Origin of the sequence: Rossellomorea sp. KS-H15a, from assembly GCF_024195245.1 — a bacterium.
GTDB lineage: Bacteria > Bacillota > Bacilli > Bacillales > Bacillaceae_B > Rossellomorea > Rossellomorea vietnamensis.
On the sequence record NZ_CP096886.1, the window covers coordinates 4125001 to 4240343 of the forward strand.

Sequence of the window (115343 nt, forward strand, 5' to 3'; positions counted from 1 at the left end):
TCCTCGGAGCAGGTGTCATCCTTCGCAAAGGAAACGATAGTATTTCAGGTTTGACCACTGCCGCGATGATTTGGGGGGCGGCAGGAATAGGGATAGCCGTCGGTGCAGGCTTTTATTTCGAAGCAACTGCAGTGGTCATCCTTTTGATCGTATCCGTTGAAGTGGTCCCGGTCATCATTACTTACTTAGGCCCAAAACGTTTGAGGGAAAAAGAATTGTCCCTTCGCGCCACGATAGCCGAGAAGAAGGAGATCAAGACGATCATTGAGAAAATCAAAGCCGAAGAAATCACTATTGAAAATATCCGGATCAAAGACTTAAAGAATCAGCACCATCTATTAGAATTAAAGATCATTGTCGATTTCAGGAAAAAGACGGTAGACATTTACTACACCATTTCAGAGATAGAAGGAATCAAGGATGTAGAGATTGAGAGCTTATAAACGCAAGAAAGAACGAGGGAAAATCCCCTCGTTCTTTTATTTGTCCTTCTCTATTTTACTGGTTTCTTCAAGAAGCCTACCATCAGCGCTGTGATGACGGAGCCGATCAGAACCGCCAGTAGATATAAGAACGGATTTCCTTCCACTACAGGGAAGACGAATAATCCTCCATGAGGTGCTGGTAAACCGATCCCGAAGAACATGGTCAGCGCCCCTGCGATCGCCGATCCTGTCACAATCGAAGGAATCACACGGAATGGATCCGCTGCTGCAAATGGAATCGCACCTTCTGTGATAAAGGAAGCGCCCATAAAGTAAGCTGCTATACCTGCTTTTCGCTCATTGTCATTGAACTTCTTCTTAAATAAGGTTGTAGCCATGGCGAGTCCTAATGGAGGAACCATCCCTCCTGCCATGATGGCCGCATGGGGAGCCAGGTTACCGCCTTCTATCATGGCGATACCGAATGTGAAGGCAGCTTTATTGATGGGACCTCCCATGTCGACAGCCATCATTCCACCCAGGATCAACCCGAGCAATATCAAGTTCCCTGTTCCCAGCCCGTCAAGCCAGTTCTGTATGCCTGTATTGACTGCACTCAGAGGTTCAACCAGGAATTGAAGCATGATCACACCTGTGATAAAAATACCAAGCAACGGATAAATGAGTACCGGCTTGATTCCTTCCAGTGCGGAAGGGAAATTCTTCGTTAAACGTTTGATTCCAAGTACGACATAACCGGCTAAGAAACCGGCAATGATTCCGCCTAAGAATCCACTTTGACCCGTTGCCGCAATCAATCCGCCCACCATACCAGGGGCAAATCCCGGTCTGTCGGCAATACTCATGGCAATGAATCCTGCAAGGACTGGAACCATCAGGTAAAAGGCATTGCCTCCACCGATCGTATTCAAGATCGCTGCAAACTCATTATACTCGGGAGAATCAGGGTTCGCTGACTGGATGCCGAATAAGAATGAGATGGCAATCAGGATCCCTCCCCCTACCACGAATGGAAGCATGTTGGATACACCATTCATGAGATGCTTATAGAACCCTGATTTTTGCTTTTTCTCAGAGCCCTTGTCGGAATCTTTCTCCTGCTCTCCCCCTTTATATACCGGGGCATCCTGTGTCATAGCTTGATTCAATAGTTCTTCAGGACGCCTGATCGCTTCGGCCACTGGGACTTCGATGACGTGTTTTCCTTCGAACCGGTTCATTTCCACTTTTGTGTCAGCTGCGACAATGATGGCTATGGCACTTTCAATGTCCTCTTGTGTCAGGACGTTCTTCGCCCCTCCTGAACCATTCGTCTCTACCTTCAGGTTCACATCCATCGTTTTCGCCTTAGCCTTTAAAGCGTCGGCTGCCATATACGTATGAGCGATCCCTGTGGGACATGCCGTTACAGCAAGGATTTTCCCACCCGGAGCAGACGTTTCAACCGTTGTCTCTTCTTCCTCACCATCATGGGCATTAATGATTTCCAAAACCTCTTCTTCCGTACCTGCGTTCAACAGTGCTTTCCGGACGTCCACATCCATCAGCATGGACGACAGGCGACTGAGTGCTTCTAAATGGGTTTGATTCGCCCCTTCAGTCGCGGCAATCATGAAGAACAAATGAGCTGGTTCGCCATCAAGAGATTCATAGTCAACACCCGCTTCTGATTTTCCGAACGCAATTGCAGGTGATTTCACAGCGGATGTTTTCGCATGGGGAATCGCAATCCCTTCCCCGATCCCCGTTGTACTCTGTGCTTCCCGATTAAGGATTGCTTTCTTGAATTCATCACGGTCCTGCAATTTACCACTTTGATCCAAAACGGATACCAACTCGTCTATGACTCCGTTTTTCGAATGAGAAGACACATGGAGCTGAATCGTATTCTTTGTCAGTAATTCCGTTATTCTCATTTTGAATTCCCCCTCTATATGTTTGTAATCTGAATGTCTTCGAATAATCTTTCCACGTGTTCAGAAGAACAGAGACCAATGGAATAGGCTGTCGCCGATCCGGCTGAGGTACCCAAGCGGAACGAATCCTTCACGCTCCATCCCCTCGACAGGCCGGCAAGGAATCCTGCGACCGTTGAATCCCCTGCACCGACCGAGCTTTTCAATTCCCCCTTAGGTACAGAGGAATAAAACACTTCATCTTCAGTCAGGAGAAGTGCACCTTTTTCAGCCATGGACACCATGACGTTTTCAACTCCGGTATCCTTGAGTTTCTTTCCGTAATGGACTGCTTTTTCGATAGAGTCGATCTCTACATCAAACATTTCCCCGAGCTCATGATGATTCGGCTTGATGAGGAAAGGCTCTAAGGGCAGGACCGGTTCGATCAATTTTTTCTCAGCATCGATGATCACTTTCGTCCCTTGTTTTTGACATCGTACGGCAATCTCCTGATAAAATGTTTTCGGAACCGAACCAGGTATGCTTCCTGCAAGAACAATCATGTCATCTGCCGACAAGGAAGATATTTGATCGAGCAGCTCCCGTGTATGCTCTTCATTGATGGATGGCCCGCTCCCGTTTATTTCGGTCTCATCATCCGCCTTCACCTTGACGTTTATGCGAGAGGCTTCCTCTACCTCGACAAACTCTGTCCTGATATCCTCTTGATTCAAAAATTGTTTAATGTACTCTCCCGTATATCCCCCTGCAAATCCGAGAGCCACACTATCCACATTCAATAGGTGTAAAACGCGGGAGACATTGATCCCCTTTCCCCCTGGAAAGGCACTTTCTGCACTGCTCCGGTTAAGACCGCCTTTATGGAATGAGTCCAGTTCCATAATGTAATCCACAGAGGGGTTCAGTGTTAATGTATAAATCATGCTGTCACAACCTTTATCGTAGTTTGATTCTTCATCGCCGTATCATGTTCTTCATCCAAATTGTTCGTTATGATCATCGCCTTGTCGAGATCGACTATTTTACTGAAAGCAATCTCTCCAAATTTCGAATCGTCGGCAAGAAACATCGCTTCTCTTGATAACTCTATGGCCATGCGCTTCACCTGGGCCTCTTCCGGATCAGGCGTCGTGAAACCATATTGTGCATGAACGCCGTTTGCTCCCATAAACGCTTTATCAAACCGGTATTGACGAATGGCATCCAGTGCCCCACTGCCGACCATCGCTCTCGTAACGGGCTTGACGTACCCACCGATCATATACGTCTTAATCCCTTTCTGAAGCAGGGCTTCCACATGGGTCAATCCATTCGTGACGACGACAATGTCTTTTTCAGGAAGATGATCGATCAGACTCAAGGTCGTCGTACCGGCATCCAGATAGATGCAATCCCCATCTTCCACAAGAGAGGCTGCGTATTGGCCGATTATTTGTTTTTCATGAAGGCTTTTGGATGATTTTTCAGAAACGCTCAATTCCTTCAATTTCCCTTGCAGCTTCGATGCTCCGCCATGGACCCGTTTCAGGAATTTTTCCTGTTCAAGCTGTGTTAAGTCCCTGCGAATCGTTGACTCTGAGGCATTCGTTGCATCCACGATATCCTGGATCTTAATCGCACCCTTCTCCTTCAATAAGTTTAATATAACTCGATGACGTTCCTCGGTTAACATGGTCTCTCCTACTTTCTCCGATCGTTTGTTACCTTTATTATAATGAGAACGGTTACAAAAATCAATCATTTTTAATCAAAAACAATCACAATCAATCATATTTCATTCATAAATGAGCATCAGTTGGCTAGCCCAGGGTGGGTTTGCCTGTTGAATCAGCTTTTATATTTACCTGTCAAAATCGGTTATATATTTGACAGGCAAAATCATCGGTATTTTCTCCTGTTGAAACCCTTCCTCTTTTCAGCTGCTGATTTCCCCGACATAATCAGCAGCTGAACTTACAACCCCTACCCACAACAAAAAAAGCCAGCCCCCTCACCATCATGGTGAAAGGACTGGCTTAATATTCCCGAATTACTCGTGAGACTCTTCCTGAGAAGCTTCAGGATTTTCTGCACTTTTCGGATTCGGGTTTATATATTGATAATCTGAACGATCGATTTGCTTATAGCCTTCTGGCTTGTAGAAACGAAGTAAGTCTTCATAGACTACTTTATCTGAAAGCTCAAGACGTTTCGTAGCTTCTTTAGAAGCTTCTTCACATGCGTTGCTTCCTTCTTCTACAGGTTGACCCGTTTCGTTATTATAACATACTCCTTTGATATCAGAGTATTCAGGTGTGATGACGTCTCCATTACGGAAAGGAACGATCTGTTTACGATCTTTGGACAATAAGTCCTGACCGAAACTGATGTAGTCCTTGTTATCCACACCAAGAAGGTTGAATAGTGTTTCACGTACATCCACTTGACCACCGTATGTGTGGTTGACTTCACCTTTTACTCCTGGAGCAATGATGAATAAAGGAACGCGTTGAAGCTGTGCATTTTTGAAATCTGTGATTTCTTCGCCTGTGACTTGTTCCATGGCTCTATTGTGGTTTTCTGAGATACCATAGTGATCACCGTAAAGGACGATGACGGTATCATCATATAGTCCACTTTCTTTCAGATCATTAAAGAATTGTTCCAATGCAGAATCCATATAGTTGGCCGTTTGGAAATAACGGTTCACTACACCATCGCCAAATTGGCCCGGTTCGAAGTCTGTATCATTTTCATGACGATCGAACGGGAAGTGGTTCGATAGTGAAATGAATTTCGTATAGAACGGCTGTGGTAATTCTTTAAGCATCGGCATGGACTCTTTGAAGAACGGCTTATCCTTTAATCCGTAAGGAAGCTGCTCTTCAGGTTTACTCATATCATAATACGTTGCATCGTAGAACTCATCATAACCCATCGTACGATACATTTCAGAACGGTTCCAGAACGTTTTATAGTTTCCGTGGAACGCAGCTGAAGTATATCCTTCACCTTTTAAGATTCCAGGTGCTGATTGTAACGTGTTATTGGCGTTCGTCATGTAGACGGCACCCTGAGGTAAACCGAATAATCCATTTTCCATGATGAACTCGGCATCGGATGTCTTCCCTTGACCCGTCTGGTGGAAGAAGTTATCGAAATAGATCGCATCTTCTTTTTCCACTAGGGAGTTAAGGAATGGTGTTACCTCTTGACCATCGATTTCTTTCCCTATTACAAAGTTTTGCAGGGATTCCATCGATACATAAATGACGTTTTTCCCTTTTGCTTTACCGAAATACTCAGGGTTCGGATCCACTTTATTTGCTTTTACATAGTTCTCTACTTCTGATACTTCATTGCTGTCTGCCAGGGCACGCTTGGCAGATGTCTTAGAGTTCTGGATCACATCATAAATCGTGAAGTTGTGAGTACCAAGATACTTCACAAGATAGTTACGGTCAAAGCTTCGTGTCAATAGTTCCGGACGGTCGATCTCTGCAAGACCAAGGTTCAGTAAGAATACAAGGACTGCCGATGTCATGACCGCGAATACTGAACGGAAGCGTAATTTTTCCTGTGGCTTCACTTTCTTCATGATCATCAGTCCGATGATAATGAACAGGTCAGAGAAGTACAGGATATCGATAGGACTCAATAGTTCCAGTGCACTTCCGCCAAGTCCGTTATTCGTCTTCGCCTGAAATAATACCGGGACTGTAATGAAGTCATTAAAGAAACGATAGTACACGACGTTCGCATACAGGACAAAGGACATCAGGAAGTTGATGACGATGAATGCAATATACCGTCCCTTGCCTTTCCAGAATAATGCGAGAGCAAAGAATAGGAGCGCTGAACTTAATGGGTTAAGAAATAAAAGAAAATGCTGAAGCGCATTTTGTATTCCGAGATTAAATTCAGCTAAATATACCGCGTAGGTCTTGATCCAAAATAATACGACGACTGTAAAGAAGAACGATAACTTCCCAGTGCGCATATCTTCAAACTGTCTTTTAAAGAAGTTCATACTTCATCACCTTTTTATTGTATTTAATTTGTAGCACTTATGAGCATCATTTGATTAAGGAATTGTTAAGCGAATGTAAATCCATTCGAATCAACAACGAGTATTATAACAAAAATTGATTTCATGTGTATAACAATTTGCGGTAATTGTATCAAAAATATTTCATGGGGATTCGACAATCACCGCTGATTGCGGTGTGGAATCCATATCAGACAAGGGTTGAGGAATTTTGAACAAGAAGTGAACGGCCCATATATTCCCACTCTTGTGGTTGAATATACTACCATTGTTAAAATTATCCGCGTTTTGTTTACTCAGTGTAAACTAATTCCCCATATATCTTTACGTAAAACATCAATATCTAATGAAATTATTCCCAGTAAGTCAGGTGTCTTCTCCTTTATTATGCTCCACCCTTACATATTTACCTTTTGAAAATCGGACTTATCGAGCCCTTTCACTTTGTTTTCCTTCACCTGGCGGTAGGCCGCTTTGAATTTCTTTTTATAGTAGGATTGTCCGCTCGTTGCCTGGACATATCCTTCTATCATGAACGAAACCGATAGCATCGTCGCGGAAAAAAATAGGATCGGCGTCAACGGGATCCACGGTGACCCTTGTAGATAGCGGAAGGAATCGCCTATCAGACCGGACCATTCATACGTAATCGATCTTGGAGGGTCATGTACCATCTGATAGTCCACGTCCGTCCCACCCAGGAATAAGGTGAGCAGCCCAAGATGTATGAAAATGACGAGCGTTTGCATGAATTGCTGCCCCAGTAAAATCACGAGCTTTTCTTTCATGGAAGGTAAGATATGCTTAAAGATGATCCTCCACTTCCCTGCCCCCAGTGTTTTCGCACTCAAAATGAATTCCTGCTTGTACACTAAAGACACTTCATTTCCAAGAAGCGCAGACAGGATCGGGACGATAAGGAAGGTTAATATGAGAATTTCGATGACGAACCGCTCCACGATGGAAGTGGAAAATCCTTCGAACGGTTCCCAAAGGACCGGCTCCAGCAAAAAATACGCAAGAATCGTCAAAGGGATGTAGTGGAAGGAATCGACCCAGCCATTGATGTACTTCTTGTACTTCATCAGGAAGGTTCCCAGTATCAAACCGAGGGGAACCGATAAAAATACCCGTAAGAAAGCAATCACAAAGGCCGTTAAGATGGTATATTTTGCCCCGATGATGATTTTACCGAGCATGTCAAGGCCCTGGGCATCGGTCCCGAATGGAAATAACCACTTCGGTGAAATAGGCGAAGATTCCACGACGACTCCTTCTACAGAGATAAAATACAGCCTTCTGACTTCGTTCCCCCATATAAACGAATACAAGAAGCTTGAAGCAATCATCACAAAAATAAAGGTTAATCCAATAAGAAAGAACGGATTTTTCCATACGCTTTTTTTCATATTAAATTTCCTCCCCCTTGTTGGCTTTTTTAGAGAGAATCATTTCTCCCACCGTATAAAAAACAAACAGAGGAATGAAAATCGAAAGAATGGCGATCGTAAACATCTTCGGCTGTAACGTCGACTTCAGGAAACGGGTAATCCCGGCGATATTGAACAAAAGCTCCAGGACGAACAAATTGGAAAGCATGAACCACACCGTTTTCTTCGATTGAAAAAAAACGGAGATGATGGCATTCCTTAATATATGGAAGGTTAAGATCACCAGTTTCCCCAAACCGATTGATTGAGCAAGTGTCACATAGTCTTTTCCTTCTTCCCTTTCAAATGAAAGGATTGAAATCCGAAACAGCTGGACCGTAGGCAATATCGCCAACACAAGGATGGGAAGAAGATATGCCTTTTCTGTCGCCACGGAAGCAATTTCAAAAAATAAAATGCCCGTCTGCTTATAAAGAAAGAGGACAAGAAGCTGAGAAAGCAAGATGACCAGCACATCCGGTATTGATTCGAATAAATATAGGAAGAATTTGATTCGATTTCGTTTTTTCTGTGAAAACAGCATGGTGAAGATCGTGAGGAGAATGCTTAAGAAACTTGCGAGAAGAAATGCGGAAAATAAAATGATGAGTGAATAGATGATCGGCTCCCATAAATAAGGAAACAGGCTGCGTTCCTGCTCTAAACCGATTACCTTATATGTTAAATCCCCGGCATGAAACAGGGCATATACGATTTCTTTTACCGATTGCCAATACGCCTGCAATCTCAATTCCCGCTCGCCAATACCCGAAAGCAGTACGGGCAGGCCGCCTATAAAAACGATTCCTATGATCGATAATAGGAATTTCACTACAATACCACCTATAAATTTCAACTCTCTGTCCCCCGTTTTCGATGTTACTTTTAATAGTATCATAGATCGGAAGGTTTTATACATTTTTTCCCTTTTATTTTCAAGCAGGCAAAAATAAAGACCGGAGTCCACTAAATGGACTCCGGTCCTTTCACAATCAGATTTTGGACAGTTCATTCAACACAAATGTTTCGACCACTTCTGCTACTCCGTCCTCCATATTGGAAGCTGCAACGTAATCCGCCTTCTCCTTAATGTCATCCGGGGCGTTACCCATGGCGACTCCGAGGCCGGCAAATTCAATCATGGTCAGATCATTGTAGCTGTCCCCGATGGCAATGACTTCCTCGGGCTTGATTCCCATTGGTTTGATCAGATAGTCGAGGCTGGCTCCCTTTGTGACACCCAGCTGGGTGAATTCCAGGAAGAATGGCTTCGATCGCATCACGCTTAGTTCACCATCAAGCTCGGCTTGGAGCTTTTTCTCCACTTCCGCCAAATGATCGGCTTCTTTCAACATAAGAGCTTTCACGACCGGGCCCGTGATCGCTTCCTTAAAATCCGGAACGACCTTCACCGGCAGGCCAGTCAGGTCACTTTCTATGGAAGCGAATGGATTCGTTTCTTCTACTATAATGGCATCTTCTGCATAAGTCAGAATACCTACATCTTCACGCTTACTTATATCATATAAGGAATGAGCCGTTTCAGCTGTAAGAGTTCGGCTGTATTTCTCTTCATTTGTCTTGCAATCAATGATTTTCGATCCATTGAAAGGTAGGATGTAGCTTCCGTAATGATCAAGTTTCAATTCTTCCGCTACCCATCGCATTCCCTGGGTTGGACGCCCAGATGCAAGGACGACTTTCACTCCGGCTTCCTGTGCCTGTATGAGAGCGTCTTTCGTACGTTTTGAAATCGTTTGGTCATTCCGTAATAATGTATCATCTAAATCAAGTACAATCATTTTATAGCTCATAAAGAACATCCTTTCAGGAAATCCATTTTTATATTATCTTACTATAACATTTACCTACATATTGAAAAAGAAAATAGACCGCCAGATTGGCCGTCTATTTCAAGTTTACATGTTTCAGATCCCATTTTCTAATGGTAAAAACAGCCTGATGTGACGTTTCAAATCGGACCGTATCATTGCTTGGTGATGGGTAGAATCGGGCTGTAAATGTTTCCTCTCCTTCATTGACGAATACTTCAATGGAAGACGTATCCACAAATAGCCTTAGTGAATGTAACGTCTTCACTGAGCATTGACGCTTCTCTACCACTCCATTCACAAAGCTTTTACGCTCAAGAGTCACGGTCTGTTCCCCTGAAGAATAAACAAATCTGATTCCATCTCCGACCGTAAAATCAAACCAGCCTTCAATAATAGAAAGATCACTCACTTCCAACTCAAAGGCTTTTCCCTTCACCCCATCGAGTTCGCGGGTTTCTTTATTTAATTCCACCCTCTGCCCGATCCCTGTTCCGACTCTTAAATCCTGCATTTCTTCAAGAGGCATCTGCCTTACCTTTCCGTCCACACATTTCAGCTCACGAGGGATCGTCATGGTATGAAGCCATTTATGTTCAATGGTGGGATGCTCCTGTTCGTTCTGATCCGGTACGCTCATCCATGCAAACAGGATACGTCTGCCTTTGTCGTCCAATGTCGTTTGCGGTGCATAGAAGTCGAACCCCCTGTCCAACTCTTCAAACTCCCCATGTTCAAATGTACCTGTTGCTGAATCGAATTGTCCGGCCACATATCCTGCCTGATAAACATTCTGATACTTCATCCCTGATGCATTTACTCCTTGAGGAGAAAAAATAAGGATGTCTTGGTCTCCCAGCGGAAACAGATCTGGACATTCATACATATAACCGAAGTCAGCAAGCCTGCCTTCCCCTCCACCTGTGAGGACACCTTGATAGTCCCACTTCACCAGGTCCTCTGATTGGAACAATGCGACAGCACCTTTTAATTCCCGTGTCTGGGCACCGACCACCATAAAAAAGGATCCATCCTGTTCCCACACTTTCGGATCGCGGAAATGGGCAGTAAATCCATCGGGCAGATGAACGACAGGTCCCTGTTTGTCAAAATGAAGGCTGTCTTCTGAAATCGCCAGGCACTGATAAGATTCGCGGTTCCCTCTTTCGTCCTTTACATTCCCTGTATAGTAGGCATAGATTTTACCGTCGTGTTCGATGGCGCTGCCTGAGTAACAGCCGTTTTTTTCATACCATTCTGATGGGGTGAGGGCGATTTCTTCATGGGTCCAATTGATTAAATCGCTGGAAGAGTAATGACCCCAGAACTTTGCCCCGTGTCCTGTCTTGAAGGGCATCCATTGATAGTACACATGATAGGTGCCTTTGAATTGGATGAACCCGTTTGGATCATTTAATAAGCCAACTGGAGGCATAAGGTGATAATGGAGGCGGTATGGATCTTTCTTTACCACATCCTTATGCTTTTCCATTTCTTCATAGGCTGCTTTTCGCAGCTGTTCATCCCTCGGCATCACACTTCCCCCTTTTTCAGATGAAGGCTGACTTCCTCCAGGGAGGGAAGGGCCGTCATCGCTCCTTTGGTGGAGGCGGTAAGTGCCCCTGACACGGCAGCAAACCTGGCCATCTCCGCTGCTTCTTCGATAGAGAGTGACTCTATCCTTCCCTGATATTCATGTAGTGAGTATAGAATCCCTGATACGAACGCATCACCGGCTCCTGTGGTGTCCACCGCTTTCACCTTCATGGCCGGAACATATTGTCGATCATCACCAATGCACACATAACTTCCTTCTGCTCCCATCGTAATGATTAAAAATGGGATATGGTAGGATGTCAGCTTCCTGATCCCGGCTTCGATCTCTTTTTCTCCTGTAATGAATTCGAGTTCTTCCTCAGAGATTTTCACGACGTCCGCTTCAGAAAGCATGCTCTTGATCATTGCCCTGGCGTTTTCTTCAGAATCCCATAAACCCAATCGTAAATTCGGATCATACGACACCAATAAACCATTCTCTTTCGCTACCTTCACCGCATGATGCGTTGCTTCCTTCGCCGGCGAGCTGATCATGGAGATGGAACCGAAGTGAAGGATCTTATGGGAAATGAAATCTTCTTCATCTATATCACTCACTTGGAGGAACCGGTCAGCACTCGGGTCGATATAAAAGTCGAAGCTGCGCTCCCCGCCTTCTCCATTCGTTACAAACACGACACCCGTACGAACGTCAGAAGTCAGCAGCATTTGATTGGTACTCACTCCATATTCCCGGAGGGTTTCATGAAGGAACCTCCCTAATACATCGTCTCCCACTTTCCCCAGGAAAGTAGACCTTGCACCCAATCTTGCGAGTCCTACCGACACATTTGCGGGAGCTCCTCCGGGACTTTTTTGATAGGTACTATTGTTTTTGTCTAACGGGATGAAGTCTATCAATGCTTCTCCCAGTGAAATAATTCCCTGTTTCATAGGGGATTCCTCCTTGTTTCATATAGGTTTTCTTTAAATATAGCAAATCCTTATCAGTCACGTGACTGATAAGGAAAATGATTTTTTTATTTTGTTTCTTCCTTCCAACCAAGCAATAAGGTTGCAATGAAGGCGCCTGCTACAGCGATGACAAAGCCAATTCCATAATTTAGAGGATCCTGGGCAATCGCAAACATCGGAATACCGGTGAGGCCGATTCCATTCGCCATCACATGGGTGAATACGACGTACGCGCCACCAAGCGCACCACCTATTGCCGCACCGATAAAGGGTCGACGATGCTTTAAATTCACTCCGAAGATAGCCGGTTCTGTAATTCCAAGAAAAGCAGATACCGCTGCAGGTACAGCGATTTCCTTCGTTTTCTTGTTTTTCGTCCTGAAGAAAACAGCAAGTGTCGCCCCACCCTGTGCAACGTTGGCCATGGCCCATATCGGAAGCAAATAGTTCCCTCCGATGTTCGATAACAGCTCAGCCTCGATGGCATGGAAGCTGTGATGAACACCTGTCAATACAATGGTTGAATACAGTCCTCCGAAGATAAGTCCCGCGATTGGTCCGGCTGTATTATAAACAACATCCAGAACCGTCGTAATACCATTACCAAGGATTCTGCCTAGCGGACCCACGACAAGCAGGGCGGTGAATCCTGTAAAGATGACCGTTAAGAATGGTGTCACCAACAAATCTATCGTATTTGGCACCACTTTGCGTAATCCCTTTTCTACCTTTGCCATGACGTAAACCGTCAATAATACTGGAATGACTGTTCCCTGATAGCCGAGCATTTCAACCCCGAATCCGAAGAAATCAAGTGTGGAGGGCTGTGCGTCAGCAAGACCCCAAGGATTCAATAATGCCGGGTGGGTCATAATTCCCCCGATGACCGCACCTAAATAACCATTTGCGCCAAATTCCTTCGCAGCACTCATCCCGATCAGGATCGGTAGAATAATAAACGCTGCAGAAGAAAACATATCGAGCATGACGAATAGACCGCTTTCAGGATCGACCCATTCATACGTTTTCATCAATCCAAGTAACCCCATCAACATACCAGCCGCTACGATGGCCGGGATGATTGGAACAAATATATTGGAAAGTGTACGGGCAAAGCGGGCAAACGGGTTCATCTTCCGTTTCGCTGCATCACTGTGTGTCTCACCCGTTGGTGACTTATCATCCATTGTTGCCCCGACAAGCGGTGCAAAATGTTCAAATACTTTGTTTACATTCCCAGTCCCGAAGATGATTTGGAACTGTCCGGAGCTTGAAAATGCCCCTTTCACTCCATCCAATTCTTCGATGGCACTCTTGTCTATCTGAGTTTCGTCATCAATGACGAGACGCAGCCGCGTCGCACAATGTGTAGCACTCACTACATTATTTTTACCGCCCAATAAAGGGACAAGCTTTTCAGCCACTTCACGATAATTCATTAAGAATCCCTCCTGTTTATTAAAGAAAATCAATAAAAAAAGACCCAGTACCCTTAAGAGGATAGAGGTAGGTCAAAGAGAGACGCTTACCATTATCGTCTTAAAGATTCTAGGTCTTGCCTGCATGATCAGTAACAATCCTACTGTATGAAATTGATTTGAGTTCATTTTACAAGATGTAAGCGATACCGTCAACCCATTCACTTTAACAAACGCTGAATATGAAGAGCTATGTACGCTACCTCTGATAGGGGAAATTGAATGCCATATTCTTCCTCCAGATACCCGGCAATTTGTTCAGAACATTCATACGCCAGCACATACTTCACTTGAATGAGGTCAAGCATATCCTCATCAATGGGGTCAAACTGATCCCCCTGTTCGATCCTGTTCAAAGCAAAACGGAGGTGGGTAATCAACCGTTGATAGTTGATGCTCGACTCCTCCACCTCTATGGACAAGATGGATTCCACCTGTTCCACAAAATCTCTCAGGATCGTTGCCTGCTTCAACGATTCACTCATAGACGGTGCATCCATCTTCGCCGTATGGACATGCAGGGCGATATGAGCTGCCTCATCATCGGGAATTTCAATGCCCAGTTTCTCTTTGATTTCCGCCTTTGCCCATGAACCCACTTCATACTCTTTTTTATAGAGCAGCTTGATTTCGTTTAACAATTTATTTTGAATGGGGATCCCCTGCTGAAGTCTTTCCAATGCAAATGAAAGGTGATCCGTCAAAGCGATATGGATATGATCGCTTAAAGGTGCATTCAGATGACCTTCTGCATAGCTAATGATGTTTTCAGCGATTTCAATATGCTCCTCCGGCAAGGTAGCCAGGAGTTGCTGGAATTTCTCGGATGATTGCTCATGAAGGACAAATATCTTCTCAATTTTATTCTTTGGGATGATATCATTCCTCTTTTTCTGAAAGGCAATCCCACTTCCCATCACAATCTTCTCCTGGGGTCCATCCACCACTACGACAGCATTGTTGTTAAGTATTTTAAAAATGCGCATACATATCCTCCGTACGGTTCATTAACCTTATGTTACACGAGTTGAAGGATAGATAACAAGATAAGTGTGGCGATACAACATTTTCTTGATACATGGTATGCTGAAAGAAAAACGGAAAGCGGGAACAGAATGATACCTACATATTTTGAGAAAATCCAGGAAAAACTTCACGAGGTGCAAACGAAAGAAGCCGACAGAATGGCCAGTCTTGCCCAACGCATTTCTTCCTGCATCCAACAGGACGGCATCATCCACCTTTTCGGGTGCGGCCACTCTCACATCCTCTCTGAAGAGGTGTTCTACAGGGCAGGTGGACTGGTTCCGATCAACCCGATCTTGATCGAGCCCCTCATGCTCCACGAAGGCGCCGTACGTTCTTCTCAATTAGAAAGGGCAGAAGGATATGCGTCTGAGTTCATGAGTGGGCAGGATATTCAGCCTCAAGACGTGATGATCGTCCTTTCCACCTCAGGAAAGAACCCCGTCCCTATCGACGTGGCGCTTCATGCAAAGGAAAACAGTACCTATGTCGCTTCCATCAGTTCCTTTGACTATGTAGAACAAGAAACATCCAGGCACCCGAGCGGGAAATTCCTTAGTGAAGTGGTGGATCTTGCCATTAACAACCACTCCGTCGTAGGGGACGCTGTTTTGACCCACGAACGGGTGGCTGTTCCATTTTCACCTTCATCAACCGTCATCGGCGCTGCGATTTTGAAGAGCATCATGGCCGGGGCCATCGAACATATGGCAGATGAAGGATATGAGCCGCCTATCTTCATAAGTGGTAACGTGGACGGTGCGGGTGATCATAACGAAAAGCTGATCGAGAAGTACCGAATGCGGATCCCCCTTTTAACAAAAGGACTGTAATCAAAAAAGGAGCAGGAACCCTATCATCATGGGTTCCTGCTCTTTTTTCACATTCTGTCCAGGTTGATCTTAAACTTATATTTATCCGCCCGATAAACGGATCGTACCAATTCAAAAGGGGTTCCATCTTCCAGGAAAGAATCCCGTTGGATGAAGAGCACCGGCTCCCCGCTTTTCACCTTCAGATGCTTTGTATCCGCTTCTGTCACAAGTGTCGCTTCCACTGATTGAGTGGCATGACTGATGTGAAGGTTTAACTCTCTTTCGATATAATGGTACAGGGATTTCTCCAATATTTCCTGATTCAATCCAGGAAGCAGCCTGACGGGTATATAACTCGTCTCCAAGGCCATCGGTTCGCCGTTTGCAAGGCGGATCCGCTTCATCGTATAAACTAGTTCTTCTTCCTCCAGAGAAAGAAGCTCCCGGATATCCTCCGATGCCGGGGAAATTTCGAAATGCAATAATTTATTGCCAGGCTCGAGTCCCCTGCTTTTCATATCTTCGCTAAAGCTTGTCAGTCCTTGGAGGCTTTGTTCGATTTTCCGGTGGGAGACGAATGTGCCCCGCCCTTTCTCCCTATATAAGACATTCTTATTCACCAGATTGGTAATCGCCTGTCTCACGGTCATCCTGCTGATTTTAAATGACTCAGCAAGCTCCCGTTCCGATGGCAGGGCGTCCCCCGGTTTTAGCTCTTCAGACTGTATTAAATGGTTAAGGTGTTCTTCTAACTGATAATACAAAGGAAGAGGAGAATTTTTATTAACCACGAACGGTTCTCCTTTCGATCTAACGGGTTTTATTTCATTATATCTGGCATGTATATAACAGACAACAATGCGATGAGGACAATCCCTGTCCTCTCCTTTATTTCAGCTTTCTCAGCTCGTCTGCGACAAATTCCACATCCGTTCCCACAATGACTTGAAGGTTCCGATTATTCACCTTCATCACACCTTTCGCCCCGTGAGCTTTTAACGCTTTTTCGTCTACCAGTGTGACATCATTGATTTCGAGACGTAATCGTGTGGCACAGTTATCAATGACGACCAGATTTTCTTTACCACCCAGATCTTGAAGGAAGTGAGAAGCCATGATTTCGTACTTACTATTCCCGACTGAACCTTTATCCGGTGCCACCACATCTTCATCATCTTCACGACCCGGAGTCTTCAAATTAAACGTCTTGATCAAGAAAGTGAAGAGCAGGAAGTAGATGATCCCGTAAAGAATTCCGACTCCAAGTAGCAGCCAAGGTTTTTGACCAATTTTGAAATTAAGGATGTAGTCAAAGGCACCCGCCGAGAAACCGAATCCATGATGAATGCCAAGTACATAGGTAACGACCATAGAGCTCGCCGTCAGGACAGCGTGAATCCCGTAAAGGACAGGAGATAGGAACATGAAGCTGAATTCTATCGGCTCAGTGATCCCTGTTAAAAAAGAAGTGACGGCGAGTCCGATTAACATCCCTGCTACATTGGCACGCAGATGTTTTTTGGCCGTCACGATCATGGCGAGACACGCTGCCGGAAGACCGAACATCATGATCGGGAAGAAGCCGGTCTGGAACGTTCCGGCGGTAGGATCCCCTGCAAAGAAGCGTGGAATATCCCCTTTCACGACTTCACCCGCTGCATCTTTGAATGTACCGAATTCAAACCAGACGAGGGTATTCAATACATGATGCAGTCCAACCGGAATCAGGAGACGATTCAGCAGGCCGAACACACCGACTCCCGCCGCACCTGCACCGATGATCCATTCACCGATGGAATTGATCCCGCTTTGGATCGGTGGCCAGATGATACCGAAGATCCCTGCGAGTACAACCATGGATGCTGCCGTCACAATCGGAACGAAACGTCTGCCTCCAAAAAATCCGAGCCATGCCGGAAGTTTAATATCATTAAAACGGTTATATAATAAGCCTGCCACGACTCCGGATATAATCCCTCCGAAAATCGCCATATTGGAATCGGGATCCAGGGCTTTTAAACCGCCCGTCAGTACCAAATAACCAATGGCACCGGCCAATCCGGCTGTACCATTTCCATCTTTCGAAAATCCGATCGCCACACCGATCGCAAAGATTAAAGCTAAATTCTTAAATATGGCATCTCCTGCTTCAGACATGAACGCGATTCCTAATAGATCATCCTGACCCAGGCGCAGCAATAAGGCTGCTGCCGGAAGAACCGCGATGGGAAGCATGAGTGATTTACCGATTCGTTGTAAAAAACCTAACATACTATTCTCTCCTTTAGTTTCAATTGAAAGCGCTTAGACAGAATCATATCATTAAAAAGGAATAGATGTCTATACCAATTTATTCATTGGGACTTATTGCTTTATAGGTTTGTATAGGTTCCCAAACTAATTTTACATGTAAAATATTCATTCAATCCTCTAACTGGTATAGACATCTATACTTACTGGTGGTATTGTAGAATGGTAAAGTACACAAGGAGTGATTTCAATGACCTCAAATATAGAAAAACTGCTGATACTGAATGGAACGATCTATGCAGAAGATAAAGTGTATGAAAAAGGCTATATCAAAATAGAAAATGGCATGATCACCGAATTGGGTGAACGCTCCCGTTTGACCGGTATAGAAGAGTTTAAAGTGATTTCCCTTCCCCATGGGTATAGTGTGGTCCCGGGAATGATAGATATTCATATCCATGGCGTAAATGGAGCCGATACCATGGATGCGACCAGGGAAGCCCTTGATACGATGACCGGGACTCTTCCGAAAGAAGGGACCACGAGCTTCCTCGCCACAACCATGACAGAAGAGTCCGAGTCAATCGAAAAAGCATTGAAGAATACTGCAGATTATATGGCCAATCATCAAAAAGGCGGTCAGGCGGAAATTCTGGGACTTCACCTGGAAGGACCGTTCATCAACCCTGACCGGGCAGGCGCGCAGCCTCTCGATCGAATTCAAAAGCCGAGTGTCGACATATTTAAACGCTGGCAGACACTCTCTCAGAACCAAATAAAATTAGTCACCCTCGCCCCCGAGCTTGATGAGGATCATGAACTGATCTCTTACTTAAAAGAAAACGGGATCATCTCTTCAGTGGGCCACTCCAGTGCAACCTTCGATGAAGTCGGGGAAGCCATCGACGCCGGCTTGTCCCATGTGACCCATTTGTTTAATCAAATGTCAGGCCTGCATCATCGTGAGCCCGGTATTGTCGGGGCATCCTTCCTTCGACAGGAACTGATGGTGGAATTGATTACAGACGGCATCCACGTCCGCCCTGAAGTGATTCAACTCGCTTTTAATCAGATCACAGATGAACGCTTGATCCTTATCACCGATTCCATGAGGGCGAAATGTCTGAAGAATGGTCAGTATGAGCTCGGCGGCCAGATGGTGACGGTCAAGGATGGGAAGGCTTTATTGGATGAGGACACATTGGCAGGAAGCGTCCTGAAAATGAAAGATGCTTTCACAAACATTCAAACATTCACAACGGGCGATATGAGGAGTGCCATTAAAATGACCTCAGAAAATCCGGCAAGGCAATTGAATGTGTTTAACCGGAAAGGAAGCCTTTCCCCCCTTAAAGATGCAGACATCGTCATACTGGACGAAAACAAAGATGTATATGCCACAATATGCAAAGGGAAAACAGCCTATCTTCGAGAGGATGAAACTCATGAAACTAATAGAAGTTAAAGACTACCAGGAAATGAGTCATGTCGCTGCGGACTATCTGTTATCCAAGGTGAACAAAAACAAAAAAATTACCCTGGGACTAGCCACAGGAGGCACACCCCAAGGTCTTTATAAAGCATTGATCGCTGACCATCAGGAAAATAACACCTCCTATCAGCAGGTGTCTTCTTTCAATCTGGATGAATACATCGGACTGTCCGGCGATCATCCCAACAGCTACTGTCACTATATGAATGAGAACCTATTCAATCATATTGATATCCCGTTAGAAAACACACATATTCCTTCAGGGAAAGCCGCCGATCTTGACGGGGAATGTGAAGCGTATGATGAAAAGATCCATTCCGAGGGAGGAATCGACCTTCAGGTACTGGGAATCGGAAGCAATGGACATATCGGATTCAATGAGCCGGGCACTTCTTTTGACTCTCCCACCCATATTGTCGAGCTTACACAATCCACCCGTGAGGCCAATGCCCGCTACTTCGATTCCATCAATGACGTGCCGACGCATGCGATTACAATGGGTATCGCCTCCATTTTAAAAAGCAAAGAAATCCTTCTTCTCGCCTCTGGCCACTCTAAACAGAAGGCATTAAAAAAGTTAGTGGAAGGTGAAATATCAGAGGACTTTCCTGCGTCTGTCTTGAATCGCCATTTGAATGTGACGGTGATCGCCGATAAGGAAGCACTGGCTCTGGTGAAAGATCATAAATTGATGACTAGATGAAAGGGTAAGGATGTAAAAATAAAGCATGAAAAAAAGCGGTGAACAATCCAATGTTCTCCGCTTTTTTTATCATGCAAACACCATTTGTACCCAATAGTATAACAGGAATAAAGTAAATACCGTTGCAGCGGGGATGACGATCAAGGAGACACTCAAGTAATCCTTCCAGTTGACTTTAATATGATTTTGTCTCAGGATATGCATCCAGATAAGTGATGCCAGGGTGCCTATTGGTAAAAGCAGGGAACCGATATCACTGCCGATGACATTGGCAAGATAAATGGTTTTAAGCGTTATGGGGTCCAGTCCCATTTCCGTCAATGTTATCGTCCCGACCATGAGTGCAGGGTGATTATTAAAGATATTTGAAAGAATCGAAACCAATCCCCCCATGGTGAAGCTCGCCTGCAGGAGTCCCTGGTTGACGATCGGTTCACAAAGCGCAACCAGCATATCCGTCAACCCTGCATTATGCAATCCATAAATGATGACATACATGGAAAACGCAAAGATCAGAATATGCCAAGGTGTTTTTTTCAATATATCCAATGGGTTAGTACCCAAATGGTACCATCTCCATAACAGGAGTACGGTTGATCCAAGTACCGCAACCAATTCAATCGGGATCGCAAAGAAGGAAGCGACGAAAAGGAGACAGCGCATGACGAAGACAAACAGTAGCACTTTCAACATGAAGGCTGTTCGCTTTTTCTTGGTTTCCACTGAAATCGTCCCTTTCAGTGGATGGAAATTCTTCGTGAAAAATCTCTCTTCCACATCATGTGTGGACCTTGGTAATGTCTTCGGTAATTTATTCTTTAATACGATGAACATCAGCACTGACATGAACACCAATCCTAATGTCGCAGGTACAAACATCATGGCCGTATGCATGTAGAGGGTCATATGAACAATCTCCAGTGCAATCAAGTTCACAATATTACTTACTCCAATCGGGGCACTAGAAGCGGTGGCAATCAGAGCACCACTCAATAGATACGGAATCATTTCATGGGGTTTTAGTCGAAGATTTTTAAGAAGCAGAATCAGGATGGGGGTTGTAATGAGAATACTTCCATCGTTATTGAATAACAGGGTCATGGTGAAACAAAGCAATTGAATGTACCAATATAAGCGATATCCTGAGTATTTAGACCATTTCACCATACGGGCAGCCACCCAGTGAAAAAAACCGAAGCTTTCTAAAATGACTGCCATGACAATGGTTGCCATGATCGTAATAGACGCCCCCCCTATTTTATCGATGATATCTGCAACGTCAGAGAAGGATACAGTCCCCATCATAAAGATGATCAACGCCCCTACTGATGCAGGCCATGCCTCATTCATCCCACCGGGCCTCAAAAAAATCACTACCATCGTCATCACGAATACAAATATCGTCATTCCTATCGTGAAAGACATATTTATTCTCCTTTCTAAATGATCGGCATGCACAGTTTGATCTGCATGTCCCATTCCCTATATGTATATTCACCCCTATAGAAGTGGACTGGTTTTTCACCTAAATCTAGCAAAATGTATGTTTGTCACTCTAGTATATTTGCCGGTCCGTGACAGGTGCGGAGGAAGCATGGCGGTACAATTATTAAACAAACGCCCTTATATAGTTTCAGGAGGGACCAAGCCCTGTATAATGAATTTTTTTAAGCAAAGCAAAGAATATTTCAAAAAAGCATTGACGGAAGGCATGAACATTTCATATAATAAATCTTGACCGAATCACGGGGCATTAGCTCAGCTGGGAGAGCGTTTGGCTGGCAGCCAAAAGGTCAGCGGTTCGATCCCGCTATGCTCCATACCGAAATGACATAAAAAGGCGTCCTTATTTATACAATAAGGACGCCTTTTTTATTGTGTTGAAAATGGGTTTATTGTCCTGGTTCTAAGGGTAGTAGATAAAAAGTAAATTTATGGATAAAATATGACGTTGTATGACTCTATCCGCAAAAGGAGAATGATATGAAACCCATAAAGCCTCTATTTCGTTTAGCCTTGTTACTCCTCCTTCTAACAGGATGTCAGGGAGATGCAGAAAATGCCGCTACTAAGGAAAAAGGCGGACAGAATCCCGGTCAACCTGCCCAGGCTTCCAAGGATGTGGACTTATCAAATACCCCGGAAGAATGGATCAATGAGGATGAGGGCGAACTCTATCAAAAATACATAGAAAAGAAAAGCTGGTCCAAAGAACCCGAAGCCTATAAAAAAGCTACAGGGAAGGCCATCGATGAATATATGAAGAACATCGTTACGAAAGAAACGGAGAAATGGACCGAACAAAATTGGACACAGTCCATCCTCTCAAGCCTCCAGACGGGGTACGGTGATATTGCCTCTGAGCTTGAAAACTATGAGGTCGTATATGAGGAAATGAAGCTTCCCGATGGTAGACTTCTGCAGGATGTCCCGATGGATGAAATCACCGAAAAAGAAGACAAAAAGGTGAATGTCGCCTTGTTGATCGATTCAAGCGGAAGTATGAAAGCCGACGTGGATGGTGAAAGCAAGATGTCCCTTGCCAAGGATAGCCTGAAAAGCCTCGCAAAGGAGTTACCCGAATCCGTGAATGTTTCCCTGATCGCGTTCGGACATAAGGGAACAGGCAGTGATGCCGATAAAGACATGTCATGTAAGGCAGTCGCGTCTATCTATCCCCTTCAACCGTATGAGGAGGGCGCCTTCTCGGAATCACTGAAGAAATTCGATCCGAAGGGCTGGACCCCACTGGCATCAAGCATCGAATTGGCCAACGAACAACTTACTTCCCATAGTGACGAAAAGACGGAGAACTTCATCTATGTCGTGAGCGATGGAATCGAAACCTGCGATGGGGATCCCGTGGCTGCTGCCAAAAAGGTGAAGGCGGACAATACCAATGTCAAAATCAATATTATCGGATTCGATGTGGACTCAGAAGCCGACGGGCAATTGAAGAAGGTGGCAGAGGCCGGTGGCGGAGAGTACTCCTCTGTGAAATCGAAACAAGAATTGTCTGAAATTGAGAACGTGTGGAAAGAAGTCATCAATAAAAATACGTGGAGATGGTGGGCTGTCAATCGGTTCAGTGATAATGTTTGGACGACAGTCGATCATTATAATGCCTTGAGGGATATCGTCTCTACCTATCAAACGATGATTCGGAATGAAGAAAACAGGATGATCCAGATTCTCAATCGCCTGGAAAAAGAGGAGCTCATTGATTCAGAGAAACGCTCTGCCATCTCTTCTCTCCTGGATGACCGTCAAGAGAAAATCAGGAACTACCTGAATGACCTGGAGTCCAATAAGCACGAAGAAGTGAAAACCGTTTCTGATGAGCTGGATAAACGATTGGATGCGATCAAAAAGCAGGTTGGGATATAAACTGGGAGCCGGTCATATGACCGGTCTCTTTTTTCGTGTGATTTGATTGACTTTTCTGAATACTGTAAGTACCATTTTCTTTATAAGGAAAAGCACGCCGATTACATACGCTTCCTTTTGACGATTGCATTTCTTCCGGCAGAGATGAAAGGAGAACAAAGATCATGAATCAGTATGGAAACCAAGTCCAAAATGAAATTTATCAAAGGAAGGTCCGTCCCTCCATCCCTTTCCGGTTTGAAGAGCTGGAACAAATGGCACGGGAAAAGCTTGAGGACGGCCCGTTTTATTATGTGGCGGGAGGTGCAGGCGGTGAGGGGACGATGCACGCGAACAGGAGTGCCCTCGACCGCTGGCAGATCGTCCCCCGTATGCTGAATAATGTCGAGAACCGCGACCTGAACGTGACTTTATTCGGGGAAATCTACTCCTCCCCCCTCCTCCTTGCACCGATCGGAGTACAATCCATCGTTCACCCTGATGGGGAGCTGGCGTCAGCCCGCGCGGCGGCATCCATGAATGTCCCGTTCATTGCAAGTTCAGCGTCTACTTACTCCATGGAAGAAATCGCTTCCGTCATGGGGGAGTCCCCAAGATGGTTCCAGCTGTATTGGAGTAATGACCTTGAGATTGCAGCAAGTATGCTTCAGAGGGCTGAAGCGTCAGGATACTCCGCTATCGTCGTGACCCTTGATGCCCCGATGATGGCGTGGCGTGAATACGACCTTGAAAACGCCTATCTTCCCTTTTTGTCGGGAGAAGGAGTCGGTAATTACGTGAGCGATCCTGTCTTTCGTTCAAAATTGAAAGAACCCCCTGAAGTCGACCGGAATGCAGCTGCCATCCTCTGGTCCCAAGTGTTTGGCAATGCAAGACTGACATGGGATGACCTGGACTTTCTGCGTGTACATACGAGTCTGCCGATCCTGCTGAAAGGCATTCTCCATCCCGACGACGCCAAGCTTGCCATCGACCGGGGAATGGATGGAATTATCGTATCCAATCATGGTGGAAGACAGGTTGACGGGGCCATCGGAGCCTTAGACTCTCTGCCCGTCATATGCGACGTCGTGAACGGGCGTATCCCTGTGCTCTTTGACAGCGGGATCCGGCGTGGAGCCGATGTCGTAAAAGCCCTTGCCCTCGGAGCAGATTCCGTTCTCATAGGCAGGCCCTATATGTACGGTCTGACCCTGGCAGGTGAACAAGGGGTGAAAGAAGTGATCCGGAATATATTGGCCGATCTCGATTTAACATTGGCCCTTTCAGGTCAATCATCTGTTTCCGAATGTGATGCCTCCCTTTTGAAAGACGTGAAGGACGGTTCATTTCATTCAAAGAAAGGGTGGAACGCACAGCCAACTGCAGGATTCAAGTCATAGTGAAGGAGCCTCTGTCCAATTCGGCAGAGGCTTTTTCGCGCAGATGATATTAGCCCCCTGCCAAGGGTTTTTCCATGGTATACTTTCTTCTATAAAGGGGTTGATAAATATGGAAAAATATCCAGAATTTAAAACAGAGAGATTGGTTCTAAGACAGATTGCAATGGAAGATGTCGATTTTCTTTATGAACTTTATACGTCCGTGGACGTTCTCCGCTATTTCGGCATGAGTCCGATAGAATCAAAAGACGTGGCGGTCAGCATGGTTGAAAACTATGAAAAGCACCTGGAATCAGGCGGTCCCATGCGTTGGGCCATCGTGGAGAAAGATTCCAACAAGATGATCGGGACATGCGGTTTCCATGGCATTTCGAAGGCTTATAAACGCTGCGAAATCGGATATGACCTTCATCCCAGCCATTGGGGTAAGGGAATCATGGGTGAAGCCCTGGCCCCACTACTCCATTACCTTTTTTCAGAAAAAGGAATGATTCGTATAGGAGCAGTGATCGTTCCTTATAATAAGGCATCGGCCCGGGTAGTGGAGAAGCTTGGATTCAAGCAGGAAGGTTTGCTGAGGGAATATATCCTACAGGATGACCAGGCATTTGACGCATATATGTACAGTTTATTGAAGAAAGAATGGCTGGATTAGTTATGAGACGAACCTGAATAGGAAATAATGGTCAGTGCATATGAAAAAGGAGCTGGTAGAATGGTACAGCAATTGTTTCATGGGTTCTTGCGCTGGCCCTTAGTTATTCGGATCTTCATGATTGCCATCACGCTGATGCTATCTTTCGGCACAGTCATTCATTTTATAGAACCTGATACTTTCCCTTCGCTATTTGACGGGATCTGGTGGGCCATCATTACAACGTCAACCGTGGGTTATGGAGATTTCGTCCCATTAACATGGGAAGGACGATTGCTTGGGATTGTACTCATCCTGGTTGGTGCAGGTTTCCTTTCAACCTATTTCGTCACACTGGCAGCCGAAACCGTCATGACCCAGAATGCCTATCTGGAAGGAAAGGCAACATATAAAGGAAAAGAACATGTCATCATCGTAGGCTGGAATGAGCGTGCACGGGAAGTGATCAATCAGCTGACCTCCCTTCAGTCAACCTGTGATATTATCCTGGTCGATGAAACCCTCCAAAAGAACCCCTATAACAATCATCATATCCATTTTGTAAAGGGGACTCCTTTCAAGGATTCCATCCTGAAGAAAGCCAATTTGAATGAAGCATCGATTGCCATCATCACAGCCGATCAAAATAAAGACGAAATGACTTCTGATATGAATTCGGTCCTGACCCTCCTTGCCATTAAAGGAAATCATCCCGGACTATATACCGTGGTCGAAATTCTCCAGAAGGATCAAGTCGCTAATGCGAAACGGGCCGGTGCCGATGAAGTCATCCAGACCAATATGCAGACAAGCTACGTAATGATGAATAGCATCATATCCCAGGGGATGTCCAAAACGATCTTAAAGCTGTTGAATCACCTTAAAGGAAATAATCTGAAGCTGATCCCTGTTGCAAAAGAGTACATCAATGAAAACTTCCATTCCCTTAGTGGACACCTACTCAAGCACAACATCATCCTTCTCGGCATTAAAAAAGGAGAAAACACATCCGTGAATCCTCCTTTAACGACGATTGTTGAAGAATCAGACGAACTTCTTGTGATTTCTAACTAGAAAACAGAGTGGTCTCAAGTTCCTTCACAAGTTCCTTCCCAACGGCAATGTACTTTTCAGGAAAACTTGCATCGGGATCCTGTGGCTCTGAAAATTGATTGACAGAACCGGAAAAGTTCCCTGTCGACGCAAAGTCGTCCAGGCCAATCTGGTATTTATGAGAAAGAAGGAACGGTTTACCGAATTCAACGGTAGCTCCCCTTGAGTCCAGTTGCCCGTCTACTGAGGTAAAAGGCACTCTTAGAAATTGATACCCGACCTCGTCATCAATTTTATAATCGAAGTAGCCGTGATCGTAATCCCAGTTACCGCCGATCGAATATCCAAGCGGCTTTAGTAGCTGTTCCAGTTTATACAGTTGATAATGCTGTCCTTCAATGCTTGATGAAAGCTCAATCACGTGGATGCATCCCCTTTCTTTTAGGGATAGTTTCTCCTAAAAGAAAAGAAAAATGTAAAAAGAGCACTGAGATTTACTCAGTGCTCTTGTTCATTATTTCAGGCGTTTTTCAAGCTCGGCTTTCTTCTCTTCAAAGCCTGGTTTACCAAGAAGGGCGAACATATTCACTTTATATGCTTCCACTCCCGGCTGATCGAATGGATTCACACCAAGAAGGTATCCACTCATGGCACATGCTTTCTCGAAGAAGTACACCAGGTAACCGAATGTGTAGGCATCCATTGCAGGAATTTCCACGATCAGGTTAGGTACCCCTCCATCTGTATGGGCAAGCAGTGTTCCTTCAAATGCTTTATTATTCACGAAGTCCACAGTTTCACCTGCAAGATAGTTCAATCCATCCAGGTCACTTTCCGCTTTCTCGATTTTCAGCTCATGACGGGGCTCTGAAACCTTGATGACTGTTTCGAAAATGTCACGGCGTCCTTCCTGAACGTATTGTCCAAGAGAATGAAGATCTGTCGAGAAGTTTGCAGAAGAAGGATAAATCCCTTTTTGGTCTTTTCCTTCACTTTCACCGAACAGCTGCTTCCACCATTCAGCAAAGTACTGTAATCCCGGCTCATAGTTGATGAGCATTTCGATTGTCTTGCCTTTGTTGTATAGTGCATTACGAACAGCAGCATATTGATAAGCAGCGTTTTCCGTCAGCTCGGAATTGCTGAAATCTTCACGGGCCTGCGCAGCACCGTTCATCATCGTCTCGATTTCCACTCCGCTGACGGCGATTGGAAGCAATCCTACTGCTGTCAGGACAGAATAGCGTCCTCCAATATCATCTGGAACGACGAATGTTTCATAGCCTTCGTCTGTCGCCAGTGTCTTCAGTGCACCCTTCGATTTATCCGTAGTGGCATAAATACGTTTACGTGCTTCTTCCACCCCGTACTTTTCTTCCAACATATTGCGGAAGATACGGAAGGCAAGGGCAGGTTCAGTCGTCGTACCGGACTTTGAGATCACATTGATGGAGAAGTCTTTTCCATCAAGAAGATCCATTAAGTCTCTCATGTATGTGGAACTGATGTTTTGTCCAACGAATAACACTTGTGGAGTGGAACGCTTATCTTTCGGAAGAGCGTTATAGAAGCTGTGGTTCAGCATCTCAATCGCCGCACGCGCCCCTAGGTACGATCCACCGATACCGATCACAAGAAGGATATCGGAATCATTCTTGATTTTCTCCGCTGATTTCTGAATGCGTGAAAATTCTTCTTTGTCGTAATCTACAGGAAGATCGATCCAACCAAGGAAGTCGCTCCCTGCACCTGTTTGTTCATGTAGTGAATGATGGGCAACCTTAACCGCATCACTTAAGTATGTAAGTTCGTGTTCTCCAAAAAACGATAACGCTTTTGAATAATCAAAACGAATGTGTGTCATAACCATCCTCCGATTAAAATATTTTCTTCTATCTCACTTTATCGAAAGCTGACCCGAGAATCAAGAAAGCCCCCTCTATGTAAGCGTGTGCACGAAAAACTTTTTATCCACCATAACTCTCACCCGCTTATATTCCCCTAATTCCTGGGAAGAAAACCCGATATTTTTGGAATCTGCCGAGTAAAACAAAAAAGAGGGACGGACCTTTACCCAAGGTCCGTCCCTCCCCACTACATTATAGAGATGCTCTTAAAATCGCAAGGACGTCGTCTTTGTTTAGTTTATTGAAGTTACCGAATTCGCCGTTGACCATGGCTTTGTCTGCCATAAGGTCTAATTGGCTGTCGTCGATGTCATAGTCCGCCAGGCGTGTAGGTGCACCCAGGCTTGACCAGAATTCGCGAAGCTTTTCGATCCCTTCAAGCGCCACTTCCTCTTCCGATTTGCCGGCTGGGTCGACGTTGAATACACGTTCAGCCATTTGGGCGAATCGTGATGGATTCACTTTCAGGTTATGCTTCATCCAGTTCGGGAACAGGATTGCCAGTCCACCGGCATGAGGAATGTCATATACTGCTGACACGGCATGTTCGATGTTATGGCTTGCCCAGTCACCGTTATAACCCATTTGCAGCATTCCGTTAAGGGCAATCGTACCGGAGTACAGAATCGTCTCACGAAGCTCATAGTTTTCAAGATCATCAATCAGCTTCGGAGCTGTTTCGATCACTGTTTTCAGAACAGATTCACACATGCGGTCTTGAAGCGGTGTGTTTGTAGCATTATTGAAATACTGTTCAAACACGTGACTCATCATGTCCACCATGCCATAGATGGTGTGATCCTTTGGTACGGTAAACGTATTTTCAGGATCCAGGATGGAGAATTGAGGGAACGTCACCGGGCTTCCCCACCCATATTTCTCGTTTGTTTCCCAATTCGTGATAACCGATCCGGCATTCATTTCAGAACCAGTTGCAGCTAGAGTAAGCACTGTTCCAAATGGAAGGGCTTCTTTTGCAAATGCTTTCTTCGTGACCAGGTCCCATGCATCTCCATCATATTTAGCACCTGCAGCGATGGCTTTCGTACAATCGATGACGCTTCCGCCGCCGACGGCCAGGATAAAGTCGATGTTCTTCTCCTTAGCGATTTCCACTCCTCGTCTTACTGTAGACAGACGTGGATTTGGCTCAACTCCGGATAATTCAAATACTTCACTATCAATCCCTTTCAGAACTGACATGACTTGATCGTATAGTCCGTTACGCTTGATGCTTCCTCCGCCGTACACGACAAGCACCTTTTTACCATATTGAGGCACCAATTCTTTCAATTGTTCTACTTGTCCTTTACCAAAAATTAATTTAGTCGGATTGTAAAATGTAAAGTCATTCATTTTTGTTACCTCCTTGTATTCTATAAGGGCCGATTTATTTCGTTACCCAAAATGTTCTTAGCACATTTTCTATTATCGAATATATCATCCCCAAATTGCAAAGAACTTGCACAAGGAAATTTTACTATGGGCAATATGAATAGGAATGGACTCAGGGGGAAACTTATGAATGAGCCATTGAATAGAAGGAGGAAAACAACATGAGTGGTATTCAGCGTATTGCTTTGGTTCTTACGATCATTGGTGCTATCAACTGGGGACTTATCGGTTTCTTTCAATTCGATCTTGTTGCAGCCATCTTTGGCGGACAAGATGCAGCTCTATCCCGTATCGTTTACGGTTTAGTCGGAATTGCCGGCCTTATCAACCTTGGTCTGTTATTCAAACCAACGGAAGAGCTTGAAAGAGAACCGCATACAGAGCCGACAAGATAAAATAAGAACCTTAACTAAAAAGGTGACCCACCCCGGGTCACCTTTTCTCATTTCAATAACTTCTTGATAATCTGCAAGCCGAATCGCCCACTTGGATAACGGAAGCTCATATCGAACTTTGTCGTCTGTTTCAAGATGCTCTTATAATGGGAGAAGGTCGAAAAGCTCGATTCTCCGTGATAATTTCCGATTCCGCTCTCCCCTACCCCGCCGAAAGGAAGATAAGGCGTAACGATGTGCATGAGGGTATCATTTACGCATCCACCCCCATAGGAAATCGATCCATTGATTTTCTCTTCTGTGATGGGGTTTTCCGTAAACAGGTAAAGTGCCAAAGGTTTCGGACGCCCGGTCACGAACTCGATGACTTCATCCAGATCCTCATACTCGATGACAGGAAAAACAGGGCCGAAAATCTCATCCTGCATCACCGGTACAGAAAAATCCCTTGGCTCCATTAAGGTCGGTTCGATTTTCAAGCTAGCGGGATCAACATTTCCACCTAATAGGATTTCCCCGTCTTCCAGATAGCTTGTCAGACGATTGAAATGGCGTTCGTTGACAATCCGTCCGAATTTATCGCTTTTCAAAGGTTCAGTCCCATAAAACTCAATGACGGTTTTCTTAAATTCAGTGATGAATTCATCTTTCTTGCTTTTATGGATAAATAAATAATCCGGTGCGATGCAAGTTTGTCCAGCATTTGTCACTTTCCCGAAAGCGATACGCTTGGCGGCTAGAGGGATATCCGCCGTTTCATCGACAATACACGGGCTTTTCCCGCCGAGTTCAAGGGTTACCGGGATCAACTGCTTGGCCGCGGCTTCCATGACCACTTTCCCGACAGGCACACTTCCGGTGAAAAAAATATAATCAAAACCTTGTTTGAGAAGATTCTGGGTCGTCTCCACTCCGCCCTCTATGACAAACAACTGCCTTGGATCAAAATGCGTGTTGATCATTTGAGCGAGTAATGCAGAAGTAGTCGGGGTGAGCTCCGAAGGTTTGATGATTGCTGTATTCCCCGCTGCAACCGCTCCGATGACCGGTGCCAGGGCGAGCTGGATCGGATAATTCCACGGTGCGATGATCAAGGTGACTCCGTATGGCTCTGGCACAGTATAGGCCTTCGATCCAATATGGGTTTTCGCCGTTTTCATTTTTTTCGGTTCTGCCCATTCATCGATATTCTTAAGGACGAATCGAATCTCCTCCAGAAGGATGCCGATTTCCGTCGTATACGCTTCCATGTCGGATTTATTCAAGTCTTTCTTCAGGGCACTGATGATTTCTGTTTCATGATTTTTTATGACGGTGTAGAATTTTTCTAACAAATCTTTTCTGTATTGAAGGGGACGGGTCACCCCGGACTTAAAAAATTGCTTGTGCTGTTGAAGACTCGCTTCTATCGCCTCGAGAGAAGCTTCCTCTATAAACAATTCAGTAGACATTTGTTTCCCTCCGAATCTTTAATGTTTATAAGTTTAAACATAAGAACTAAAATTCCGCAAGCATTGTGCATATACATATAGGCATTTTCAGTGATTTTACCCTAAACCACGGCTTCCTAATCATTTCTACATTCCTTTCGGGAACTCCTTTAAATACAAGGCTCTATTCGTAAACTTTATTGCTATGTAAGGTAGCGAGTAGTGGTTGATTTCCGCTGCAGGTGCTCGCTTTCCGCGGGGCTGGCGGTGAGCCTCCTCGGCTGCAAGTGGTGTCCTCTCCTTGTCCAGCTCCGGCGGCTAGCCCCTCGAGGTCATAAGCTAAATGATCCAAGAAGGCAAAAAACGCCTTCCCGGCCCATTCAGCTTATGCTTGTCGGGACTGAGCAAGCCGCCTCCGCTTTTCGTTGTTTCCCGCAGGAGTCGAGCACCTTCCGCTACAATCAACTTTATTGTAATTGGAGGGTTTACCTACTTCTGTACACCTCTAGAAATCATCATTTTCTATTTGTAGAGTGGTCGATTTCAGCTTGAATAGTAAAATGCTGTTTCATTCGTTTTTTCACTGGTAAGCTCTGTCACGCTATCTCATTTAGATGGGGAGGGGAACGGCGTAGACTCCTGCGGAAAAACGGACGAGACAAGACCCCGCAGCGAATGCGAGGAGGCTTGGCCGTTCGTCCGCCGGAAAGCGAAGCCGTTCCCCTCACCATCTATCCATACACACATAGACAGAGACTCAGAGTTCTTATGTTAGAAAACAACAAGCTTTACGAAAAGCACTAATAAAAAAAGAACGTACCCCATAAAAAATGAGAATACGTTCTTCTTATTCATGCGATCGTTACACCCAACCTCTAAATCTTGAGGCTTCAGCCATTTTGCGTGCGCCGACCATGTATGCGGCTAGTCGCATATTCACTCGACGATTCTGAGATGTTTCGTATACATTGTTGAAAGCTTCGACAAGTTTAGCATAAAGCTTCTCGTTTACTTCTTCTTCTGTCCAGTAGTACCCTTGATTGTTCTGAACCCATTCGAAATAAGAAACCGTTACCCCTCCGGCACTTGCCAGTACGTCCGGCACCAGGAGGATTCCTCTTTCTGACAGAATTCGTGTTGCTTCGAAGGTAGTAGGACCGTTTGCAGCTTCTACCACAATGGATGCTTTAATATCATAGACATTGTCTTCCGTGATCTGATTTGAAATCGCTGCAGGTACAAGGATGTCACACTCGAGTTCCAGCAGTTCCTTATTTGAAATCGTGTTTTCAAATAAAGTCGTTACAGTACCGAAGCTGTCCCTGCGATCCAACAGATAATCAATATCCAAACCAGCCGGATCATGGAGAGCTCCATGGGCATCGGAAATCGCGATGACTTTTGCACCGGCATCATTCATGAATTTTGCAAGGAAGCTTCCGGCATTACCAAATCCCTGGATGACGACGCGTGCACCTTTAATATCGATGCCGCGCTTCTTCGCTGCTTGTTCGATACAGATGGTCACACCTTGAGCCGTTGCTTTTTCACGGCCTTGGGAACCACCAAGGACGATCGGTTTTCCTGTAATGAATCCCGGTGAGTCATTTTCACGGAGACGGCTGTATTCATCCATCATCCAAGCCATGATCTGAGAATTTGTGTACACATCAGGTGCCGGGATATCCTTGGTCGGCCCAACGATCTGACTGATGGCACGTACGTAGCCGCGGCTTAGCTTCTCAAGCTCAGTGAAGGACATCGTGCGCGGATCACAGATGATCCCGCCTTTCCCTCCACCATATGGCAGATCCACAATCCCGCATTTCAAGCTCATCCACATGGATAAAGCCTTGACTTCCTCTTCATCCACTTCAGGATGAAATCGTACTCCACCCTTTGTCGGACCTACTGCATCGTTATGTTGTGCACGGTAGCCTGTAAATACTTTGATACTGCCATCGTCCATTCGGACAGGGATCCGGACGGTCAACATACGAATCGGCTCTTTCAGAAGTTCATACATTTCTTCCGTATATCCAAGCTTCGATAAAGCATCATTGATGACATGCTGTGTAGAAGTAAACAGATTAAGGTTTTCTCCCATTGTAAACATTCGCCTCTTTATTATGTGATCTGAAACGTTGTTATTGTAACATATTACCGTATCTTAAACCATTGACTTGGGAAAGAAATAATTTTTATTTTCAAGCGTTTTCAAGTCTATTAAAGAAAAAAACTTCTCAGTCCGCCTGCGCTATCAAGACAGTACTTTTTTGATTCTTTCGATGGCCCAATCGAGGTCTTCTTGTGAGATGACCAGCGGCGGGGCAAAACGGATGACTGTATCATGTGTTTCTTTACAAAGCAGTCCTTCTTCTTTCAGTTGTTCACAGTATTTGCGGGCCGGTTCTGTCAGTTCCACCCCGATAAATAATCCGCTTCCACGAACTTCCTTAATCATAGGATTATCTATCTCACGAAGTTTACTCATAAAGTATTCTCCCATTTGAAGGGAACGGCCTGCAAGATCTTCATCGATCAATACATCAAGGGACGCAACAGACACCGCACATGCCATCGGATTCCCTCCGAACGTCGAGCCATGTGACCCTGGATTGAATACGCCCAGCACTTCTTCATCAGCAACCACACATGAAATCGGGAATACTCCGCCTCCGAGTGCTTTTCCAAGGATGTACATATCAGGATTGACATCTTCCCATTCACATGCAAACATTTTTCCGGAACGGGCCAGCCCTGCCTGGATTTCATCAGCAATGAAAAGGACATTATTCTCCTTACATAATTCATACGCCGCTTTCAGGAACCCCTTTGGAGGGAACACGATTCCTGCTTCCCCTTGGATCGGTTCGATGAGGAACGCCGCTGTGTTTGGTGTGATTGCTTCTTTCAACGCATCAAGGTCCCCGTAAGGAATCAGGTTGATTCCCGGAAGCATCGGACCGAAGCCCCGTTTGTATTCCTCTTCTGAAGAAAGGGATACAGCTGTCATCGTCCTGCCGTGGAAGTTTCCGTTACAGGCGATGATTTCAGCGCTGTTTTCGGCAACGCCCTTTACATCGTATGCCCAGCGTCGAGCCGTCTTGATCGCCGTTTCCACAGCTTCAGCACCTGTATTCATCGGAAGAGCCATGTCTTTACCCGTCAGCTTACAGATCTTCTCATACCACGGTGCCAATTGATCATTATGGAACGCTCGTGACGTCAGTGTCACACGGTCTGCCTGATCTTTCAGCGCCTGGATGATCTTTGGATGACGATGTCCCTGGTTGACCGCTGAATAGGCGCTGAGCATATCCATATACTTATTGCCTTCAGGATCCTTTACCCATACACCTTCCGCTTCTGAAATAACGATCGGAAGTGGAAGATAATTTTTGGCACCATACTTTTCTGTTTGTTCGATGATCGAATGCGTACTTACTGTCATACTGATTCCTCCTTCGATATTTTAGATCTTTCTCTTTTTTATAAAAGGATGAAGCCTCTGTTTTCAAAGGCCCCTCCCGTTTTCACTCTTAACGTGGTACTGATGTTGTTTTTACACCAAGGTGAAGCAGAGTCTCAACTGTCCTGCTCCCTTAAAGAAAGATTTTATTCATCCTCATCTTTAAGTGTGCAAAAAATATTTGCATTTAGAAAACCCTTACATTTATAATAATGCAAAAGATAGTTGCGTTTTTCAAGAGTTTTTTAAAAATTTTTTATCATTCCACTCTTTTTGCGGATCCCGATGAGATGGGGCTCGCTTCCATCCATGTCAGTATGGGAAATCCGTACAAGAAAGAACCATAGATTAACAAGGGGAGAGAAACAGCATGCTGGAATCTGAAAAACGATTGTATATGTATGAAAAAGTCGCTGAACATCTCGAATCAGGTGTCCATGTCATCGATTCTACCGGAAGGACCATCATCTACAATCGCAAGATGCGTGAAATTGAAGGAATGGACATTGAAGACGTCCTGGATAAAAATCTGCTGGATGTTTTTCAATTTCACTCCGAGGAAGAAAGCACCCTTTTAAAGGTTTTGAAAACCAATAAACCTACCCTCAATGTCAAGCAGACCTACTTTAATATGAACGGAATCGAAATCACGACGATGAATGATACCTTCCCGATTTTTCTCGATGAAATGCTGATCGGAGCCATCGAAATTGCCAGGGACATCACCAAACTCGAGAAGGTGATGAGGGATCAGATACATAAAAAGCCCAGCAGTTTCTTCACCTTTGATAGCATCATAGGGCATCACCCCCGGCTCTGTGACGCTGTCGAAACAGGGAAACGGGCGACTCGGACCTCTTCCCCTGTCTTGATCTGCGGCGAAATCGGGACCGGGAAGGAGCTTTTCGCCCAAAGCGTTCACAACGACAGCGCCCGTGCCAACCGTCCCTTCATCACCCAGAACTGCTCTTCTTTACGCGATGACATGCTTGAAGAAATTCTTTTTCATGACAAGAGTGAGGGGAAAGACCCTGAACATCACCGTCCCTCTCTCTTCCGACAGGCACAGGGAGGAACTCTCCTCCTTGACGAAATCAACTCATTATCCCCTTCCCTTCAGGAGAAACTGTTAAACTTCCTCTCCAGAGGGACGGAGCTTCCATTTGACGTCAGGGTGATGGCAACGGTGAACGAGGATCCCATCGACGCCATTGCAGAAGGGCGGTTATTGAAGGAGCTGTATTATCGGCTGAGCATCGTGTCTATCTTCATCCCTTCTCTCCGTTCGAGAAAAGAAGATCTGACTGAGCTTGTGGGTTATTTCATCAACCAGTTCAACCACCACTTCGCCATGAATATCAAGGGGATATCCGACGAAGTGCGGGAGATTTTCCAACATTATGACTGGCCGGGGAACGTACGGGAACTGGAGCATGTCATGGAAGGGGCATTCAACCTTGTAGGGTTTGAGGAAGAAATCGGCTACAAGCATCTTCCCTTCGGATTCAGGCAGAGGATCCAACATAGTGTGACAGATGATGAAAGCCAGGATGGAGCGGAATTCCTCTATCAATCAGGCACGGAAATCAAGCCGTTGGAACTTTTCATAGAAGAAGCCGAAACCTATTATATTCAGAAGGCATTGAAATACCACGACTTCAATATCACCAAGACTGCGAAATCATTGGGGATGAGCAGACAGAATCTACAGTACCGTATACGGAAATACGGGATCGAGCGGAATTCATTTTAATTGGTTGGAGACCACTTTCTCTTTTGGGGCAGTGGTTTTTTTGTTGGGTGAGAGGTGGCGGTTGGCGTTGTTCGACGGCGGCGAAGGTTATCGTTTATTTTTAGAAGGATTGATATATTTTCATAAAAAAAGAGACAACCTTTAAAACAGGCTGCCTCTTAAAGTGTCCATCTCATACTTTTATCAATTTAGAATCCGTAATGAATCGTACACCTTCCGTAGATTCCAGGGAGAATACTCCCCCTCTGCCTTCTTTCACATCCAATATGATCCGGAAATGCTTCCAATATTCATATTGCTGTTCGTTCATATAAAAAGGACAGTCGGCTACAGTACCTACCAATACATCACTGTCACCGATGATCAGATCATCTTGACTCAAACACATAGGGGAACTGCCATCACAACATCCACCGGACTGATGAAACAAGAGGGCTCCGTGCTTTGCCTTTAACGTTTCAATCAGCTGGAGTGCTTGTTCTGTCGCCTCTAGTCGCTGCTCCATTTTAGAAGAATCCTAACGCTTTGGGACTATAGCTGACTAGTAAATTCTTGGTTTGTTGATAGTGTGACAGCATCATTTTATGGTTTTCACGACCAATACCGGACATTTTGTAGCCTCCGAATGCTGCATGTGCCGGATATTGATGGTAGCAGTTGGTCCATACTCGTCCTGCCTGAACCTCTCTGCCGAAACGGTAAGCCGTGTTCATGTCACGCGTCCATACACCCGCACCAAGTCCATAAAGAGTGTCATTGGCGATTTCAAGGGCTTCTTCTTTCGTCTTGAACGTCGTGACGGAAACAACCGGTCCAAAGATTTCTTCCTGGAAAATACGCATTTTATTATCGCCTTTGAATACGGTCGGCTTCACGTAGAATCCTGCTTCATGATCGCCTTCGAGTTTATTCTGCTCTCCACCGATCAATACTTCTGCCCCTTCTTCTTTACCAATTTCAATATAAGAAAGGATTTTATCCAATTGCTCCTGAGAAGCCTGGGCACCAAGCATCGTGTCCGTATCCAGCGGATTCCCCTGCTTGATTTGTTTCACACGCTCGATCGCGCGCTCCATGAACTTATCGTAGATGGATTCCTGGATCAGGGCTCTTGAAGGACAGGTGCACACTTCCCCTTGGTTTAGGGCAAACATGACGAATCCTTCGACTGCTTTATCAAGGAAGTCATCATCCTGATCCATGACATCTTCAAAGAAGATATTAGGTGATTTCCCACCAAGCTCCAATGTGACAGGAATAATATTCTGTGACGCATATTGCATGATCAGGCGGCCCGTTGTCGTTTCACCCGTGAAGGCTACTTTCCCTACGCGCTTGCTCTGTGCGAGGGGCTTCCCGGCTTCCACTCCAAACCCTTGTACCACATTCAGTACACCTTTTGGCAGCAGGTCTTCAATCAGTTCAACCAGTACCATGATGGATGCAGGTGTTTGTTCTGCCGGCTTCAATACAACACAGTTTCCTGCAGCAAGGGCAGGTGCGATCTTCCATACGGCCATGAGGATCGGGAAATTCCAAGGGATGATCTGGGCCACAACCCCGATCGGCTCATGGAAGTGATAAGAAACCGTATCGTTATCAATTTCCCCAAGTGAACCTTCCTGACCACGGATGCATCCGGCAAAGTAGCGGAAATGATCGACTGCGAGGGGTAAGTCCGCAGCCATCGTTTCACGGACCGGCTTCCCGTTATCCCACGTTTCGGCTACCGCAAGCATTTCGAGATTCTCTTCCATGCGATCGGCGATTTTGTTCAGGATATTGGCTCTTTCTGCTACAGACGTTTTACCCCATGCGTCTTTCGCTGCATGTGCCGCGTCCAATGCCTTTTCTACATCTTCTTTGTTTGAACGGGCGATTTTGGTGAATACTTGGCCCGTTACAGGAGATACATTTTCAAAATACTCCCCGCTTGCAGGCGGAACATATTCACCACCGATAAAGTTCTCATACTTGTCTTTAAATTGGACCAACGAACCCTCTGTATTCGGATTATTATAAAGCATCTAAGTTCCTCCTGATTTTATGTATTTTTATTTAGTTAAGCGCTTTCATTTTTCATTATATGCCATTTAGGAGGTACGGACAAGTATATTGTATAAATATTCTTTATTTTTAGTTAATTAATGACAAAATGCTCCATGAATGGACAAAACCTTTTCATAAAAAAAGATGACCCTATAGAAGGATCATCTTTCTTTCAATTACTGTAGACTACCGAGGATAAAATATCATGGTCGGTCATCAGATGACCGTGATTTTTCTTTAATGATTCTGCCAGTTGCTCTGGCATTTTCTCCGAGTCGTAAGCACAGACAACAGTCAGTTTGAGCTCATGGACCACACGGTCAGTTTCGTTCTCGAACCAATCAACGATAGAGCATGGGTCTTCCAATGCCCCCCATTCCACATTTGTCCATGATCTAACGTTAATCCCTTTTTCAATAAAGGGTGTGATTGTCTTCATCAGTTGCTCATATATAGCTGGGGGATGATAACTTCCACTGGATTGATAAAAGTCAAAGTTACTGACAGCGTGGACCTTTTTCAATTGATCACTCGTTAATCGATTTTTTAGCTCTTTACTAAATACGTTCATGTTTCTCTCGTTCTCGATTAATAAGACGTGTTCTCCCGATTCAATTCCTTCCAGAATGTAGGTAAACGTATTTTTCAGATACTTCTCCCTATCCTGATAGGCATAAAGCACATGAGAACATTCATTCGCCTCTAATAGTTCACTTATCTTCTCTCTCAATTCGTGCCACCTCCCCATTTTTCTTTCTCTTAGAACTTATTCAATAGTATATTGGTAAAATCCTCTATTATAAAAGGAATTCATTAAACTGTATATAGTTTGTAATAAAAAAACTGCCCATTGGATGGACAGTTTTGAATAGGTTATTATTTCTTGATTAGATCTTCACGTTCTGATTGCTCGATCCACTCTTCAAGCTTGTCTTTAAGAGTGTTAAAGCCAGCTGGTGTTGTTTCTTCGTTTGCTTGCTTCACACTTCCTTGACCTTGACGGCGAGGTTTTTTCGCTGCTGCCGGCTTTGCTTGTTGAGCAGGAGCTTCTTCTGTAGCACGGATAGAAAGGCTGATTTTACCAGCTGCTTCGTCCACTGATAATACTTTCACCTTTACTTCGTCGCCTACTGAAAGGTGCTCACTAACGTCTTTAACAAATCCGTGAGTGATTTCAGAGATATGGACTAATCCTTGAGTTTCTTCGTCAAGTGCAACGAACGCACCGTATGGTTGAATGCCTGTAACTTTACCTGTTACAACAGTTCCTGTTTCGAATTTTGTAGTCATGGTAACACTCCTAGTATATATTTATTTTTCGTCTTTACACGCAATTGTAGATTATATCATAGAATCGGGAATTCGGCAAAGGGATTTTCTCTGCGCTCCTTCCTTTACATCCTACCATCCGTCTAGAATTGCATTCTCACTAGTTATGCTTCCCAATTATTCATGTTATTAAAACAGAATGAAACAGGGCTTCACCGGGACTCAATCCGTTCCGAAGACTGATTGATGGACATTTCACGTATCCACCCCTTTCCTCTATAGTATGCCGCCTCTCTCCTCCTTCAAAGAAATCATCCGCCCTAGCAAAAAAAAAGCCCGACCCAATCAAATATGGGTCAGACTAAAAGTTCTTAATAGCTGAAGATTTTTTCTTTCTTTGTTTTTGGATAAATGGAACGGCATATAACATGAAGGCTGCGATATGTGCGAATGCAAGATTTGCTACGAACAGACTCCATAGGGTCACATGTCCCCAGCCTCCGAGTTCGGGTACCGCTACATAATAGATAAACACTGACCATAGAGCTATAACAAATGGGATGTGAAGAACCGCCCATTTACGATGTTCGACCCAAAGAAAAAGTGGAGTTGCCGTTGCGACGAATAGGTATACTAGAAAGACATCCATTTCAATTCCTCCATTTCTGTAGTAAACGCTTTCAATTGTGGCGAAAAAAAGAATAATTTGTGAACGTTTTGTTACAATTAGTATACTACATATTCAGAAAATTTCCAGTCTGTTTGCCTTGTTTTTGACTTCTTTTCTAAAAATTAGTTGAAAAGTAATGTTTTTAAGCGTTTTCATCCATAATAAATGGAAATATGGTGCCATCCTTTCTTCATTGAATACCATTACCTGTCCTTTACCCCATTTATTGAAAATTTAAAAATCCGGTGTACAGAGGTACTAAAACATAGTACGATTGAAAAATCTTATTTTTTGAAAGGAGGATCTTACATATGGCCAAGAAAGATCAATGGACTTCTAAAATAGGCTTTATCCTGGCAGCGGCAGGGTCCGCCATCGGCTTAGGCGCAATTTGGAAATTCCCTTATATGGCCGGTGCGAATGGCGGGGGTGTTTTCTTCTTGCTCTTTATCCTTTTTACCGTTTTAATTGGGACCCCCATTCTTCTCGCTGAATTTGTCATCGGCAGGCGTGCAGGGGCGGATGCTGTTACTTCTTATAAAATATTGGCCCCTCATTCCCGTTGGCACTGGATCGGTTATTTAGGAACGGTGGTGTCGTTCATCATCTTATCCTTTTACAGTGTGGTGGGGGGATGGATTCTTTCTTATTTGGCAAGAAGTGTGACAGGCTCTTTGACAGGAAAATCGCAGGAACAATATGGGGCTTTGTTTGAAAGCATCATAGCGAATCCAAAAGAAGTGCTGATCGCTCAGTTCGCCTTCATCGTCATCACGATCCTTGTCGTACAGGGCGGGATTCAAAAAGGGATCGAACGTGCCAGTCGCTATATGATGCCTGCGCTATTCATTTTATTCATCATTCTGGTGATCAGATCCCTGACACTGGAAGGCGCGATGGAAGGTGTCCGCTTCCTGTTACTACCTGATTGGAGCTATTTGAATGGAGAGACGGTCCTCCTCGCACTGGGACAGGCATTCTTCGCTTTAACGGTCGGTCTATCCGTCATGGTGACGTATGCATCGTATCTATCTAAAGAAGACAGCATGCCAAGGTCCGCCATCAGCGTTTCAAGTCTGAATATCTTTATTTCCCTGCTTGCAGGTCTGGTGATTTTCCCGGCTGTGTATGCACTGGGCTTCAAACCTGATGAAGGACCCGGGATTGCCTTTGTGGTCCTTCCTGCCGTGTTCAATGAGATTGCATTCGGTGGGATATTCTTGACCGTGTTCCTTATCCTGTTACTGTTTGCCACCCTGACATCGGCTTTCTCCATCTTGGAAATCGGGGTCGCTGCCTTGTCCAAGGGGAATCAGAAGAAACGAATGCCGTTCACCTGGCTGATCGGGATCCTCGTATTCATTGCGGGAATTCCAAGTGCCCTATCATTTGGTGTATTCGATGAATTTCTTATCGGAGGAAAGAACTTTTTCGACTTTGCCGATTATATAACGAGTAACTTCGGACTGCCTGTAGGTGCTTTACTCATTTCCATCTTCGTGTCCTATCGAATGAAACGTGAGGACGTCTGGACTGAACTTCAATCCGGTTCATCCATATCCAGGGGGTTATTCAACAGCTGGATCTTCCTCCTGCGCTACATCGTACCAGTAGCGATCATACTCGTTTTCATATCGTAAATCTAAGAGGTCCGTCCCTCACCTTGAGGCACGGACCTCTTATTTATGTAACATTTTGTTCACGGGTTACCGGGCTAATCTTTTCCAATTGGTGATAAACTAAAGATATACGGAAGGCATTTATGAGGAGGGATTTTGCTATGTCTCATTTTGGTGAAAATCTGAAACGAATAAGGGAAGAGCGTAAGTTGTCTCAACAGGAATTGGCTTTACGGGCCCGATTGGGAACGAAAACGATTGAGAAATATGAATCTGATTTGCAGATTCCCGACACCCAAACCATCCTTAAACTTTCTACTGTTCTTGATATTCCTGCTTCCGAACTCATGGAACGGGAAGTGAAAGGTCATCATACTCCTGCAGGGGTCGACGCTGAGATGGAGCAGCTGATCAAAGAACTTGGCCCCAAGCGGACGAAGCTCATCCTTCGCAAGGCCAAGGAATTCTCAGAAGAGGATTTTCTGAGGGTGATGCAAATGCTATATGAATTAAAGTATGAAACACAAGATTCGTAAAAACTTTTTTAATAAAGATGTATAGAGGAACAAAAAAGGGGTCATACTGAAAATAAGCTTTCTAAGTATTCCCCCTTTTGTTTTCATTTGTTGGACGATCATGGTATCGTCCTATTTTTTTGCTCATTTTTAAGGATGCCTGGCGTCGACCGGTAATCCGGTGCCAGGCATCCTTTCATGTAAACCCTAACTCATTAACTGTGATTCTCCACAAATCGCTTCATCCGTTTCACAGCCTCCTGCAGCTGCTCCATACTGGATGCATAAGAACAACGGATAAACCCTTCTCCACCTTTACCGAATACATCACCGGGCACAACCGCCACTTTTTCTTCCATCAGGAGTTTTTCTGCAAATTCCCCGGAAGACATTCCCGTCTTTTGAATGGAAGGAAAGGCATAGAACGCTCCTCCCGGGGTATGGCATGTTAATCCCAATTCGTTCAGGGAGTCGACGAAATAGTGACGGCGGTGACGGTAGCTTCTCTTCATTTCCATCACATCGTCCATCCCCTTATCCAGTGCCTCGACTGCTGCATATTGTGCAGGCGTCGACGCACACATCATGGCGTACTGATGGATCTTCAATAAAGATGACGCAATCTCTTCAGGGGCGCATATATAGCCGAGCCTCCAGCCCGTCATGGCGAACCCTTTCGAGAACCCGTTGATGACGATGGTCCTTTTTCTCATGTCTTCCAGCGAAGCAATTGATACATGGTGATGGTCATAGGCAAGCTCCGCATAAATTTCATCTGAGAAGACGACGAGATCATGTTTCCGGATCACTTTAGCGAGACTCTCTAAATTCCCTCGTTCAAGGACCGTCCCTGTCGGATTGTTCGGGGAACAAAGCAACACAGCTTTGGTCTTTGGCGTGATGGCTGCTTCGAGTTCTTCAGCTGTGATCTTGAAGCCATTTTCCGGTTTGGTTTCGACGGTAACCGGCACTCCGCCAGCCAACTGAACGAGGGGAACGTACGACACGAAGCCCGGTTCCACGATGATCACTTCATCCCCCTGATCGATGATGGCCCTCATGCTGATATCAAGTGCCTGTGAGGCCCCGACCGTCACGATGATTTCCGTTTTCGGATCATAGTCAACCGAGTATCCCTCTTTCATATACCGGGCAATCTTTTCCCTCAACTCGAGAAGTCCTGCATTTGCAGTATAAGAGGTATATCCCTGTTCCAAGGATAGAATCGCCGCTTCCCTCACCGTCCAGGAGGTGATGAAATCCGGTTCCCCAACGCCTAAGGAAATGACCCCTTCCATATTGGCAGCCAGATCGAAGAATTTCCTGATTCCCGAAGGCTTTAAATTCTTAACGGATTGAGCTATGTACGATGTCTTGGTTGTCATGGGGACACCACGATTCTTCTATCTTCTCCATGATCACCGAAGATCGTTCCATCATGCTTATATTTCTTCAATTGAAAATGTGTGGTCGTTGATAAGACAGAATCCAGGGTGGAGAGCTTTTCAGACACGAATGTCGCCACTTCATGCATGGACCGACCTTCCACCGTCACGGACAAATCATACGCCCCTGACATCAGATAAACACTTTTCACTTCTTTATATCGGTAAATCCGGTGAGCCACTTCATCAAAGCCCACTCCTCTTTTCGGAGCGACTTTCACATCAATCATGGCCGTCACCCCTTCATGACCCTCCACTTTCGACCAGTCCACAATCGAGCTGTATCTGACAAGAATATTCGCTTTTTCAAGCTTTTCAACCGCTTCCTCAATTTCCTTTGCCGGCACTTGAAGCATCTTTCCTAAATCTTCTGTGGAAATCCTTGCATCCTTCTGTAAAATCCTTACTAAATCAAGCTCCATTTCTCTCAGTTGCATTCCGCTTCCTCCTCATCGCCACTAAATGGTTTCATTATATCAGAAGTCTCGAATATGAAAAACGTCAACCTATTTTCTCCCTTAAAGGGATGGGATATGTCAGAAGGTTCGAATCAAGGTGTGAAATGCGGAATCGGGGGTAAAATAACTATAATCAAACCAGAAAGGAGTGAGGAAAATGCAGGAAAACGATTTCTCCAGAGTGGTGGAGGTGAACGGTACCAATGTTTACTTTGAATATCATGAACATCCCACTGCCAGAGAGACCTTCGTCCTTCTTCACGGATTCCTGTCATCCACCTTCAGCTTCAGACGGCTTACACCTCTTTTAAAGGAACATTATAATGTCATTTCCATCGACCTCCCTCCCTTTGGAAACAGTGGGAAGCACAACAGCTTCATCTATTCATACGACAATCTTGCCAATACGGTCATCGCTTTGTTGGACCATCTGAGGGTAAGCAGCATCCATTTGACGGGTCATTCCATGGGTGGGCAGATCGCCTTGAATGTCATGAAAAAGGCCCCTGACTTAGTGAAAAGAGGAATCCTGCTCTGCAGTTCAGGATATCTTAAGCGGATGAATTGGCCCGTCACGATGCTGAGCCGCATCCCTTTTTTCCATCTTTATGTGAAACTGTGGCTTACTCGCTCAGGGGTCCGCAATAACCTTGAAAACGTCGTGCATGACTCTACCATGATTGATGATGAAATGATGTTTGGCTATTTGAGACCTTTCCTGGAGGATGACATTTTCAAAGCGCTGACAAGGATGATTCGGGACCGCGAAGGAGATCTATCGGTGAATGACCTGCGAACGATTCAAACACCCTGCCTCCTCGTTTGGGGAGAACATGACAGGGTGGTGCCTTTATCAACGGGAGAGAGGCTGAATCAGGATATCCCGAACAGCAAACTCGTAGTCCTGAAAGAGACGGGGCATCTTGTACCGGAAGAAAAACCAAGGGAAGTATTGGAGAATATCCATTCATTTGTTTCCGCCTCCCCAGAAGAAGTACCGGATGAGGCCAGGACTGAGCCTCTATTTCAAAAAGGACTTTCCCAGACGCTTCTAACTGAAACGTAGGGAGAAGTCCCTTTTTCTTTCCCTTTGAGAAGGGACTCCATCACCCTTCTCTTCCTGTTCTGAAAGATAAACGATAAACATATCATTTTCATCTTTTTCGTTTCCATCATATGATAATACTTACAAATACATAGTCGAAAGGGGAATAATCAATGAGTAGATTTGAAGAAATCATCAACCGGAAAGGATCCTCCTCCGTTAAGTGGGATCTCACAAAAACCGTGTTCGGGAGAGACGATGTCCTGCCTATGTGGGTAGCGGATATGGATTTCCTTCCGCCTGAGGCCGTATTGGAAGCCCTCGGGAACAGACTGAAGCATGGGATCTTTGGCTACACGTTTGTAGGGGATGAAACCGCGGCCAGCATTAAAGAATGGGTTCAAAAACGTCACGGCTGGGATATCGAAACAACCTGGCTGCAATACAGCCCCGGAGTCGTTCCCGCTATATCAACGATCATCCAGGCACTCACTGTTCCCGGAGACAAGGTGCTTGTCCAATCTCCAGTCTATACTCCTTTTTTCAGCCTGGTAGAGGATAATGACAGGGAAATCGTCAATGCCCGACTGCAATATCACGAAGGAAGATATTCCATCGATTTTCAAGCTTTTGAAGAATCCCTCAAAACAGGTGTGAAGCTATTCCTTCTGTGCAACCCTCATAATCCGAGCGGACGGGTGTGGAAGAAAGAAGAGCTAGTCAAAATGGCTGAATTATGTCACAAGTACAACGTCTTGATTGTGTCGGATGAAATCCATTCAGATTTGGTTTATAAACATCATACGCATATCCCCCTCGCCTCTCTCGATGAGACATTCCGGGATATGACGATTACATGCATTGCACCGAGTAAAACCTTTAATCTTGCCGGGTTACAGGCTTCAGCCATGATCACTCCCAATGCTGACATCAGGGAAAAGATCGCAGGCATTCATAAAAAACAAGGCTTCTTTACTCTTAATACACTCGGTATCGTCGGAATGGAAACTGCCTATCGCCACGGCGAACAATGGTTAGATGAAATCCTGGATTACCTGCAGGAAAATGTAAACGTTACGAAGGAATTCATTGAAGAACATCTGCCCGAACTGCAAGTAGTGGAAGCAGAAGGGACGTATCTCCTCTGGATCGATTGCACGAAGCTGGATCTATCCGATGACGAACTGAAGAACAGACTATTGGATAGAGGAAAACTTGCATTGGAACCGGGTACGAAATATGGTCCTGGCGGGGAAGGCTTTGTCCGCATGAACATAGCATGTCCACGGGAGACGCTGATGGACGGGCTGGAAAGACTAAGGACCGCATTAAGCTGAATTAAAAATGTACCAGGTACGGATCATTCCGATTCTACCTGGTACATTTTTTAAACGGCTATTTCTTATCGCTTTTGATCTCGCCACAGGCAATGCGCTTACCGGAATCTCCCGAAGGTTGTGTCATTCCGTCGTCTTTGTTTTCATCAATGATGAGCGAGGTCCCTTCTTTTGTAAAAAGAGAGGTCTTCCCCTTAGATAACGTAACCATCGGAGCCATGAGCTTCACCTTCACCGTTCCGTCTTCCCCCACGATGAGGTTGGGCAGATCTCCGCCGTGGGCCCCTTCAGGATGAAGCAGTCCGTGCTTCGTGTCGTCAGGATTGAAGTGATTACCTGATGAAACGAAATCCGGCCGCTTGCATACTCCTTTTTCATGTATATGGATTCCGTGCTCCCCCGGTGGAAGTCCTTCAAGATCCAATGCGATTTCCACTCCGTCAGATTGCTCCTGAAGGGTGGCATTCCCCAGTGAATCACCGTTCTCATTTTTCATTTCCACTTCCAGTTTTTTCGGGTTTTCAATGGCACATCCGCTTACAAGGAGTGTGATCATGACCATATATAATAGGGATAATTTTTTCATATCGCTCTTCCTCCATCTCTGCATACTCTTTCACCATTGTTGACTCCCGTGGTGAAAATTATTCCTACTTCCTCGAAGTGCTGCTGTATGAAGGATATCCATCAGAACGAAAAAAAAACACGCTCTGGAGGCGTGTTCCGGTTGCTTTATTCTGTTCTCTTCTGAATCCTTGCTTCTTCTTCCATTTTCTTTGTTTTCAATTCTTCGCGTTTTGAAGCTTTCTGGATGATCCGGAAAGTGAGCAGGGCAGCGATCATAAAAATGGCCATCGTAATGCCGGCTGGGATATATTCTGTCTTATCTTCAGGGAAATAGAGAAATAAATTTAAAATAAATGAAGAAAGCATGGTACGCTCCTTTCGAAAACAAACTCTTTGTCCATTATAACAACTCTCTCAAGGACAAACCAACTTCAAATTGTCACCTTTTTAACGATTTATTGAACGTCCACGCGACAATTTCCGAGGAAATACCCCTTCTTTCCCTATATAAAAAAACCGTAAACCCACAAAGATGGTGTTCACGGCTCTTCAGATTTATTTTACAACCTTGATGTTTTCAATGATGACGTCTTCTTTAGGAAGATCGTTCGCTCCCACTTCTACGTTAGCGATCTTATCCACGATGTCCATGCCGTCCACCACTTGTCCGAATACAGTGTGCTTCTGGTCAAGCCAAGGCGTTCCACCGTTCTCCATGTAGGCATCGACGATTTGATCCGGGAATCCCGCAGATTTCATTTGATCTTCGAGCTGAGGGTCGATGTCACTTTTTTGTACGATGAAGAATTGGCTGCCATTCGTATCAGGGCCGGCATTCGCCATCGAAAGGGCACCGCGCAGATTGAATAATTCCGGGGAAAATTCATCTTCGAATGATTCTCCGTAAATGCTTTCCCCACCCGTTCCGTTTCCATTCGGGTCTCCGCCCTGAATCATGAAGTCTTTAATGACCCGGTGGAATTTCAAACCATCGTAATAACCGTCTTTACTGTGTTTGATAAAGTTCTCCACGGTTTTAGGCGCCTGTTCCGGGAATAACTTGATCTTGATGGTTCCCATGGATGTTTTCATTTCAACTAATTTTTCGTTTTCAGCAACTTCTGTTGTCAGCTGAGGATAGGTCATATCTTCATCTCCTTTGGTTTCTTCTGCTGTTTTCTGCTTCTCGGATGCTTTTGGCTTTTCTTCAGTGGTATCTCCCTTTTCTGTTTGTCCACATGAGGCAAGAACTAAACCTAGTAAACAGAGGGTAACGATCATTAAACGCTTCATATATGTACCTCCACATGTTACCTTTATAGTAGTTATTTCTCAGTTTCATTCTGCTTACATTATAATAGAGATTGATGTATTAGAGGAGGTTTTTTATGAAAAACATACAAATTGGTGATTATGTCACAGCTTTTTATAAAACGGGAAAATATGTAGGGGAGGTCACAGGAGAACGACCAGGTGCCTTTGTCGTGAAGATCCAGGCTGTCTTAAAGCATCCGAGGCAAGGCGACCTGCACAATCCACAGGCTGTGGATGTTCCCTTGTTTCATGAACGGAAAGCCCTTGCCCACGGCGAGCGTGCCAACATGCCGGAGAAAATGGTCAAGCCATATGACGGGGACATCCCCGATTACAACGAAACACTTATCTCCTCATACTTAACATTAAAGCAGGAGCTTGAAGCAGACGCTTCCCCCCACGCACAAAAGAGTCTTGAAACATTGCAATCGATTCAAAAGGAATACGAACTGATGTATAACCTCACATTTTAATGAACGACGAGGGACGGACCTTCATTTGAAGGTCCGTCCCTCGTCTTGTCATGCAAGCTGGTTGTAGAATTTGGAGAGGTCGATGCGGTCTCCGATGGTGGTGGGTTCGGCTTTATCGAGGTATTTTTTGTCTTTTTCGACAAGGTTATAGATGTGCTGGGTGGTGAGGGCATCATCCAACGCCTTATGGTGTTTTCCGACACCTTCCCTTCCATATTCCTGGACGGCCTTCCATAGTCCCGTCTGGTTCTGATCACCGAAGAAGCGTTTATATTCCATGGACAGATCGACGAATTGAGCTTGGAAAGGAAATGGAACGCCTGTCTGGGCGCAATTATCGCGCAGTACCTTCATATCCATGTTTCCCCACGTCACTACTTTCGCGACTCCCTTATCATTTAAACCGTTGAAATAATCAATCAGACATTGGAACGATATCCCTGCATCCACTTCACTCTGGCTGATGGATAAAAATCGTTTGCAGCGGTTGGTCAGTTTGGGAAATGCAGTCGGTTTCACATAAGAGGAAAACGTACCTGACACCTTTCCATACTCCACCACCACTACCCCGGCTTCGATGATTTCAGGGAAGAAACCTTTGGGGACCCTATGTCGTTCCGGCATAGAAAACTCAAAATCTATAAACACAAGCTGTTCCGCTTTCGCCACTTAAACTCCCTCCTCAAAATGTAGATAAGACCCCAATTTATCTATAATAAAGAATGTTCTCAGGATAATCCTATTTTTTTGCTCCGAACGGAGAACTGTACAACAAGCTCTTCATTTCTCCATACTTCTTATTCTTACATTATATCATGCTAAGCCCGGAAATTATGACTAATTCCCAGTTTTCCATGTGAATAAATGTTATTCAGTGGACTATGATCCAAATCTTTAATAAAATGAATATTTAGGTATACGAAATAAAAAATCAAATAGAAGGTGTTAATCATTTCACAAAAAAGAAAGAATTTAACCATCATGCTCATGGCCAATTTTCTGGTGGCGGCCAGCGCAACCATGGTGCTGCCTTTTTTATCTCTTTACATTGAAACCTTTGGCACTTACAGTCACGAATATGTACAGCGCTGGTCAGGTTTTGTCTTTGGAGTTACATTTCTAACGGCGTTCTTCATATCTCCCTTATGGGGTCGGATCGGGGATCGTTTTGGGTATAAACCGATCCTCCTCATCACAGGATACGGGATTGCAACGTCCATCTTCTTAATGGGATTCATGCATTCCGTCGGGGGACTGTTCATCCTGCGGGGGATCATGGGTGCGGTGACAGGGTTCATCCCTACATCGATGGCCCTCATTTCCTCCCAGACACCTAAGGAAGAAGCGGGAAGGACACTTGGCACCCTTCAGATGGGAACCGTATCAGGCGGTTTATTCGGGCCGGTGATTGGAGGACTGTTAGCAGACAATGTGGGTTTTTCCTACACATTCATCTTCACTTCCATCGCCATTGCCACTGCTGCGACCGTCGTCCTTTTCGGCATCGATGAACAAAGAAGCAGGGAACAACGGGATCAACGAAACAAATACTCGAGTAAAGAAGTCCTGCAGCATATCTTCAGTCATAAATTACTCGTGACGGTCCTTATCCTATCCTGCCTGATTCAAGTGGCGAACTTCAGCATACAGCCGCTTCTCGCTTTGTATGTTGATGAACTCACTTCTTCTAGTAATCTGGCATTTTTAGCGGGAATCGCCTTTTCCGCTACAGGATTCGGGAATTTGATTGCAACCAGACGGTGGGGAAAGCTTGGTGACGATATCGGGTACGAAAAGGTTTTATCCATCCTTCTCGTTCTCGCATCTATCTTCATCGTTCCACAGGCCCTGGCTGTCGAGCTATGGCAGCTTGTCCTTTTCCGGTTTCTGTTCGGAATTGCAATCGGCGGCATGATTCCATGCGTCACAGCATACATCCGTCAGGAAGCGCCTTTGAGTATGCAGGGGGAAGTCCTTGGATATAATCAAAGCTTCCGGTTCCTTGGTAATGTAATCGGACCTGCCTTTGGAGGAGTCGTATCCGGATATATTGGCATTTCTTCCGTTTTTTATGTAACAGGTGCTTTATTCTTGGGGGCATTTGGATTATTATGGTGGAGTATACATCATTCTCAAACCCCAAGTCATGTGAAAGATTACTAGAAAAGTAGAGTGAAATATGAGAGTTTTTGCAGGTTATATAACGGTGATTAGTTTTATGCTCATCTTCTTCACCACGTTATTTTTTGCGACGGGTGAATGGAACAAGGTACAAAGCTTTCAACAGGAGTTGGAGCATGCCGTGAGTACCGATTCCATCGACCTGAATCGTACAAGCTTACTCCTTGATGGGGACGGTAAGGTCTTTTCAGAAGTGAACCGCCCTTACCGTCTATATGTGCCGGACGAGAAGATTCCCCCATTCCTAAAGGATATTCTGGTCGCATCTGAAGATCAGCATTTTTACGAACACGTCGGTTTCGATGCTGGCGCAATCCTCCGGGCCGTCGTGAAAAATCTGGTGTTCACCCATATCCAGCAGGGCGGGAGCACCATTACCCAGCAGCTCGCCCGGAACCTGTATCTGGGACAGGAGAAAACCTATAATCGTAAACTGACAGAGTTGTTTTATGCCCATGAAATTGAACAATCCTTATCAAAGGATGAAATACTTGAGTTATATATGAACGTCATTTACTTCAGTAATGGAGTATATGGGATTGAAACAGCCTCCCAATACTATTTTCAAAAAAGTGTCACCGAACTTAACCAGGCGGAGATGGCGTTCATCGCTTCGATCCCGAATAATCCAGGTAAATATGATCCCCTTGACCACTTCGATCAAACGAAGGTTCGTCAGGAGCGTCTTCTCGATATTCTTGTAAACACGTCAAAGTTATCGAAGGATGAAGCGGAGACATTAAAGAAAATGCCGATCACCCTGAACGTCCGCAAGAAGACTGACCTCTATCCCGACTATGCCTTTTATGTAGAAAACGAGCTGAAGGAACTGATCGCTCTAAACGAAGGCTATAAGCTGGAACTGGAGAACGCGGCTTCTGAAGAGGAAAGGAATCGGATCACCGGGAAGCTCGAGGAACGATTTCAAGACGTGATTTCCTCAGGTGTCAGGATTCAAACGGCGTTGAAGCCAGCTCTTCAACAAAAAAGTGTTCGGGCTTTGAATGATCAGCTGAGTGAAGACTTACAGGGTGCCACCGTCACCATCGACAACAAGTCCCGGATGATTGTCGCCCTCTCCGGGGGCAGGGACTACCAGAAATATAATTTCAATCATGCGTTTCAAGCCTTCAGGCAGCCCGGTTCGGTTATCAAACCGCTGCTCGTGTACGGTCCCTATATAGAGACATTCAAGGCCGGGATCAATGACAAAGTCAATGCCAATCAATACTGTGTCGGCGAGTATTGTCCGATCAACTATGGAGGAATCCAGCCCGGTACGGTGACATTGAAACAATCCCTGGCACAATCCTATAACGGCTCGGCGCTTCGTCTCATGGAAAAAGTCGGCATAGATAAAGCCTTCCAATCCATCTCCCCTTTTTCCTTTGAAAGGGTGATCAAAGAAGATAAAACCTTCGCCTCTTCCATTGGCGGATTCACTTATGGAATGAGTCCCCTGGAATTGACGGATGCCTATACCTCTTTTATTGACGGCCGTTATCAGGAGAGTCATGCCATCATTTCCGTCAGTGACAGTCACGGAAAGATTCTTTATCAATGGAAAAAGGACCCGAAGAAAGTCTGGTCGGCAGACACCACTGCCAAAGTAAGAAAAATGCTCAATGAAGGGGCGACATCAGGAACCGGAAGAGCCGCGTATGTATCCAAGCCATATGTAGGGATCAAAACCGGCACGACCAATAACTATCATGATTACTGGGTGATGGGTTTGACCGACACCCTTACGACAGGCGTTTGGGTCGGCCATGATATCCCCCGTGATATGAGTGAAATCGAACGCCAGCGTCCAAGCCATAAAGTCTGGCAGGAAATCATGGAATGACTTTATAGTAAAAAAGCGTCTGCAGCATGTGCTGAAGACGCTTTTTCTATTATAATTTCACCTTCGACATAATCGGGAGGCTTGCCATCACTCCGTTATAGAGCTTCAAAAAAACAAAGAAGATCGTCAAAAATAACGAAGACCATGAGAATACCTGCAAACTCACCACTCCGAAGATCCCCCATTTCGAGAGGGACGGACTTATTTTATACACAAAGTAGATAAAATAAGCGAGTGAGCTTAGGGCAAAAATGATGAAAAGCCCTATAAAAGACTTAAGGCTCACCACAGACACCAAGCCCCCGATGAAGTAAATCATCGAGCCTGTACGGACAAGATTATACAACTGCCCATCCGAATCCGTGGCAAAAAACAGCATGGAGACCCCGTTAATGGTTTCCGCAATCAGTTTTAAAGCCGCGAACACCATGAAGAAGGCGACCATTAACAGGATCAAAATGGCAAGCTTAAGCTGTATATCGGATAAAAATTCCCTCATGCCCGGATAGACACCGATTTTTTTAAATACGTCCACGAAGACTCCCACTCCATAAACGGAAAACGTGAGACTAAACAATAGTATCGAAAAAAGGGGTAAATAACTTGTTAAGTATGTATTTTTCACTTAGAAACTCTCCCATAACGATTCTTCATCCACTCTCATCATAATCGTTTATGGATAGCTTGAAAAGGGTATAGAAACAGAAGGGACAATGACTATATACCTATCTACCCCTGTCGGACATTAAACAAAAAAACGCCCCTTCTGTTATGGAAGAAAGGGCCGTTTCATTGAAGGGAATGAGAATGGGGTACCACCCTGATATATTCCCTCGATCCAAATGGTTGTCTCCCGCGTGCGGGTTCTTTCGTTATTTCCTCTTCCACTTCTTCCGTTTCACCATATTGAACCGGTTTGATATTCATACTCGTCGGGTCTTCTGTCTCAATGAACCCCCGATTAAATCGGTCCTCGGTTTCCACCATCCACGCAAAGCCAAAAAAAGCAAAAAATATGGTCGTAACCGCTACTGTTTTCTTTTTCATAACTTCACCACCTTATGGATAGGATTCTCCAATTTGACCGAAACTATTCTGGAAGTGTCGGAATTCGAGGAGAAAATCCAACAAATTTTCCACGTGCATTTCCACGTATCTTCATATTTAATACTTCTTGAAAGTTGTGATATGTATGGGATGCTGAGTAATGCAAGCATTTATTTTTTACGTTATAATGCTTTTTAGGGTTCAGCTTCGGTCGAGTAAGGAAGAATGTTGCCGAATGATGTATAGGGTTGACATGAGACCATGTTGAGAATAAACGATTATGATAAGAGGGGGGTTTTAAATGACTTTATTACATTGGGCAATTGTATCGCCTTTTTTATTTGCGATACTTATTCCATTTCTATATAAAGCATTTCGGAATGTACATACCGGCTGGTTCGTACTATTATTGCCGGCAGCTTTATTCACGTACTTTTTTCAATTCATCTCCATTACAAGAAATGGGGATACCGTCAAGGAAACCTTGGAGTGGATGCCTTCCTTCGGGATCAACTTCACCGCTTACGTAGATGGTCTTGGATTGCTGTTCGCCATGCTCATCACGGGGATCGGTTCACTGGTTGTCCTTTACTCCATTTATTACTTAGACAAGAAGAAGGAGCAATTACATAATTTTTATGTGTACTTAATGATGTTCATGGGAGCGATGTTGGGCGTTGTCCTTTCCGACAACCTGATCGTCCTTTATATGTTCTGGGAATTCACTTCCATTTCATCATTCTTATTAATCGGGTACTGGTATCATCGGGAACGTTCCAGATACGGAGCACAAAAATCCATGCTCATCACGGTATTCGGGGGACTCAGCATGCTTGGAGGATTCCTGCTCTTATATCTCATGGGCGGGACTTTCAGCATCAGGGAATTGGTCGGACAAGCTGATCAGCTTATGACACAGGCATTTTTCCTTCCTGCCTTGCTTCTAGTACTATTGGGAGCTTTCACGAAATCAGCTCAGTTCCCATTCCACATCTGGCTGCCCGATGCCATGGAAGCACCTACACCCGTCAGTGCCTATCTGCACTCTGCCACGATGGTTAAAGCAGGTATTTATCTTGTCGCCCGCTTAAGCCCGGTATTCGCAGAATCAAGCGTATGGCTGTGGCTCGTCGGCGGCGTCGGGATTTTCACTTTATTCTGGGGTTCTTTCAACGCCGTGAAACAAACGGACCTGAAAGGAATCCTCGCCTTTTCCACCGTCAGTCAACTGGGTCTCATCATGTCCCTGTTGGGAGTGGGAGCGGCGGCTCTTCACTACACAGAGCTTGATGATAACATTTATATGGTGGCAACACTTGCCGCCGTATTCCATTTGATCAACCACGCGACCTTCAAAGGAAGTTTATTCATGGTCGTCGGGATCATTGATCATGAAACGGGTACCCGGGATATCCGAAAACTTGGCGGGCTGATGAACTTCATGCCCATCACGTTCACCATTGCCATCATCGGAGCATTCTCCATGGCCGGACTTCCTCCGTTCAACGGATTCCTTTCCAAGGAGATGTTCTTTACCGGGATGGTCAGGGTCCTTGAAATGGATATTTTCAACCTGGATACATTCGGCATGATCTTCCCGCTTCTTGCATGGGTGGGAAGTGTATTCACGTTTATTTACAGCATGATCCTGGTCTTCAAAACCTTTACCGGGAAGCACCAGCCGGAGAAGCTTGAAAAGAAACCGCATGAAGCTCCACTTGGAATGTTGATCTCACCGATCATCCTGGCTTCACTCGTGGTCATCTTCGGTTTCTTCCCGAATATCCTGTCAGAGCGGATCATCGCGCCGGCAGTGGAGTCCATCACGCCAAGCCTGATCCAGGAAGGACATGAGGTTGAAACGCATATTTCATTCTGGCATGGATTTACACCTGAGCTATTCATGACATTCGGGGTCATCCTATTCGGTATCCTGTTGTATCTCCTCCTTCCTTCATGGAAAAAGGTGTACAAATGGATCCCTGAGCGCTTCACGCTGAATTCTTTCTATGATGGAGGTCTCATCAAGAGTGAACGTGGCGCACAAAACTTTACAAGTGGCTATATGACAGGCTTTATCCGTACGTATCTGGTGTATATCTTCTCCTTCTTGATTGCCATATCATTGTTTGCACTGTGGTTCAATGGGGCGTTCGCCATCAATTTGGAAGAAGTTGCTCCAGTCGGAGTCTATGAGATTGCCATCGCGCTTCTCCTGGTCATCAGTTCTGTCACGATCCTGTTTGCGAAATCACGACTGACGTCCATCATTTCGCTTGGAGCTGCAGGGTATACCGTTTCACTATTCTTTGTGTTATTCCGCGCCCCGGACCTGGCCCTGACACAGCTTGTCATTGAAACCGTGTCGGTTGCCCTGTTCTTACTTTGCTTCTATCACCTGCCTAAATTAAGCAGGCATGAAGAACGCATGCGGTTTAAACTCGGGAATGCACTCATATCGATCGGGGTCGGAGTGGTCGTCGCATTATTTGCCATCTCTTCCTACAGCTCGAAAATGTTTGAGTCCATTTCGAAGTATTATATTGAAAATACCCATGATAAAGCCGGCGGGGAAAACATGGTCAACGTTATCCTCGTAGACTTCCGTGGGTTTGATACGATGTTTGAAATTTGCGTCTTGGCAATTGCAGCACTCGGCATATTCTCCATGATCAAATTGCGCCTTACAAGGAGGGATGAAGGATGAAAACAAAAGTAAAAACGAATGATGTCATCCTGCAGACCGTCACCAATGTGGTCGCATTCATCATCATCCTGTTCTCGTTGCGCCTTTTCTTCTCGGGTCACTACACACCGGGGGGAGGATTCATCGGGGGCTTGATGACGTCGGGAGCCATTGTATTACTGTTACTCGCTTATGACATCAAGACCGTCGCCACCATCTTACCGGTGGACTACAAGATCATCACGGCGATCGGCCTGTTCTTTTCAGTGGCCACGGGGGCCGGGGCTTTATTATTCGATGTTCCGTTCCTCACCCACGCGTACGATTATTTTTACCTTCCCCTGTTAGGGAAGACATCGCTGCACACAGCGGTTCTCTTTGATACAGGCGTGTATCTGGTGGTCATCGGGGTCACCATGACCATCATTCAAACGATTGGGGTGAGCGAATAATGGAAATCATCATGGCCGTCGTCGTCGGAATCCTATTTACAAGCGCCGTATACTTAATGTTATCCAAGAGCTTGCTCCGGATCATCATCGGGACAGCCCTGTTAAGCCACGGTGCCCATTTATTGATCCTTTCCGTGAGTGGCCTTAAAGGGGGAGCTGCCCCTCTTCTCGGGGAACATGCTGAATCGTATGTCGATCCTTTGCCACAGGCATTGATCCTGACGGCAATCGTCATCAGCTTTGGAGTGACAGCTTTCTTCCTCGTTCTCGCTTATCGGGCATATCAGGAGCTTGGCACGGATAATATGGATCAGATGAGAGGTAACGAAGGAAATGACTAACTTATTAATACTACCGATTCTAATCCCGTTATTTACGGCGATTATCTTAATGTTTATCAGCAAATATGTGAAGCTGCAACGAGGGATTTCAGCCCTTTCAACACTGGGGACTGTAGCAGCATCCCTCGTTCTGATCAATACGGTTCACCATGACGGAATCCAGACGGTGAACCTTGGAAGCTGGGAGGCTCCTTTTGGGATCACCCTCGTTTCCGACATGCTCTCTGCCTTACTTGTGACTACGACAAGTATCATAGCCTTTATCGTACTTCTCTACTCGTTTAAGTCGATCGGGGTGGACAGGGAGCGATTCTACTATTATCCTGTCGTTCAGTTTCTATTGGTCGGAGTGAACGGGGCTTTCACGACAGGTGATATCTTCAACCTATTCGTCTTTTTCGAAGTCATGCTCATGAGCTCGTATGTTCTGCTGGTCCTCGGCGGAACGAAGGCGCAGCTGCGGGAGGGGATCAAATACATTCTCGTGAATGTCATTTCCTCCGCACTATTCGTCATTACCGTTGCCTACTTGTATTCAGTCGTTGGAACTCTGAATATGGCGGATATTTCGAGGAAAATCGCCGAAGTGGATCAGCCTGGCATCATCACGGCGATCGCTATCCTGTTCCTATTGGTCTTTGGCCTTAAAGGTGCGATCTTTCCTCTTTACTTCTGGCTGCCGGGCTCTTACTATGCGCCACCGACACCGGTGCTCGCTTTGTTCGGAGCCCTGCTTACGAAAGTAGGCGTTTATTCGATTATCCGGACATACACGTTATTTTTCTATCACTATACCGGATTTACTCATGAAATCCTGAGCATACTCGCCATCCTAACCATGGTGCTCGGCTGCATCGGTGCCATAGCCTATTGGGATGTTAAGAAGATCATCATTTATAACATCGTCATTGCTGTCGGTGTGATTCTGTTCGGAGTATCGACAATGAATCCTGAAGCACTGGAGGGTGCCATTTATTACCTGGTTCATGACATGATCATCAAGGCCGCTTTATTCCTTCTGGTCGGCGTCATGATTGCCATCACAGGCACGGCCAATCTGAAGAAAATGGGCGGATTGATCAAGGACTACCCTTGGCTCGGATGGACATTCCTTGTTGCCGCATTCTCCCTTGCCGGCATCCCGCCTTTAAGCGGTTTTATCGGGAAATTCTTAATCGTACGGGGAAGCTTTGCCGCAGGAGCCTATGTAGGGGCAGGAGTCGTCCTCGCATCCAGTCTGTTGGTGCTCTACTCTGTCATCAAGATCTTCCTGAATGGCATATGGGGAACTCCGAAGGAATATAACGGAGTATCAAAGGGAGACGCCCGTTACTTATGGATGACGTCTGCTGTACTTGTCGTGCTGGCTGTTGTTTATGGCCTTGGTGCAGAAGCGATGCGTCCACTCTTTTCACAAGCAACTGAAGTACTGGTAAATCCGAATCTCTATATAGACGCAGTGTTAAAGGAGTAATGTAGAATGGCTTTTCAAATATTATTAAACTTTTTCCTGGCCTTTGTCTGGATGTTTCTTTCGGTATCCTTTACTTCTCAGTCATTCTTTATTGGCTTTTTACTAGGATTGCTTGTTATCTTTGCATTCAGAAGATTTTTCAACTCACGGTTTTATTTATTACGGGTGGCTGCCGTGATCAGTTTATTCTTCCTCTTCCTGAAGGAACTGATCATGGCAAATATCTCGGTTTTAAAAACGGTTTTGAAACCGAAGTTGGACTTCCAGCCGGGCATCTTCGCTTTACCGACAGAATTAAAGTCCGATTGGGAGATCACGCTCTTGGCGAATTTGATCACACTGACACCCGGGACGCTGGTCATGGATGTATCGTACGACAAGAAGATTCTTTATGTACATGCCATCGATATGCCGGATGTGGATGAAGCCATTAACGAAATAAAGGATTCTTTTGAAAAAGCCATCATGGAGGTGAGCCGCTAATGTTACATCTGATCTTTCAAATCACGTTATTATGCGTCTCCATATCCATGCTCGGCCTCGTTTACCGAGTGGTGAAAGGTCCCACGATCCCTGACCGTGTAGTGGCACTCGATGCGATCGGGATCAACCTGATCGCCATCATTGCACTCGTTTCGATGATGCTCGATACGTACGCTTTTCTAGAAGTGATCCTGCTTCTCGGAATCCTTGCTTTCATCGGAACCGTCGCCTTTTCAAAGTTCCTGGAGAAAGGGGAGATCATCGAACGTGAGCGAGATCATTAGATTTTTCATTGGATTCTTTTTAGTCATTGGAGGATTTCTCAGCCTGGTTACGGCTTTCGGCGTATTGAGACTTCCTGATGTATATACGAGAAATCATGCTGCTTCTAAAAGTGCGACGCTCGGGGTCATGTCGATCCTGCTCGCCACCTTTCTTTACTTTTACCTGGAGCATGGTCATTTCAATTCAAGACTGATCCTGGCCATCGTCTTCATCTTTATCACAGCGCCGGTTTCCGGCCACCTCATCTCGCGTGCCGCCTATAATACCGGCGTCAAACTTTGGGACAAAAGTGTAAGGGATGACTTAAAGGATAAAGAACAATATGAGCGTCAGAACAGTCAATGAGGAAGCAAAAAGGCTTGACCCTATTTTATCAAGGGTCAAGCCTTTTTCTATTTCCTAGCGCTGATACAAGTGATCTTCCACGCTTCCATCCTGTTTATGCACAACCAGTGTCCCGGAATGATCCGTCACATAATCTTTCGCTTTCGATAGGAGTTTGTCCTTTGTACTCTCAACCAGGATAGCCCTCTTTCCGTCGGCCTTCTTCAACTGCCAGCCGTCGTCATGGGGGGTGACGTGATATTCTGTCTTATCCGGTGTACTCCCTTCTTCAGACTGATGGGCACGGTCAGTGGCGATGGCAATGGCCCTTCCTTCTTCATACCCTTCATCCAAGAGGGCATTGGCTATCTCAATGGCTTTGTTCCGTACGTCTCTTGGCAGGTTCTTCAGTGAAGCAGGATAATCATTTTTTGTCCAACTCATTTGTATGGCCTCCTAATGTATTGGTTAGTAATTGATTTCCCATTTTTTCACTGAATAAACATAAGGGTGTGTACGGTCAGCGTTTCGGTACCACTGCCATCGTGCAGCGCGATACACAGATCAATTGATCATCCTCATCTGTAAGCTTGATGTCCCATACCATGGTGGTCCTGCCCTGATGCATGACCGTTCCCGTCGCCGTGACGATCCCTTCCCGCTTCGCTTTAATATGATTCGCATTAATTTCAAGGCCGAAGCATATTTCTTTATCCAGATCGATCAATTGTACCGCCCCTACACTCGCTACCGTTTCTGCAAGTGCCACCGAAGCCCCGCCATGAAGGAAGCCGAACGGCTGTCTCGTCTGTTCATTCACCGGCATCGTCGCAATGACCTTCCCCTTTCCTAATTCTACAAATTCAATCCCTAACGCACTGATCAATGTATTCTCTGTATTCACGTGAATTCCTCCATATCATAGTCTTCTCTACTACCTTTTCGAGAAAGTGCTTGAAAATCCTCTATTTTCCCTGCCCTAACCGTCCTGCGTTTAATCCATGAATAATCCGTTGAACAGTTTCATACATATCCTTAGAGCATTTTTAACGAAAGGGGTTTTCTGTTATGTATCGGTACCACCCTTTTTATCCACCAGTTCAACGCCCCTACTCACCGATCCACTCGAGGGCACAACCCTTTCCCTCCCATCATCGGAACTACCCTCCTGTCGAAACCAAAACATTCATGTCTTCGGCAGGTAAAACGTTGAACTTACTGGGAGATGCCCAAAAAGTGCTTCAGAAAATCAACACATCCAAAGACTTCTCCTCGAAATTCATGAATGCAGCACAGCAATCAAACGTACCTGAAGTACATAAATTACTTCAAACCATTGGTACAAGGGTACAGCCGATTGTATCGTTCAATCCCGATGGCGTCCGCCTCGTCTTTGACGAAAAGCTTGGACAGGTGGATTGCTGCCATTTAATCGTGATTATTCGTTGGATGTGATGGGGAATGATTACTGATGCATCAAAAAAGAAGCGAGGGAGCCCCCGCTTCTTTTCTTTATAAAATGATCGCTGCGATCCAACCGAACAGGATCAATGGAATATTATAGTGTAAAAAGGTTGGGACACATGTATCCCAAATGTGGTTATGCTGTCCATCGGCATTCAATCCCGCCGTCGGTCCAAGCGTACTGTCTGATGCCGGCGACCCTGCGTCACCAAGGGCACCTGCTGTTCCGACAATCGCAATCGTTGCGAGAGGGCTGAATCCAAGCTCCATGGCAAGTGGGACGAAGATGGCTGCTATGATAGGAATGGTGGCAAATGAAGAACCGATCCCCATTGTCACCAGTAGCCCGACGACGAGCATGATAAGGGCAGCCAAAGCCTGGTTGCCGCCGATGACATCAGCCGTTGCCTTAACCAATGTTTCTACATCTCCTGTTTCCGTTACCACTGCTGCAAATCCGGATGCCGTGATCATGACAAAGCCGATAAAGGCCATCATTTTCATTCCATCATTCAGCAATCCGTCTGCTTCTTTCCATTTAACCGAGCCTGAAAGATACAGGACGGCAATACCTGCCAGTGCCCCAAAGATCATCGATTCCAACTGAAGCTGAACGTATAAGGCCACTACGATGGAAATGAGAGCGAAAACCATCGCTCTTTTATTGTAAACGACCTTTTCATCGGCAACGACTTCTTCCGCTTCATTGTAGTCCCTCGGTTTGCGATAACTCACAAACACAGCAATCAGTAACCCGATCACCATTCCTCCTACAGGGAGAAGCATGGCTTTCGGAATATCGCCCATGTTGATTTCCATTCCACTTGATGCCATGTTCTGAGCGATGATTTCATGGAATTGCAATCCGAAACCTACCGGTAAAAGAATATACGGAGCGGTCAATCCAAACGTAATCACCGATGCGATCAAACGTCTATCGATCCGCAACTCCGTCATCACCTTCAATAATGGCGGGATGAGAATCGGAATAAAAGCGATGTGAATCGGAATCACATTTTGAGAAAAACAAGCCATGATTAAAATAGAAATGACAATAAGTGCTTTCGAAAGGGCTGTCTTTCTTGAATCTCCTTTTTTCCCGACGACCTTTAACACCCAGTCCACGAGCAGATTCGGAATTCCCGTATAGGAAATCGCGACGGCAAATCCCCCTAGTAATGCATAACTTAACGCGATGCTCGCCCCACCGCTGATTCCCTCTGTAAAGACGGATATCGTCTCGTCCAATCCCAGTCCGCCCGTCAGTCCCCCGACCAACGCCCCAGTAATCAGAGCGAATACTACGTTCACCCGCGCAAGGCTCAATACGAGCATGACAAGAACCGCTATCACAACTGCGTTCATACCTGCTTCCTCCTTAATATCTTGATGTATTGTTATCGTTCCGTTGCTTTAGTTCGCTAAATTGGTAGAGTAATAAAATCACGATTTCAACTTTAACAAGATAAAGAGAGTTTGTCAACACTTTAGCCGGGTGAAAGATGGAGTGGGAATTTTTTCATAGGTTTGTGTGTGGTGATGGCGCGTGGAGGAGGGTCCGGCAAGGGCTGTGTGGGGATCCATTATATGTTAATTGGCTGGATCTTTTCATATTTCGGCTGGATTCGGTTCCAATTCGGCCGGATTTTTCGTCATGTCGGCTGGATTCTAACCGGATTCGGCTGGATTTTTCATATTTTCGGCTGGATTCCCTCCCACCGACGGCCGGATCCAATCTCCTTACGACGCCAATCCCCCTCCATCAAGCGATGAAGTACGTATAGACCCCGGCCTGGTCCGGGTAATTGCGTCATTTTGCAAAGTTATCGCGTCGTTTTTCAATTTATTGCGTCATTTCAAAAGGAATCGCGTCATTTTTTCTTTATTTGCGTCATTTACCAATCATCCCCAAATTTCACTTCTCTCCGAAACACATCTCACCAAATCCTCCATAAAAAAAAGAGCCCCCTTCCAGTGCCCACAATCTCCGGCACTGAAACAAGACTCTTCCATCGTGTAAATGACATTATTTCTCTAATGGGACAAAACGTTCGACCAGTAAAGCAAGGGTTCTTGCCATGACGCCTGTAGCACCTGATGGACCGAGATCATGGCTTCCTTTCGTGGTAGCCGTCCCTGCGATGTCCAAATGTACCCAAGGCAGGCCTTCGGCGAATTCACCGACGAACGCTCCACCCATGATGGCATGGCCGGCGCGTCCCGGTGAATTGTTCAAATCGGCAATATCACTTCCACGGACGCGCTTTTTATCATTTTCCGTATAAGGAAGGCGCCAGATAAATTCACCTGATTCCCCTGAAGCTTCCAGCACCTGCTCGAAGAATGCTTCATGATTCGTGAGGGCACCGGTTTTATCCTCACCGAGAGCCACGATGACTCCACCAGTCAAGGTTGCAACGTCCACTAAATAGTTGGCTCCTTGATGCTTTGCATAGGTCATGCCGTCAGCAAGCGCGAGACGCCCCTCTGCGTCCGTGTTCAACACTTCGATGGTCTTACCGCTCATGGAGGTAATCACATCGTCAGGCTTGAATGCAGAGCCGCTCACCATATTGTCCGTGGACGGGATGACGGCAACGACGTTTTGTTCCGGTTTGATTTCACCGATGATTTCCATGGCACCGAGTACTGCAGCTGCACCGCCCATATCGGTTTTCATACCGACGATTCCATCTTTGGGCTTCAGGGAATAGCCGCCTGTGTCAAACGTGATCCCTTTTCCGACTAAACCGATGACATCCTTCCAATCCTCTTTCCCGTTGTACTTAAGGACGATCATCTTCGGAGGTTCCACGGATCCCTGATTCACGGCAAGAAGTGCGCCCATTCCAAGGTGCTCCATTTCTTCCTTGTCGAGGATTTCCACCTCAAAGCTGTATCTTTCTGCCAATTCCAGAGCGTACTCTGCCAATTTTGTAGAAGTTAATAGATTACCAGGTGTATTCACCAGTGTACGGGCTGAGTTTACTCCATTCCCGAAGGCAGAACCAATGTGTAAAGCCGTCTCGACTTCCTTCGAATCTCCTTTTGTAAAAAATTCGATCGCTTCTACATGTACTTCCGGTTCATTTGATTTTTTCTTATAACCGTCGAATTCATATGTAGACATCGTAAAGGCTTCCATGAAGGCATGGGCCACATCCGTTGCCACCATCTCCTCAGAAACAAATGTATCCAGTGCGACTGAAAACGAGGACACTTTCATATTTTTTAAGGTTTTGGACGCAGAGCCCAATGATTCTTTTAAAAGATCGAATGTCAGCTCTTTGTGTTTTCCAAGTCCTACGAATACGATTCTTTTTGCGTCAAGTTTTCCAAACGTATGTATCTTGGATACTTTCTTGTGCTTGGAAGAAATGTCCCCATCCTTCACAAGCTGTGTAAGATAGCCTTCAAACTTATGATCGAGCTCTTTCAGCTCTCCTTCGAATGTTGGCTGATTGTAAATACCTACGACCAGGCATTCTCCATTCGCATTGGTTACTTCATTTTGATTGATTGAAAATTTCATGTTCACAGACACCTCCATTCTCTATTATAGCGAAGATGTCCAATTATTTCGACTTTCTAACAATCTGCTCCTCAAAGTTATACGAGGGGTGGATGGGGTATGGTATAATGAGAACATTATTTTTATTCAAACTATTGAAGGGGTGGCATTTCACAGCATGGAAGTACTGTTTAATTTTCCATTATGGGCGTCTTTATTTTCGATCTTTTTTGCTCAGTTTGTAAAGGTTCCCATACAGTTTATCGCGACGAGGGAATGGAACTGGTCATTGATCACCTCAACAGGAGGGATGCCGAGTTCCCATTCAGCAGCCGTGACGGCATTATCTACCGGGGTTGCCCTTGAAGTGGGACTCTCTTCCCCTATCTTCGCCGTATCTGCCATGTTTGCCATCATTACGATGTTTGATGCAACGGGTGTCAGAAGGCAGGCAGGAGAACAGGCGATCGTTCTCAATCAATTGATGGTGGACTTCCAGAGATTCATGTCAGAGGCTAAAGGCTGGCAGAACAAACCTGAACAAGAGAAGCGCAAGGAGCTGAAGGAATTACTGGGCCACAAACCGATTGAGGTATTCTTCGGGGGACTGTCAGGAATCATCCTGACCCTTCTGCTTCATTATCTATTCATCGTCTAGGAGTGTGATCATGAAAATCGTATCCATTTGCCCCAGTAATACAGAAATCATCGATTACCTGGGATTGACACCTCTTCTTGCAGGCGTGGATGATTACTCCGACTATCCGTCAGAGGTAAAGTCCCTTCCGCAACTTGGACCGGATCTATCGATTAATATGGATAAGCTCGAGTCATTGAAGCCGGATCTGGTGTTTTCATCCTTAAGCGTCCCAGGCATGGAGAAAAATATAGAAGAACTCGAAAAGAGGAATATCCCACACATCACGCTGAACCCCCAGAGCTTCACTGATATTGCGGATGATCTCCTGACGGTGGGAAAAGCCTGTAGGATCGAGGAGCATGCCATCAAACGCCGCAAGGAATTCCTCGATACTGTCGAAAGCTTAAAGACGATCGGGGAAAAGGTTTCACATCCTCCCTCCCTTTACTGGGAATGGTGGCCGAAACCCGTCTTCACTCCAGGAAGGGTCAATTGGCTGACCGAGTTAAGCACAATGGTCGGTGCACGAAACCTTTTTGACGATGTGGACCTGGCAAGCGTTCAAACCGATTGGGAGGACGTATTGAAGCGAAATCCGGATTATATCTGCCTGGCATGGGTCGGCGTCAGGCAAAGCAGGGTCAAGCCTGAGATCGTAAAGAACCGCCCTGATTGGGATACACTCGACGCTGTACAGGAAGACCGGATTTTCGTCCTGGAAGAAGCCCTCTATTGCAGGCCATCCCCCCTTCTGTTAAAAGGGGCCATGAAACTTGCCCGGTTGCTTCATCCCGATTTATATGATGAAACATAAAAGAACATGCCTGCTCACTTAGTAGCGAGCAGGCATGTTCTTTTTTTCTTATTCGTAAAGACTTCTCATTAACTTATCAGTTCTTATGAACTGAAGCCTCATAAATCGAATCAACAGCCTTCTTCAACGCAGCATCAAACTCTTCATCGGATTGATTGGCACTCAGGTCGGCCGCCAAAGCCCGGGAGAAGCTTGCAATCACTCCGTCATTTTCTTTCAGCTTCACGTTAGCTTCATCACGGGAGTAGCCTCCTGAAAGGGCAACGACCCGCACGACACGTGGATGTTCAACCAATTCTTTATACGCATTCGCTTTCGACGGGATCGACAGCTTCAGCATGACGTTTTCCTCTTCAGATAGTTCATTCAAATGCTTCAGGATTTCCTCGCATAGAATGGCTTCAGATTTTTCCTTTTGTTCACTGTGGATGTTGACTTCAGGTTCGATGATCGGGACCAAACCGGCTGCGATGATGCGTTTACCAAAGTCGAACTGCTGATCGACGACTTCTTTGATGCCGCCCGTGTTCGGTTCGTGGATGACTGAGCGCATTTTCGTGCCGAAAATCTTCCGTTCAGTGGCACGGCGAAGGGTCTCATCCAAGTCGGGGATCGGTTTCATGAGCTGGACACCATTCTTCTCTTCCGCTAGACCTTTATCCACTTTCAGGAAAGGGACGATGCCTTTGTCTGCAAGGTAGTCCGCTGTATATTTACCTTCGATCTCCCGGTCCATCGTTTGTTCAAAAAGAATGACCCCGAGGATCCTGTCGGGGCTGAAGGATGGGGAAGTGATGATCCTCGTCCGCATTTCATGGACCTTATCAAACATTTCATCTTCATTGGAATAAGAATCCTCTAGCACTCCATACCCTGCCAATGCCTTCGGTGTACTGCCGCCGCTTTGATCAAGCGCTGCGATGAAGCCTTCTCCATTCTTCATTTTGTCGTATTGACTTTTGTTCATATCTTCCACTCCTTTTGGTTTCGTTTCTCCCTTTCTTTTTTCCCCTATTTACACGGTTGTTAAACGGATTGCACCTTAGTTCTTACCTTTAGTCCAGGGCCATCAATAAATAAAGCACGCAGTTTGACTGCGTGCCCCTTTTCTATTCTTTTTCAGGTGATAAAATCTGCTGCCTGAAAACCTGCATGGATTTGTTCTCATTAAGGTCTGTCAAGTCCTTTTCGGATAGCTCACCCGTACCCATCTGGACCACATAGACTTCCAGTGTCTGTTTGCCCCATTCATTATAAACGTCGTCCACCGTTTCATAATAAAGGTCTAATTTATTTCCTTTGATTGCGCTCCCTGTATCAGCAACGACCCCATACCCATAGTGAGGGATAAACAGGATGGTTCCGATTGGATAGACGGAGATATCCGCTGCTATCGTAGAGTACAGATCACGCTTCACTTTCACTCCTGAATATGTAATGCCGTATAAGGGATGACCAGGGTCCTTCCCCGTCGATTCAACACCGGCCGTATAGCCGGTCGCTACAACCTTATGTTTCGTATATTGATCCCAATCAATGGATTCTTCCAATGTGGCAGGTTTGGCAGATGCACTGGCTGACACTTTTGTCTCATAGCCTGTAAACCTTTTAAGAAACTTGAATGACAAATGCAATGGATTTGTCTTATGCTCTTTGTCTTGGAGACTCTTTTGATCACTGTCACCCTTGTCCATCATCCAGGTTTTAAAGGTTTGTGCCTCTACCCCCGACACCGATTGAAAGGTCGTACCGAGTGCAAGGATAAATAAGCTGATCATAACGAATCTCTTCGTCCAAATTTTAAACAGATTCATGTATTCACTCCTCCCACCCTACATACTTCCCATTCGGGAGGAGATATATGCATAAATTGATAAAAAAATCGAATAGTTGTAATATTTGGAAATTACTTTAGTTTTCCTTTTAGGGGGAAAAGTCCTTTAAAACCAGGCTATTCTATACTTCAACTAGTATGTTCTATTTTCTAAAATATTTTCTTAGAGAATTAATATTTATGAGCAAGTGCCTGGAAACAGAGACCGTTCCTTTCCGCTTCAGGCACTTGCTTTCCGGCGGGGAGGAAGTCGAGCCTCCTCGGGCTTGCGCCCTGTGGGGTCTCGCCCTTTCCTCTAGTCCCGCAGGAGTCAAGTGCCTTCCGCTTCAATCCACTCTGAGCTTTCATATTCTGAATTTATAATGGCTAATTGCCCACATAAAAACTTTTATTAATGACATGAGTGTGTGCTACCTGGTGCAATTGTTTTAGAGAAAATAATTAGCAAAACTAGAATTGAAATAACAGTTTATATTTTATCTGTTGAAGTGAAAAACGTATGCATGGACTGTTGAGTGGAGCGGAAGGTGCTCGACTCCTGCGGGAAACGCTGGACAGGTGAGACCCCGCAGGGCTTTTGCCCGAGGAGGCTCACCGCCAGCCCCGCGGAAAGCGAGCACCTGGAGCGGAAATCAACCAACCACTTGCTTTTGATACGATACTTTTACTCGTCCAATAAAAATCCGTTCAACCTTGGGAATTAGGTTCCCGGTTAAACGGATGTGGTTAGAACATTCGATATCCTTTTGCTCTTAGGATTCTCATGACGATACCGGACAGGATGGCACCTGCGAGGCCGCTTCCGAGAATCACGAGATCGGCTACAGCCAAGTGGCTGAGTCTGGTCCCAAGTTCTGAAAAAGATTCCCCTGCATTTCGGAAGTAATCTATAAAACGAACTTCGTCCACGATAAAAATAACGACAATCGGATAAATGATGGCCATGATCCATGTCATGCGCAGTAACATATTTAACAAAAATCCTATTCCGAAAAATAGAACAAAAAATAGAAGCATCGATATAATCATTACATGTATAGGCATTTTAGCAATTACACCTCCATAACACTAAAGAATAGTGTACCCCGAGTGAAATGTAAGCGTCAATATTTTCAGGGAAAGATTTGTCACTTATTCACAAAATAAACTTATTTATCTTCCAGACATAAAAAACAGACCCAACACCGGCTTCCATACTCCACAAGGGAAGTATCCACCTTCGTTAGGTCTGCTCTCATCCTCTATCCTTTAGGGGTTATTTCTGTTTCCCGCTGCCTCCGCAGCACGGACACGTTTCAGAACCACCCAATACTAACTGAAAGTATCCTTTTCCTGAACAATAAAGACAGTATTTCGTTTTAGCATTCGCAGTAGCTCTCATTTTTCCCTCTCCCTTTTCTTTAATTTCTTAATTTTCTGATAATATATCATCTATCCAAAATAAAGAAAAGGGACGTTAAAGGGGATGTACCTTTAAGAAAGCGAATACATTTGTGTTTTTCTTTCATTATCTCTTTCTTTCTTAAAATTTACAGAATTTTATAAAAATAAATGGTATTGTGTGTAGGCGAATTGGTCACCGGGATTGATGCCCTCGATCAGATTCAACTTCTGCATGGAACTCATTCGTTTGATCATCTCATGCACCATCACGGATGTCTTCTCATCTGCCAAAAGTTCCTGGGGCGATTTCCACTTGACATCCCACAACTCAGCTTCTTCTTTTTCAATAGAAGAAATTCCCTCATTCTCCAGCAAAAAGATCATCATGTTGTCGCTGATATCATTCTGGATGACCCCCGACCTTACGCCGATGATCCCTTTAATGGTTGTATGTAATCCCGTTTCTTCCTTCACTTCTCTTATGACTGCTTCGTCGACGGTTTCCCCGGCGTTCACAAATCCTGCAGGCAGGGACCACATCCCTTTCAATCCGCTGTATTTCTTTTTGACCACGAGCCATTTCCCATCCTCATCCATGACCAGACCTGCAACGGCCAGCCACACCTTACCCCTTTTCATTGTAAGCACCTCCGTCTATATTCTCCCATAATAAAAAGCAGAGTGGAATCCACTCTGCTTTCATACAAATCCTTAGGGCTTAAAAGAACTTGAATTTACCTTTTTTGAACACTAGTGATGGTCCACCAACCATGTAAAGAGCACGGTTGTCGACAACCTTCTTCATGAAGGAAGCTTTCGTACCGGTGATTTTCTTACCGTAGACGACACCGATCGCATCATCTTCACCAAGTGAACATACGGTACCTTTGATGTCCGGAGTGAATAATTCCAGATCCTCTTTACCGTGCAGTAAAGATGCGATGTTACGGGCACATACTTCCCCTTGCTGCATAGCGATCTGAGCAGTCGGCGGGTATGGACGATCCGTTTCTTCATTGATCATCAGTGAACAGTCACCAATGATGAAGATATTGTCATGTCCAGGTGCGCGAAGATCACGGTTGATTTTCACGCGGGCACGCATGTTTTCGATTCCAGCTCTTTCGATGATGGAGTTACCACGAACCCCTGCAGCCCATACAATCGTACCAGCTTTGATTTCTTCGACTTCATCTTCACCTTTGGAGATGAGTACGCTGTCTGCCTTTGCTTCTTTCAGTGGAGTTCCGATATGGAATTCCACGCCTTTTTTCTCAAGCTTGGCACGTGCGTATTTCACTAGCTCCGGATCGAATCCAGGAAGGATCATCGGTGCAGCTTCCACACATACGATGCGCACTTTCTTACGGTCGATATCATATTCATGGCAAAGCTCAGGAACACGGTTACCCAGTTCTCCGAGGAATTCGATACCAGTGAACCCTGCTCCACCTACAACGATGGTCAAGCGTTCATCGTTCAATTCTCCTTCGTTCTTATACGTAGCAAATTGCAATTCAATGTGCTCACGGATTTGACGGGCGGAGTTGATGTTCGAAATCATGAATGCATGTTCATGAAGGCCTTGAATTCCGAATGTCTCGGATTCTGCACCAAGAGCCACTACCAGGTAATCGAATTCTACTTCGCCTTCACCCGTGATGACTTTCTTCTCTTCCACTTTGATATCTTCAACAGTCGCTTGCAGGAAGTTCACTTTGCTCGTGTTGACAACATCTTTCACGTCGTAGCGCACACGGTCGTGATGAAGCGTACCTGCGGAAGCTTCGTGTAACCAAGTGGTTTCATAGTGATAATCGTTCTTATTAATTAAAATAATTTCTGCTTCATTTGTTCCGAGTTGCTTTTGAAGACGGGTTACCGTCATTAATCCACCATAACCTGCACCTAATACAACGATTCTTGGCTTTCTCAACTGAATCACATCCACCTTTTTTGATAAATTTGCTTTGGATACTCTTAGAGTCCTCCACATTATGCGTTTTTATCCCGTTCAATCTGATACTATTATCTTTTTCCCTATAAAAAGGAAGCTAAAACAAATCAAACGCGATGTTTTTTTCCTTATTGAAAAAGGAAATAGTGTATAAAAATATGAGAACAAAAGTATGTGACATATTTCACGAACTACTCCATAGTTATGCGAAAATTGTCATAAATTCTTAACAATATGTCTACATTACATAATATTCTTTTTGCCTCGCATTTTCAAGATATATATAGGAAATTAAATTCTTAAGAATATTTAAAAAATGCCGGTTTAATCAATCAAAAGTCGTAGTCTCTTTCATAGATAAGTCTGATTTATCTGAACCTGCGTCTTCTATCATTGGGAATAATCAAAAGCTGTGTGATAGAATAAAGGTAAAAGAAGCATATCTAAATGGTTGGAGGGATCAAGTTGAAGGAAGATCAAAAAGTGTATGATATTACGATCATAGGCGGCGGTCCAACGGGGCTGTTTACAGCGTTCTATGGCGGCATGAGAAAAGCATCTGTCAAGATCATCGAAAGTTTACCACAACTCGGGGGGCAGCTTGCTACTCTTTATCCTGAGAAATACATATATGACGTTGCCGGTTTTCCTAAAGTGAAGGCCCAGGACCTCGTCAATAATTTAAAAGAACAAATGGCGAAATTCGAAACGACCATCTGTCTGGAGCAGGCCGTCGAAGGTGTAGAAAAACAGGCTGACGGCATGTTCAAGCTCACCACCGATAAAGAAGTCCATTTTTCCAGAACGATCATCATCACGGCAGGAAACGGCGCCTTCCAGCCACGCCGCCTGGAACTCGAACATGCGTCTGAATTTGAAGGAAAAAACCTTCATTACTTTGTCGATAACCTCGAGCATTTCAGAGGGAAGAAAGTGGTCATTTGCGGCGGCGGGGACTCTGCTGTTGACTGGGCGCTTATGCTTGAGCCGGTCGCAGAAAAGGTTTATCTCGTCCATAGACGTGATAAATTCAGGGCTCATGAGCACAGCGTGGAGAATTTACACAACTCCACGGTTGAACTGAAAACACCATACGTCCCATCCGAGTTGGTCGTCGATGAAGAGAAGATCAATCAGCTCGTACTGGAGGAAACGAAAGGCGACGAAAAGGAAATCATCGACCTTGATGAATTAATTGTAAATTTCGGATTTGTCTCCTCCCTCGGCCCGATTAAAGATTGGGGGCTGGAAATCGAAAAGAATTCAATCGTGGTCAATTCCAGAATGGAAACGAATATCCCGGGCATCTATGCAGCCGGTGATATCAGTACGTATGATGGGAAAGTCAAACTCATTGCAAGTGGATTCGGTGAGGCCCCGACAGCCGTCAACAATGCCAAAGCGTATATGGATCCAAAAGCAAGGGTGCAGCCGATGCACAGTACGTCCATGTTTACGGATTAATACCATTCAAGGCTCAGGATATCGCATCCTGGGCTTTTTTTTATTGATAGTAGAGTTTGCGATCACAACTTCCTTCCAACCATTCTGTTCTTTCATTATCCACGCCCACTCCCTTGTTTATTTTCATCCTGAATGGGTAGACCAATAGTAGGACAAAAAATTTCAGATAAAGGATGATGTGTAAAATGAATGTGTTAGTTATCGGAGCAAACGGCAACACAGGCCGCCATATAGTGAAAGAACTTTCAAATAGCAGTCAGCATTTCGTAAGAGCCATGATCCGTAAAACAGAACAGGCGAAGGAAATGGAAGACTTGGGGGCAAGACCGATCGTTGCCGACCTTGAACAGGATTTCTCGTATGCCCTTGAAAATGTGAATGCCGTCATTTTTGCAGCCGGCAGTGGTGGATCGACAGGAGACGATAAGACGTTAGCCATCGACCAGGAGGGTGCTAAGAAAGCAGTGGATTATGCGAAGAAGATGGGAATTGAGCGTTTTGTGATGCTCAGCTCCATGGGGGCCGATAATCCTTCAAGCGGACCGGATGAATTGCAATTCTATTTAAAAGCCAAGGGTGCTGCCGATGCCCACTTGAAAGAGAGCGGCTTGAACTATACCATCGTACGCCCCGGATCCCTTTCATTTGATGATGCAACCGGAAAGATCGAAGCTGCGACAAGCATCACGGATAAAAGCCGTGACATTCCCCGTGCAGATGTCGCGAAGGTGCTTGTGGACTCTTTAACCATCGAAGAAACCAACCACAAAGTATTCGAAATCTTAAGTGGTGACACACCTGTAGAAGAAGCACTTAAAAACATACATTAAGCTTAAAAAAGGGACGGACCTCAATTTAGTGAGGTCCGTCCCTTTTTATGTTTAGCAATTCTCCGGCGTACCTTTATTCGTCGCCGTCACGAATGATGATCCGCACCCGCATGACGCGATGGCGTTCGGATTATCGATGGTAAAGCCTCCGCCCATCATGGACTGCTTGTAGTCTATTTTCGTACCGTTCAAGATGGCTGCATCATTTTTTGCTACGACCAGCTTGATTCCGTGCTGCTCTGTCGTTGTATCTCCATCCTGTAGATCATGTTCAAATCCCATACCATAAGAAAGGCCGCTGCAGCCTCCCCCTTTTACCGCTACTCGTAACATGGCATCTGTTTCGTCATGTTCCTTCATCATATCTTTAATCTGAAGGGCAGCGGCTTCTGTTAGAATGACAACTTCACTCATTCATTACACCCCCAACCTTTTCATTTCTTACTACTTAGTATACTCCTTTCTATTTTACTACTCAACCAATGGGGCTTTGGTGAATGATTGGAAGAATAATTATACGAATATTCTCATTAAACACAACTTTTTACTCACCATGAATAAAAAATACTGGTTCCCCTCACCTTCATCAAGGTATAATGAGGTAAATAGTCCCGATTATGAGGTGAGATTCATGACGGTTGTGACACCATTTTATGACAAGAAGACCCAGTGTCTATCGTGTAAACACTCATACAGCACAACAAGGATCAGATCCCGCTTTGTGAAGCTCACAGGGTATGACAGTGACTTTTGCCCCCTGTATGAGTCTGAAGAAGTGAACCCTTTGCTCTATAATGTATCCGTCTGTCCACAGTGCGGTTTTTCTTATACGGACGATTTTACCGCATACATACCTCCTGTCTTGAAAGCAGAGCTCGAAAAGAAAATCAGTCTGCACTGGCAGCCTCAGGATTATGGGAACGTCAGGTCATATGACGATGCGATCAATACATATAAACTGGCCGCCTACTGCGCTTTGATCAAGAAGGAGAAAAAAGTGACCATAGCAGGGTTATACCTTCGAACCGCCTGGCTCTATCGAAAGGTTGCTGATAAAGAACAGGAAAGACGCTTCATTAATCTGGCTGCCCATGAATACATCGATGCTTATTTAACAGATGGTGCATCAGGTTCTTTGATGTCCGAAACGAAGCTTCTGTATATCATCGCCGAATTGCTGAGGAGGCAGGATAAGATTGAGGAAGCCGTAGCCTACCTTTCTAAAGTCATCGGCAAGCAGCATCTCTCCACCGAACCGAAAATCATCGAAATGGCCAGGGAGCGCTGGTATGAAATCCGGGAAATGTATAAAGAAATGAAGTCAATGTGATAAAACCAGTGATACCTCACTGGTTTTTTACATGTTTTTCACAAAAAAAATAAGCCGGTCAGGGCCGGCTTTTGTTTAGAACATCGGGTTGTCTTCAAGGAATTGATAGATCTCATCCACCAGTTCTTCAGGCGTGTCGCCTGTTACGACCTCCCCGTTGACGAGAGCATAAAAGGACTGGGCGCATTTTCCGCAGTATCCCAGGCATCCGTACTCGATGACATCAAGGTTCGGGTCTCTTTCTAATATCTCAAGCGCCTTTTGCGCACCGCTAGCAAGATTGCTAATACAAAATTCAATAATAGGTTTCAATTCCATCACCTCACTACTCTTTGTTATGCTACCTTTTTTTATCATTATCGTCAATGATTTGTATTCCATGTAATGGTATAACAGATTGTGAACATTTTCGCTTATTTCTGTTGTGAAAACACCTTTATTTCGATATACTTTTAATGTTAATAGGTTTATTTATGTAGAATTTACTCGAATTATGCTTCACATTGAAAATGCTTACTTTGCCAGGACCCGCTCCGGCGTGACTGTCCTTTAATCCTGTCCCGTCCATAATGGGATATAAATCATATACAAACACACTATTTCAACAATAATGTAGAGTGCAAAAAGGGGAAATTTCCATGAAACAATTAGTTCTGCTTGGCGGAGGATATGGGAACATGCGCGTCCTTCTTCGCCTGTTACCCAACCAATTACCTGAAGATGTATCGATTACCCTGATTGACAGAAATCCTTATCACTGTCTGAAGACAGAATACTATGCGCTTGCTGCCGGTACGATTTCAGATCAGCATGTACGCGTATCATTCCCGGAACATGCCCGGTTATCCTATGTATACGGAGATATCTCAGGCGTGGACATGGAGAATAAACTCGTTCGTATGAAAGATCAGGATCCCGTCCCTTATGACGACCTTGTCATCGGGCTTGGGTGTGAGGATAAATATCATAATGTACCGGGTGCAGATGAACATACGTTCTCGATTCAAACGATTGAAAGGTCACGTAAAACGTATCAGACCCTTTGTAATCTTCCTGCGGGTTCGATCGTCGGGATCGTCGGCGCCGGCTTAAGCGGCATTGAACTTGCCAGTGAGCTTAGGGAAAGCCGTTCTGACTTGAAAATTAAATTATTTGACCGTGGACCACGCATTCTCAATGCCTTCCCTGAACGTCTAAGTTCTTACGTTCACGGTTGGTTTGACGAAAATGGCGTAGAAATCGTGAACAATTCCAATATTACAAGAGTAGAACCGAATACACTGCATAACCACGAAGAACAGATTGTCTGTGATGCCATCGTGTGGACTGCCGGGATTCAACCGAGCAAGGTCGTTCGCGATATGGATGTGGAAAAGGATGCAAGCGGTCGCGTCATCTTGACAAAGTATCATAACCTCCCACAGGATGAGAACGTGTATGTGGTCGGTGACTGCGCAAGCCTTCCTCAAGCTCCAAGTGCACAACTTGCTGAAGGGCAGGCAGAACAAATCGTCACCATTTTACTGAAGCGCTGGAATAACGAAGAGCTTCCTGCAGAACTACCAAAGATCAAGCTTAAGGGGATCCTTGGTTCACTCGGAAAGAAGCATGGTTTTGGACTGGTAAACGAGCGCTCCATTACAGGACGTGTCGCCCGATTGTTGAAATCCGGTGTATTGTGGATGTATAAATATCATAATGGTTGATAAAAGTACCCCTACTGTCGACAGTAGGGGTCTTTTTTTTTATTAAATTAATTATCCATTCAGATGTACAGGCAATTCCTTTAGTCCTCTAAGCAGGAACATGTCCCTCCAATTCGACTCATCGTAATTTCCGGCAAATGTCATTGTCGGAAATGCGCTTAACAGCTTCTCAACGGCGATCTTTCCTTCAAGCCTTGCAAGGGGTGCTCCCAGACAGAAATGAATTCCATACCCAAAAGCCATATGGGGATTCGGCTTCCGGGCCACATCGAATGTTTGCGCACCTACAAATTTCCTTTCATCACGGTTGGCAGAAGAAATAGAGGCCAGCACCATGTCTCCTCTCCTGATGCGTTTCCCCTTAAAATCCATGTCATCAGCAGACCACCTTGCTGTAGAGAAATCAACCGGACTATAGAAACGAAGCGATTCTTCGATTGCCGTCTCAATGAGAGTGTGATCCTTCCTCAGCTTCTCTAATTGGTCTGGATGTTCAAAGAGGGCGTATATCCCGTTCCCGATCAGGTTAACAGTTGTTTCATGACCTGCAATGATGAGAAGAACGATCATCGAATACAGTTCATCTTCGGTTAGCTGTTCCCCTTCTTCCTCATGCAGGATCAAATTTGAAATCAAATCCTCCTTGGGACTTTCTTTTTTATCCTTAAAGAGAAGCGTCAAGTATTCGATAAATTCTCTTACATCTCCTTGAAAATCAGCGTTCATATTGTCGGAGGCAGATACGATGGTATTCGACCAGCGCCTGAACTTTTCCCGGTCTTCTACCGGTACTCCTAGAAGTTCGGAAATAACGATGATGGGAAGTGGGAAGGCAAACTCATCAATCAAGTCTACAGGGCCTTGTTTTACCTTCATTTGGTCAATAAGTTGATCAGCTACCGCCTCAATCCTGGGTGAAAGCTCCTGTATCCTTTTAGGATTGAAATAAGGCTGTACAAGCTTTCTTAGCCGAGTATGGTCCGGTGGATCCACATCGAGCATCATATGCTGGAACACTCTTGCCTCCAGAGGCAAATCGTTATGTTGGTCCGAATCCGAAAACACCTTTGATTGATTTTTGATGAACGATTGGGTTTTTAATAGTTCTAACACATCGTCATACCCAGAGACGATCCACGTAGTTTGACCACCATCTTCCCAGGCAGCAAACACCGGATCCGTATTTCTTAAGTGGGAATAAAATGGGTAGGCTCCCCTTTTAAAGTTGGACTGAAATACAGACTCAAACGAATTCATCATGTTCCTCCTTTAATTAACTGACTAGTCAGTCTTCTCAATCAGTATAAGATAAGGGAGGTGCTGCATCAATTCATTCGCCTCACGCTACACATAAATAAAGCCCATTTCACTAAATGAAATGGGCTTACTCAGGGCTTAAACCGCTTTATATCCATACTTCTCAAGTTCTGAATAAATCGTCTTCAAACGGGGATTTCCTTCTCCGATAATTTTGCCATCCAACAAGACAACCGGATAGAACATATCTTCTTCCACTACCCTTGAGGCAAATTGTTTCACCGATTCTTCTTCCGGCGGATTGTGGATATCCACATATTTAATGACAAATGGCTGATCGGGATATTTCCTGCTTACAGCAGCCTCCAGCCATTCATACGTTTCTTTCGATGATGGTAAGTTCACGCAGCTTGGACAAAGTATTTCTGCCCCATATACGTAAAGTTCAACCGGCTTACGTTCCATATGATCCTCCCCCTTGTTCCCCTCTTTTGTTTATTTTACAAAAAAAGCAGGAAGGTTGGAACCATTTTCTTTCTGGAAAGGGAATGGGAAACATTTCTTGAAAAAGAAATGCCCAATCATTTGCAGGTTGATAGATTTTTTGCGAATATGTCATTATAATAGATAGTAAGGAAAGGAGTAGATAATTATGGCTGAAAACGAAATGATTGCACCCGTTCAGGAAGTATTAGATAAATTACGTCCGTTCCTACTTCGCGATGGTGGAGATTGTGAACTTGTAGACGTTGAAGATGGCATTGTGAAATTGCGCCTTCTTGGTGCTTGCGGAAGCTGCCCAAGTTCAACCATCACGTTAAAAGCAGGAATCGAACGCGCATTGGTGGAAGAAGTTCCTGGTATCGTTGAAGTAGAGCAAGTATTCTAATCAAGCTATAGCTTTAAATCCTGAATCCTTTATTGGATTCAGGATTTTTTCTTTTACTTCACCGCTGTTTTCGGGTTGTCCCCATTAAGGACGGCCTGTATGTTCTCTACACACAGGGACATCATGTCATGACGGGTATCTTTGGAAGAGCTTCCGATATGAGGGATGGCAACGACTTGATCCAATTGAAGAAGGGGATGATCCTCGTTAATTGGTTCCGTTTCGAATACATCCAATCCGGCTCCCGCAATGTCCCCCCTCTTTAACGCCTGCTCGAGGGCCGCTTCATTGACGATGGCTCCACGTGCTGCATTGATGAAGATCGCCGTTTCCTTCATCTTAGTGAATTGATCTTCTTGGAACATCCCCTGTGTTTCCTCATTTAAGGGAGCCAGGACGAGCACGAAATCCGATTGGGCAAGAAGGTCATTGAATGACACATATCGGACTCCAAGTGTCTCTTCAACTTCGGATTTACGGGAACGGTTATGGTACAGCACTTCCATATTGAATCCTTTCGCCCTTCTCGCTACCGCTTCACCGATACTTCCCATTCCAACGATCCCAATTGTTTTATGATGAATATCCATTCCGGCAAGGAGCAGGGGTGACCAGCTTTTCCACTTTCCTTCTTTTATATACCGGTCGGCTTCTACGATTCGCCTTGCGGTTGCCATAAGGAGGGCGAAGGTTAAATCCGCCGTCGTTTCCGTCAGTACATCGGGTGTATTGGTAATGGTGACTCCCTTTTCTTTTGCTGCTTCAAGATCGATATTATCAAAGCCCACCGCAAGATTTGCCACAACTTTTAACTGGGAGGCATCCTGTAAGAGTTCCCGGTCGACCTTGTCCGATAGCATGGTAAGTAAAGCAGATGCTTTCTCTGCTTTCTTCAAGAGTATATCCCTTGGTACCGGTGCATCCTCCCGCTCCCACATCTCCACTTCGAAATTCTTTATCAATGGCGCGACCACGGCCTCAGGAAGTTTCCTCGTAATATAGATGAATGGCTTCATATACATCCCCCTGCCTTCACTTTTCTTTTCTTCAGTTTAGCATAAAAGGGAAGGCACATCCCATTTTGGGAGATGGGATTACAACCACGCTATGAGGGGAATCCCCCATTTTTTCACCGGCACTTCAGACATATGGTAAAAGTCTGCCAGAAACGCTTCGTATTGATGTGAATTTTTCAAATAGCGCTCCAGTTTCTCCTCGACTGTCTTTTTCTTCTGTTCGGATTGTGAAATATAATACTCCTCGATGCACTCGAAATAATGCAGGGGAAACAATAACCGGGAATACAACAATCTCCATGAAAAAGGAGAAAGGGGTGTAACCGACTCATACTCTTTCATGAATTCCTGAAGCTCAGGATGAAACGTTTGGCTCCTCATGAAATATCGTTCCCTCACCCACTCGGCTATGTCCCGGCTGCAGTGGTCGAATACCCATTGAAACGGAAAATGTATGCACATTTCGGTCCCCCATGTGGAATCGAGAAACCGTTCATGACAGATCGTTCCGGCGTCCTCTGCCTTCGGGTCTTCATCAAGCTCCGTATCGACCAGGTATTGAATGGCATTTTCCGAAAGCGCACTATAATAAGGATAACTCTCGACAAACCGGCGTTCAAACTCGTCAGCGGGCTGATCCTGAATGACCTGATAATAGGCTTTTTCCAGTTGGGCCATCCGCTTTTCCCACAGACTCTTCCACTGTCCCATCCGATTTATTTTTTCCACTTTCTCCTCAAAGGTCCGTCCCCTGAAATGGAATTTGCTTAGCTTTCGGCCGAGCTTATGATAAGGCGGGGACTCTATGCCCTCATTTCGAAGGACGACATAATCCTTATCCTTCTCCACCACGAGGAATTTCCCCTCATTGCTCTGGACAAAGGTCGACACATGCCGGTCCCCGGTGCTTTTCAGGTGTTCTGCTAATTTATATAGTTCCACCAGGGTTTCCTGTTCCATATTCGATACACCCACAATACTATATACTAATCCCCCGACCATATATCGATCCATCATTCCATCGAAGAATGCCCGCTCAGGATGCAAACCAAAATGGTTTATTAATATCTCTTGAGACATACCGACCTCTCCTATCTTTAATGACCGTTCTTTTTCATCATTCATGTGCAGAATGCGCTAACCGGGACTAACATTCCCAAGCATTTATGAATATCCAAATCCATGGATGGGCAAGAATGAGAACAGAAGCTATTATTATGTCTATTTTTCAATTGGGAATCATATGAGTAAAACAAGGCTTCGTCTAATCGAAATAGGGGTTTTATAATCTTTCAAGGAAAAAGGTGAATAAGATGAAGGATAAAGAGTCAATGGATTTATTAGAGAGCACGGCACGTAAATGGCTGCATGAAAGAGGAGTCGAAATAGAAGACATCGCTCAATTAGTCATGTACCTCCAACAGAAGTATCATCCTGATCTTGAATTGAAGGAATGTGTCTATAACGTGGAACGTGTATTGACGAAACGTGAAGTACAGAACGCCATCCTGACAGGCATTCAACTTGATATATTAGCTGAGAAAAAGATGCTGATGGAACCATTGCAGGCGATTGTTGAAGTAGATGAAGGATTATATGGTGTGGATGAAATCCTGGCCTTTTCAATTGTGAATGTATACGGTTCGATCGGATTCACGAACTACGGATATATCGATAAGCAGAAGCCGGGGATCCTGGAGAGATTGAATGATAAATCATCAGGTATGTGCCATACCTTCCTGGATGATATTGTAGGTGCCATTGCAGCGGCCGCTTCTAGCCGATTGGCACACCGGGCGAAGGGCGCAAAATGAGGGTGAATAAGTATTCCAAATCAGACGACTGGGTCGTCTGATTTTTAGTGTTGGAAGAAGTGTACAAGGTAAGTGATACAATCTACCCTAAAAGATTATAAAGTGTAAACATTTAGATCCATTTAACTAACTTAATGTTTGCACATCAGCGAATAGTTTTATATAATTACAACTATAGTTGTAATTATATTCATTATAGTTGTATACAGGGCCAAACTAAAATACATACACACCTAAAAAGGCTTTCACTCTCTCGGAGTCTACAGAATCACACATTTAACATGAGTTTTAAAAAATGATCGAGGTGAGATCTTATTAAACTCCTGAGTGACAAAGCCCTTATCGATGCCTATAAAGAAGCAAAACAGTTAAAACTCAGTGATGAATTCATCATTCTGATCGAACAAGAAATGAAAAAGAGAAAATTAGTTCATTAAAGAATCGTATGATTGTAGAGGTCCTGGTGTTCTTCACAAGTCGGCATGATGTCTTCCCATTGGACCTCCAACGAGCATACGATCGCAAACAGCTTGTTCAAAGATGGGTTCGCTTCTCCCTTTTCAATCAACGAAATATAATTAACCGTTAATCCACATTTGCGACTTAATTGTTGTATGGTGATTTCTTTTGCTCTTCTATGGTGCCTTATTTTCTTTCCGACAAGTCCTGTAACTGTAATACTCATTACCTCACTACCCTTTTAAAAATTCTTTAGAAATGACGTGGATTGTTTCGAAAATCAAGATAAGAAACAGTGACTTTCATTCTTAAAGTTGTGTGCATTCGTAAAGAATAGTTAGAAATTGAAAAGGTATCAATGCTAATAGTCCCCTACTACCTTTGATGTTTACCCTAGTTGAATACCTTTACACTTAATTTCGAAAAATTTTTAAAAAAAACTCATTATTTCATGTTCTGTTGTCATCATGATCCTTCTGGGTACTCAAATATGCGTCATGGAAAAAGTATCGTTAGTTAGAGGAAAAAACCAAATAATTCATTAGGAGTATAATGTACGTTCCTACTACTTATTCTTACAACGATATCTATAGAGGCATAGATATCGTTACCAAAAGGGCTACTACCAAAGTCCCCCTTAGTATAAATAGTATTTTGTTTACTTCTTTTCACACTAGTTCTATTTTACTTATACAAACGTGTGTTGTCTATTATGAATATGTTACTAATTAAAGACATTTTCTTCTATTTGAGTACTCAGCAGGGTCATGAAAGAGGTGGAGGCTGCAGTCAGCCTCCACCTTTTTTATATTATATATCCCATTGATCCAATGTTTCAATTGAATAGGTAGGTTGAATATGCTTTTTGGTCAACGCCTCTTTTGTCGTAACCCCTGTATGAACAAGGAGCGTATCGAGTCCTGCATTTATTCCTGCGAGGATATCTGTATCATAGTTATCCCCCACCATCAGAGTGTCTTCCTTCGGGACTCCCAAAACAGACAATGCCTGTTCCATGATGATGGACTCGGGCTTACCGATAAAGATCGGTTCGGTCTGGGTGGAGACAGTCACAACAGACGTCAGGGAACCATTCCCAGGAAGCAATCCCCTTTCAGTCGGAATCGCGATGTCTCCATTCGTTGAAATGAACGTTGCCCCGTTTCTCACCCCCAGGCAAGCGAGGGATAGTTTCTCGTAATTAATCTCCCGGTCAATCCCCACTACCACGAAATCAGGTTTATCGTCCTTCAGTGTAATGCCGTTCTCTTCAAGTGCTGAGCGTATTCCTTCTTCACCGATGACATAGGCCGTTCCTTCAGGCTTTTCCTTCGCCATGTACTGTGCCGTCGCCATAGATGTCGTAAATACCTGTTCCTTCGTTGCGGGTATATCAAATGACCGTAATTTCTCTGCCACCTGTTCTGGCCTTCTTGAAGAGTTGTTCGTCACGAAGAGATAAGGTAAGCCTTTATCCTGCAGCCGCTTCACGAAATCCCCCGCTTCTTCAATCTTCTCCTTCCCTTTATACATCGTTCCATCCAAGTCGATTAAATACCCTTTATACTCTTTCATCATCTACCTCCATTTAGTGTCGTTAGTATGTCCAACATTTCTATTTGCTTCGTTAAAAAGTTACTCTCAAGAAAATAAGACAGCGCTTCTTATAAAGGAAGCGCTGTCAAATACGTTTAGTTTTTGAATGCCGAAACGGGGCCCAGTTCATTTTCAAGGTAGTTTCGGACCTGTAACGGGAACTGGTTCAGTGTATGGAACACGTCTTCCAGAATGGTATGTACTTGCTTGTGATCGATCGTTGTATATTCCTGAACGAGTGATTTACGCTGTTCGACGAGGCGTTTCAAGTCTTCACTCATCTTGTCTGTGATCACTTTTTCATCCAGAAGAATATCAATGATATCCTCATAGCTTCCCGGATCCCTCATGATGAATCCATCAATCATGCTGTTCCCTACGTCGAGGACAGATTCAATGATGACGTGGGCAACCCTTTCAAGGGCCAACTTTTCCAGAGTAGCGTCCCACTGTCCTTGACGGCTGAATATGTTTAGCTGCTCATCCATATAGACCAATATTTCTTCAATCTTTTCCCTGTCTACGAAATACATGATGCTCACCTCTCTCTTCAACAATAACCTGACACTTTATTTTAACATAATTTCACCTGACCCATACAGGTACATCCTGCAATTCCCCTCTCAGTTTGGTATGATGAAATAAGCATAAACAGAGGAGGACATCGTGATGAGTGAACGTTTTTATTTATATGACGATACAGAAAATACACGAACGCGATTCGTAAGTTTCATGGGGGAAAATCAGCGGTACGACCTGGCCATTACCCAAACGGAACGCTATTACGGTAAATCATTGGTACTGGATCTTCAGGGCAGCCGATTTGCCATCATGGGAAGAGATGACCTTGATGAACCTGGATACGTTGAGAGTGTATTTAAATTAACCGAAGAAGAAGCGGATGAATTAAGGGATTTCTTAGGTGAGATCATTCTTTGATCCATATGGTCCCTTGAGAGAATGAACTTCACCTCCCCCTCACATACTAAATGTATGAAAGGTGGGAGATAAAATGAGCAAAGACCGGAAATCCTATGACAAAGAAGACGAAGAATACAGTGACTTCTCCAATGTAGAGACATACCGTAATTTCCTCGTCCCCGAAACACTTCCGGAAGGTCCTTATGGTGCTCCCAGAGGTAAGCATACCCCTGTCGAAAACAAGAGTACACCATGGGAAGAAGGCCAACGGTATTATAGCGCCTTCAACTACGAGAATAAATCCCTGCATCAGGATATACCGCGTCAGGAACCCGGATCACATCCTGTTCATGCCGACCCGGATGTGAATGAAGAACCTCCATATACTGAAAATAAGTAAAAGAAAGGAACAAACGACCATCATCGTTTGTTCCTTTCACCATTATTTATTGACTTTCTTCACGAGAAAATAAGCGCACCCAAAATTACAGTATTCATATAAGTAATCCTTATGAGTACTCACCTTTGTGTCGAAAGAAGCCTTTTGATTGTGATCATCGAAGAATCCTTTCAATCGGAGCTGTCCGTATCCCCAATCACCAAGGATATAGTCGTATTTGCTTAAGATATCGCTATACCTTTCCTTGAAAGCTTCCTCGTTGAATCCGTCCCTGAATTCCTCGACGATTTCGTAGCACGTGTTCTGCACACAAATCACCTCTGTCCACCCACTTTCGTTTCCTTATTTTAAATTATAACGGATTGTCCATTAATTACTATGAAAAATTACCATACGAGATGGTCACCCTACTAAATAGGGGGTGTTTAAGTTGAATAAATTACTTTTAGGTACAACGGTACTCGGCATCACACTAATCGGGACAGCCTGTAATGGCATCGACACGGCCAATGAGGAAATGTTCCACGACAACGGGAATACCATTAACGTAAGTGACAGGGAAGACCTGTATAACGAAAATGGCTGGACCAAAAAAGGGCCGCACCGCGGGGAAGACTTCGGTTATGTCCGACAACAGAAGAGCCCTACCGGTGGTCAAAACATTTCCACGAAGGATATGTACAGTATCAATCGCGAGCAGGTAGCCGACAGCATCAGCAAAATGAGTGTCGCCCTTCCTGACGTGAAAGATTGCTCTACCCTCGTCACGGATGAAGAAGTATTGGTCTCATATGTGACCGATAAAAAGGATAAAGACGGACGCTTCGAAGTCGCCGATCAGGTGAAGAAAACAGCCATGTCCGTCATCCCACGTTGGTACCATGTCTATGTGACCGATGATAAAGCGTTGATGCGTAATGTCGAAAATCTGGCCAAAATGGATAGTGACAGCAAAAACGCCAACACAGCCATTGATGATACCATCAACCTTATGCTGAAAGACTCACCACAAGGAAGAAATGTCGACTCAGGAGAAAATGCCAACGGCGAAATGACATCTGATCAGTACGAAATGCGTGATGACGATACCCATAAAATCAACATGGACCGTCAGAAACGTAATGATTATACTGATGGAAATAAGATGATGGACTAACGAAAAGCGGAGGCGGCTCGTTCAGAGGCGACAAGCATAAGACGAATCAACCGGAAAGGCGTTCTTTGCCTTTTTGGTTGATTTGACTTATGACCTCGAGCCTCTAGCCGCCGGAGCTGGACATCTCGAAAACCATCTGCAAAAAAGGACTGACTGTCAGAGAGCTTCTCCTTCAGGTCAGTCCTTTTGTATTTCTCTAGATTATGCGTTCTGTACTTCCTGCTCACCTTTAGCTTGTCTTGCTTTCGCTGCTGCATTTACCTGCTCATCGGCATGATAAGATGAGCGAACAAGAGGACCTGCTTCACAGTGGCTGAACCCTTTTTCCATTGCCGCTTCACGAAGTTCGGCAAATTCATCAGGATGATAATATTTTTGAACCTTTAAATGCTTCTTCGATGGTTGCAGATATTGACCTAATGTCACGATATCAACATGATTGGCGCGTAAATCATCCATTGTTTCGAGAATTTCTTCCTTCGTTTCCCCAAGACCGACCATGATGCTCGATTTCGTTGGGATATCTGGATTCAATTCTTTTGCACGGCGGAGGAATTCCAATGTACGATCGTAAGTCGCACGGGCACGAACTCTTGGAGTCAGTCGGCGAACGGTTTCAACATTGTAATTCATGATGTCAGGCTTAGCATCCATCAATGTCTTGATATTATCAAATATCCCACCCATATCAGAAGGCAGTACTTCGATGGATGTGAACGGGCTCTTACGACGGATAGCACGGACGGTTTCAGCAAAGACTTTTGAACCGCCGTCTTTCAGGTCATCACGTGCAACCGCAGTAATGACGACGTGCTTCAAGTTCATGAGTTGCACGGAATCCGCAACGCGTTCCGGCTCTTTCAAGTCCAATTCAGTCGGAAGTCCTGTTTTAACGGCACAGAAACGGCAGGCACGTGTACAAATGTCGCCCAGAATCATGAACGTAGCTGTACGTCTGGTTCCCCAGCATTCATGAATATTAGGACAACGGGCCTCTTCACATACTGTATGAAGATTGTTTTCCCGCATCATTTTTTTAAGACCCATATAATTATCGTTCGTATTCAGCTTAATCTTAAGCCAATCCGGTTTACGAATGTGTTCATCTTTCTTACTCATACCCCTCATCTCCAATCCTAAATAATTCTGACTTAGGCAAAGAGTGAAACGTTTTCTCGTTCATCCTATGTAAAAAAAGCCATCATCAATATACTTCTTTTGTCACTTTATCATACTAAAAAAGTGAAAACAAGCATGTGATACCCTATTACCATTTATTGATGATTATGAATCCAAGATAACGATACAAACTACAGATAGGCCCCTAAAAATGGAGGGATGATTTTGTACAAACGATTGGTATTCTGCATTGTATTCTTCTTCATGATAAGCCCCTGTCAGAGCTTCGCAGCAGAAAAGCTGACAGATGAGCAGATACACACAAAAAGAATGGAACTGTTCCAGAAGAGCGAGGCTATGACTCAGATCCCCTGGTACTACCTGGCAGCCATTGATCAATACGAACGCAGTCTAAGGTTCGCCCGGAAAGACAGGGAAAAGCCATCCTCTTTCATCTCGATTTATATGGAGCCTGAAAAGTGGGTCGGACCTTTGAACCCCCACGCCGAGGATGACAATCCTGAAACGATCGCTCTTTTCAACGGAATCGGCCGGGACGGGGATCATGACGGAAAAGCCAGCCTGAAAAGTGATGAAGATAAACTTGCCGCATTAACCGACTTTATCCTTCGTTACGGCATCGATCACGACAACTTCAAGCTTGCCCTCTGGGAATATTATAAGCGGGATAAAACCGTCAGTATCATTATGGGAAATGCCAAAATATATAAACAATACGGAACGATTCATCTCAATCAGAAAGCCTTTCCGCTTCCCCTGAGATTTAATTATAGTTACCGGAACACCTGGGGAGACGCCCGTGGATGGGGTGGAAGACGGATCCATGAAGGGACGGACCTCTTCGCTGATTACGGTGTTCCAGTCAGGGCTACATCATATGGCATCATCGAGATGAAAGGCTGGAATCGATATGGAGGCTGGCGTATCGGAATACGCGACATTAATAATACGTACCATTATTTTGCCCATTTGAGTGGTTTTGCCAAAGATCTTCATGTCGGACAAGTGGTTGAACCGGGAATGGTGATCGGCGGTGTCGGAAGCTCAGGATATGGACCTCCGGGAACGTCAGGGAAATTCCCACCGCATTTGCATTATGGAATGTATAAGGATAATGGCCTGACAGAATGGTCATTCGATCCCTATCCTCACCTAAGAATGTGGGAGCGACAGGACAGAATTAAAAACAAGAAGCAGTAAAAAAGCAGACAATGGGATTCCATCGTCTGCTTCTTCCTTTATACCTGTTTTTTCGATTTGGAAACAGCGTTCATGATACTAGCTGCTAATCCACCCCAGATGATGACCATTCCTACAACCATCATAGTAATTGCGCTACCAGTCATGTTAGCTTACCTCCTTATAGCTATCGGCTTCTGTCTTGGCATGCCAGCGTTTAAATCCGAAGGCTACTCCTACAATGATTGCAAATGCAGCTACGAACCATCCACTGTAAAGAACGAAAGCATCAGAATATCCACCGTAGTTGCCAGTTTCCGTTTCAAATTCCTTTAGTAGATTCATCTTGAATAAACCGAACATCATCCATCCAAGGACGATTGGTGTGATGACGCCTAGACATACTTTCCACCATGCACCAAGCTGGATATCCGATATTCCATTCGCATGGGATTGGAATGCCCCCAGCTTGCGAAGGAACCAGGCGATCACGACTACTTCCACTAATCCGACAAACGCCACTCCGAATTGGTTGATGAAATAATCCGCAACATCCAGGAATAACAGACCACCCTGTGTAGCAAAGAGGATGGAAATGACAGCTGAAAGTCCGCCACCGAATAGGACGGCTTTATTACGGGAAATCCCGAATTTCTCAGAGACGGCTGCCACATAGGTTTCCGAAATGGAAATCAATGATGACAGACCGGCCAGTACAAGTGAAGCAAAGAATAAGAAACCAAAGACTTCGTTGAATGCCGGGAATTCGTTGATGATCTGCGGGAAGACAACAAACGCAAGTCCCACACCGCCGCTTACAACATCCTGCACGGCCACTCCTTGTGATTGTGCCATGAAACCAAGTGCGGCAAATACACCGATACCAGCCAATAGTTCGAATCCGGAATTACTGAACCCCGTGATGAAGGCGTTGTTCGTAATATCCGATTTTTTCGGCAAATAACTTGAATAGGTGATCATGATGGCGAAGGCAATGGATAAACTGAAGAAGATCTGTCCATATGCCGCCACCCATACACCAGGATCAGCAATCTTGCTGAAGTCTGGCTTAAAGAATGCATCCAAGCCTTCCATCGCTCCTGGTAATGTTAAAGCGCGAACAACAATAATTAAGAATAAAATAACAAGTGCTGGAATAAAGATTTTATTCGCTACTTCGATTCCTTTCTTTACACCTTTGAAAAGAATACCAAGTGTAACGGCCCATACGATTACAAGAGGGATGAATACTCCTGGAACCACACTGCCAGTCTGACCGGCATCAACCGAAAGCTTTAAATAGTCGCTGAACAGGAAGGATTCAGTATCCTTTCCCCAGCCTAAATTGAAAGAAAAAACACTGTATGACATCGCCCAGGCGATAATGACGGCATAATAGGTAGAGATGACGAATGCAATTAAGACCTGCCACCATCCGAGCCATTCTGTTTTCTTATTAAGACGGAAATAAGATAACGGTGCTGAACCACGGTACTTATGACCAATTGTAAATTCAAGTACTAATAATGGAATACCTGCTGTTAGAAGAGCGAATAAATAAGGAATAAAGAATGCTCCCCCGCCGTTTTCATATGCTACTGCCGGAAAACGCCAAATGTTCCCTAATCCGATTGCTGAACCGACAGCTGCAAGAATAAATCCTGCCCGTGTACCAAACTGTGCACGATTCTCCATGTTGTTCCCCCCTAGTTCTTTCCAACTACCTGCCTTGAGGTATTTGAAATTTTTATATTTTCAGATTATTTATAATCTAAAGTCAGTATAGCTAGTTCCAGGACAATTGTCAAAGCTTTATTTTAGTGTTTTATTGAGAAATTCACCAAATTCCTACAGTACTATTTCACTATAAGAATTTTGTCGGAATTTGTGGAATGGGAGGCAATTGTATGATGGGGCTCCAAGCACACAAAAAAACCAGAAGCCGAATGGCTCCTGGTTTTTTATGGATTACTCTGCAGATGCCGGCTTTGCTTTTTCACCGAATAAAAAGGCAAAGGCCAGAATCAAAATGATGACAACAGCGAGACCAAGGATGGTGCTGCCTGTGAATCCCAATACAAGGTAACCGATGGCGGCAACGACCGCACCGATGACCGCGTATGGAAGCTGCGTGAGCACGTGATCGATATGGTTGCTTCCAGCTCCCGTAGAAGAAAGGATCGTCGTATCGGAAATAGGTGAACAGTGATCACCCAATACAGATCCTGCAAGCACCGCTGCCATGGCAGGAAGTAGAATTGTTACATCCGATGCTGCAGCAATCTCTCCGGCGATCGGTAGGAGAATTCCGAACGATCCCCAAGATGTTCCCGTTGAGAACGCCATGATACCGGCAACAAGGAATAAGATGACCGGAAGTGCCTGCATAGGCAGGCTTGATTGTTCAACCAGACCGGCCAGATACGTACCCGTCTGCAGCTGATCGATGAGTGTCACGATCGTCCACGCAAAGATCAAAATGTAAACAGCCGGAAGCATCGACTTGATACCTTCCACTACAGCTGTTCCAAGAGCACTCCCTTCAATTCCTTTTAGGCTTACTTGGCGAAGGAAGAAGATCAGGGAAACAAGAAGTCCGAATAATCCACCGTATAATAAAGATTTAGTAACATCCGTATTTTCAAAAATCGGCAATAAGTCGAATGATCCCACTGCCTGGTAACCGGTCCAAAGCATCATGGAAACCGTCCCGATCACGAGTGCAACGATCGGCCAGACAAGATCGCCTACAGAGCCTTTTGAGCTGACGGGAAGATCATTTTTCAATTCACCGGGAATCTCTTTGCCTGGATCATAAAGATCTCCGGTTTCAAGGGCACGTACTTCATGCTCTTTCATTTTTCCGAAGTCGAGTCCCTTATAGGCAACCATGACGACTAGCAGTACGGCGGCCCATACATATAGGTTCATTGGAATCATTTGAATGAATGCCGAGAATGCCGTGTACTCCGTGATACTGTGTGTTGCAAGGATGGAGCCGATGATCCCGATGATGTATGCTCCCCAGCTTGAAATCGGGGAAACAACACAGATCGGAGCAGATGTTGAATCAATGATATAGGCTAATTTAGCACGTGAGATCCTGTGACGATCCGTGATGGGTCTTGAAACCTGTCCGACAGCAAGGGCATTGAAATAGTCGTCAATAAAAATGATGATACCCAGTACCGCAGCAAGAAGCTGTGCGCCCTGTCTTGTCTTCACACGTTTCATCGCCCATTCACCGAATGCGCGGCTCCCGCCGGAGATATTCACAAATGCTGTGATGATACCAAGAATGAGTAAGAAGAAAATGATGTAGACATTCCAGGTGTTTAGTCCGCCGTCTGCGACAAAGATACCTTTGAAGGCATCCCACATAAAGTTGAATGTTTTCGTAATTGAGAAATCTGCCAACAAAAAGGCAGAAGCAACGATTCCTACTCCCAATGAAAGCAGTACCCGTCTTGTGAGAATAACCATAAGAATGGCTAAAAGGGGTGGTAATAATGAGTAAATCGTGTTTTCCATAGTGTCCTCCTCCTATTTGATAGGGGGGAACCATCGTAGCATGACAGAGGATAATAAAAAAAGGCAACGATAGAGAAACTATCATTACCTTTGTTAGTAACGTAAGTGCTCCATCACGATCTGTAGCTCCCCATTATAGAGATTTCCCTATAATGACAGTGTTATCCTTCTTCAAGATAACCCCAGCAAATACACCTTCGACATGCATATTTACTTCGGCAAAGATTCCCTTTCGTCTGTTTTCTCCGTTGTCATCCTCGAACAGATTACTCTTGAACCCTGCGCCTCTACCCCATCGGACTGATGATGTGGTGTGTTATAAAATTTTCTTTATTAATATAACAAACTATCATTCTTTTGACAACTTTTTTTCCATACTAATTTGTGGGAAATTCAATGGAAGGACTCGAATCCCCTCCACCATTGTTATAAAATTGCGGTACATCCAAGTGGACGGTACCCATTGCAACCAGGATATCCTGCTTGATCGTTTCGGTTTTCGTTGCAAACGGGATGATGATCTGCACATTTACTTCAAGCTCCACAAATACCTTCACAACCGCATTATTGATCCCGAACTGCTCCACCGTCGTCTTCACATCGGACCGTACGTCACCGATGGAATGAAAGCGGATCGGGATTTTCGGCCCCAGGTTACCGAGCAATACGTTGTTCGTTGCCTGCCCCAATGGAACGGAATAGGTGATGCCCTTCGATGTCTTCGACTTCCCTTCATCAATTTCCACTTCAGTGAGGAACTCAAGATTTTCAATATTCCCTGCCTCTGCTTCCTGGAGATTCTGCTGGACCAGATTCGTAATCTCTGCCTGGACCCTGTTGATGGTCTGTGTATTGTATTTAAACGAGACGATATCGCCTTCCTGGTTCTTCACTTCTTCGGTTATATCCGAAATATCCAGAACGTCGGCAATTTTCTTATTGATGGCTTTGTTAATCACAAGGGTACCGATCCTGCTCGTCTGTGTCTCGGCATATGCAAGAAGTGTAGGCTTCAACCCTTTGTTAATGATCCACAATCCGAACCCTGTGGAGATCATAAAGAACAGAAACGTAATGATCATGACATGTCGAAAAGGCAGCGGACCTCCTCTTCGGGGTTTGTTGGTTTTGAACTTAGACAAAAAAATCCCCCCTTACAAGCTATTTGTATGCATTGTAAGAGGGGTTTAGCGCAAAAATTTATTTAATCTTAAGAGATTGCGGTTCATAATCAGGGTCAAAGCCTGTGATGACCTTGTCTAATGCCTTGCTTAAATCGAGTGGATAAGGAGAGTCTGACTCCTGCCCATCCTCTTCGATGATCCGTATGACAGGACGGTCTGTGACTCCTTTGTTTTGATCGGTCACAATCCCTTTCCTTCCATCATTCAGTTCCACGATCATGCCATTCGGATACATCGCGACCGATGACCGGAATGCTTCGATCACTTGTGAATCGAACAGGGATCCCGATCCCGCGTATAATACCTCTAATGCCTGATGGGGAAGCATTGCCTTCCTGTATACCCTGTTAGAAGTCATGGCATCAAATACATCGGCCACGGCGATGATCTTTGCGAACGGATGGATATCTTCACCCTTGATCCCCCGTGGGTAACCGGACCCATCGAGCCTTTCATGATGCTGATAGGCACAGTGCGCGATGATCAGGGACACTGAATGCAGTTGTCTCAGGATTTCAAAGCCATGTTCAGAGTGTTTTTTGATTTCACAGAATTCGTCTTCCGTAAGTTTCCCAGGCTTCAACAGGATCTCTTCGGGCACAAGCATCTTACCGATATCATGAAGGATCGCCCCAACCCCGAGCTGCTCGAGCTGCTTCTGTGAAAGCTTTAGTTCAAGACCGATGGAAAGTGTATATAATGTAACATTAAATGAGTGATGAAAAATATAGGAGTCGTATGTAAACACATCTGTCAAAATCGTCAGAAGATCATGATTCTCCTTTACTTCGGACAGGACGACATCAATCACCTGCTTCAATTGAGTGGCACTATCCTCAATCACGAGGAGGCTTGGCTTCTCTTTGGATGTGCTTAATTGATTGAAGGCCATCTCGATATTCTGAACCGCCTCTTGTCTCACTTTACTCGAAACGGTCCCCTTCACATGGATTCCACTGGAAAGAGAGTCTTCAATATAGACATACTGAATACTAAGCTCCTGCAATCTGTAAATCATGCGTTCTGTAATGGGAACATTATCATGAATCAACGCTTGACCTCTCATATTATATACCGTTGTAGCTAGAACCATGCCGGGTTTCAAAGCCCGTGTTGATATAAGCCTCATAGAATTCTCCTATGTAATTCTTTCATTTTTCGACAAAATTTCCTAGTATCTCCATTATAAAGGATAAAATTGATCTTGCAAGGTGTATTTGGTTAAATATTCATGAAAGAATAACGGGGAAATCAGAGGGATAAAACAAAGACCAGCCGCTCAGGAGAGTACTGGTCCTTTTTTGATTCTATATCATTTTTAACAGCGCGTCCCTTCCGGCCATCCCAGTGTGGATGCCGAGATTCGCTGCTTCATAGGTGACGGACTCCAGCGGTGCATCGAGAAGCTGATCGATGGTTTTCACACCAACCGCTCTTCCCGCGATGATCCCCCTGTCCTTTAATTTTTCATTCAGCAGCGCAACATCAAGTGCCCCACACATGATATATCCTTTTTCACTCGTCACGACGAGGAGATTGGTTTTCGGAAGTGCAACGGAAATCGCTGTAAAGGTATGTCCCCCAATGGTGATCGGAGATACATTCATCATGGTTCATCGCTCCCTTCACTCATATGTATGTCAAGAGCGTGGAAACGGTGAGACATTTACTGTTTCAATTTCCATTCGAGGACATCCCGTAAAAATTCCGGCATAAAGTACTTCTTCTCAAGCCTCTGAAGGTCTGGAAAGAAGTGGCCGAATGTAAACATATCCGGAAGGGCCAGCTTGTATATCTTCCCGGGGTCGATCGGAACCTTTCCGATGAAGATATCATGGTCTTTAAAGTGGATATTTGAATACACGAAACTCCCCATCACTTTCCCCCTGAAACCAAGTCCTTTCACTTCAAGATGCGGCCAGTCCTCATTAAGGGTCTGCTTAATGATTTCCTTCAGCTCGGCTCCCTTCATCCGGATCATGCAGGGGTTGATCGGGTGGGGAAGGATGCGATGAAGATCCTGCTTTGTCACCATTCCTTCGTCAAGTCCATCTATGAGGAGACCGGCGTTAAGAAAACCGCAATCGGCTCCACACCATTCCGTCAGTGCTTCACAAAGCACTTCAGGCAGCGGGGACGTGTGAAACCAATCAACGGGGAAGGATGTTGTCAGGCAGGTCACTCCCTGCTTCAATAGCTCCTCCCCGTCCCGGAACCATTGCTCTCTGTCCTCCGCTTCCCTGACAACTGACGGAAGCTCCTCCTGCTTATATAGACAGGCCTTCTTTTCAATGACCTGCTTTGTGGCTGTATCCACCTCAATCATCATATGACCGACAAAATGCCCGTATTTCCCTGCAGCACCAAGCATGGTGCCATTCACCTCTTTCCCTTGAGGCAAGACATGGTGCGTATGGGCACCCAGAATAACGTCTATTTCCGGGAATTGTTCCCCGATCATCTCGTCATCCCTTATTCCTAAATGGGAAAGGAGTACGAGCATATCGACGCTTTGGCGAATTTCCTGAACCAACTTCTTCAATTCATCCAAAGGGGAGGTAATGTTCCAGCCTAGAGCCTCGTAAAAAGGTTTGAAATAGGCAGTCAATCCGATGACGCCAATCCTCACCCCACTCCCAGTCTGATAAATCCGGTGAGTCTCTGCCCATCTTGGACGCCGTGAGGAACGATCCAGCAGATTTCCTACAATCACGTCAAATCGGGCACTGTCATACAAGCTGTTTAAATCATCATAATCCAATGTGATTCCTTCATTGTTTCCGATTGTGACAGCATCGAACCCGGCTTCATTTAATAAATCAACGTTCCCTTTTCCTAATGTCGCTTCTGTCAATGGATGCCAGCGGTCCACATGATCACCGATATCAAATAGATACACAGATTCCCCATCATTCACATGCTTCTGTTTTCTCTGTTTTAAAAAGTCCCTGATCCGTGGCCAGTTCTCCAGGTGACTGTGAAGATCGTTTGTATGATAAATATGAATGGTTTCTCCCATAAATCGTTCACTCCTGTTGGAGGAATGTTATCCTGTCATTCCTTGATAAATCAATCGAATACCAATTAAAATCAATATAATCCTCAATACGCTCACCAATACTTTGGACTCGAGCTTCGTATTGATGTATGCCCCGGCCTTTGCCCCGATCCAGGCTCCCGGAATGAGAGCCAGTGCATACAGCCATTTGACATTCCCGAATATCACATGTGTTCCCGAACTCACCAATGCCGAAAGAAAAATCATAAACATGGATGTTGCAACAGCCACATGGGGTGGGAAAAGAAAAATCAGGATCATGGCCGGGACCATCAGAGAGCCGCCGCCAATGCCAAACAAACCCGATGTAAATCCAACGACGAAGGCAATCACCACTCCAAGTAATGGAGGGTATCCATACCGGAAGGTTTCGCCACTTGGATCGGTAAATTCTCTCTGAAAAGAGGCGTTCCTGAATTTCTCTATTGGCTTTAATTTATTCCGGATCATTAGAATAAGGGCCACCAGTATCATAAAAATACCAAAATAAAGATTGAAGCTTTCCATATTCAATCCCTTGTTCACCCAGGCTCCAAGAATCGAACCGGGTCCGCTCCCCGCAAAGAAAATCAATCCGCTTTTATAATCCACGGTTTTATGCTTTAAGTATGCAAGGGTTGAAGATAACCCTGTAAATATCATGATGACCAGAGAGGTACCCACAGCGGTCTGCGGGTTCATCCCTTCTACCAGGCTTGTATATGTACCAAAGTAGATCAGGGCGGGTACAATGATGACGCCGCCGCCTAAACCGACCAGTGATCCTATCGCACCTGCCAAAAGCCCTATTGATAGAAGAACAATCCATTCCATCTGCCTTTCATCTCCTGTCGGCTAAAATAAATCCAGCTGCTTCGGGGCAAGTCCTTCATACTCAAGCCCCAATAATTCAATCAATTCTTTCGCATTATCAGCCGCGTCTCCACCAGAATTATTGTTAAAAAGAATATAAAGATCATTAGACTTTTCGTGCAAGTGATGGAGGTGGGGGATCCATTCTTCCAGCTCAGCACGATTATAGCGATATAAATAGCGGACCTCCCGCCAATCTTCCCCATTCGGCTTATTCCAACCATAGAGATTCCTGCCGTGAAACCGGATGAGAGTGGCATCTTCATGGGTCGCTTCGAGAACCCGCGGAACGGATCCTTCACCTGCTTGGGGCTCATCGCAAATGCTGTGGATCCATCCTTCTTTTTTCATGAACGCCAGGGTCTTATCCCGATACTCGGGTCTGAACCAGCTCTGATGCCGGAATTCAAGTGATACAGGAAGATCTTTCAATTGCTCCCTGCAATATCGAATATAATCGACATTCTCTTTTTTACAATCGTACCATGGCGGGAATTGAAGAAGGACCATCGCCAGTTTCCCTGCATTCGTGTATGGAGCAAGGGACTCTTTAAAGGCTCTGAACATCTCTTCCTTTGTTTCAAAAGGGATCTCTCCACGCTGATGCCCTGTCATCCCCTGGTACGCTTTCACAATAAATTTAAAGTCCTCTGGTGTCTCCTTTACCCATTTCTCCGCATTCCGAATAGGCTGGACAGCATAAAACGTCGTGTCCACCTCAACGACAGGAAAATGAGCTCCGTATTCTTTTAATTTGTCCCTGGGGGAAACATTCTCATAAAGGGTATCATGATCTCCCCAGCCTGTAACTCCTATGTATATCATCCGCATTCACCTGCTTTATTATGAACATGTCCATTTTATCATAAGGGAAATGGAAATTCTTATGTTTGGATTGAGGGTGGATAAAATAGTGGGGAATAAATGGAGCCAGAAAAAAACTCCCCTGATGACTCAAGGGAGTTTGATTGATTATTAACCGATTGAACCTTCCATTTCGAACTTGATCAGACGGTTCATTTCGACTGCATATTCCATTGGAAGTTCTTTCGTGAATGGCTCGATGAAGCCCATTACGATCATTTCTGTTGCTTCTTCCTCAGAAATACCACGGCTCATAAGATAGAATAATTGTTCTTCTGATACTTTTGAAACCTTCGCTTCGTGTTCTAACGAGATGTTATCGTTCAGAATTTCGTTGTAAGGAATCGTATCGGAAGTCGATTGATTATCCATGATCAGCGTGTCACACTCAATGTTTGAGCGTGCGCCTTCCGCTTTACGGCCAAAGTGTACAATTCCACGGTACGTTACTTTACCACCATGCTTGGAGATGGATTTAGAAACGATTGTAGAAGATGTATTAGGTGCAAGGTGAATCATTTTCGCTCCTGCATCCTGGTGCTGGCCTTTACCTGCAAGTGCAATGGATAGTGTCATACCACGGGCGCCTTCCCCTTTAAGGATGACAGCCGGATATTTCATCGTCAATTTAGAACCGATGTTTCCATCCACCCATTCCATCGTTGCGTTCGCTTCACATACGGCACGTTTCGTCACCAGGTTGAACACGTTGTTCGCCCAGTTTTGAATCGTCGTGTAACGGCAGTACGCATCTTTCTTGATGATGATTTCAACGACTGCAGAGTGAAGGGAGTTCGTTGTGTAAACCGGTGCTGTACAACCCTCTACATAGTGCACGCTTGCACCTTCGTCGACGATGATCAGCGTACGCTCGAACTGACCCATGTTTTCCGAGTTGATACGGAAATAAGCTTGAAGTGGTGTATCCACCTTTACGCCTTTAGGAACATAGATGAACGATCCACCGGACCAAACCGCTGAATTCAAGGCAGCAAATTTGTTATCCGTCGGAGGGATTACCTTCGCCCAGTGCTCACGGAATAGCTCTTCATTTTCTTTAAGAGCCGAATCAGTATCTTTGAATACGATTCCCATATCTTCAAGATCTGATTGCATGTTGTGGTAGACAACTTCTGACTCATACTGAGCAGAAACCCCTGCAAGATATTTTTGCTCTGCTTCCGGAATACCTAATTTATCAAACGTCTGCTTGATTTCTTCAGGTACTTCATCCCAGCTGCGCTCTGACTTTTCAGAAGGCTTCACATAGTAAGTGATCTCATCGAAGTTCAGTTCCTGCATGTCTCCGCCCCATTGAGGCATAGACATATTATAAAAATGCTCAAGTGACTTCAAACGGAAATCAAGCATCCACTTAGGCTCATCTTTCATACGAGAAATTTCTTCAACGATTTCCCGCGTCAAACCACGTTTAGAACGGAAAATCGATACGTCTTTATCGCTAAAGCCATATTTATAATCTCCGATCTCAGGCATCTTCTTTGCCATGTTGATTCCTCCATTCTTAAATAGAGTCGGAGAAGAGCTTATTCCTGCTCTTCTTCCTGCACTCCTTTTTCCATCGCTTTCCAGGCCAGTGTTGCACATTTGATACGGGCCGGAAATTTCGCGACTCCTTGTAATGCTTCTATATCTCCTAAATCCACATCGTCGTCATAATCATTGCCCTGCATCATATCAGAGAAGATCTTGGAAAGCTTGAGTGCCTTCTCGATCTCTTTCCCCTTGACTGCCTGTGTCATCATGGACGCAGAAGCCATGGAAATTGAACAACCTTCCCCATCGAACTTCGCATCCTGAACGACACCATCTTCAACCTTTAACGTAAGGTGAATACGGTCTCCACATGTAGGGTTATTCATATCGATGGTAAAGCTCCCATCCTCTAAAGAACCTTTATTACGTGGATTCTTGTAATGATCCATGATGACTTGTCGATATAACTGATCTAAATTATTAAAAGACATCGCTGAAAAACTCCTTTGTCTTCACCAGGCCGGCAACAAGCTTATCAATATCTTCTTCTGTGTTGTAAAGATAGAAGCTGGCACGCGCCGTAGCGGATACGTTCAACCACTTCATCAAAGGCTGTGCACAGTGATGGCCAGCACGGACGGCAATCCCTTCTGCATCAAGCACGGTTGCTACATCATGGGGATGTACATCATCTATGTTGAATGTCACAAGACCGGCACGCTGCCCGGGATCACTTGGCCCGAAAATGGTCATACCCTCCACTTCGTTCATCTTATCCAAAGCGTAAGCGGCAAGCTTATGCTCATGCTCTTCAATGTTATGAAGACCGACCTGCTCAAGGAAATCGATGGCAGCTCCAAGTCCGATGGCTCCTGCAATGATCGGAGTGCCTCCTTCAAATTTCCACGGAAGCTCTTTCCACGTGGATTCCTGAAGTCCGACAAAATCGATCATCTCTCCACCGAATTCAACCGGCTCCATATTATTCAGATGCTTTTTCTTGCCGTATAATACCCCGATCCCCGTAGGTCCTACCATCTTATGACCGGAGAAAGCGAAGAAATCGCAGTCCAACTCTTGTACGTCAATCTTCATATGTGGAGCAGCCTGTGCTCCGTCCACCACCATGACGGCACCATTTTCATGGGCGATCTTGGTGATTTCCTTGATTGGATTCATCGTACCGAGTACGTTTGAAACCATCATGATGGAAACGATCTTCGTTTGAGGAGTGACGGTCTCCCTTACATCCTCGATCGCAATCGTTCCATTTTCCTGGAGAGGAACGTATTTCAACGTTGCTCCCGTTTCTTTCGCCAGCTGCTGCCAAGGAATGATATTACTGTGATGTTCCATATGAGTGATCACAATTTCATCACCCTCACCAACATTGGTCCTGCCATAGCTAGCTGCGACGGTATTGATCGCTGTCGTCGTCCCACGGGTGAATATGACCTCCTGGGTAGAGGAAGCGTTGATGAAATTACGGACCTTTTCACGGGCACCTTCATAACCATCTGTCGCTCTCGTCCCAAGGGTGTGGACACCCCGGTGAACATTGGAGTTATATCCACGATAATAATCGTTTACTGCTTCTATGACGGAAACCGGCTTCTGAGACGTTGCGGCACTATCAAGATAAACGAGTGGATGGCCATTTACTTCCTGGTCGAGAATCGGAAATTGTTTACGAATCTCTTTTACATCCATTAGTTTACTTTCCTTTCAATTACCTCAACCAGTTGTTTCTTGACTCCTTCAATCGGTAATTGCTTTACCACAGGAGCAAGGAAGCCGTGAATCACAAGACGTTCAGCTTCATGCTGAGGAATCCCGCGGCTCATTAGATAGTAAAGTTGAAGTGGATCCACTCGTCCTACTGAAGCCGCGTGTCCTGCCGTGACGTCATCTTCATCAATCAGAAGGATAGGGTTCGCATCCCCACGTGCTTTTTCGCTAAGCATCAATACGCGTGATTCCTGCTCTGCATTTGACTTAGAAGCACCATGTTCGATCTTACCGATACCGTTGAAGATAGAAGATGATTCGTCCTTCATGACGCCATGTTTAAGGATGTATCCTTCCGAATTTTTACCGTAGTGAACAACCTTGGTCGTAAAGTTTTGCTTCTGTTTGCCGCGACCAACGACTACGGTTTTCGTATCGCCATAAGAGCCATCGCCCATAAGGTTCGTCACGTTTTCAGAAACAGTGTCACCATCGTTCATTAATCCTAAAGCCCACTCGATGCGTGCATCCCTTGCAGCTACTCCACGACGATTTACGTAAGTCGTGATCCCGCTTGAAAGATTGTCCACAGCACCGTATGCCACTTTTGCGTTATTGTTTGCCAATACTTCTGTGACAATGTTATAAACTCCATCTTCTACGTTTGCAGTAGAGATATAGTTCTCCACATATGTGACAGAGCTGTTATCTTCAGCTACAACCAATACGTGGTTGAACATCGCAACTTCAGCATTGTCGTGAACGTAAACCGCTTGAATCGGTTGAGAGAGTTCCACGTTCTTCGGAATGTACAGGAACGCGCCTCCATTCATCAATGCAGCATGAAGGGCTGTAAGCTTATGCTCATCCGCTTTTACGCCTTCAGTCATGAAGTACTTCTGTACAAGCTCACTGTGTTCTTTCACAGCCGTAAAAATATCCGTAAAAATAACACCGTTGTCTTTTAATTCGTTCGATAGTGAAAGAAAAGCAGGTGTATTATTCCGTTGAATATAAAGACTTTGATCTTTGTTATCTAAATCAACTAGTACTTTCGCTTCTTCAGGCAGCTCGCTCAATGATGAAAACGCGTCACTTTCCACTGTATGCTTCTGGAATTGAGTGAAGTTCCAGTTTGTGATCTTCGTTTTATCTGCAACTGGAAGGCTAAGATCCTTTACTTTATCAAAGGCATCTGTACGAAGGGCTGTTAACCATTCCGGCTCTCCAAGTTGTTTTGAGTAGGAGCTGACATAGTCTTGATCTACTGGTAGTTTCGTTTCTACAGTCATTTTCATCCCCCTAACACTTACGCTTCTTGGCCGACAGTTTCGTCTTTGATTCCCAGCTCTTCTTTAATCCAGTCATATCCTTCTGCTTCAAGGCGCTGTGCTAATTCTTCGCCGCCTGATTTCACAATGCGTCCCTGCATCATAACGTGAACGTGATCAGGAGTGATGTAGTTAAGAAGGCGCTGATAGTGAGTGATGATCAGGCAACCGAAATCTTCCCCACGCATTTTGTTGATTCCTTTGGAAACAACTTTAAGCGCATCGATATCCAGACCTGAATCAATCTCGTCAAGGATGGCGATCTTAGGTTGGATCATCATTAGTTGAAGGATTTCATTACGTTTCTTCTCTCCGCCTGAGAATCCTTCGTTCAGGTAGCGTTGAGCCATATCCGGGTCCATCTCAAGGTATTCCATTTCAGAATCCATTTTGCGGATGAACTTCATAAGTGAAATTTCTTCGCCCTCTTCACGACGGCTGTTGATCGCTGAACGTAAGAAGTCTGCGTTCGTTACACCGCTGATTTCACTTGGGTACTGCATTGCAAGGAATAGACCTACGCGGGCGCGCTCATCCACTTCCATTTCAAGGACATCTTCTCCGTCGAACGTGATGCTTCCTTTTGTCACTTCATACTTTGGGTGACCCATGATAGCAGAAGATAAAGTTGATTTACCTGTACCATTTGGTCCCATTACTGCGTGGATTTCTCCACCTTTAATTTCAAGGTTAACCCCTTTCAGGATTTCCTTTCCTTCAATCTCAACATGAAGATCTTTAATTGTTAAAGTAGAACCTGCCATGTGTATTTACCTCCGTGACTTTATAATGAATTTAAGAATATAATTCTTTAATCATTCTCAATTTATTCTCATTACAATCTTATAACAAATAAAAGCTATTATCAACTTTTTCAAGTTGTCAGTTCATGTTAATCGAACGATATAAACCCTTTCTATTGTTGGTCAAAAGGGATAGGAAAATGTAGGCTGTCTACGACCTGTTTTCTTAGAGAACTTTCGCTTTTCATATAGCGAGTGGTTTGATTTCCGCTGCAGGTGCTCGCTTTCCGCGGGGCGTGAGTTGAGCCTCCTCGGGCTTTGCCCTGTGGGGTCTCAAGATCCAGCTACGGTGGCTAGCCCCTCGAGGTCATAAGCTAAATGGTCCAAGAAGGCAAAAATACGCCTTCTTAGCCCATTTAGCTTATGCTTGTCGGGGCTGAGCAAGCCACCTCCGCTTTTCAGGCTTTCCCGCTATTCCCGTCGGAGTCGAGCACCTTCCGCTCCAATCAATTTTCAAAGCTTGAGCTTCCTATAATCACCACAAATTTTATTTTTAAAAACAAAAAACCAGTGCATCGTCTACACTGGTCTCCTTTTTTCTTCCTTATTATATATTAGCGTGCACCCTGCGATCAAGTGCAGCAATCATTCGGCGGCTTTCTTTGTAATCCTGCTCTCTTTTCTTCTCTACTTGCATTCTGACTTCATGCTTTCGTTTGTACACCTCATAACCTATTCCATGGGCTCCATGCATTGCCTTCTCCATTTCACTTGTGTACGAGATACTCTCAAGAGAGTCGATAATGAATCATTCCTTTCGGGTTTTTAATTACTTTACAACTATACTACCCCCTCGTTCACAAGACAAAACCGGTATTTCATCATTTTTTCTAAAATTTATCCGTCAGCCTGATTCCCGGGGGCTACCCTTAAGTTTTCACAAAATTCCGCCATTATACTGCCAAATAATACTGTCCCGGTGGAATTTTATTAGCCTTAATGTATATTTATTACCGTAAGAGGTATGCATTTTAAAAAAGTATCTCATAAAAAAAGAGAAGGATCACTCCCTCTCTAAGCACTCATTGCTTTAGTTGATTCAAATCCTGAATCGACTGCTGTACTAACGTGACAGCCTGACTCATGACTGCTCCTCCGCCGAATGCTGCGGTCACTCCGATGGCTTCGAGGATCTCTTCTTCAGAGCATCCTTGATCCAGGCAACCTTTTGTGTGGTAGATAATACAATATTCATCCTGAGAATAAAGGCTAATTCCAAGTGCAATCAATTGTTTTTCCTTTTTGGAAAGGACTCCCTCTCTGAAGCAGTGCTCTGTAAACGTGTTATATTGCTCTGCAAGCTCAGGCATTTTCTCAGTGAAGATTCCAAGTCCCATTTTATAATCATGAAGGGCTGCTTCGGTTGTGTTTCTAGGTTCCATCTGCATTTCATCCAACTCCATTTCGAAAATAGATTCATCGAAAATAGTATGAGCCAATTTGGAAATGAATATGTTAAAAAGTTACCGAAGGACCCTTGATGAAAGAAAGCCGATGCATAAGCACCGGCTTTTCTATTGTTATTCCGTTACGGGTACAACTGCTCCATCCCATTCTTCATTGATGAAGTCCTGGATTTCTTTTGAGCGCAGGGCTTTGACCAATTCTTTCACTTCTTCTTTGTTTTCGTCACCTTTATTTACAGCAATTACGTTCACATATGGGGAGTTGCTGTCTTCGATGGCGATGGAGTCCTCCAGGGGTTTCAAGCCTGCATCTATGGCATAGTTGGAGTTAATCACAACTGCGTCCCCTTCTTCATTTTCATACATTTGCGGAAGGAGTGCCGCTTCGTATTCATAATCGAATTTCAGTTTTTTTGGATTTTCTTTGATGTCTTCCAGCTGAGCCTGTGTATTTTCCACTCCGTCCTTTAACGTGATCAGACCTTTTTTCTCTAATAATGTAAGGATGCGGCCATGATCGGATACGGAATTACTCATCAAGATCGTGGCACCTTCAGGAAGGTCCTCAAGAGATTTATACTTTTTGGAATACACACCGATTGGCTCGATATGAATTCCGCCTGCATTGACGAAATTATATTCGTTCTCTTTCATCTGCAGATCCATGTATGGAACGGTTTGGAAATAGTTCGCATCCAAATCACCATTATCCAGGTCTTTATTCGGAAGGATATAGTCTTGATATGTTTCAATTTGCAGGTCGATTCCCTTATCTTCCAAAATCGGTTTCACTTTTTCAAGGATTTCCGCGTGGGGAACGTTTGACGCGCCTACCACTAATTCCTTCTCGTCACTGCTTCCGGATCCGGAATCACTCCCGCATGCTGCCAATCCAAAGATACTTGTTGCTGCTACTATTCCTGCTAACCATTTTTTCATCTGTTTTCTCTCCTCTTATCGTTTGTCTAATTTATTTGTGAAGTAGTCTCCAATGATTTGAATGGCGAATACAACGAGTAAAATCATGATGGTTGCGGCAAGGGTTACATCCTCCCTGCTCCGTTGAAAACCATCCAGGTAAGCGAGGTTTCCTAATCCCCCGGCCCCGATGACACCAGCCATTGCCGTATAACCCACCAGGGCGATGGCTGTTACCGTGATACCTGAAACCAAAGCCGGAAGAGATTCGGGAATAAGCACTTTCCATATGATCGTGCTAGTCTTCGCCCCCATCGCTTTCGCTGCTTCAATGACGCCTTTGTTCACTTCTCTTAATGCAATTTCCACCATGCGTGCGTAAAACGGTGCTGCTCCGATGATCAGGGCCGGAAGAGCCGCGTTCGCCCCGCGGATGGTATCCAATAAAAATTTGGTGAATGGAATCAGTAATACAATCAGGATAATGAACGGAATCGAGCGGAATACATTGACCACTGCACTGGTCACCGTATAAGTAAGCTTGTTTTCCCATAAATTTTCCTTGGATGTAAGAAATAAAAGGATCCCAAGAATCAGTCCTATTACGAAGGTAATCAGGACTGACATCCCCGTCATATAAAGGGTTTCAACAGTCGCTTCCCACATCTTCTCCCAGTCTACATTCGGAAATATATTTTCTATCATCTCCCGATCACCTCCACTTTGACCATCTGTTCCTCAGCGAAGGCAACGGCTGCAGAAATCGTCTCTTCGTTTCCATCAAGATGGACGAACAGCGTACCATAAGCCCCATTTTGCGTCTGGGAAATCTGTCCTTGAAGGATATTGACATCCAGGTCAAAACGTCGGATCAAGCTGGTAATGAGCGGTTGCTCAGTCGATTCACCAACGAAGGTGAATTTCAGTACTTTCCCTTCAGGATATTGTGCTAACAGGTGATCGATCGTTTCCCCTGTTTCTTCCACTTGTGATACTTCTTTCACAAATCGCTTCGTCACCTGCTCTTTAGGGTTTCTGAACACCTCAAGAACATCCCCGAGCTCTACCACCTTCCCTTGTTCCATGACTGCCACACGATGGCAGATTTTTTTGATCACGTGCATTTCATGGGTGATCAGGACGATGGTCAGACCTAAACGTTTATTAATATCCACCAATAAATCAAGGATGGAATCTGTTGTTTGCGGATCTAAAGCAGAGGTGGCTTCGTCACAGAGAAGGACGTCGGGATTATTTGCAAGGGATCTCGCAATCCCGACCCTCTGTTTCTGTCCACCGCTCAACTGGGATGGATAGGCGTCTCCTCTTCCATCTAATCCCACCAGCTCCAATAATTCATTGGCCCTTCGCACTCTCTCCTTCTTAGAAACACCGGCTATTTCTAATGGAAACTGGATATTTTCAAGTACCGTACGCGACCAAAGGAGATTGAAATGCTGAAAGATCATCCCTATTGACTGCCTCGCCTGCCGAAGATCTTTCCCTTTCACTTTGGAAACGATCTGTCCATTTACGTTCACGGTTCCATTTGTGGGAACTTCAAGTCCATTGAGCATCCGGATCAACGTACTTTTCCCTGCCCCACTATAGCCAATCACTCCAAAAATTTCCCCTTGGCCAATGTCGATGTTGACGCCATCAACGGCTGAAATCGGGCCAGATTTTGATTGATAGATTTTTTTCACATCTGATATGGTAATCATGCTGTCTCCACCTTCTTTCTGAGTAAAACGACCTTTTTAATAAGAATTACAGTTGCACATACCGGGCAATCCCCACAGCCTTTTCGTATACAATAAAAAATGCCTTCCTGCGATAAGCAGAAAGGCATAATCATATATAGGACTATCCTTTCTCTCATCTTTCAAAGCAAATGCTTTGAGTGAATTGGCACCATTTCAATTTTCATTGACGGTTGCCGGGCTTCATAGGGCACGTCCCTCCACCTCTCTAAATAAGAGTAAAGTATCGATTTATTAATTTTTTTGAATTGTTAAAGACTCTGAAAATTTGCTACAAGAGAGATTCTATCATCGAAAATAGAAATGTGTCAATTCTTTTTTCTTATGTTTTTTAAACTTGAACCGGTTCCTTCATCCTGGACCTTGTCAGCCAGAGGATGGATTCTACAAATAACAGCTGGCGGTATCCTCCCCTGACTTCCAGGATGCCGTTTTCAATCAGTTGAGACAATCGCTCTTCTCCTGTTAGTAGGGATAGCATGTCCTTCTCTTTTCCCTTAATATCAAAATGCGATTGCCTGCTACCATCACGCAATACAGCACAACCTCTGTTTGAAACGGAGATCGCATAACGCTCCTTTTCACATTGAAATTGAAGAACAAATGGGCTGTCCGGAAACAAGAGTCGTAAGTGATACCTTGAATGACACTGATCTACTAATTCCTCTAAATAGATTCGCATGAATACCCTCCCAGTGAAACTTCTATATAGTATCAATTCCACTTTTAGGTATTTTTTCCTTTTAGACATTCTCGACATGTTTTGAATGAGTTTATCTTATTTGTCGAACAGTAAGAAATTGGGTGATGACCAGTCAAAAAATGATGGGATTCGAAACATTTCCCAAGAAATATGTCCTCGTTTGTAGAAAGAAAATGACTACTTTCGTAAACTTTTTCTGTTTTTTATCAGCATCGTGCTGGTTGATTTCCGCTCCAGATGCTCGCTTTCCTCGGGGCGTGAGTTGAGCCTCCTCGTGCTTCGCCCTGCGGGGTCTCAACTTTCCCGCTATTCCCGAAGGAGTCGAGCATCTTCCGCTCCAATCAACACTAATAATGTACTTCTCAAATTAGTTCGTTTTAATAATCATTTATTCATATGTGTTGAGAGGGCAATTTCCTCCTATTTCTAAAGCTGGTGAAGAATAGAAGTGAAGACAAAATAAAAAGACCTTTCATAAAGGTCTCTTATCCCCACTAGATGTTTTGGATTTTGTTGATGGTTTCGTATAGGAATGGGACGGATTGAAAGGCATAGATTCTTTCCATTTCCTGTCCATCTTTAAATAAAAGAAGGCAGGGGACGCTTTCAATGGATTGTTCTTCGGCAAATTGGGGCAGATAGTTCAGGTTCGCCTTCACAAAATGAAATGACTGGGGGAGTTTCTCGACCACTTCCAACATTTTACCCGCGACCTGACACGTACCACACATCGGTGTATATAGATAAACGGCTTCCAACGCATGGGATCTGATCGATTCGTTTAATTCTTCTGTCTGGCTTACCTCCAACAAAACTAAATCATCCTTTTTCCAAGATATTCTTTATGCACATCGATATTGGCACCAATGAGAACGGAGGCAAGATGATATTCCGGGGCCGCGGCCACTTCCTTATACATCCGGTCTATATAAAGGTGTTCCGCCTCGGGGAATTCACGCTTGAATTGTTTACGTAACTTCTCCCCTGCATCATCCGCATCGACGAGGATGTATACATCCCTTTCAAACAGCTCATCGATGAGTTCGTCCATTTTGGTGATGCTTATCGTTCCATTTGTGCAAATAATTTCAATCGGTTCTTTGATTATGTCTCTTACTTTCCGCTTGTCTGTTGTACCTTCGACAATGATTACCTTTTCGTCAAGTTCCATCATGATCATCACCTTATCTTTCAGAAATAAGATTAGGATAGTATATTCAGATAACAAGAGATGATGTCCACTTTCTACTCATATTTTCTCATGTTTACAAAAAATAGTGCAAGTGGTTTGTTTCATTGCTTATAGAAATGGTGCCAGATCCATACACGAATCTGGCACCGCGGGTCACCTTTAACACCATCCACCTTCGTCGCAATCCGTGTACCTTGCATCATGGCCTTCGGTGGAAGTATAGTTCTGATAAATTTTATTTTCTTTTGCTTCGAAGTTCGGTTCCATTGTCAGTCCATCAAGGGGCAAGGACGTTTTACCGATTGGCTGACCGTCGAGGAATAATTCGACTTCACCATTTTTCAGCCTGCCTGTCACCCTGCTTGTGACATCTAATTTCTTTGGTTCAAGTACCATGCGTATTCATCCTTTCTTTTTGCGAATACCCATATGATGCCCAAAAAGAAAAACAAAACACCTTGAGAAATCCTCAAGGTGTCCAGGTGGAAATTATCCTTCATTGATCATTTTATCATACTCTTCAGCTGTCATCAGCTTGTCTACTTCTCCAGTGTCTGTTGGTTCCACAACGACCATCCATGCTTTTTCATAAGGTGATTCGTTCACGAACTCAGGGCTGTCGGACAGCTCTTCATTCACTTCTACAACCTTACCGGAAACAGGTGCGTATAGCTCAGAAACGGTCTTTACCGATTCAACACTGCCGAAAGGCTCGTCCGCTTTGATTTCATCTCCAACTTCAGGTAACTCGACGAATACGATATCGCCCAGCTCAGATTGTGCAAATGATGTGATTCCTACGCGTACATTTTCCCCTTCAACTTTGACCCACTCGTGTTCTTCTGAATAACGAAGTTCTTTCGGTGTACTCATTCTCTATCCCTCCAAATGCTAGTTATACAACCTAATATTGACACACTTTTCATCGAAAAAGCAAGAAAACTAAGTGTGAATAATGAAACTTTTTCATCGTCCACGATCTGGAAATCACGAAGCCGATTTTACTTCCAGGTTTCTTCGAATGTTTCCTCTTTGAATCCTACTGTCACCTTGCTTCCATCCGTTGTGATCGGACGTTTGATCAGCATCCCGTCAGAGGAAAGGATTTCTAATAATTCATCGTCTGAAGCTGAATTCACTTTATCTTTAAGACCCAGTTCACGATACTTTTTGCCGCTTGTATTGAAGAACTTCTTCAGAGGAAGCCCACTCTTTTCGTACAGGCTTTTAAGCTCCATTTTTGACGGGGGATTTTCTACAATATGTATTTCATCTATGGAGAGACCCTGGTCCTCCAGCCACTTTTTTGCTTTCTTGCATGTACCGCATTTTGGGTAAGAATAAAAAGTCAATGACATCATTGCACCACCTTTCCTGGTAGGTACCGGATAGGGTGTATTGCCCATCCGGTCACCGTGAATCTATTTCTTACATTCGACAATATTCGTTAGTATCCTTCTTTTCCGGAACATTACTCACATTGATTTTCAACGGTTTGTACCAATTCTTTAAGAAGGACGGTTGCGTTGTCCAGCTCAAGAGAATAGAAACGCTGTGTTCCTTTTTGCTCCAGTGACACCAGTTGCTGATCTCTGAGGATTTTTAGATGATGGGACACAGCAGGTCGGGATAATGTCAGATTTTCTGTTATTTGATTGACCGTCAGAGGTTCTTGTTCAGCAAGAAGTAAAATGATGTCCTGACGATAAGGATCACTCAACGCTTGGAATAATGGAATACAAGCACGGAATGTATCGATTGCTTTTTGACCCATAGCCTTCTCCCTTCTGCTCATTCACGTATCATTATACCCGTTCTTGTACCTTGCGAACAATATTCGTGACCATTTTACGCGGCATGAATCGAATCGCCTGAGTCAGTAACCGGTTTTTCATGCCTGGTACGATCACTACTTTGTCCTTTGTCATCATTTGTTTATAGCCTTCTTCCACAACCTCTTCGACACTCATCACACCCGACTGGAAGAGCTTAGAGGACTGAAGTTCGGCCGCGTCACTGAATCCTGTTTCGGTCGCACCCGGGCAAAGAGCCGTCACTTTGACCCCATGACTGGACCATTCATTGGCCAAAGCTTCCGAGAAGGACAGGACATACGCTTTTGTTGCATAGTAAACGGCCATCAATGGTCCAGGCTGAAATGCCGCTGTTGACGCAACGTTTAATATACGGCCATTCTTCCGGCTCACCATTTCCTTCCCAATATACTTACTCAGCTCTGTCAGGGCCGTGATATTCACTTGGATCATATCCAGTTCTTTGGAAAGTTCCGTGTCCTCAAACTCCCCGAATAATCCGAATCCGGCATTATTGATGAGGATATCAACCTGAAGCCCGTGAGCTTTGATGCCCTCATATAATTCTTTTGCTGCTCCGGCTTTGGAAAGATCAGTGGGGAACACGTAGGTGTTCACACCGTATTTGTTCTTGAGTTCTTCTGCAACAGTCAGGAGTTTCCCCTCGCTTCTTGCTGCCAGAATCACGTCATGGCCCGAGCTTGCAAACTTATGACAAAAATTCAGTCCGATCCCGCTTGAAGCCCCTGTAATAAAAACCGTTTTATTCATCTATTATGACCACCTTATATTATATGTTTAAACACTTAAACGTTTAAGTGTTTAAACATATAATAATTTATTAAAGAGGGAATGTCAATAAAAGAGGGACGGACCTCCAAATCGGAGGTCAGTCCCTGCATTACTTACAGTGCATATTTTTCTACATCGATCAGTTTTTCTGACGCTTCACGCTTCACTGCGATCACGTTGATCGGTGTGTGGCGTGTGAATTTACGAAGTGCTGACAGCATCATGCGCAGTGTGTCACCAGTTTCAGTTGCCACAAGCGTTTCTTTTGCATGCTGTTCAATTTCGTTGAAAGCTTCTTGACAGAAGATTTGTGTGTAAAGAAGTTTTTGTTTCGCTTTCTCCACTCCACCTTTTTCAATCGCTTTTTCCGTTCTAAGGACAACGGATTCCATTGCGTAGGCTTGTGAAACGATATCCGCAATGTTAACAAGGATTTCCTGTTCTTTTTCAAGGGCTTTACCATATTTCTGTGCAGCCAATCCTGCCAGCATCAAACCGATTTTCTTGGCATTTTTCACAAGGTACTTCTCTTGTGCCAATGGCTCATCGCCCACTTCTTCAGGCATAAGCATCATCAATTCTTCTTGAAGAGCCTGCGCTTTTTGAAGTAATGGCAGTTCACCTTTCATGGCTTTACGAAGGTATGTGCCTGGAACAAGAAGTCGGTTGATTTCATTCGTTCCTTCGAAGATACGGTTGATACGGGAATCACGGTACATTCTTTCAATTTCATATTCCTGCATAAATCCGTATCCACCGTGAAGCTGAACGCCTTCGTCAACGATATAATCAAGCACTTCTGTGGCGAAGAATTTGTTTAGTGAACACTCGATTGCATATTCCGCAATGGATTTTGCAACCTCTGTCCCATTCTTTACTTCTTCATCCGTCAGTTTGCTCATGCGATCCTCGAATAATCCTACTGTACGGTAAACGGACGATTCCGCAGCGTACAATTTAGACGCCATAGTAGCAAGCTTTTCTTTCGTCAAGTTGAAGCTTGAGATCGGAGTTTTGAACTGCTGGCGCTGATTCGTGTATTGAACCGTTACTTCAAGGGCACGTTTACTTGCTCCGACAGCGCCTACTCCCAATTTGTAACGCCCAATGTTCAAGATATTGAAGGCGATGATGTGGCCTTTACCGGCATCCCCAAGAAGGTTCTCCACTGGGATTTCAGCATCTTCAAGGATCAATGTACGAGTCGATGAGCTCTTGATTCCCATTTTCTTTTCTTCAGGCCCTGTTGAAACGCCAGGGAATTCTTTTTCTACGATGAATGCTGAGAAATGCTCCCCATCAATTTTTGCATACACAACGAATACATCGGCAAATGCAGAGTTTGTGATCCATTGTTTTTCTCCGTTCAGGATGTAGTGCGTACCTTCTGCGTTTAATTTAGCCGTTGTTTTCGCACCAAGTGCATCTGAACCTGAACCTGGCTCCGTCAATGCATAGGCTGCTAATTTTTCACCGGTGGAAAGGGCAGGAAGATACTTTTGCTTCTGCTCTTCGTTACCAAATAGGACGATCGGAAGGGATCCGATCCCTACATGAGCTCCGTGAGAGATGGAGAATCCGCCTGCACGTGACATTTTTTCAGCAATCAAAGCCGAACTTACTTTATCAAGTCCCAGTCCGCCGTACTCTTCAGGTACATCTGCTCCCAGAAGACCAAGATCCCCTGCTTCTTTTAAAAGACGTACAGAATGATCGAACTCATGATTTTCCAGATTATCAATGACAGGTACGACTTCATTCAGCACATAGTCCTCTGTCGTTTTCGCAATCATTTTTTGCTCGTCGGAATAATCCTCCGGTGTGAAAACTTGCTCAAAGCTTACATCTTCAATTAAAAAACTTCCACCCTTGATTAGCTTTTCTGTTTGATTCGCCATTTCGAATCCCCCTAATATGATATTTTGAAAGAGTAGAGGGCCTCGGGAATCGAGGTCCGTCCCTCCTGTTAACCGATTAATTCAAATACGCCTGCTGCTCCCATTCCGCCGCCGATACACATGGTGACGATACCGAATTGCTGGTTTCTGCGTTTCATTTCATGGACCAGTGAAAGAGTCAGCTTCGCGCCGGTACATCCCAGTGGATGACCGAGAGCGATGGCTCCACCATTCACGTTCACTCGTTCTTCATCCAATCCCAGCTGACGGATGACCTGGATCGATTGGGAAGCAAATGCTTCATTCAGTTCAAATAATCCGATATCCGAAAGCTCTAGTCCTGCCATTTTAAGTGCCCGTGGGATTGCTTCCACAGGGCCGATTCCCATAATTTCAGGCGGTACACCCGCTACTGCGAAGCTTCTGAATTTCGCCATCGGCTGCAGACCTAATGATCCTGCCTTTTCACGGTCCATCACCATGACTGCCGCTGCTCCGTCGCTCGTTTGTGATGAGTTCCCTGCCGTTACAGAGCCTTTCACATTGAAAGCCGGTCGTAATTTAGCCAGTACTTCCGAACTTGTTCCGGCACGTACACCTTCATCTTTTGTGAATTGGAAGGATTTCTCAAC

General features: G+C 44.7%; 122 protein-coding genes, 1 tRNA gene and 2 riboswitches (2 of these 125 only partly in view). Of the genes, 40 read left to right on the plus strand and 83 right to left on the minus strand.

Annotated features, from left to right (window positions below):
* Nucleotides 1-443, plus strand: the 3' portion of a protein-coding gene (locus M1J35_RS21225) for an MgtC/SapB family protein (RefSeq protein ID WP_254652211.1). Its footprint begins 250 nt before the window's first position; the window shows 443 of its 693 coding nt (coding positions 251-693); its start codon lies beyond the left edge, outside the window; it ends in the stop codon at nt 441-443.
* 50 nt (nt 444-493) lie between these two features.
* Here the strand turns inward: M1J35_RS21225 and M1J35_RS21230 are convergent, their stop codons facing one another.
* The 11 genes from M1J35_RS21230 to M1J35_RS21280 all read right to left on the minus strand — a co-directional run bounded on the left by M1J35_RS21230 (nt 494) and on the right by M1J35_RS21280 (nt 14629).
* Entirely contained in the window at nt 494-2362 is a 1869-nt protein-coding gene (locus tag M1J35_RS21230) for a PTS fructose transporter subunit IIABC (RefSeq protein WP_254652212.1), read from the minus strand.
* A gap of 14 nt (nt 2363-2376) precedes the next feature.
* A complete protein-coding gene (gene pfkB, locus M1J35_RS21235; protein ID WP_254652213.1) occupies nt 2377-3288 on the minus strand; it encodes a 1-phosphofructokinase in 912 nt (303 codons plus the stop codon).
* Nucleotides 3285-4037 (minus strand): DeoR/GlpR family DNA-binding transcription regulator, encoded by a 753-nt coding sequence (locus M1J35_RS21240; RefSeq protein ID WP_254652214.1) that lies wholly within the window; start codon nt 4035-4037, stop codon nt 3285-3287. The genes pfkB and M1J35_RS21240 overlap by 4 nt, the downstream gene beginning before the upstream one ends.
* A 357-nt stretch (nt 4038-4394) precedes the next feature.
* A complete protein-coding gene (locus M1J35_RS21245) occupies nt 4395-6374 on the minus strand; it encodes a lipoteichoic acid synthase (RefSeq protein ID WP_224522090.1) in 1980 nt (659 codons plus the stop codon).
* Between the two features lie 416 nt (nt 6375-6790).
* Complete coding sequence (locus tag M1J35_RS21250) at nt 6791-7801, minus strand: ABC transporter permease (protein ID WP_254652215.1); 1011 nt, start codon at nt 7799-7801, stop codon at nt 6791-6793.
* A 1-nt stretch (nt 7802) separates the two neighbouring features.
* A complete protein-coding gene (locus M1J35_RS21255; protein ID WP_254652216.1) occupies nt 7803-8720 on the minus strand; it encodes an ABC transporter permease subunit in 918 nt (305 codons plus the stop codon).
* A gap of 94 nt (nt 8721-8814) precedes the next feature.
* Entirely contained in the window at nt 8815-9636 is an 822-nt protein-coding gene (locus M1J35_RS21260) for a Cof-type HAD-IIB family hydrolase (protein ID WP_254652217.1), read from the minus strand.
* 94 nt (nt 9637-9730) lie between these two features.
* A complete protein-coding gene (locus tag M1J35_RS21265; RefSeq protein WP_254652218.1) occupies nt 9731-11188 on the minus strand; it encodes a glycoside hydrolase family 32 protein in 1458 nt (485 codons plus the stop codon).
* Nucleotides 11188-12144 (minus strand): aminoimidazole riboside kinase, encoded by a 957-nt coding sequence (locus M1J35_RS21270; protein WP_254652219.1) that lies wholly within the window; start codon nt 12142-12144, stop codon nt 11188-11190. Before M1J35_RS21270 ends, M1J35_RS21265 begins: the two co-directional genes overlap by 1 nt.
* Nucleotides 12145-12230: 86 nt before the next feature.
* Nucleotides 12231-13604, minus strand: a complete 1374-nt coding sequence (locus tag M1J35_RS21275) for a sucrose-specific PTS transporter subunit IIBC (protein WP_254652220.1) — start codon at nt 13602-13604, stop codon at nt 12231-12233.
* A gap of 200 nt (nt 13605-13804) precedes the next feature.
* Nucleotides 13805-14629, minus strand: a complete 825-nt coding sequence (locus M1J35_RS21280) for a PRD domain-containing protein (RefSeq protein WP_254652221.1) — start codon at nt 14627-14629, stop codon at nt 13805-13807.
* A gap of 129 nt (nt 14630-14758) precedes the next feature.
* On the opposite strand from M1J35_RS21280, the gene M1J35_RS21285 reads away from it, so the two are divergent.
* Nucleotides 14759-15502, plus strand: a complete 744-nt coding sequence (locus M1J35_RS21285; RefSeq protein WP_254652222.1) for an SIS domain-containing protein — start codon at nt 14759-14761, stop codon at nt 15500-15502.
* A gap of 47 nt (nt 15503-15549) precedes the next feature.
* Here M1J35_RS21285 and M1J35_RS21290 read toward each other — a convergent pair whose 3' ends face one another.
* Nucleotides 15550-16275 (minus strand): GntR family transcriptional regulator, encoded by a 726-nt coding sequence (locus tag M1J35_RS21290; protein WP_254652223.1) that lies wholly within the window; start codon nt 16273-16275, stop codon nt 15550-15552.
* Between the two features lie 97 nt (nt 16276-16372).
* Nucleotides 16373-17755 carry an N-acetylglucosamine-specific PTS transporter subunit IIBC gene (nagE, locus tag M1J35_RS21295; protein ID WP_254652224.1) on the minus strand — a complete coding sequence of 461 codons (1383 nt, stop codon included), beginning with the start codon at nt 17753-17755 and terminating at the stop codon, nt 16373-16375.
* Between the two features lie 229 nt (nt 17756-17984).
* Between nagE and nagA the strand changes: the two genes are divergently transcribed.
* Complete coding sequence (gene nagA / locus M1J35_RS21300; RefSeq protein WP_254652225.1) at nt 17985-19199, plus strand: N-acetylglucosamine-6-phosphate deacetylase; 1215 nt, start codon at nt 17985-17987, stop codon at nt 19197-19199.
* Complete coding sequence (gene nagB, locus M1J35_RS21305; RefSeq protein WP_224522085.1) at nt 19180-19929, plus strand: glucosamine-6-phosphate deaminase; 750 nt, start codon at nt 19180-19182, stop codon at nt 19927-19929. The genes nagA and nagB overlap by 20 nt, the downstream gene beginning before the upstream one ends.
* A 69-nt stretch (nt 19930-19998) precedes the next feature.
* On the opposite strand, the gene M1J35_RS21310 is transcribed toward nagB, so the two are convergent.
* The gene (locus tag M1J35_RS21310; protein ID WP_224522084.1) at nt 19999-21354 is read right to left on the minus strand and encodes an arsenic transporter; all 1356 of its coding nucleotides are present in this window, start codon (nt 21352-21354) and stop codon (nt 19999-20001) included.
* A 322-nt stretch (nt 21355-21676) separates the two neighbouring features.
* On the opposite strand from M1J35_RS21310, the gene M1J35_RS21315 reads away from it, so the two are divergent.
* The 5 genes from M1J35_RS21315 to M1J35_RS21335 all read left to right on the plus strand — a co-directional run bounded on the left by M1J35_RS21315 (nt 21677) and on the right by M1J35_RS21335 (nt 26406).
* Nucleotides 21677-21749: transfer RNA gene (locus tag M1J35_RS21315), tRNA-Ala, on the plus strand.
* Between the two features lie 163 nt (nt 21750-21912).
* A complete protein-coding gene (locus M1J35_RS21320; RefSeq protein WP_254652226.1) occupies nt 21913-23316 on the plus strand; it encodes a vWA domain-containing protein in 1404 nt (467 codons plus the stop codon).
* 164 nt (nt 23317-23480) lie between these two features.
* A complete protein-coding gene (locus M1J35_RS21325) occupies nt 23481-24698 on the plus strand; it encodes a lactate 2-monooxygenase (protein ID WP_254652227.1) in 1218 nt (405 codons plus the stop codon).
* A gap of 109 nt (nt 24699-24807) precedes the next feature.
* Complete coding sequence (locus tag M1J35_RS21330) at nt 24808-25353, plus strand: GNAT family N-acetyltransferase (RefSeq protein ID WP_254652228.1); 546 nt, start codon at nt 24808-24810, stop codon at nt 25351-25353.
* Nucleotides 25354-25413: 60 nt separating this feature from the next.
* On the plus strand, nt 25414-26406 hold the full coding sequence (locus tag M1J35_RS21335; RefSeq protein WP_254652229.1) for a potassium channel family protein: 993 nt from the start codon (nt 25414-25416) through the stop codon (nt 26404-26406).
* Here the strand turns inward: M1J35_RS21335 and M1J35_RS21340 are convergent.
* The 3 genes from M1J35_RS21340 to M1J35_RS21350 form a co-directional block, all read right to left on the minus strand.
* Nucleotides 26399-26806 carry a YugN-like family protein gene (locus M1J35_RS21340; protein WP_034763870.1) on the minus strand — a complete coding sequence of 136 codons (408 nt, stop codon included), beginning with the start codon at nt 26804-26806 and terminating at the stop codon, nt 26399-26401. The genes M1J35_RS21335 and M1J35_RS21340 overlap by 8 nt on opposite strands.
* A gap of 93 nt (nt 26807-26899) precedes the next feature.
* Entirely contained in the window at nt 26900-28249 is a 1350-nt protein-coding gene (locus M1J35_RS21345; protein WP_229597290.1) for a glucose-6-phosphate isomerase, read from the minus strand.
* Nucleotides 28250-28484: 235 nt separating this feature from the next.
* Nucleotides 28485-29648, minus strand: a complete 1164-nt coding sequence (locus tag M1J35_RS21350; RefSeq protein ID WP_034763865.1) for an iron-containing alcohol dehydrogenase — start codon at nt 29646-29648, stop codon at nt 28485-28487.
* 200 nt (nt 29649-29848) lie between these two features.
* Between M1J35_RS21350 and M1J35_RS21355 the strand changes: the two genes are divergently transcribed.
* A complete protein-coding gene (locus M1J35_RS21355; RefSeq protein WP_034763863.1) occupies nt 29849-30082 on the plus strand; it encodes a DUF378 domain-containing protein in 234 nt (77 codons plus the stop codon).
* A 47-nt stretch (nt 30083-30129) separates the two neighbouring features.
* On the opposite strand, the gene M1J35_RS21360 is transcribed toward M1J35_RS21355, so the two are convergent.
* From M1J35_RS21360 to M1J35_RS21370, 3 genes are all read right to left on the minus strand, one after another.
* Nucleotides 30130-31533: an aldehyde dehydrogenase gene (locus M1J35_RS21360; protein ID WP_254652230.1), complete on the minus strand. Its 1404-nt coding sequence runs from the start codon at nt 31531-31533 to the stop codon at nt 30130-30132.
* 841 nt (nt 31534-32374) lie between these two features.
* Nucleotides 32375-33619: a Glu/Leu/Phe/Val family dehydrogenase gene (locus tag M1J35_RS21365; RefSeq protein WP_034763858.1), complete on the minus strand. Its 1245-nt coding sequence runs from the start codon at nt 33617-33619 to the stop codon at nt 32375-32377.
* A 153-nt stretch (nt 33620-33772) separates the two neighbouring features.
* The gene (locus M1J35_RS21370; RefSeq protein ID WP_224522076.1) at nt 33773-34966 is read right to left on the minus strand and encodes an ornithine--oxo-acid transaminase; all 1194 of its coding nucleotides are present in this window, start codon (nt 34964-34966) and stop codon (nt 33773-33775) included.
* A gap of 388 nt (nt 34967-35354) precedes the next feature.
* Here M1J35_RS21370 and M1J35_RS21375 point away from each other — a divergent pair, with 388 nt between their 5' ends.
* The gene (locus M1J35_RS21375; protein ID WP_254652231.1) at nt 35355-36737 is read left to right on the plus strand and encodes a sigma-54 interaction domain-containing protein; all 1383 of its coding nucleotides are present in this window, start codon (nt 35355-35357) and stop codon (nt 36735-36737) included.
* 172 nt (nt 36738-36909) lie between these two features.
* Here the strand turns inward: M1J35_RS21375 and M1J35_RS21380 are convergent, their stop codons facing one another.
* The 5 genes from M1J35_RS21380 to M1J35_RS21400 form a co-directional block, all read right to left on the minus strand.
* On the minus strand, nt 36910-37242 hold the full coding sequence (locus M1J35_RS21380; RefSeq protein WP_254652232.1) for a DUF779 domain-containing protein: 333 nt from the start codon (nt 37240-37242) through the stop codon (nt 36910-36912).
* A 1-nt stretch (nt 37243) separates the two neighbouring features.
* A complete protein-coding gene (gene adh / locus M1J35_RS21385) occupies nt 37244-38764 on the minus strand; it encodes an aldehyde dehydrogenase (protein ID WP_034763851.1) in 1521 nt (506 codons plus the stop codon).
* Nucleotides 38765-38958: 194 nt separating this feature from the next.
* Nucleotides 38959-39516, minus strand: coding sequence for an MEDS domain-containing protein (locus M1J35_RS21390; protein ID WP_254652233.1), 558 nt, complete (start codon nt 39514-39516; stop codon nt 38959-38961).
* A 146-nt stretch (nt 39517-39662) separates the two neighbouring features.
* Nucleotides 39663-40076: a S1 domain-containing post-transcriptional regulator GSP13 gene (gene yugI / locus M1J35_RS21395; RefSeq protein ID WP_034763847.1), complete on the minus strand. Its 414-nt coding sequence runs from the start codon at nt 40074-40076 to the stop codon at nt 39663-39665.
* 340 nt (nt 40077-40416) lie between these two features.
* Nucleotides 40417-40704, minus strand: a complete 288-nt coding sequence (locus M1J35_RS21400) for a spore morphogenesis/germination protein YwcE (protein ID WP_034763845.1) — start codon at nt 40702-40704, stop codon at nt 40417-40419.
* Nucleotides 40705-41036: 332 nt separating this feature from the next.
* Here M1J35_RS21400 and M1J35_RS21405 point away from each other — a divergent pair, with 332 nt between their 5' ends.
* Both M1J35_RS21405 and M1J35_RS21410 read left to right on the plus strand, forming a co-directional pair.
* Nucleotides 41037-42365 carry a sodium-dependent transporter gene (locus M1J35_RS21405; protein WP_034763843.1) on the plus strand — a complete coding sequence of 443 codons (1329 nt, stop codon included), beginning with the start codon at nt 41037-41039 and terminating at the stop codon, nt 42363-42365.
* A 140-nt stretch (nt 42366-42505) separates the two neighbouring features.
* Entirely contained in the window at nt 42506-42880 is a 375-nt protein-coding gene (locus M1J35_RS21410; RefSeq protein ID WP_034763841.1) for a helix-turn-helix domain-containing protein, read from the plus strand.
* Nucleotides 42881-43074: 194 nt separating this feature from the next.
* Here M1J35_RS21410 and M1J35_RS21415 read toward each other — a convergent pair whose 3' ends face one another.
* Together M1J35_RS21415 and M1J35_RS21420 are read right to left on the minus strand one after the other, a co-directional pair.
* Nucleotides 43075-44244, minus strand: coding sequence for an aminotransferase (locus M1J35_RS21415; RefSeq protein ID WP_254652234.1), 1170 nt, complete (start codon nt 44242-44244; stop codon nt 43075-43077).
* Nucleotides 44241-44741 (minus strand): Lrp/AsnC family transcriptional regulator, encoded by a 501-nt coding sequence (locus M1J35_RS21420; protein ID WP_034763838.1) that lies wholly within the window; start codon nt 44739-44741, stop codon nt 44241-44243. Before M1J35_RS21420 ends, M1J35_RS21415 begins: the two co-directional genes overlap by 4 nt.
* Nucleotides 44742-44919: 178 nt before the next feature.
* Here M1J35_RS21420 and M1J35_RS21425 point away from each other — a divergent pair, with 178 nt between their 5' ends.
* Both M1J35_RS21425 and M1J35_RS21430 read left to right on the plus strand, forming a co-directional pair.
* A complete protein-coding gene (locus M1J35_RS21425) occupies nt 44920-45828 on the plus strand; it encodes an alpha/beta fold hydrolase (RefSeq protein ID WP_254652235.1) in 909 nt (302 codons plus the stop codon).
* Nucleotides 45829-45980: 152 nt separating this feature from the next.
* Nucleotides 45981-47144: a MalY/PatB family protein gene (locus M1J35_RS21430; RefSeq protein ID WP_254652236.1), complete on the plus strand. Its 1164-nt coding sequence runs from the start codon at nt 45981-45983 to the stop codon at nt 47142-47144.
* A 58-nt stretch (nt 47145-47202) separates the two neighbouring features.
* On the opposite strand, the gene M1J35_RS21435 is transcribed toward M1J35_RS21430, so the two are convergent.
* The 3 genes from M1J35_RS21435 to M1J35_RS21445 all read right to left on the minus strand — a co-directional run bounded on the left by M1J35_RS21435 (nt 47203) and on the right by M1J35_RS21445 (nt 48857).
* Entirely contained in the window at nt 47203-47730 is a 528-nt protein-coding gene (locus M1J35_RS21435; protein WP_061810648.1) for a superoxide dismutase family protein, read from the minus strand.
* A gap of 146 nt (nt 47731-47876) precedes the next feature.
* Nucleotides 47877-48077, minus strand: a complete 201-nt coding sequence (locus tag M1J35_RS21440) for a hypothetical protein (RefSeq protein ID WP_034763833.1) — start codon at nt 48075-48077, stop codon at nt 47877-47879.
* 189 nt (nt 48078-48266) lie between these two features.
* The gene (locus tag M1J35_RS21445) at nt 48267-48857 is read right to left on the minus strand and encodes a peptidylprolyl isomerase (RefSeq protein WP_371928770.1); all 591 of its coding nucleotides are present in this window, start codon (nt 48855-48857) and stop codon (nt 48267-48269) included.
* Between the two features lie 242 nt (nt 48858-49099).
* On the opposite strand from M1J35_RS21445, the gene M1J35_RS21450 reads away from it, so the two are divergent.
* On the plus strand, nt 49100-49498 hold the full coding sequence (locus M1J35_RS21450; RefSeq protein WP_224522065.1) for a kinase-associated lipoprotein KapB: 399 nt from the start codon (nt 49100-49102) through the stop codon (nt 49496-49498).
* A gap of 48 nt (nt 49499-49546) precedes the next feature.
* On the opposite strand, the gene kapD is transcribed toward M1J35_RS21450, so the two are convergent.
* Nucleotides 49547-50167, minus strand: a complete 621-nt coding sequence (gene kapD / locus M1J35_RS21455) for a 3'-5' exonuclease KapD (protein WP_034763825.1) — start codon at nt 50165-50167, stop codon at nt 49547-49549.
* A 282-nt stretch (nt 50168-50449) separates the two neighbouring features.
* Between kapD and M1J35_RS21460 the strand changes: the two genes are divergently transcribed.
* Together M1J35_RS21460 and M1J35_RS21465 are read left to right on the plus strand one after the other, a co-directional pair.
* Nucleotides 50450-51661: an MFS transporter gene (locus M1J35_RS21460; protein WP_224522322.1), complete on the plus strand. Its 1212-nt coding sequence runs from the start codon at nt 50450-50452 to the stop codon at nt 51659-51661.
* A gap of 43 nt (nt 51662-51704) precedes the next feature.
* A complete protein-coding gene (locus tag M1J35_RS21465) occupies nt 51705-53525 on the plus strand; it encodes a transglycosylase domain-containing protein (RefSeq protein ID WP_254652238.1) in 1821 nt (606 codons plus the stop codon).
* 49 nt (nt 53526-53574) lie between these two features.
* Here the strand turns inward: M1J35_RS21465 and M1J35_RS21470 are convergent, their stop codons facing one another.
* On the minus strand, nt 53575-54060 hold the full coding sequence (locus M1J35_RS21470; protein ID WP_254652239.1) for a DUF5366 family protein: 486 nt from the start codon (nt 54058-54060) through the stop codon (nt 53575-53577).
* 254 nt (nt 54061-54314) lie between these two features.
* Complete coding sequence (locus M1J35_RS21475; protein WP_224522063.1) at nt 54315-54572, minus strand: hypothetical protein; 258 nt, start codon at nt 54570-54572, stop codon at nt 54315-54317.
* Between the two features lie 301 nt (nt 54573-54873).
* Between M1J35_RS21475 and M1J35_RS21480 the strand changes: the two genes are divergently transcribed.
* The 7 genes from M1J35_RS21480 to mnhG are packed head-to-tail and all read left to right on the plus strand — an operon-like array spanning nt 54874 to nt 60638.
* Entirely contained in the window at nt 54874-57279 is a 2406-nt protein-coding gene (locus M1J35_RS21480; RefSeq protein ID WP_254652240.1) for a Na+/H+ antiporter subunit A, read from the plus strand.
* The gene (locus M1J35_RS21485; RefSeq protein WP_098439208.1) at nt 57276-57710 is read left to right on the plus strand and encodes a Na(+)/H(+) antiporter subunit B; all 435 of its coding nucleotides are present in this window, start codon (nt 57276-57278) and stop codon (nt 57708-57710) included. The genes M1J35_RS21480 and M1J35_RS21485 overlap by 4 nt, the downstream gene beginning before the upstream one ends.
* Nucleotides 57710-58051, plus strand: a complete 342-nt coding sequence (locus M1J35_RS21490) for a Na(+)/H(+) antiporter subunit C (protein WP_034763810.1) — start codon at nt 57710-57712, stop codon at nt 58049-58051. The genes M1J35_RS21485 and M1J35_RS21490 overlap by 1 nt, the downstream gene beginning before the upstream one ends.
* Nucleotides 58044-59525, plus strand: a complete 1482-nt coding sequence (locus M1J35_RS21495; protein ID WP_254652241.1) for a Na+/H+ antiporter subunit D — start codon at nt 58044-58046, stop codon at nt 59523-59525. The genes M1J35_RS21490 and M1J35_RS21495 overlap by 8 nt, the downstream gene beginning before the upstream one ends.
* A gap of 6 nt (nt 59526-59531) precedes the next feature.
* The gene (locus M1J35_RS21500) at nt 59532-60008 is read left to right on the plus strand and encodes a Na+/H+ antiporter subunit E (protein WP_224522059.1); all 477 of its coding nucleotides are present in this window, start codon (nt 59532-59534) and stop codon (nt 60006-60008) included.
* Nucleotides 60008-60292, plus strand: coding sequence for a Na(+)/H(+) antiporter subunit F1 (locus M1J35_RS21505; RefSeq protein WP_034763802.1), 285 nt, complete (start codon nt 60008-60010; stop codon nt 60290-60292). The genes M1J35_RS21500 and M1J35_RS21505 overlap by 1 nt, the downstream gene beginning before the upstream one ends.
* Nucleotides 60276-60638 (plus strand): monovalent cation/H(+) antiporter subunit G, encoded by a 363-nt coding sequence (mnhG, locus tag M1J35_RS21510; RefSeq protein ID WP_224522058.1) that lies wholly within the window; start codon nt 60276-60278, stop codon nt 60636-60638. Before M1J35_RS21505 ends, mnhG begins: the two co-directional genes overlap by 17 nt.
* Nucleotides 60639-60692: 54 nt before the next feature.
* Here mnhG and M1J35_RS21515 read toward each other — a convergent pair whose 3' ends face one another.
* Together M1J35_RS21515 and M1J35_RS21520 are read right to left on the minus strand one after the other, a co-directional pair.
* Complete coding sequence (locus tag M1J35_RS21515) at nt 60693-61061, minus strand: DUF2188 domain-containing protein (RefSeq protein ID WP_224522057.1); 369 nt, start codon at nt 61059-61061, stop codon at nt 60693-60695.
* Nucleotides 61062-61137: 76 nt separating this feature from the next.
* Entirely contained in the window at nt 61138-61521 is a 384-nt protein-coding gene (locus M1J35_RS21520; RefSeq protein ID WP_034763794.1) for a PaaI family thioesterase, read from the minus strand.
* 164 nt (nt 61522-61685) lie between these two features.
* Here M1J35_RS21520 and M1J35_RS21525 point away from each other — a divergent pair, with 164 nt between their 5' ends.
* Nucleotides 61686-62072: a YuzC family spore coat inner layer protein gene (locus M1J35_RS21525; RefSeq protein WP_159362727.1), complete on the plus strand. Its 387-nt coding sequence runs from the start codon at nt 61686-61688 to the stop codon at nt 62070-62072.
* A gap of 57 nt (nt 62073-62129) precedes the next feature.
* On the opposite strand, the gene M1J35_RS21530 is transcribed toward M1J35_RS21525, so the two are convergent.
* A complete protein-coding gene (locus tag M1J35_RS21530; protein ID WP_229597354.1) occupies nt 62130-63446 on the minus strand; it encodes a Na+/H+ antiporter family protein in 1317 nt (438 codons plus the stop codon).
* Between the two features lie 174 nt (nt 63447-63620).
* Between M1J35_RS21530 and M1J35_RS21535 the strand changes: the two genes are divergently transcribed.
* Nucleotides 63621-63854 (plus strand): hypothetical protein, encoded by a 234-nt coding sequence (locus tag M1J35_RS21535; protein WP_254652242.1) that lies wholly within the window; start codon nt 63621-63623, stop codon nt 63852-63854.
* 253 nt (nt 63855-64107) lie between these two features.
* Here M1J35_RS21535 and M1J35_RS21540 read toward each other — a convergent pair whose 3' ends face one another.
* Nucleotides 64108-65613: a leucyl aminopeptidase gene (locus tag M1J35_RS21540; protein ID WP_224522055.1), complete on the minus strand. Its 1506-nt coding sequence runs from the start codon at nt 65611-65613 to the stop codon at nt 64108-64110.
* A gap of 157 nt (nt 65614-65770) precedes the next feature.
* Between M1J35_RS21540 and M1J35_RS21545 the strand changes: the two genes are divergently transcribed.
* Both M1J35_RS21545 and M1J35_RS21550 read left to right on the plus strand, forming a co-directional pair.
* Entirely contained in the window at nt 65771-66250 is a 480-nt protein-coding gene (locus M1J35_RS21545) for a divergent PAP2 family protein (protein WP_034763787.1), read from the plus strand.
* A 10-nt stretch (nt 66251-66260) separates the two neighbouring features.
* Nucleotides 66261-67046 carry an ABC transporter substrate-binding protein gene (locus M1J35_RS21550; RefSeq protein ID WP_224522054.1) on the plus strand — a complete coding sequence of 262 codons (786 nt, stop codon included), beginning with the start codon at nt 66261-66263 and terminating at the stop codon, nt 67044-67046.
* Between the two features lie 76 nt (nt 67047-67122).
* On the opposite strand, the gene M1J35_RS21555 is transcribed toward M1J35_RS21550, so the two are convergent.
* The 6 genes from M1J35_RS21555 to M1J35_RS21575 all read right to left on the minus strand — a co-directional run bounded on the left by M1J35_RS21555 (nt 67123) and on the right by M1J35_RS21575 (nt 72199).
* The gene (locus M1J35_RS21555) at nt 67123-68013 is read right to left on the minus strand and encodes a fructose bisphosphate aldolase (RefSeq protein ID WP_224522053.1); all 891 of its coding nucleotides are present in this window, start codon (nt 68011-68013) and stop codon (nt 67123-67125) included.
* A gap of 142 nt (nt 68014-68155) precedes the next feature.
* The gene (locus M1J35_RS21560; RefSeq protein WP_224522052.1) at nt 68156-68860 is read right to left on the minus strand and encodes a 3D domain-containing protein; all 705 of its coding nucleotides are present in this window, start codon (nt 68858-68860) and stop codon (nt 68156-68158) included.
* Nucleotides 68861-69606: 746 nt separating this feature from the next.
* Nucleotides 69607-69924, minus strand: a complete 318-nt coding sequence (locus tag M1J35_RS21565; RefSeq protein ID WP_034763779.1) for a YuiB family protein — start codon at nt 69922-69924, stop codon at nt 69607-69609.
* Nucleotides 69925-70135: 211 nt separating this feature from the next.
* The gene (locus M1J35_RS22875; protein ID WP_159362729.1) at nt 70136-70261 is read right to left on the minus strand and encodes a YuiA family protein; all 126 of its coding nucleotides are present in this window, start codon (nt 70259-70261) and stop codon (nt 70136-70138) included.
* A 158-nt stretch (nt 70262-70419) separates the two neighbouring features.
* Nucleotides 70420-70902, minus strand: coding sequence for an NUDIX hydrolase (locus M1J35_RS21570; protein WP_254652243.1), 483 nt, complete (start codon nt 70900-70902; stop codon nt 70420-70422).
* 79 nt (nt 70903-70981) lie between these two features.
* Nucleotides 70982-72199, minus strand: coding sequence for an NAD(P)/FAD-dependent oxidoreductase (locus M1J35_RS21575; RefSeq protein ID WP_034763985.1), 1218 nt, complete (start codon nt 72197-72199; stop codon nt 70982-70984).
* Nucleotides 72200-72685: 486 nt separating this feature from the next.
* On the opposite strand from M1J35_RS21575, the gene M1J35_RS21580 reads away from it, so the two are divergent.
* Together M1J35_RS21580 and M1J35_RS21585 are read left to right on the plus strand one after the other, a co-directional pair.
* Nucleotides 72686-73684 (plus strand): NAD(P)/FAD-dependent oxidoreductase, encoded by a 999-nt coding sequence (locus tag M1J35_RS21580; RefSeq protein WP_034763982.1) that lies wholly within the window; start codon nt 72686-72688, stop codon nt 73682-73684.
* Nucleotides 73685-73869: 185 nt separating this feature from the next.
* A complete protein-coding gene (locus M1J35_RS21585; RefSeq protein ID WP_224522050.1) occupies nt 73870-74514 on the plus strand; it encodes an SDR family oxidoreductase in 645 nt (214 codons plus the stop codon).
* Between the two features lie 51 nt (nt 74515-74565).
* On the opposite strand, the gene M1J35_RS21590 is transcribed toward M1J35_RS21585, so the two are convergent.
* Nucleotides 74566-74928 carry a HesB/IscA family protein gene (locus M1J35_RS21590; protein ID WP_034763773.1) on the minus strand — a complete coding sequence of 121 codons (363 nt, stop codon included), beginning with the start codon at nt 74926-74928 and terminating at the stop codon, nt 74566-74568.
* Nucleotides 74929-75145: 217 nt separating this feature from the next.
* Between M1J35_RS21590 and M1J35_RS21595 the strand changes: the two genes are divergently transcribed.
* Nucleotides 75146-75844 carry a DUF2225 domain-containing protein gene (locus tag M1J35_RS21595; protein ID WP_254652244.1) on the plus strand — a complete coding sequence of 233 codons (699 nt, stop codon included), beginning with the start codon at nt 75146-75148 and terminating at the stop codon, nt 75842-75844.
* A gap of 75 nt (nt 75845-75919) precedes the next feature.
* Here M1J35_RS21595 and M1J35_RS21600 read toward each other — a convergent pair whose 3' ends face one another.
* A complete protein-coding gene (locus tag M1J35_RS21600) occupies nt 75920-76162 on the minus strand; it encodes a YuzB family protein (protein WP_034763769.1) in 243 nt (80 codons plus the stop codon).
* Between the two features lie 320 nt (nt 76163-76482).
* Between M1J35_RS21600 and M1J35_RS21605 the strand changes: the two genes are divergently transcribed.
* The gene (locus tag M1J35_RS21605) at nt 76483-77550 is read left to right on the plus strand and encodes an NAD(P)/FAD-dependent oxidoreductase (RefSeq protein ID WP_254652245.1); all 1068 of its coding nucleotides are present in this window, start codon (nt 76483-76485) and stop codon (nt 77548-77550) included.
* A 51-nt stretch (nt 77551-77601) separates the two neighbouring features.
* On the opposite strand, the gene M1J35_RS21610 is transcribed toward M1J35_RS21605, so the two are convergent.
* Both M1J35_RS21610 and M1J35_RS21615 read right to left on the minus strand, forming a co-directional pair.
* Nucleotides 77602-78810: a cytochrome P450 family protein gene (locus tag M1J35_RS21610; RefSeq protein ID WP_254652246.1), complete on the minus strand. Its 1209-nt coding sequence runs from the start codon at nt 78808-78810 to the stop codon at nt 77602-77604.
* Nucleotides 78811-78945: 135 nt separating this feature from the next.
* Complete coding sequence (locus M1J35_RS21615) at nt 78946-79272, minus strand: YuzD family protein (protein WP_034763764.1); 327 nt, start codon at nt 79270-79272, stop codon at nt 78946-78948.
* 187 nt (nt 79273-79459) lie between these two features.
* Here M1J35_RS21615 and M1J35_RS21620 point away from each other — a divergent pair, with 187 nt between their 5' ends.
* The gene (locus M1J35_RS21620; RefSeq protein WP_034763763.1) at nt 79460-79696 is read left to right on the plus strand and encodes a NifU family protein; all 237 of its coding nucleotides are present in this window, start codon (nt 79460-79462) and stop codon (nt 79694-79696) included.
* A gap of 53 nt (nt 79697-79749) precedes the next feature.
* On the opposite strand, the gene M1J35_RS21625 is transcribed toward M1J35_RS21620, so the two are convergent.
* Together M1J35_RS21625 and yutH are read right to left on the minus strand one after the other, a co-directional pair.
* Complete coding sequence (locus M1J35_RS21625; protein WP_254652247.1) at nt 79750-80712, minus strand: 2-hydroxyacid dehydrogenase; 963 nt, start codon at nt 80710-80712, stop codon at nt 79750-79752.
* 78 nt (nt 80713-80790) lie between these two features.
* Nucleotides 80791-81792, minus strand: coding sequence for a spore coat putative kinase YutH (gene yutH / locus M1J35_RS21630; RefSeq protein ID WP_159362732.1), 1002 nt, complete (start codon nt 81790-81792; stop codon nt 80791-80793).
* Between the two features lie 233 nt (nt 81793-82025).
* Here yutH and M1J35_RS21635 point away from each other — a divergent pair, with 233 nt between their 5' ends.
* The gene (locus tag M1J35_RS21635; RefSeq protein WP_254652248.1) at nt 82026-82526 is read left to right on the plus strand and encodes a phosphatidylglycerophosphatase A family protein; all 501 of its coding nucleotides are present in this window, start codon (nt 82026-82028) and stop codon (nt 82524-82526) included.
* Between the two features lie 341 nt (nt 82527-82867).
* Nucleotides 82868-82963, plus strand: coding sequence for a sporulation histidine kinase inhibitor Sda (sda, locus tag M1J35_RS21640; RefSeq protein ID WP_252189373.1), 96 nt, complete (start codon nt 82868-82870; stop codon nt 82961-82963).
* Here the strand turns inward: sda and M1J35_RS21645 are convergent.
* The 3 genes from M1J35_RS21645 to M1J35_RS21655 form a co-directional block, all read right to left on the minus strand.
* Nucleotides 82960-83211: a helix-turn-helix domain-containing protein gene (locus M1J35_RS21645; protein WP_159362733.1), complete on the minus strand. Its 252-nt coding sequence runs from the start codon at nt 83209-83211 to the stop codon at nt 82960-82962. The two genes, sda and M1J35_RS21645, sit on opposite strands and share 4 nt — an antisense overlap.
* 584 nt (nt 83212-83795) lie before the next feature.
* Nucleotides 83796-84560 (minus strand): TIGR01457 family HAD-type hydrolase, encoded by a 765-nt coding sequence (locus tag M1J35_RS21650; protein WP_254653824.1) that lies wholly within the window; start codon nt 84558-84560, stop codon nt 83796-83798.
* A 116-nt stretch (nt 84561-84676) separates the two neighbouring features.
* A complete protein-coding gene (locus M1J35_RS21655; protein WP_254652249.1) occupies nt 84677-85114 on the minus strand; it encodes a DUF86 domain-containing protein in 438 nt (145 codons plus the stop codon).
* 136 nt (nt 85115-85250) lie between these two features.
* Here M1J35_RS21655 and M1J35_RS21660 point away from each other — a divergent pair, with 136 nt between their 5' ends.
* Both M1J35_RS21660 and M1J35_RS21665 read left to right on the plus strand, forming a co-directional pair.
* The gene (locus M1J35_RS21660) at nt 85251-85520 is read left to right on the plus strand and encodes a DUF3055 domain-containing protein (protein WP_034763751.1); all 270 of its coding nucleotides are present in this window, start codon (nt 85251-85253) and stop codon (nt 85518-85520) included.
* Nucleotides 85521-85593: 73 nt separating this feature from the next.
* Nucleotides 85594-85902, plus strand: a complete 309-nt coding sequence (locus M1J35_RS21665) for a hypothetical protein (RefSeq protein ID WP_034763749.1) — start codon at nt 85594-85596, stop codon at nt 85900-85902.
* Nucleotides 85903-85944: 42 nt separating this feature from the next.
* On the opposite strand, the gene M1J35_RS21670 is transcribed toward M1J35_RS21665, so the two are convergent.
* The gene (locus tag M1J35_RS21670) at nt 85945-86220 is read right to left on the minus strand and encodes a YutD family protein (RefSeq protein ID WP_044338154.1); all 276 of its coding nucleotides are present in this window, start codon (nt 86218-86220) and stop codon (nt 85945-85947) included.
* Nucleotides 86221-86323: 103 nt separating this feature from the next.
* Here M1J35_RS21670 and M1J35_RS21675 point away from each other — a divergent pair, with 103 nt between their 5' ends.
* Nucleotides 86324-87058, plus strand: a complete 735-nt coding sequence (locus tag M1J35_RS21675; RefSeq protein ID WP_224522044.1) for a YhcN/YlaJ family sporulation lipoprotein — start codon at nt 86324-86326, stop codon at nt 87056-87058.
* A gap of 201 nt (nt 87059-87259) precedes the next feature.
* On the opposite strand, the gene lipA is transcribed toward M1J35_RS21675, so the two are convergent.
* Nucleotides 87260-88177 carry a lipoyl synthase gene (gene lipA / locus M1J35_RS21680; protein ID WP_224522043.1) on the minus strand — a complete coding sequence of 306 codons (918 nt, stop codon included), beginning with the start codon at nt 88175-88177 and terminating at the stop codon, nt 87260-87262.
* Nucleotides 88178-88396: 219 nt separating this feature from the next.
* Here lipA and M1J35_RS21685 point away from each other — a divergent pair, with 219 nt between their 5' ends.
* Nucleotides 88397-89398: a M23 family metallopeptidase gene (locus tag M1J35_RS21685; RefSeq protein ID WP_371928695.1), complete on the plus strand. Its 1002-nt coding sequence runs from the start codon at nt 88397-88399 to the stop codon at nt 89396-89398.
* A 38-nt stretch (nt 89399-89436) separates the two neighbouring features.
* Here the strand turns inward: M1J35_RS21685 and M1J35_RS21690 are convergent, their stop codons facing one another.
* The 29 genes from M1J35_RS21690 to M1J35_RS21830 form a co-directional block, all read right to left on the minus strand.
* Nucleotides 89437-89544, minus strand: a complete 108-nt coding sequence (locus M1J35_RS21690; protein WP_082197501.1) for a methionine/alanine import family NSS transporter small subunit — start codon at nt 89542-89544, stop codon at nt 89437-89439.
* 1 nt (nt 89545) lies between these two features.
* Nucleotides 89546-91072, minus strand: a complete 1527-nt coding sequence (locus M1J35_RS21695; RefSeq protein ID WP_254652250.1) for a sodium-dependent transporter — start codon at nt 91070-91072, stop codon at nt 89546-89548.
* A 273-nt stretch (nt 91073-91345) separates the two neighbouring features.
* A complete protein-coding gene (locus M1J35_RS21700) occupies nt 91346-92908 on the minus strand; it encodes a Na+/H+ antiporter NhaC family protein (RefSeq protein WP_254652251.1) in 1563 nt (520 codons plus the stop codon).
* A 115-nt stretch (nt 92909-93023) separates the two neighbouring features.
* A riboswitch (Lysine riboswitch) is annotated at nt 93024-93206 on the minus strand.
* Between the two features lie 79 nt (nt 93207-93285).
* Nucleotides 93286-94050 carry a sporulation protein YunB gene (gene yunB, locus M1J35_RS21705; RefSeq protein WP_224522040.1) on the minus strand — a complete coding sequence of 255 codons (765 nt, stop codon included), beginning with the start codon at nt 94048-94050 and terminating at the stop codon, nt 93286-93288.
* Nucleotides 94051-94108: 58 nt separating this feature from the next.
* Complete coding sequence (locus M1J35_RS21710) at nt 94109-95221, minus strand: HD-GYP domain-containing protein (protein ID WP_254652252.1); 1113 nt, start codon at nt 95219-95221, stop codon at nt 94109-94111.
* A 178-nt stretch (nt 95222-95399) separates the two neighbouring features.
* Nucleotides 95400-95702, minus strand: a complete 303-nt coding sequence (locus M1J35_RS21715; protein WP_060673052.1) for a YunC family protein — start codon at nt 95700-95702, stop codon at nt 95400-95402.
* A 56-nt stretch (nt 95703-95758) separates the two neighbouring features.
* On the minus strand, nt 95759-97111 hold the full coding sequence (locus M1J35_RS21720; RefSeq protein WP_254652253.1) for a bifunctional metallophosphatase/5'-nucleotidase: 1353 nt from the start codon (nt 97109-97111) through the stop codon (nt 95759-95761).
* A 27-nt stretch (nt 97112-97138) separates the two neighbouring features.
* Entirely contained in the window at nt 97139-97963 is an 825-nt protein-coding gene (locus M1J35_RS21725; RefSeq protein WP_254652254.1) for a sulfite exporter TauE/SafE family protein, read from the minus strand.
* A gap of 21 nt (nt 97964-97984) precedes the next feature.
* On the minus strand, nt 97985-98827 hold the full coding sequence (locus M1J35_RS21730; protein WP_254652255.1) for a DUF72 domain-containing protein: 843 nt from the start codon (nt 98825-98827) through the stop codon (nt 97985-97987).
* A 150-nt stretch (nt 98828-98977) separates the two neighbouring features.
* Entirely contained in the window at nt 98978-100375 is a 1398-nt protein-coding gene (sufB, locus tag M1J35_RS21735) for a Fe-S cluster assembly protein SufB (protein ID WP_034763673.1), read from the minus strand.
* Between the two features lie 38 nt (nt 100376-100413).
* A complete protein-coding gene (gene sufU, locus M1J35_RS21740) occupies nt 100414-100854 on the minus strand; it encodes a Fe-S cluster assembly sulfur transfer protein SufU (protein WP_034763670.1) in 441 nt (146 codons plus the stop codon).
* Complete coding sequence (locus tag M1J35_RS21745; protein WP_254652256.1) at nt 100844-102073, minus strand: cysteine desulfurase; 1230 nt, start codon at nt 102071-102073, stop codon at nt 100844-100846. The genes sufU and M1J35_RS21745 overlap by 11 nt, the downstream gene beginning before the upstream one ends.
* Nucleotides 102073-103383 (minus strand): Fe-S cluster assembly protein SufD, encoded by a 1311-nt coding sequence (gene sufD / locus M1J35_RS21750; protein ID WP_254652257.1) that lies wholly within the window; start codon nt 103381-103383, stop codon nt 102073-102075. Before sufD ends, M1J35_RS21745 begins: the two co-directional genes overlap by 1 nt.
* A gap of 17 nt (nt 103384-103400) precedes the next feature.
* Entirely contained in the window at nt 103401-104186 is a 786-nt protein-coding gene (gene sufC / locus M1J35_RS21755; protein ID WP_098350060.1) for a Fe-S cluster assembly ATPase SufC, read from the minus strand.
* Between the two features lie 586 nt (nt 104187-104772).
* A complete protein-coding gene (locus M1J35_RS21760; RefSeq protein ID WP_254652258.1) occupies nt 104773-104931 on the minus strand; it encodes a YuzK family famiily protein in 159 nt (52 codons plus the stop codon).
* Nucleotides 104932-105247: 316 nt separating this feature from the next.
* Nucleotides 105248-105613 carry a carboxymuconolactone decarboxylase family protein gene (locus tag M1J35_RS21765; protein ID WP_079532028.1) on the minus strand — a complete coding sequence of 122 codons (366 nt, stop codon included), beginning with the start codon at nt 105611-105613 and terminating at the stop codon, nt 105248-105250.
* Nucleotides 105614-105745: 132 nt separating this feature from the next.
* Complete coding sequence (locus M1J35_RS21770; RefSeq protein WP_224522015.1) at nt 105746-106570, minus strand: MetQ/NlpA family ABC transporter substrate-binding protein; 825 nt, start codon at nt 106568-106570, stop codon at nt 105746-105748.
* 15 nt (nt 106571-106585) lie between these two features.
* Nucleotides 106586-107254: a methionine ABC transporter permease gene (locus tag M1J35_RS21775; RefSeq protein WP_224522014.1), complete on the minus strand. Its 669-nt coding sequence runs from the start codon at nt 107252-107254 to the stop codon at nt 106586-106588.
* The gene (locus tag M1J35_RS21780; RefSeq protein WP_254652259.1) at nt 107251-108273 is read right to left on the minus strand and encodes a methionine ABC transporter ATP-binding protein; all 1023 of its coding nucleotides are present in this window, start codon (nt 108271-108273) and stop codon (nt 107251-107253) included. Before M1J35_RS21780 ends, M1J35_RS21775 begins: the two co-directional genes overlap by 4 nt.
* A 151-nt stretch (nt 108274-108424) precedes the next feature.
* Nucleotides 108425-108531, minus strand: a riboswitch (SAM riboswitch).
* Nucleotides 108532-108643: 112 nt separating this feature from the next.
* Nucleotides 108644-108994, minus strand: coding sequence for an SCP2 sterol-binding domain-containing protein (locus M1J35_RS21785; protein ID WP_254652260.1), 351 nt, complete (start codon nt 108992-108994; stop codon nt 108644-108646).
* Nucleotides 108995-109509: 515 nt separating this feature from the next.
* The gene (locus tag M1J35_RS21790; protein WP_061809721.1) at nt 109510-109827 is read right to left on the minus strand and encodes a thioredoxin family protein; all 318 of its coding nucleotides are present in this window, start codon (nt 109825-109827) and stop codon (nt 109510-109512) included.
* A 2-nt stretch (nt 109828-109829) separates the two neighbouring features.
* Entirely contained in the window at nt 109830-110189 is a 360-nt protein-coding gene (locus M1J35_RS21795) for a toprim domain-containing protein (RefSeq protein ID WP_082197523.1), read from the minus strand.
* Nucleotides 110190-110366: 177 nt separating this feature from the next.
* On the minus strand, nt 110367-110603 hold the full coding sequence (locus M1J35_RS21800) for a YusG family protein (protein WP_034764025.1): 237 nt from the start codon (nt 110601-110603) through the stop codon (nt 110367-110369).
* A gap of 93 nt (nt 110604-110696) precedes the next feature.
* Complete coding sequence (gene gcvH, locus M1J35_RS21805) at nt 110697-111080, minus strand: glycine cleavage system protein GcvH (RefSeq protein WP_061809722.1); 384 nt, start codon at nt 111078-111080, stop codon at nt 110697-110699.
* A 128-nt stretch (nt 111081-111208) separates the two neighbouring features.
* On the minus strand, nt 111209-111565 hold the full coding sequence (locus M1J35_RS21810) for an arsenate reductase family protein (protein ID WP_254653826.1): 357 nt from the start codon (nt 111563-111565) through the stop codon (nt 111209-111211).
* Nucleotides 111566-111678: 113 nt separating this feature from the next.
* Entirely contained in the window at nt 111679-111981 is a 303-nt protein-coding gene (locus M1J35_RS21815; protein WP_034764033.1) for an ArsR/SmtB family transcription factor, read from the minus strand.
* A 31-nt stretch (nt 111982-112012) separates the two neighbouring features.
* Nucleotides 112013-112792 carry an SDR family NAD(P)-dependent oxidoreductase gene (locus M1J35_RS21820; protein WP_254652261.1) on the minus strand — a complete coding sequence of 260 codons (780 nt, stop codon included), beginning with the start codon at nt 112790-112792 and terminating at the stop codon, nt 112013-112015.
* A 134-nt stretch (nt 112793-112926) separates the two neighbouring features.
* Complete coding sequence (locus M1J35_RS21825; RefSeq protein WP_254652262.1) at nt 112927-114711, minus strand: acyl-CoA dehydrogenase family protein; 1785 nt, start codon at nt 114709-114711, stop codon at nt 112927-112929.
* A gap of 68 nt (nt 114712-114779) precedes the next feature.
* Nucleotides 114780-115343 carry the 3' portion of an acetyl-CoA C-acetyltransferase gene (locus M1J35_RS21830; RefSeq protein ID WP_061809725.1) on the minus strand. 615 nt of this gene lie beyond the right edge of the window, so only the last 564 of its 1179 coding nucleotides appear in the window; the start codon falls outside the window, past its right edge — the gene reads right to left on this strand; it ends in the stop codon at nt 114780-114782.

What these genes read in the sequence shown, in the direction of transcription:
- M1J35_RS21230 (WP_254652212.1), bottom strand. Translation starts at nt 2,362, where the DNA reads ATGAGAATAACGGAATTACTGACAAAGAATACGATTCAGCTCCATGTG.
- pfkB (WP_254652213.1), bottom strand. Translation starts at nt 3,288, where the DNA reads ATGATTTATACATTAACACTGAACCCCTCTGTGGATTACATTATGGAA.
- M1J35_RS21240 (WP_254652214.1), bottom strand. Translation starts at nt 4,037, where the DNA reads ATGTTAACCGAGGAACGTCATCGAGTTATATTAAACTTATTGAAGGAG.
- M1J35_RS21245 (WP_224522090.1), bottom strand. Translation starts at nt 6,374, where the DNA reads ATGAACTTCTTTAAAAGACAGTTTGAAGATATGCGCACTGGGAAGTTA.
- M1J35_RS21250 (WP_254652215.1), bottom strand. Translation starts at nt 7,801, where the DNA reads ATGAAAAAAAGCGTATGGAAAAATCCGTTCTTTCTTATTGGATTAACC.
- M1J35_RS21255 (WP_254652216.1), bottom strand. Translation starts at nt 8,720, where the DNA reads ATGATACTATTAAAAGTAACATCGAAAACGGGGGACAGAGAGTTGAAA.
- M1J35_RS21260 (WP_254652217.1), bottom strand. Translation starts at nt 9,636, where the DNA reads ATGAGCTATAAAATGATTGTACTTGATTTAGATGATACATTATTACGG.
- M1J35_RS21265 (WP_254652218.1), bottom strand. Translation starts at nt 11,188, where the DNA reads ATGCCGAGGGATGAACAGCTGCGAAAAGCAGCCTATGAAGAAATGGAA.
- M1J35_RS21270 (WP_254652219.1), bottom strand. Translation starts at nt 12,144, where the DNA reads ATGAAACAGGGAATTATTTCACTGGGAGAAGCATTGATAGACTTCATC.
- M1J35_RS21275 (WP_254652220.1), bottom strand. Translation starts at nt 13,604, where the DNA reads ATGAATTATCGTGAAGTGGCTGAAAAGCTTGTCCCTTTATTGGGCGGT.
- M1J35_RS21280 (WP_254652221.1), bottom strand. Translation starts at nt 14,629, where the DNA reads ATGCGCATTTTTAAAATACTTAACAACAATGCTGTCGTAGTGGTGGAT.
- M1J35_RS21285 (WP_254652222.1), top strand. Translation starts at nt 14,759, where the DNA reads ATGATACCTACATATTTTGAGAAAATCCAGGAAAAACTTCACGAGGTG.
- nagE (WP_254652224.1), bottom strand. Translation starts at nt 17,755, where the DNA reads ATGTTAGGTTTTTTACAACGAATCGGTAAATCACTCATGCTTCCCATC.
- nagA (WP_254652225.1), top strand. Translation starts at nt 17,985, where the DNA reads ATGACCTCAAATATAGAAAAACTGCTGATACTGAATGGAACGATCTAT.
- nagB (WP_224522085.1), top strand. Translation starts at nt 19,180, where the DNA reads ATGAAACTAATAGAAGTTAAAGACTACCAGGAAATGAGTCATGTCGCT.
- M1J35_RS21310 (WP_224522084.1), bottom strand. Translation starts at nt 21,354, where the DNA reads ATGTCTTTCACGATAGGAATGACGATATTTGTATTCGTGATGACGATG.
- M1J35_RS21320 (WP_254652226.1), top strand. Translation starts at nt 21,913, where the DNA reads ATGAAACCCATAAAGCCTCTATTTCGTTTAGCCTTGTTACTCCTCCTT.
- M1J35_RS21325 (WP_254652227.1), top strand. Translation starts at nt 23,481, where the DNA reads ATGAATCAGTATGGAAACCAAGTCCAAAATGAAATTTATCAAAGGAAG.
- M1J35_RS21330 (WP_254652228.1), top strand. Translation starts at nt 24,808, where the DNA reads ATGGAAAAATATCCAGAATTTAAAACAGAGAGATTGGTTCTAAGACAG.
- M1J35_RS21335 (WP_254652229.1), top strand. Translation starts at nt 25,414, where the DNA reads ATGGTACAGCAATTGTTTCATGGGTTCTTGCGCTGGCCCTTAGTTATT.
- M1J35_RS21345 (WP_229597290.1), bottom strand. Translation starts at nt 28,249, where the DNA reads ATGACACACATTCGTTTTGATTATTCAAAAGCGTTATCGTTTTTTGGA.
- M1J35_RS21350 (WP_034763865.1), bottom strand. Translation starts at nt 29,648, where the DNA reads ATGAATGACTTTACATTTTACAATCCGACTAAATTAATTTTTGGTAAA.
- M1J35_RS21355 (WP_034763863.1), top strand. Translation starts at nt 29,849, where the DNA reads ATGAGTGGTATTCAGCGTATTGCTTTGGTTCTTACGATCATTGGTGCT.
- M1J35_RS21360 (WP_254652230.1), bottom strand. Translation starts at nt 31,533, where the DNA reads ATGTCTACTGAATTGTTTATAGAGGAAGCTTCTCTCGAGGCGATAGAA.
- M1J35_RS21365 (WP_034763858.1), bottom strand. Translation starts at nt 33,619, where the DNA reads ATGGGAGAAAACCTTAATCTGTTTACTTCTACACAGCATGTCATCAAT.
- M1J35_RS21370 (WP_224522076.1), bottom strand. Translation starts at nt 34,966, where the DNA reads ATGACAGTAAGTACGCATTCGATCATCGAACAAACAGAAAAGTATGGT.
- M1J35_RS21375 (WP_254652231.1), top strand. Translation starts at nt 35,355, where the DNA reads ATGCTGGAATCTGAAAAACGATTGTATATGTATGAAAAAGTCGCTGAA.
- M1J35_RS21380 (WP_254652232.1), bottom strand. Translation starts at nt 37,242, where the DNA reads ATGGAGCAGCGACTAGAGGCGACAGAACAAGCACTCCAGCTGATTGAA.
- adh (WP_034763851.1), bottom strand. Translation starts at nt 38,764, where the DNA reads ATGCTTTATAATAATCCGAATACAGAGGGTTCGTTGGTCCAATTTAAA.
- yugI (WP_034763847.1), bottom strand. Translation starts at nt 40,076, where the DNA reads ATGACTACAAAATTCGAAACAGGAACTGTTGTAACAGGTAAAGTTACA.
- M1J35_RS21400 (WP_034763845.1), bottom strand. Translation starts at nt 40,704, where the DNA reads ATGGATGTCTTTCTAGTATACCTATTCGTCGCAACGGCAACTCCACTT.
- M1J35_RS21405 (WP_034763843.1), top strand. Translation starts at nt 41,037, where the DNA reads ATGGCCAAGAAAGATCAATGGACTTCTAAAATAGGCTTTATCCTGGCA.
- M1J35_RS21410 (WP_034763841.1), top strand. Translation starts at nt 42,506, where the DNA reads ATGTCTCATTTTGGTGAAAATCTGAAACGAATAAGGGAAGAGCGTAAG.
- M1J35_RS21415 (WP_254652234.1), bottom strand. Translation starts at nt 44,244, where the DNA reads ATGACAACCAAGACATCGTACATAGCTCAATCCGTTAAGAATTTAAAG.
- M1J35_RS21420 (WP_034763838.1), bottom strand. Translation starts at nt 44,741, where the DNA reads ATGCAACTGAGAGAAATGGAGCTTGATTTAGTAAGGATTTTACAGAAG.
- M1J35_RS21425 (WP_254652235.1), top strand. Translation starts at nt 44,920, where the DNA reads ATGCAGGAAAACGATTTCTCCAGAGTGGTGGAGGTGAACGGTACCAAT.
- M1J35_RS21430 (WP_254652236.1), top strand. Translation starts at nt 45,981, where the DNA reads ATGAGTAGATTTGAAGAAATCATCAACCGGAAAGGATCCTCCTCCGTT.
- M1J35_RS21435 (WP_061810648.1), bottom strand. Translation starts at nt 47,730, where the DNA reads ATGAAAAAATTATCCCTATTATATATGGTCATGATCACACTCCTTGTA.
- M1J35_RS21440 (WP_034763833.1), bottom strand. Translation starts at nt 48,077, where the DNA reads ATGCTTTCTTCATTTATTTTAAATTTATTTCTCTATTTCCCTGAAGAT.
- M1J35_RS21445 (WP_371928770.1), bottom strand. Translation starts at nt 48,857, where the DNA reads ATGACCTATCCTCAGCTGACAACAGAAGTTGCTGAAAACGAAAAATTA.
- M1J35_RS21450 (WP_224522065.1), top strand. Translation starts at nt 49,100, where the DNA reads ATGAAAAACATACAAATTGGTGATTATGTCACAGCTTTTTATAAAACG.
- M1J35_RS21475 (WP_224522063.1), bottom strand. Translation starts at nt 54,572, where the DNA reads ATGAAAAAGAAAACAGTAGCGGTTACGACCATATTTTTTGCTTTTTTT.
- M1J35_RS21480 (WP_254652240.1), top strand. Translation starts at nt 54,874, where the DNA reads ATGACTTTATTACATTGGGCAATTGTATCGCCTTTTTTATTTGCGATA.
- M1J35_RS21485 (WP_098439208.1), top strand. Translation starts at nt 57,276, where the DNA reads ATGAAAACAAAAGTAAAAACGAATGATGTCATCCTGCAGACCGTCACC.
- M1J35_RS21490 (WP_034763810.1), top strand. Translation starts at nt 57,710, where the DNA reads ATGGAAATCATCATGGCCGTCGTCGTCGGAATCCTATTTACAAGCGCC.
- M1J35_RS21495 (WP_254652241.1), top strand. Translation starts at nt 58,044, where the DNA reads ATGACTAACTTATTAATACTACCGATTCTAATCCCGTTATTTACGGCG.
- M1J35_RS21500 (WP_224522059.1), top strand. Translation starts at nt 59,532, where the DNA reads ATGGCTTTTCAAATATTATTAAACTTTTTCCTGGCCTTTGTCTGGATG.
- M1J35_RS21505 (WP_034763802.1), top strand. Translation starts at nt 60,008, where the DNA reads ATGTTACATCTGATCTTTCAAATCACGTTATTATGCGTCTCCATATCC.
- M1J35_RS21515 (WP_224522057.1), bottom strand. Translation starts at nt 61,061, where the DNA reads ATGAGTTGGACAAAAAATGATTATCCTGCTTCACTGAAGAACCTGCCA.
- M1J35_RS21525 (WP_159362727.1), top strand. Translation starts at nt 61,686, where the DNA reads ATGTATCGGTACCACCCTTTTTATCCACCAGTTCAACGCCCCTACTCA.
- M1J35_RS21530 (WP_229597354.1), bottom strand. Translation starts at nt 63,446, where the DNA reads ATGAACGCAGTTGTGATAGCGGTTCTTGTCATGCTCGTATTGAGCCTT.
- M1J35_RS21535 (WP_254652242.1), top strand. Translation starts at nt 63,621, where the DNA reads ATGGCGCGTGGAGGAGGGTCCGGCAAGGGCTGTGTGGGGATCCATTAT.
- M1J35_RS21540 (WP_224522055.1), bottom strand. Translation starts at nt 65,613, where the DNA reads ATGAAATTTTCAATCAATCAAAATGAAGTAACCAATGCGAATGGAGAA.
- M1J35_RS21545 (WP_034763787.1), top strand. Translation starts at nt 65,771, where the DNA reads ATGGAAGTACTGTTTAATTTTCCATTATGGGCGTCTTTATTTTCGATC.
- M1J35_RS21550 (WP_224522054.1), top strand. Translation starts at nt 66,261, where the DNA reads ATGAAAATCGTATCCATTTGCCCCAGTAATACAGAAATCATCGATTAC.
- M1J35_RS21555 (WP_224522053.1), bottom strand. Translation starts at nt 68,013, where the DNA reads ATGAACAAAAGTCAATACGACAAAATGAAGAATGGAGAAGGCTTCATC.
- M1J35_RS21560 (WP_224522052.1), bottom strand. Translation starts at nt 68,860, where the DNA reads ATGAATCTGTTTAAAATTTGGACGAAGAGATTCGTTATGATCAGCTTA.
- M1J35_RS21565 (WP_034763779.1), bottom strand. Translation starts at nt 69,924, where the DNA reads ATGCCTATACATGTAATGATTATATCGATGCTTCTATTTTTTGTTCTA.
- M1J35_RS22875 (WP_159362729.1), bottom strand. Translation starts at nt 70,261, where the DNA reads ATGAGAGCTACTGCGAATGCTAAAACGAAATACTGTCTTTATTGTTCA.
- M1J35_RS21570 (WP_254652243.1), bottom strand. Translation starts at nt 70,902, where the DNA reads ATGAAAAGGGGTAAGGTGTGGCTGGCCGTTGCAGGTCTGGTCATGGAT.
- M1J35_RS21585 (WP_224522050.1), top strand. Translation starts at nt 73,870, where the DNA reads ATGAATGTGTTAGTTATCGGAGCAAACGGCAACACAGGCCGCCATATA.
- M1J35_RS21590 (WP_034763773.1), bottom strand. Translation starts at nt 74,928, where the DNA reads ATGAGTGAAGTTGTCATTCTAACAGAAGCCGCTGCCCTTCAGATTAAA.
- M1J35_RS21595 (WP_254652244.1), top strand. Translation starts at nt 75,146, where the DNA reads ATGACGGTTGTGACACCATTTTATGACAAGAAGACCCAGTGTCTATCG.
- M1J35_RS21600 (WP_034763769.1), bottom strand. Translation starts at nt 76,162, where the DNA reads ATGGAATTGAAACCTATTATTGAATTTTGTATTAGCAATCTTGCTAGC.
- M1J35_RS21605 (WP_254652245.1), top strand. Translation starts at nt 76,483, where the DNA reads ATGAAACAATTAGTTCTGCTTGGCGGAGGATATGGGAACATGCGCGTC.
- M1J35_RS21610 (WP_254652246.1), bottom strand. Translation starts at nt 78,810, where the DNA reads ATGATGAATTCGTTTGAGTCTGTATTTCAGTCCAACTTTAAAAGGGGA.
- M1J35_RS21615 (WP_034763764.1), bottom strand. Translation starts at nt 79,272, where the DNA reads ATGGAACGTAAGCCGGTTGAACTTTACGTATATGGGGCAGAAATACTT.
- M1J35_RS21620 (WP_034763763.1), top strand. Translation starts at nt 79,460, where the DNA reads ATGGCTGAAAACGAAATGATTGCACCCGTTCAGGAAGTATTAGATAAA.
- M1J35_RS21625 (WP_254652247.1), bottom strand. Translation starts at nt 80,712, where the DNA reads ATGAAGCCATTCATCTATATTACGAGGAAACTTCCTGAGGCCGTGGTC.
- yutH (WP_159362732.1), bottom strand. Translation starts at nt 81,792, where the DNA reads ATGTCTCAAGAGATATTAATAAACCATTTTGGTTTGCATCCTGAGCGG.
- M1J35_RS21635 (WP_254652248.1), top strand. Translation starts at nt 82,026, where the DNA reads ATGAAGGATAAAGAGTCAATGGATTTATTAGAGAGCACGGCACGTAAA.
- M1J35_RS21645 (WP_159362733.1), bottom strand. Translation starts at nt 83,211, where the DNA reads ATGAGTATTACAGTTACAGGACTTGTCGGAAAGAAAATAAGGCACCAT.
- M1J35_RS21650 (WP_254653824.1), bottom strand. Translation starts at nt 84,560, where the DNA reads ATGAAAGAGTATAAAGGGTATTTAATCGACTTGGATGGAACGATGTAT.
- M1J35_RS21655 (WP_254652249.1), bottom strand. Translation starts at nt 85,114, where the DNA reads ATGTATTTCGTAGACAGGGAAAAGATTGAAGAAATATTGGTCTATATG.
- M1J35_RS21660 (WP_034763751.1), top strand. Translation starts at nt 85,251, where the DNA reads ATGAGTGAACGTTTTTATTTATATGACGATACAGAAAATACACGAACG.
- M1J35_RS21665 (WP_034763749.1), top strand. Translation starts at nt 85,594, where the DNA reads ATGAGCAAAGACCGGAAATCCTATGACAAAGAAGACGAAGAATACAGT.
- lipA (WP_224522043.1), bottom strand. Translation starts at nt 88,177, where the DNA reads ATGAGTAAGAAAGATGAACACATTCGTAAACCGGATTGGCTTAAGATT.
- M1J35_RS21685 (WP_371928695.1), top strand. Translation starts at nt 88,397, where the DNA reads ATGATTTTGTACAAACGATTGGTATTCTGCATTGTATTCTTCTTCATG.
- M1J35_RS21690 (WP_082197501.1), bottom strand. Translation starts at nt 89,544, where the DNA reads ATGACTGGTAGCGCAATTACTATGATGGTTGTAGGAATGGTCATCATC.
- M1J35_RS21695 (WP_254652250.1), bottom strand. Translation starts at nt 91,072, where the DNA reads ATGGAGAATCGTGCACAGTTTGGTACACGGGCAGGATTTATTCTTGCA.
- M1J35_RS21700 (WP_254652251.1), bottom strand. Translation starts at nt 92,908, where the DNA reads ATGGAAAACACGATTTACTCATTATTACCACCCCTTTTAGCCATTCTT.
- M1J35_RS21710 (WP_254652252.1), bottom strand. Translation starts at nt 95,221, where the DNA reads ATGAGGCTTATATCAACACGGGCTTTGAAACCCGGCATGGTTCTAGCT.
- M1J35_RS21715 (WP_060673052.1), bottom strand. Translation starts at nt 95,702, where the DNA reads ATGATGAATGTATCTCCGATCACCATTGGGGGACATACCTTTACAGCG.
- M1J35_RS21720 (WP_254652253.1), bottom strand. Translation starts at nt 97,111, where the DNA reads ATGGGAGAAACCATTCATATTTATCATACAAACGATCTTCACAGTCAC.
- M1J35_RS21725 (WP_254652254.1), bottom strand. Translation starts at nt 97,963, where the DNA reads ATGGAATGGATTGTTCTTCTATCAATAGGGCTTTTGGCAGGTGCGATA.
- M1J35_RS21730 (WP_254652255.1), bottom strand. Translation starts at nt 98,827, where the DNA reads ATGATATACATAGGAGTTACAGGCTGGGGAGATCATGATACCCTTTAT.
- sufB (WP_034763673.1), bottom strand. Translation starts at nt 100,375, where the DNA reads ATGGCAAAGAAGATGCCTGAGATCGGAGATTATAAATATGGCTTTAGC.
- sufU (WP_034763670.1), bottom strand. Translation starts at nt 100,854, where the DNA reads ATGTCTTTTAATAATTTAGATCAGTTATATCGACAAGTCATCATGGAT.
- M1J35_RS21745 (WP_254652256.1), bottom strand. Translation starts at nt 102,073, where the DNA reads ATGGATGTAAAAGAGATTCGTAAACAATTTCCGATTCTCGACCAGGAA.
- sufD (WP_254652257.1), bottom strand. Translation starts at nt 103,383, where the DNA reads ATGACTGTAGAAACGAAACTACCAGTAGATCAAGACTATGTCAGCTCC.
- sufC (WP_098350060.1), bottom strand. Translation starts at nt 104,186, where the DNA reads ATGGCAGGTTCTACTTTAACAATTAAAGATCTTCATGTTGAGATTGAA.
- M1J35_RS21760 (WP_254652258.1), bottom strand. Translation starts at nt 104,931, where the DNA reads ATGGAGAAGGCAATGCATGGAGCCCATGGAATAGGTTATGAGGTGTAC.
- M1J35_RS21765 (WP_079532028.1), bottom strand. Translation starts at nt 105,613, where the DNA reads ATGCAGATGGAACCTAGAAACACAACCGAAGCAGCCCTTCATGATTAT.
- M1J35_RS21770 (WP_224522015.1), bottom strand. Translation starts at nt 106,570, where the DNA reads ATGAAAAAATGGTTAGCAGGAATAGTAGCAGCAACAAGTATCTTTGGA.
- M1J35_RS21775 (WP_224522014.1), bottom strand. Translation starts at nt 107,254, where the DNA reads ATGATAGAAAATATATTTCCGAATGTAGACTGGGAGAAGATGTGGGAA.
- M1J35_RS21780 (WP_254652259.1), bottom strand. Translation starts at nt 108,273, where the DNA reads ATGATTACCATATCAGATGTGAAAAAAATCTATCAATCAAAATCTGGC.
- M1J35_RS21785 (WP_254652260.1), bottom strand. Translation starts at nt 108,994, where the DNA reads ATGCGAATCTATTTAGAGGAATTAGTAGATCAGTGTCATTCAAGGTAT.
- M1J35_RS21795 (WP_082197523.1), bottom strand. Translation starts at nt 110,189, where the DNA reads ATGATGGAACTTGACGAAAAGGTAATCATTGTCGAAGGTACAACAGAC.
- M1J35_RS21800 (WP_034764025.1), bottom strand. Translation starts at nt 110,603, where the DNA reads ATGGTACTTGAACCAAAGAAATTAGATGTCACAAGCAGGGTGACAGGC.
- gcvH (WP_061809722.1), bottom strand. Translation starts at nt 111,080, where the DNA reads ATGAGTACACCGAAAGAACTTCGTTATTCAGAAGAACACGAGTGGGTC.
- M1J35_RS21810 (WP_254653826.1), bottom strand. Translation starts at nt 111,565, where the DNA reads ATGTCATTGACTTTTTATTCTTACCCAAAATGCGGTACATGCAAGAAA.
- M1J35_RS21815 (WP_034764033.1), bottom strand. Translation starts at nt 111,981, where the DNA reads ATGGGTCAAAAAGCAATCGATACATTCCGTGCTTGTATTCCATTATTC.
- M1J35_RS21820 (WP_254652261.1), bottom strand. Translation starts at nt 112,792, where the DNA reads ATGAATAAAACGGTTTTTATTACAGGGGCTTCAAGCGGGATCGGACTG.
- M1J35_RS21825 (WP_254652262.1), bottom strand. Translation starts at nt 114,711, where the DNA reads ATGGCGAATCAAACAGAAAAGCTAATCAAGGGTGGAAGTTTTTTAATT.